This window comes from Micromonospora sp. NPDC047187, from assembly GCF_040643355.1.
Taxonomy (GTDB): Bacteria; Actinomycetota; Actinomycetes; order Mycobacteriales; family Micromonosporaceae; genus Micromonospora; species Micromonospora salmantinae.
Map to the genome: position 1 here is coordinate 57,672 of NZ_JBEYUF010000012.1, position 115,343 is coordinate 173,014.

The 115,343-nt window shown below is 69.9% G+C and carries 100 protein-coding genes and 1 pseudogene (2 of these 101 cut by a window edge); 39 read left to right on the forward strand and 62 right to left on the reverse strand.

Going from position 1 to position 115,343, the window contains the following annotated elements; genetic code table 11:
- Positions 1-23, forward strand: the final stretch of a protein-coding gene (locus ABZ794_RS19995; protein WP_357516871.1) for a hypothetical protein. 514 nt of this gene lie to the left of the window's left edge; the window shows 23 of its 537 coding nt (coding positions 515-537); the start codon falls outside the window, past its left edge; it ends in the stop codon at positions 21-23.
- A 231-nt stretch (positions 24-254) separates the two neighbouring features.
- A complete protein-coding gene (locus ABZ794_RS20000; protein ID WP_210781153.1) occupies positions 255-1,382 on the forward strand; it encodes a DUF1996 domain-containing protein in 1,128 nt (375 codons plus the stop codon).
- 71 nt (positions 1,383-1,453) lie between these two features.
- Here the strand turns inward: ABZ794_RS20000 and ABZ794_RS20005 are convergent, their stop codons facing one another.
- The 11 genes from ABZ794_RS20005 to ABZ794_RS20055 form a co-directional block, all read right to left on the reverse strand.
- Positions 1,454-2,431 (reverse strand): hypothetical protein, encoded by a 978-nt coding sequence (locus ABZ794_RS20005; RefSeq protein WP_238689378.1) that lies wholly within the window; start codon positions 2,429-2,431, stop codon positions 1,454-1,456.
- 32 nt (positions 2,432-2,463) lie between these two features.
- Complete coding sequence (locus ABZ794_RS20010) at positions 2,464-3,993, reverse strand: plastocyanin/azurin family copper-binding protein (protein WP_357516873.1); 1,530 nt, start codon at positions 3,991-3,993, stop codon at positions 2,464-2,466.
- Between the two features lie 8 nt (positions 3,994-4,001).
- Entirely contained in the window at positions 4,002-7,940 is a 3,939-nt protein-coding gene (locus tag ABZ794_RS20015; protein ID WP_357516876.1) for a ThuA domain-containing protein, read from the reverse strand.
- A gap of 23 nt (positions 7,941-7,963) precedes the next feature.
- A complete protein-coding gene (locus tag ABZ794_RS20020) occupies positions 7,964-8,968 on the reverse strand; it encodes a multicopper oxidase domain-containing protein (RefSeq protein ID WP_091406920.1) in 1,005 nt (334 codons plus the stop codon).
- A 354-nt stretch (positions 8,969-9,322) separates the two neighbouring features.
- On the reverse strand, positions 9,323-10,162 hold the full coding sequence (locus ABZ794_RS20025; protein ID WP_357516878.1) for an amino acid ABC transporter ATP-binding protein: 840 nt from the start codon (positions 10,160-10,162) through the stop codon (positions 9,323-9,325).
- A 5-nt stretch (positions 10,163-10,167) separates the two neighbouring features.
- Positions 10,168-10,962 carry an amino acid ABC transporter permease gene (locus tag ABZ794_RS20030; protein WP_357516880.1) on the reverse strand — a complete coding sequence of 265 codons (795 nt, stop codon included), beginning with the start codon at positions 10,960-10,962 and terminating at the stop codon, positions 10,168-10,170.
- A gap of 101 nt (positions 10,963-11,063) precedes the next feature.
- Positions 11,064-11,882: a basic amino acid ABC transporter substrate-binding protein gene (locus ABZ794_RS20035; protein WP_210781158.1), complete on the reverse strand. Its 819-nt coding sequence runs from the start codon at positions 11,880-11,882 to the stop codon at positions 11,064-11,066.
- A 176-nt stretch (positions 11,883-12,058) separates the two neighbouring features.
- Positions 12,059-12,736 carry a hypothetical protein gene (locus tag ABZ794_RS20040; protein WP_210781159.1) on the reverse strand — a complete coding sequence of 226 codons (678 nt, stop codon included), beginning with the start codon at positions 12,734-12,736 and terminating at the stop codon, positions 12,059-12,061.
- Between the two features lie 85 nt (positions 12,737-12,821).
- The gene (locus ABZ794_RS20045; protein ID WP_210781160.1) at positions 12,822-13,733 is read right to left on the reverse strand and encodes a sulfotransferase; all 912 of its coding nucleotides are present in this window, start codon (positions 13,731-13,733) and stop codon (positions 12,822-12,824) included.
- Positions 13,734-13,736: 3 nt separating this feature from the next.
- On the reverse strand, positions 13,737-14,756 hold the full coding sequence (locus ABZ794_RS20050; RefSeq protein ID WP_357516883.1) for a sulfotransferase: 1,020 nt from the start codon (positions 14,754-14,756) through the stop codon (positions 13,737-13,739).
- Positions 14,753-16,036, reverse strand: a complete 1,284-nt coding sequence (locus ABZ794_RS20055) for a glycosyltransferase (protein ID WP_357516885.1) — start codon at positions 16,034-16,036, stop codon at positions 14,753-14,755. Before ABZ794_RS20055 ends, ABZ794_RS20050 begins: the two co-directional genes overlap by 4 nt.
- A gap of 258 nt (positions 16,037-16,294) precedes the next feature.
- On the opposite strand from ABZ794_RS20055, the gene ABZ794_RS20060 reads away from it, so the two are divergent.
- Genes ABZ794_RS20060 through ABZ794_RS20070 form a run of 3 tightly spaced genes read left to right on the forward strand, consistent with a single transcriptional unit; the run spans position 16,295 to position 19,498 of the window.
- On the forward strand, positions 16,295-17,257 hold the full coding sequence (locus ABZ794_RS20060) for a hypothetical protein (RefSeq protein WP_357516887.1): 963 nt from the start codon (positions 16,295-16,297) through the stop codon (positions 17,255-17,257).
- Positions 17,250-18,029: a sulfotransferase gene (locus tag ABZ794_RS20065; protein ID WP_238689370.1), complete on the forward strand. Its 780-nt coding sequence runs from the start codon at positions 17,250-17,252 to the stop codon at positions 18,027-18,029. Before ABZ794_RS20060 ends, ABZ794_RS20065 begins: the two co-directional genes overlap by 8 nt.
- Positions 18,026-19,498 carry a hypothetical protein gene (locus ABZ794_RS20070; protein WP_357516889.1) on the forward strand — a complete coding sequence of 491 codons (1,473 nt, stop codon included), beginning with the start codon at positions 18,026-18,028 and terminating at the stop codon, positions 19,496-19,498. The genes ABZ794_RS20065 and ABZ794_RS20070 overlap by 4 nt, the downstream gene beginning before the upstream one ends.
- A 59-nt stretch (positions 19,499-19,557) precedes the next feature.
- On the opposite strand, the gene ABZ794_RS20075 is transcribed toward ABZ794_RS20070, so the two are convergent.
- Positions 19,558-20,508, reverse strand: a complete 951-nt coding sequence (locus ABZ794_RS20075; RefSeq protein ID WP_357516890.1) for a hypothetical protein — start codon at positions 20,506-20,508, stop codon at positions 19,558-19,560.
- A 162-nt stretch (positions 20,509-20,670) separates the two neighbouring features.
- Here ABZ794_RS20075 and ABZ794_RS20080 point away from each other — a divergent pair, with 162 nt between their 5' ends.
- Entirely contained in the window at positions 20,671-21,402 is a 732-nt protein-coding gene (locus ABZ794_RS20080; protein WP_357516892.1) for a hypothetical protein, read from the forward strand.
- Positions 21,403-21,530: 128 nt separating this feature from the next.
- Here the strand turns inward: ABZ794_RS20080 and ABZ794_RS20085 are convergent, their stop codons facing one another.
- The 11 genes from ABZ794_RS20085 to ABZ794_RS20135 form a co-directional block, all read right to left on the reverse strand.
- Complete coding sequence (locus ABZ794_RS20085; protein ID WP_357516893.1) at positions 21,531-22,373, reverse strand: sulfotransferase; 843 nt, start codon at positions 22,371-22,373, stop codon at positions 21,531-21,533.
- Positions 22,370-23,959 (reverse strand): oligosaccharide flippase family protein, encoded by a 1,590-nt coding sequence (locus ABZ794_RS20090; RefSeq protein ID WP_357516895.1) that lies wholly within the window; start codon positions 23,957-23,959, stop codon positions 22,370-22,372. Before ABZ794_RS20090 ends, ABZ794_RS20085 begins: the two co-directional genes overlap by 4 nt.
- A gap of 31 nt (positions 23,960-23,990) precedes the next feature.
- Positions 23,991-25,004: a Wzz/FepE/Etk N-terminal domain-containing protein gene (locus ABZ794_RS20095; RefSeq protein ID WP_357516897.1), complete on the reverse strand. Its 1,014-nt coding sequence runs from the start codon at positions 25,002-25,004 to the stop codon at positions 23,991-23,993.
- Positions 25,005-25,028: 24 nt separating this feature from the next.
- The gene (locus ABZ794_RS20100; RefSeq protein ID WP_357516899.1) at positions 25,029-26,486 is read right to left on the reverse strand and encodes an O-antigen ligase family protein; all 1,458 of its coding nucleotides are present in this window, start codon (positions 26,484-26,486) and stop codon (positions 25,029-25,031) included.
- Positions 26,487-26,664: 178 nt separating this feature from the next.
- Positions 26,665-27,957, reverse strand: a complete 1,293-nt coding sequence (locus ABZ794_RS20105) for a glycosyltransferase family 4 protein (RefSeq protein ID WP_357516901.1) — start codon at positions 27,955-27,957, stop codon at positions 26,665-26,667.
- 176 nt (positions 27,958-28,133) lie between these two features.
- Positions 28,134-29,012 (reverse strand): sulfite exporter TauE/SafE family protein, encoded by an 879-nt coding sequence (locus tag ABZ794_RS20110; RefSeq protein WP_357516903.1) that lies wholly within the window; start codon positions 29,010-29,012, stop codon positions 28,134-28,136.
- Complete coding sequence (locus ABZ794_RS20115) at positions 29,009-29,608, reverse strand: rhodanese-like domain-containing protein (protein WP_210781175.1); 600 nt, start codon at positions 29,606-29,608, stop codon at positions 29,009-29,011. Before ABZ794_RS20115 ends, ABZ794_RS20110 begins: the two co-directional genes overlap by 4 nt.
- A 93-nt stretch (positions 29,609-29,701) precedes the next feature.
- The gene (locus tag ABZ794_RS20120; RefSeq protein WP_210781177.1) at positions 29,702-31,102 is read right to left on the reverse strand and encodes an MBL fold metallo-hydrolase; all 1,401 of its coding nucleotides are present in this window, start codon (positions 31,100-31,102) and stop codon (positions 29,702-29,704) included.
- A gap of 136 nt (positions 31,103-31,238) precedes the next feature.
- Positions 31,239-31,508 (reverse strand): metal-sensitive transcriptional regulator, encoded by a 270-nt coding sequence (locus ABZ794_RS20125; protein ID WP_091406954.1) that lies wholly within the window; start codon positions 31,506-31,508, stop codon positions 31,239-31,241.
- Positions 31,509-31,658: 150 nt separating this feature from the next.
- Positions 31,659-33,935: a catalase/peroxidase HPI gene (gene katG / locus ABZ794_RS20130; protein WP_210781178.1), complete on the reverse strand. Its 2,277-nt coding sequence runs from the start codon at positions 33,933-33,935 to the stop codon at positions 31,659-31,661.
- Positions 33,932-34,387: a Fur family transcriptional regulator gene (locus tag ABZ794_RS20135; RefSeq protein WP_307850440.1), complete on the reverse strand. Its 456-nt coding sequence runs from the start codon at positions 34,385-34,387 to the stop codon at positions 33,932-33,934. Before ABZ794_RS20135 ends, katG begins: the two co-directional genes overlap by 4 nt.
- Before the next feature lie 198 nt (positions 34,388-34,585).
- Between ABZ794_RS20135 and ABZ794_RS20140 the strand changes: the two genes are divergently transcribed.
- The 3 genes from ABZ794_RS20140 (at position 34,586) to ABZ794_RS20150 (ending at position 37,605) form a co-directional block, all read left to right on the forward strand.
- A complete protein-coding gene (locus ABZ794_RS20140) occupies positions 34,586-34,993 on the forward strand; it encodes a YciI family protein (RefSeq protein ID WP_210781180.1) in 408 nt (135 codons plus the stop codon).
- 8 nt (positions 34,994-35,001) lie between these two features.
- Positions 35,002-36,147, forward strand: coding sequence for a DUF6596 domain-containing protein (locus ABZ794_RS20145; protein WP_210781284.1), 1,146 nt, complete (start codon positions 35,002-35,004; stop codon positions 36,145-36,147).
- Positions 36,148-36,579: 432 nt separating this feature from the next.
- Positions 36,580-37,605, forward strand: coding sequence for a glycoside hydrolase family 11 protein (locus ABZ794_RS20150; protein ID WP_210781182.1), 1,026 nt, complete (start codon positions 36,580-36,582; stop codon positions 37,603-37,605).
- A 254-nt stretch (positions 37,606-37,859) separates the two neighbouring features.
- Here the strand turns inward: ABZ794_RS20150 and ABZ794_RS20155 are convergent, their stop codons facing one another.
- From ABZ794_RS20155 to ABZ794_RS20205, 11 genes and pseudogenes are all read right to left on the reverse strand, one after another.
- Positions 37,860-39,299, reverse strand: coding sequence for a protein kinase (locus ABZ794_RS20155; protein WP_357516907.1), 1,440 nt, complete (start codon positions 39,297-39,299; stop codon positions 37,860-37,862).
- Between the two features lie 131 nt (positions 39,300-39,430).
- Positions 39,431-40,324, reverse strand: coding sequence for an SGNH/GDSL hydrolase family protein (locus tag ABZ794_RS20160; protein WP_357516909.1), 894 nt, complete (start codon positions 40,322-40,324; stop codon positions 39,431-39,433).
- Between the two features lie 122 nt (positions 40,325-40,446).
- Complete coding sequence (locus tag ABZ794_RS20165; RefSeq protein WP_210781186.1) at positions 40,447-41,040, reverse strand: dihydrofolate reductase family protein; 594 nt, start codon at positions 41,038-41,040, stop codon at positions 40,447-40,449.
- A 164-nt stretch (positions 41,041-41,204) separates the two neighbouring features.
- Positions 41,205-42,614, reverse strand: coding sequence for a non-reducing end alpha-L-arabinofuranosidase family hydrolase (locus ABZ794_RS20170; RefSeq protein ID WP_210781187.1), 1,410 nt, complete (start codon positions 42,612-42,614; stop codon positions 41,205-41,207).
- Between the two features lie 186 nt (positions 42,615-42,800).
- Positions 42,801-43,196 (reverse strand): hypothetical protein, encoded by a 396-nt coding sequence (locus tag ABZ794_RS20175; RefSeq protein ID WP_357517004.1) that lies wholly within the window; start codon positions 43,194-43,196, stop codon positions 42,801-42,803.
- Between the two features lie 25 nt (positions 43,197-43,221).
- Positions 43,222-43,458, reverse strand: a pseudogene (locus ABZ794_RS20180) (IS701 family transposase); the annotation flags it as partial.
- 125 nt (positions 43,459-43,583) lie between these two features.
- Positions 43,584-44,831, reverse strand: coding sequence for an epoxide hydrolase (locus tag ABZ794_RS20185; protein ID WP_210781188.1), 1,248 nt, complete (start codon positions 44,829-44,831; stop codon positions 43,584-43,586).
- A 483-nt stretch (positions 44,832-45,314) separates the two neighbouring features.
- Positions 45,315-45,758 carry an OsmC family protein gene (locus ABZ794_RS20190; protein WP_210781189.1) on the reverse strand — a complete coding sequence of 148 codons (444 nt, stop codon included), beginning with the start codon at positions 45,756-45,758 and terminating at the stop codon, positions 45,315-45,317.
- 25 nt (positions 45,759-45,783) lie between these two features.
- On the reverse strand, positions 45,784-47,523 hold the full coding sequence (locus ABZ794_RS20195) for a multicopper oxidase family protein (RefSeq protein WP_357516912.1): 1,740 nt from the start codon (positions 47,521-47,523) through the stop codon (positions 45,784-45,786).
- Positions 47,520-47,972: a DUF6220 domain-containing protein gene (locus ABZ794_RS20200; RefSeq protein ID WP_238689354.1), complete on the reverse strand. Its 453-nt coding sequence runs from the start codon at positions 47,970-47,972 to the stop codon at positions 47,520-47,522. The genes ABZ794_RS20195 and ABZ794_RS20200 overlap by 4 nt, the downstream gene beginning before the upstream one ends.
- A gap of 10 nt (positions 47,973-47,982) precedes the next feature.
- The gene (locus tag ABZ794_RS20205; RefSeq protein WP_210781192.1) at positions 47,983-48,978 is read right to left on the reverse strand and encodes a carboxymuconolactone decarboxylase family protein; all 996 of its coding nucleotides are present in this window, start codon (positions 48,976-48,978) and stop codon (positions 47,983-47,985) included.
- A gap of 144 nt (positions 48,979-49,122) precedes the next feature.
- Between ABZ794_RS20205 and ABZ794_RS20210 the strand changes: the two genes are divergently transcribed.
- The 3 genes from ABZ794_RS20210 to ABZ794_RS20220 all read left to right on the forward strand — a co-directional run bounded on the left by ABZ794_RS20210 (position 49,123) and on the right by ABZ794_RS20220 (position 51,762).
- Entirely contained in the window at positions 49,123-50,253 is a 1,131-nt protein-coding gene (locus tag ABZ794_RS20210; protein ID WP_247668847.1) for a sensor histidine kinase, read from the forward strand.
- 25 nt (positions 50,254-50,278) lie between these two features.
- Positions 50,279-50,941: a response regulator transcription factor gene (locus ABZ794_RS20215; RefSeq protein WP_357516916.1), complete on the forward strand. Its 663-nt coding sequence runs from the start codon at positions 50,279-50,281 to the stop codon at positions 50,939-50,941.
- A gap of 107 nt (positions 50,942-51,048) precedes the next feature.
- On the forward strand, positions 51,049-51,762 hold the full coding sequence (locus ABZ794_RS20220) for a hypothetical protein (RefSeq protein WP_357516917.1): 714 nt from the start codon (positions 51,049-51,051) through the stop codon (positions 51,760-51,762).
- 13 nt (positions 51,763-51,775) lie between these two features.
- On the opposite strand, the gene ABZ794_RS20225 is transcribed toward ABZ794_RS20220, so the two are convergent.
- From ABZ794_RS20225 to ABZ794_RS20235, 3 genes are all read right to left on the reverse strand, one after another.
- Positions 51,776-52,543, reverse strand: coding sequence for a class I SAM-dependent methyltransferase (locus tag ABZ794_RS20225; RefSeq protein WP_357516919.1), 768 nt, complete (start codon positions 52,541-52,543; stop codon positions 51,776-51,778).
- Between the two features lie 71 nt (positions 52,544-52,614).
- On the reverse strand, positions 52,615-52,887 hold the full coding sequence (locus tag ABZ794_RS20230; RefSeq protein ID WP_357516921.1) for a hypothetical protein: 273 nt from the start codon (positions 52,885-52,887) through the stop codon (positions 52,615-52,617).
- Positions 52,884-53,096, reverse strand: a complete 213-nt coding sequence (locus tag ABZ794_RS20235) for a hypothetical protein (protein WP_357516923.1) — start codon at positions 53,094-53,096, stop codon at positions 52,884-52,886. Before ABZ794_RS20235 ends, ABZ794_RS20230 begins: the two co-directional genes overlap by 4 nt.
- A 409-nt stretch (positions 53,097-53,505) precedes the next feature.
- On the opposite strand from ABZ794_RS20235, the gene ABZ794_RS20240 reads away from it, so the two are divergent.
- From ABZ794_RS20240 to ABZ794_RS20250, 3 genes are all read left to right on the forward strand, one after another.
- On the forward strand, positions 53,506-54,360 hold the full coding sequence (locus ABZ794_RS20240; RefSeq protein ID WP_357516925.1) for a helix-turn-helix transcriptional regulator: 855 nt from the start codon (positions 53,506-53,508) through the stop codon (positions 54,358-54,360).
- A complete protein-coding gene (locus tag ABZ794_RS20245) occupies positions 54,357-54,542 on the forward strand; it encodes a DUF397 domain-containing protein (protein ID WP_357516927.1) in 186 nt (61 codons plus the stop codon). Before ABZ794_RS20240 ends, ABZ794_RS20245 begins: the two co-directional genes overlap by 4 nt.
- Before the next feature lie 119 nt (positions 54,543-54,661).
- Positions 54,662-56,212 (forward strand): gluconokinase, encoded by a 1,551-nt coding sequence (locus ABZ794_RS20250; RefSeq protein WP_357516929.1) that lies wholly within the window; start codon positions 54,662-54,664, stop codon positions 56,210-56,212.
- Here the strand turns inward: ABZ794_RS20250 and ABZ794_RS20255 are convergent.
- The 4 genes from ABZ794_RS20255 to ABZ794_RS20270 are packed head-to-tail and all read right to left on the reverse strand — an operon-like array spanning position 56,190 to position 60,299.
- Positions 56,190-57,080 (reverse strand): ABC transporter permease, encoded by an 891-nt coding sequence (locus ABZ794_RS20255; RefSeq protein ID WP_210781199.1) that lies wholly within the window; start codon positions 57,078-57,080, stop codon positions 56,190-56,192. The genes ABZ794_RS20250 and ABZ794_RS20255 overlap by 23 nt on opposite strands.
- Positions 57,080-57,973: an ABC transporter permease gene (locus ABZ794_RS20260; protein ID WP_357516931.1), complete on the reverse strand. Its 894-nt coding sequence runs from the start codon at positions 57,971-57,973 to the stop codon at positions 57,080-57,082. The genes ABZ794_RS20255 and ABZ794_RS20260 overlap by 1 nt, the downstream gene beginning before the upstream one ends.
- Complete coding sequence (locus tag ABZ794_RS20265) at positions 57,970-59,082, reverse strand: ABC transporter ATP-binding protein (RefSeq protein ID WP_357516933.1); 1,113 nt, start codon at positions 59,080-59,082, stop codon at positions 57,970-57,972. Before ABZ794_RS20265 ends, ABZ794_RS20260 begins: the two co-directional genes overlap by 4 nt.
- Positions 59,079-60,299 carry an extracellular solute-binding protein gene (locus tag ABZ794_RS20270; RefSeq protein ID WP_210781201.1) on the reverse strand — a complete coding sequence of 407 codons (1,221 nt, stop codon included), beginning with the start codon at positions 60,297-60,299 and terminating at the stop codon, positions 59,079-59,081. Before ABZ794_RS20270 ends, ABZ794_RS20265 begins: the two co-directional genes overlap by 4 nt.
- 185 nt (positions 60,300-60,484) lie before the next feature.
- Here ABZ794_RS20270 and ABZ794_RS20275 point away from each other — a divergent pair, with 185 nt between their 5' ends.
- Together ABZ794_RS20275 and ABZ794_RS20280 are read left to right on the forward strand one after the other, a co-directional pair.
- The gene (locus tag ABZ794_RS20275) at positions 60,485-61,567 is read left to right on the forward strand and encodes a LacI family DNA-binding transcriptional regulator (RefSeq protein ID WP_357516936.1); all 1,083 of its coding nucleotides are present in this window, start codon (positions 60,485-60,487) and stop codon (positions 61,565-61,567) included.
- Positions 61,568-61,715: 148 nt separating this feature from the next.
- Positions 61,716-65,177 (forward strand): alpha-glucuronidase family glycosyl hydrolase, encoded by a 3,462-nt coding sequence (locus ABZ794_RS20280; protein ID WP_357516938.1) that lies wholly within the window; start codon positions 61,716-61,718, stop codon positions 65,175-65,177.
- A gap of 237 nt (positions 65,178-65,414) precedes the next feature.
- On the opposite strand, the gene ABZ794_RS20285 is transcribed toward ABZ794_RS20280, so the two are convergent.
- A complete protein-coding gene (locus ABZ794_RS20285) occupies positions 65,415-68,414 on the reverse strand; it encodes a glycoside hydrolase family 95 protein (RefSeq protein WP_210781205.1) in 3,000 nt (999 codons plus the stop codon).
- A 429-nt stretch (positions 68,415-68,843) separates the two neighbouring features.
- On the opposite strand from ABZ794_RS20285, the gene ABZ794_RS20290 reads away from it, so the two are divergent.
- Positions 68,844-69,851, forward strand: a complete 1,008-nt coding sequence (locus ABZ794_RS20290) for a hypothetical protein (protein WP_357516940.1) — start codon at positions 68,844-68,846, stop codon at positions 69,849-69,851.
- A 15-nt stretch (positions 69,852-69,866) separates the two neighbouring features.
- Here ABZ794_RS20290 and ABZ794_RS20295 read toward each other — a convergent pair whose 3' ends face one another.
- Positions 69,867-70,670: a helix-turn-helix transcriptional regulator gene (locus ABZ794_RS20295; RefSeq protein ID WP_210781206.1), complete on the reverse strand. Its 804-nt coding sequence runs from the start codon at positions 70,668-70,670 to the stop codon at positions 69,867-69,869.
- A 179-nt stretch (positions 70,671-70,849) separates the two neighbouring features.
- Here ABZ794_RS20295 and ABZ794_RS20300 point away from each other — a divergent pair, with 179 nt between their 5' ends.
- The 3 genes from ABZ794_RS20300 (at position 70,850) to ABZ794_RS20310 (ending at position 72,733) form a co-directional block, all read left to right on the forward strand.
- A complete protein-coding gene (locus tag ABZ794_RS20300; protein ID WP_357516942.1) occupies positions 70,850-71,194 on the forward strand; it encodes a DUF1330 domain-containing protein in 345 nt (114 codons plus the stop codon).
- 107 nt (positions 71,195-71,301) lie between these two features.
- Positions 71,302-72,177 (forward strand): alpha/beta hydrolase, encoded by an 876-nt coding sequence (locus ABZ794_RS20305; RefSeq protein WP_210781209.1) that lies wholly within the window; start codon positions 71,302-71,304, stop codon positions 72,175-72,177.
- A gap of 160 nt (positions 72,178-72,337) precedes the next feature.
- Positions 72,338-72,733 (forward strand): hypothetical protein, encoded by a 396-nt coding sequence (locus tag ABZ794_RS20310; RefSeq protein ID WP_357516944.1) that lies wholly within the window; start codon positions 72,338-72,340, stop codon positions 72,731-72,733.
- A 115-nt stretch (positions 72,734-72,848) separates the two neighbouring features.
- Here the strand turns inward: ABZ794_RS20310 and ABZ794_RS20315 are convergent, their stop codons facing one another.
- Together ABZ794_RS20315 and ABZ794_RS20320 are read right to left on the reverse strand one after the other, a co-directional pair.
- Positions 72,849-74,018 carry a hypothetical protein gene (locus tag ABZ794_RS20315; RefSeq protein WP_357516946.1) on the reverse strand — a complete coding sequence of 390 codons (1,170 nt, stop codon included), beginning with the start codon at positions 74,016-74,018 and terminating at the stop codon, positions 72,849-72,851.
- Positions 74,015-74,530 carry a SigE family RNA polymerase sigma factor gene (locus ABZ794_RS20320; RefSeq protein ID WP_238689341.1) on the reverse strand — a complete coding sequence of 172 codons (516 nt, stop codon included), beginning with the start codon at positions 74,528-74,530 and terminating at the stop codon, positions 74,015-74,017. Before ABZ794_RS20320 ends, ABZ794_RS20315 begins: the two co-directional genes overlap by 4 nt.
- 390 nt (positions 74,531-74,920) lie before the next feature.
- Here ABZ794_RS20320 and ABZ794_RS20325 point away from each other — a divergent pair, with 390 nt between their 5' ends.
- Positions 74,921-75,967: an SMP-30/gluconolactonase/LRE family protein gene (locus ABZ794_RS20325; RefSeq protein WP_238689340.1), complete on the forward strand. Its 1,047-nt coding sequence runs from the start codon at positions 74,921-74,923 to the stop codon at positions 75,965-75,967.
- Between the two features lie 51 nt (positions 75,968-76,018).
- On the opposite strand, the gene ABZ794_RS20330 is transcribed toward ABZ794_RS20325, so the two are convergent.
- Together ABZ794_RS20330 and ABZ794_RS20335 are read right to left on the reverse strand one after the other, a co-directional pair.
- Positions 76,019-76,657 carry a hypothetical protein gene (locus ABZ794_RS20330; RefSeq protein ID WP_238689339.1) on the reverse strand — a complete coding sequence of 213 codons (639 nt, stop codon included), beginning with the start codon at positions 76,655-76,657 and terminating at the stop codon, positions 76,019-76,021.
- The gene (locus tag ABZ794_RS20335; protein WP_238689338.1) at positions 76,654-76,815 is read right to left on the reverse strand and encodes a hypothetical protein; all 162 of its coding nucleotides are present in this window, start codon (positions 76,813-76,815) and stop codon (positions 76,654-76,656) included. The genes ABZ794_RS20330 and ABZ794_RS20335 overlap by 4 nt, the downstream gene beginning before the upstream one ends.
- Between ABZ794_RS20335 and ABZ794_RS20340 the strand changes: the two genes are divergently transcribed.
- Together ABZ794_RS20340 and ABZ794_RS20345 are read left to right on the forward strand one after the other, a co-directional pair.
- Complete coding sequence (locus tag ABZ794_RS20340; protein WP_357516949.1) at positions 76,814-80,971, forward strand: tetratricopeptide repeat protein; 4,158 nt, start codon at positions 76,814-76,816, stop codon at positions 80,969-80,971. The genes ABZ794_RS20335 and ABZ794_RS20340 overlap by 2 nt on opposite strands.
- A gap of 119 nt (positions 80,972-81,090) precedes the next feature.
- Entirely contained in the window at positions 81,091-81,951 is an 861-nt protein-coding gene (locus tag ABZ794_RS20345) for an oxygenase MpaB family protein (protein ID WP_357516951.1), read from the forward strand.
- 136 nt (positions 81,952-82,087) lie between these two features.
- Here the strand turns inward: ABZ794_RS20345 and ABZ794_RS20350 are convergent, their stop codons facing one another.
- Genes ABZ794_RS20350 through ABZ794_RS20365 form a run of 4 tightly spaced genes read right to left on the reverse strand, consistent with a single transcriptional unit; the run spans position 82,088 to position 87,616 of the window.
- Positions 82,088-84,412 (reverse strand): glycoside hydrolase family 3 N-terminal domain-containing protein, encoded by a 2,325-nt coding sequence (locus ABZ794_RS20350; protein WP_357516953.1) that lies wholly within the window; start codon positions 84,410-84,412, stop codon positions 82,088-82,090.
- Positions 84,413-84,450: 38 nt separating this feature from the next.
- Positions 84,451-85,311, reverse strand: a complete 861-nt coding sequence (locus ABZ794_RS20355; RefSeq protein WP_181518555.1) for a carbohydrate ABC transporter permease — start codon at positions 85,309-85,311, stop codon at positions 84,451-84,453.
- Between the two features lie 2 nt (positions 85,312-85,313).
- Complete coding sequence (locus ABZ794_RS20360) at positions 85,314-86,312, reverse strand: sugar ABC transporter permease (protein ID WP_238689333.1); 999 nt, start codon at positions 86,310-86,312, stop codon at positions 85,314-85,316.
- Entirely contained in the window at positions 86,309-87,616 is a 1,308-nt protein-coding gene (locus ABZ794_RS20365; RefSeq protein WP_210781225.1) for an extracellular solute-binding protein, read from the reverse strand. The genes ABZ794_RS20360 and ABZ794_RS20365 overlap by 4 nt, the downstream gene beginning before the upstream one ends.
- A 139-nt stretch (positions 87,617-87,755) precedes the next feature.
- Here ABZ794_RS20365 and ABZ794_RS20370 point away from each other — a divergent pair, with 139 nt between their 5' ends.
- The 4 genes from ABZ794_RS20370 (at position 87,756) to ABZ794_RS20385 (ending at position 93,942) form a co-directional block, all read left to right on the forward strand.
- Positions 87,756-88,760, forward strand: a complete 1,005-nt coding sequence (locus ABZ794_RS20370) for a LacI family DNA-binding transcriptional regulator (protein WP_112584529.1) — start codon at positions 87,756-87,758, stop codon at positions 88,758-88,760.
- A 143-nt stretch (positions 88,761-88,903) separates the two neighbouring features.
- Positions 88,904-90,751, forward strand: coding sequence for a glycoside hydrolase family 15 protein (locus tag ABZ794_RS20375; protein WP_210781229.1), 1,848 nt, complete (start codon positions 88,904-88,906; stop codon positions 90,749-90,751).
- A 128-nt stretch (positions 90,752-90,879) separates the two neighbouring features.
- Complete coding sequence (locus ABZ794_RS20380) at positions 90,880-91,434, forward strand: hypothetical protein (RefSeq protein ID WP_357516956.1); 555 nt, start codon at positions 90,880-90,882, stop codon at positions 91,432-91,434.
- Between the two features lie 318 nt (positions 91,435-91,752).
- On the forward strand, positions 91,753-93,942 hold the full coding sequence (locus ABZ794_RS20385) for a UvrD-helicase domain-containing protein (RefSeq protein ID WP_357516958.1): 2,190 nt from the start codon (positions 91,753-91,755) through the stop codon (positions 93,940-93,942).
- Between the two features lie 734 nt (positions 93,943-94,676).
- On the opposite strand, the gene ABZ794_RS20390 is transcribed toward ABZ794_RS20385, so the two are convergent.
- Positions 94,677-95,432, reverse strand: a complete 756-nt coding sequence (locus ABZ794_RS20390; protein WP_247668851.1) for an alpha/beta hydrolase — start codon at positions 95,430-95,432, stop codon at positions 94,677-94,679.
- Between the two features lie 337 nt (positions 95,433-95,769).
- On the opposite strand from ABZ794_RS20390, the gene ABZ794_RS20395 reads away from it, so the two are divergent.
- The gene (locus ABZ794_RS20395; protein ID WP_210781237.1) at positions 95,770-96,378 is read left to right on the forward strand and encodes a TetR/AcrR family transcriptional regulator; all 609 of its coding nucleotides are present in this window, start codon (positions 95,770-95,772) and stop codon (positions 96,376-96,378) included.
- A gap of 97 nt (positions 96,379-96,475) precedes the next feature.
- Here the strand turns inward: ABZ794_RS20395 and ABZ794_RS20400 are convergent, their stop codons facing one another.
- The 4 genes from ABZ794_RS20400 to ABZ794_RS20415 form a co-directional block, all read right to left on the reverse strand.
- Positions 96,476-97,915, reverse strand: a complete 1,440-nt coding sequence (locus tag ABZ794_RS20400) for an NAD(P)/FAD-dependent oxidoreductase (protein ID WP_357516961.1) — start codon at positions 97,913-97,915, stop codon at positions 96,476-96,478.
- 1 nt (position 97,916) lies between these two features.
- Entirely contained in the window at positions 97,917-98,474 is a 558-nt protein-coding gene (locus ABZ794_RS20405) for a hypothetical protein (RefSeq protein ID WP_357516963.1), read from the reverse strand.
- A 78-nt stretch (positions 98,475-98,552) separates the two neighbouring features.
- Complete coding sequence (locus ABZ794_RS20410; protein ID WP_357516965.1) at positions 98,553-98,852, reverse strand: hypothetical protein; 300 nt, start codon at positions 98,850-98,852, stop codon at positions 98,553-98,555.
- Between the two features lie 246 nt (positions 98,853-99,098).
- Positions 99,099-100,334 (reverse strand): low temperature requirement protein A, encoded by a 1,236-nt coding sequence (locus ABZ794_RS20415; protein ID WP_238689325.1) that lies wholly within the window; start codon positions 100,332-100,334, stop codon positions 99,099-99,101.
- 232 nt (positions 100,335-100,566) lie between these two features.
- On the opposite strand from ABZ794_RS20415, the gene ABZ794_RS20420 reads away from it, so the two are divergent.
- Positions 100,567-100,983: a hypothetical protein gene (locus ABZ794_RS20420; RefSeq protein ID WP_357516967.1), complete on the forward strand. Its 417-nt coding sequence runs from the start codon at positions 100,567-100,569 to the stop codon at positions 100,981-100,983.
- Between the two features lie 44 nt (positions 100,984-101,027).
- Here ABZ794_RS20420 and ABZ794_RS20425 read toward each other — a convergent pair whose 3' ends face one another.
- Entirely contained in the window at positions 101,028-101,537 is a 510-nt protein-coding gene (locus tag ABZ794_RS20425; RefSeq protein WP_210781247.1) for a hypothetical protein, read from the reverse strand.
- Between the two features lie 229 nt (positions 101,538-101,766).
- On the opposite strand from ABZ794_RS20425, the gene ABZ794_RS20430 reads away from it, so the two are divergent.
- Complete coding sequence (locus ABZ794_RS20430) at positions 101,767-103,011, forward strand: PQQ-dependent sugar dehydrogenase (protein WP_210781249.1); 1,245 nt, start codon at positions 101,767-101,769, stop codon at positions 103,009-103,011.
- Positions 103,012-103,204: 193 nt separating this feature from the next.
- Here the strand turns inward: ABZ794_RS20430 and ABZ794_RS20435 are convergent, their stop codons facing one another.
- Entirely contained in the window at positions 103,205-103,687 is a 483-nt protein-coding gene (locus ABZ794_RS20435; protein ID WP_357516969.1) for a GNAT family N-acetyltransferase, read from the reverse strand.
- A 269-nt stretch (positions 103,688-103,956) separates the two neighbouring features.
- Here ABZ794_RS20435 and ABZ794_RS20440 point away from each other — a divergent pair, with 269 nt between their 5' ends.
- Positions 103,957-104,520, forward strand: a complete 564-nt coding sequence (locus ABZ794_RS20440) for a DinB family protein (RefSeq protein WP_357516970.1) — start codon at positions 103,957-103,959, stop codon at positions 104,518-104,520.
- On the opposite strand, the gene ABZ794_RS20445 is transcribed toward ABZ794_RS20440, so the two are convergent.
- On the reverse strand, positions 104,481-104,855 hold the full coding sequence (locus ABZ794_RS20445) for a VOC family protein (RefSeq protein WP_357516972.1): 375 nt from the start codon (positions 104,853-104,855) through the stop codon (positions 104,481-104,483). The genes ABZ794_RS20440 and ABZ794_RS20445 overlap by 40 nt on opposite strands.
- Before the next feature lie 132 nt (positions 104,856-104,987).
- Here ABZ794_RS20445 and ABZ794_RS20450 point away from each other — a divergent pair, with 132 nt between their 5' ends.
- The gene (locus tag ABZ794_RS20450; RefSeq protein ID WP_357516974.1) at positions 104,988-106,559 is read left to right on the forward strand and encodes an LPXTG cell wall anchor domain-containing protein; all 1,572 of its coding nucleotides are present in this window, start codon (positions 104,988-104,990) and stop codon (positions 106,557-106,559) included.
- A 146-nt stretch (positions 106,560-106,705) separates the two neighbouring features.
- On the opposite strand, the gene ABZ794_RS20455 is transcribed toward ABZ794_RS20450, so the two are convergent.
- The 3 genes from ABZ794_RS20455 to ABZ794_RS20465 form a co-directional block, all read right to left on the reverse strand.
- On the reverse strand, positions 106,706-107,527 hold the full coding sequence (locus ABZ794_RS20455) for an alpha/beta hydrolase (protein WP_210781252.1): 822 nt from the start codon (positions 107,525-107,527) through the stop codon (positions 106,706-106,708).
- Between the two features lie 19 nt (positions 107,528-107,546).
- A complete protein-coding gene (locus ABZ794_RS20460; RefSeq protein WP_210781253.1) occupies positions 107,547-108,116 on the reverse strand; it encodes a DJ-1/PfpI family protein in 570 nt (189 codons plus the stop codon).
- Positions 108,117-108,205: 89 nt separating this feature from the next.
- Positions 108,206-108,949 (reverse strand): GntR family transcriptional regulator, encoded by a 744-nt coding sequence (locus ABZ794_RS20465; protein WP_247668853.1) that lies wholly within the window; start codon positions 108,947-108,949, stop codon positions 108,206-108,208.
- Positions 108,950-109,277: 328 nt separating this feature from the next.
- Here ABZ794_RS20465 and ABZ794_RS20470 point away from each other — a divergent pair, with 328 nt between their 5' ends.
- From ABZ794_RS20470 to ABZ794_RS20495, 6 genes are all read left to right on the forward strand, one after another.
- Complete coding sequence (locus tag ABZ794_RS20470) at positions 109,278-110,684, forward strand: extracellular solute-binding protein (protein WP_247668854.1); 1,407 nt, start codon at positions 109,278-109,280, stop codon at positions 110,682-110,684.
- A complete protein-coding gene (locus tag ABZ794_RS20475) occupies positions 110,681-111,631 on the forward strand; it encodes a sugar ABC transporter permease (protein ID WP_238689316.1) in 951 nt (316 codons plus the stop codon). The genes ABZ794_RS20470 and ABZ794_RS20475 overlap by 4 nt, the downstream gene beginning before the upstream one ends.
- Positions 111,631-112,542 (forward strand): carbohydrate ABC transporter permease, encoded by a 912-nt coding sequence (locus ABZ794_RS20480; protein WP_210781256.1) that lies wholly within the window; start codon positions 111,631-111,633, stop codon positions 112,540-112,542. The genes ABZ794_RS20475 and ABZ794_RS20480 overlap by 1 nt, the downstream gene beginning before the upstream one ends.
- A complete protein-coding gene (locus ABZ794_RS20485; protein ID WP_357516978.1) occupies positions 112,542-113,609 on the forward strand; it encodes an ATP-binding cassette domain-containing protein in 1,068 nt (355 codons plus the stop codon). Before ABZ794_RS20480 ends, ABZ794_RS20485 begins: the two co-directional genes overlap by 1 nt.
- Positions 113,609-114,685: an ABC transporter ATP-binding protein gene (locus ABZ794_RS20490; RefSeq protein ID WP_238689314.1), complete on the forward strand. Its 1,077-nt coding sequence runs from the start codon at positions 113,609-113,611 to the stop codon at positions 114,683-114,685. Before ABZ794_RS20485 ends, ABZ794_RS20490 begins: the two co-directional genes overlap by 1 nt.
- Before the next feature lie 276 nt (positions 114,686-114,961).
- Positions 114,962-115,343, forward strand: the 5' portion of a protein-coding gene (locus ABZ794_RS20495) for an NAD-dependent succinate-semialdehyde dehydrogenase (protein WP_357516980.1). Its footprint extends 1,079 nt past the window's final position; 382 of the gene's 1,461 nt are visible here — the first part of the coding sequence; it begins with the start codon at positions 114,962-114,964; its stop codon lies off the right edge, out of view.

Here is a 115,343-nt window from a genome sequence, read left to right on the forward strand (position 1 = left end):
GCAAGGCACGCGACAAGTGCTGAGCAGGACGGCGGCCGGGGAGACCGGCAGAAAAGCAGAGTGCCGCCACAGTCGCCGATTACAGTTTTTGGAGAAAAATCAGGGAATTGAGATCGAGTCGACATCACGGCGACTCCACAAACCTGACCAGGCAATCGCAGAGCGATATTTAAGGGAGAATTAATCGTTTCGGTTGGAAACGAGCAGGGGGCCGACTCGTATTCTTCGTGCTCGGAAGAAAGGTGCGTCCCCCGTTGATAAATCTCCGATCCACCCCTCGACACCGTCGTTCCGTCACCGCCCTGCTGCTGGTGAGCGTGGCGCTCGCCGGCGGATGCAAGGAGGCGCCGGGCACCCCCGCCGGGGCCGGCCCGTCCAGCGACGCCGGCATCGGCTCGCCCGGCCCGGATGCGCCGACGGCCACCGTCCCGGGCGACCCGTCGGCCACGCCGAGCGCCCCGGGCACCCCGTCCGCGCCGGGCAAGCCCGGAACGCCGGCGACCAGCGCCGCCCCGCCCACCGCATCCGGCGGCTGGATCACCATCGACGCCGCCGCTCAGGCCGCCGCGACGAAGGCGTTCTTCGCGCGTAAGCCCAAGCCGGTGACCGGCAACCCCGTCAAGGTGCCCGAATTCAACGTCGGCTGTACGACCAGCCACCACAACAGCGACGACCCGATCGTGCTGCCGAAGCTGGTGGGCGGCTCGCACAACCACACGTTCTGGGGAAACAAGTCGACCGACGCCAACTCGACAGCCGACTCGCTGCGGGCGTCCAAGGCGACCACCTGCAACTCGCCGGACGACCAGTCCGCCTACTGGGTGCCGACGATGTACCAGAACGGCAAGGTCGTGGACCCGAAGGAGGTGACCGTCTACTACGGTTCCCGCCTGAAGGACCCGAGCAAGACCCAGCCCTTCCCGTTCGGCCTGCGAATGATCACCGGTGACGCCAAGAACCAGGTCGACACCCCGGACAAGCAGGGCAACCACTTCTGGTGCGCCGGCATCGGCGGCGAGATCGGCCGCAGCGCCGACAAGACGTTCCCGGTCTGTGCCAAGACCGCGAACATCGTCCGGCAGATCACCTTCCCGGACTGCTGGGACGGCAAGCACCTGGACAGCCCTGATCACAAGGCGCACATGGCGAACGGGGACCACACCGGGGCCTGCCCCAAGAGTCACCCGGTGCCCGTACCGTCGGTGTCCTTCGTGATCTCGTACCCGTTGAGCGCGAACACGGACGGCATCACCCTCGCGTCCGGCACGTCGTTCTCCATGCACGCGGACTTCTTCAACGCCTGGAAGGACGAGGCGCTCGCCGCACGGGTGCGCAACTGCCTCGACCAGGGCGTCAAGTGCAACTCGGCCGGTAACTTCTAGTCGACGCGGCCCGACGGCGGCGGCCGGTCACCCCGAACGCGGGGGTGGCCGGCCGCCGTCGCGTCGATCAGCTAGAGCCGGGCGGCGCCCGCCTCGGTGGCCTCCTGCACCGCCGAGGTACGGCGGACCTCGGCCCGCTGGTCACCGGCGTCCTCCCGGTCCGGGCCGGCCACCCGGGCCGACCGGTTGGTGGTCGTGGCCGCCTGGTCACCGGTCACCCCGCCACGGATCCGGTTGTTCGCGGCCACCTGGGCGGCCGGGTCGTTGGACGTCACCGCCAACTGGCCGTTGATGATGTTGTCATCGACGGTGACGCCGCCGGTGGTGCTGGTGACGCTCACGTCCCCGCCCCAGTAACCGCCGGAGGCGCAGCTGTCGAGGGCGCCGTTCGGGCCGAGCTGCACACCGCCCAGGTTGCCGGCGAAGGTGGCCCGGCCCTGGACCGCACTGCCACACACCACGCTGCCGGTGGCGCTGTTGAGCACCGACAGCGTGCCGTCGACGAACGAGTCGTGCAGGTCGGTGTAATAGGTGCCGGTGCTGCTGAGGTTGCGCTGCACCTGGGTGCCCCGGTCGAGCCGGACCTCGCCGGCACCGACGTTGACGTGCCCGGTGACCGTCGACGCCTCGGCGAACAGGAAGCTGTCGATGGTGGTGGAGCCCTTCGGCCGTACGGTGACGGTGCCGGTGCGGGCGTCCTTCAGGAAGATGCCGTACCCCCCGGCCGCGAGCACCACCTGGCCGTCGACTGTCGTCTCGGTCGCGTCGAGGTACCCGTCGGCGGCGACGCGTACCTCGCCGCTGACCCGACCACCGGTCACTACCAGGTTGCCGCCGGCCGCGACGGTGACGTTGCCGGTGATCGTAGTGCCGGTCAGCGCGCAGGACTCGCCGGCGGGCACGAGCAGGTCGTTGGGCACGGTCACCGCGCCGCCGGTGCCGATGCAGTGGGTGACCAGGTCGGCGTGTGCGGTGGGCGCCACGGCCAGCACCGAGGCCGCGATGACGGCGCTCACGGTGGCGAGCTTGGCGACGGTACGTCCGGGCATCGTGGTACTCCCTGTCGGTGAGGTTCGAGGACTCATGCGCCGACGTCCGATCGGGCCGCGGCCCGGACGATGGCGCCCTGCTGCCGCCGGTCGAGCGTGCCGCCGGTCACGAGCGCGGCGGTGACCGCTTCGACGTGGCGGACGAATTCGGCGTGGCCGGGGTAGTCGGCGTGTTCGTCGATCAGGTCGTTGATGGTGCAGCCGTCACCGGTGTCCACGTTGGCCACACCGGTGTCGCCCCCGTCGATGACCACGGTGGCCCGGGTGTCCGAGTCGGGGCAGCGGTCGGTGTCGTCGACCACCACTGTGAACGACGTCGACTGCTCGGTGGAGGAGTTCCCCGCCGTGTCGGTCGCCCGATACCGCACTGTGTGCGCGCCGGGTGCGCGGACGGCGACCGGAGCGGTGTACGCCGTCCAGCCTCCGGTGTCGAGCGCGTACTCGATCTTCGCCACGCCGGACTCGGCGTCGGTGGCCGTGACGGTGACGGTCGCGCCGCCGACGTACCCGCCGTCGTCGTTGCGGTCACCGGCCACAGTGGCGGCGACAGTGGGTGGGGTGGTGTCCTCGGCCTGCGGCTCGACGACTGTGAAGTGGGACATCTGCTCCGCCGACGTGTTGCCGGCGACGTCGGTGGCCCGGTAGTGCAGCATGTGCATCCCGGCCGCGTTCACCACGATCGGGTTCGTGTACCCGGTGAAGGCCGCCCCGTCCAGGGCGTACTCGATGGTGGCGACACCGGATCCGCTGTCGGTGGCGGTCAACGTGGCGGTGGCCGTACCGATGTAGTTGCCGTCGTCGTCGCGGTCGCCGGCCAGCGCGACAGCGACCACCGGCGCTGTGGTGTCGTCCTCCCCCGGCTCGACGATCCGGAACGCCACCGAGCCGACGGCGCTGGTGTTGCCGGCCTGGTCGGTGGCGCGGAACTGCACCGCGTGGTCGCCGATCGCGGTCACCCGCACCGGCTCGGTGTACGGCAGGAAACTGGTGTCGTCGACCTGGTACTCGACGGTCTGCACCCCCGAGTCGGCGTCGGTGGCCGTCACTGTCACAGTGGCCGCGCCGAGGTAGTTGCCGTCCTGGTCCTGGTCGCCGGAGACCGCGGCGGTCACTGTCGGCGCTGTGGTGTCGCCACCGCCACCGCCGTCGGTGACCACCAGCTCACCGACCATCGAGCTGTGGCCGGGGATCGAGCAGAAGTACCGGTACCGGCCCGGGGTCAGCGTCACTGTCGCCTGGTGGCGGCCGTCGTTGGCGTCGAACGGGCTGGCCAGGATGTTGAGTGTGACGTCGTGGTTGTAGCCCTCGGTGCTGGTGTCGAAGGTCAGGGTGTGCGGCATCCCGGTGGTGTTTCCGGTGGCCGCGCTGTTCTCCCAGATGATCGTTGTCGCTCCGGCCACCGCCGTGGTGGGCGCGGACTTGTACTGGGTGATGCTGTCGTCGGCGGTCCAGGTCAACACCTGGTCGGCGGCGACACGCGGGGCGGCGGAGGCGGGCGCCACTGCCAACGGGATCACCGTGAGCAGGAGCGCCGCCAGCGCGGCCGTCAGTCGTCGGGTCATCGTCACTCCTAGAGTTCCCGCGCACGGATGTTGCGGAACTCGGTCAGGTCGTTGTCACCGTGGTTCTGCAGGCCGATGAAGCCGCGCAGGAACTGACGCAGGTCGGTTGGCGGGTCGCCGGCGCGCGAGGACTGCTTGCCGGGCGTGTTGTCGAACTCGTTGATCACCACGCCGTTGCGGATCATCGTGTAGTGCTGCCCGACGGCGCGGATCTCGTAGTCGTTCCACTCGTTCTTCGGCGTCACGCCGGCCTGGGCCAGCGGCACCGGGTCGAAGTTGTAGACCGAGCCGGTCTTCTGCGGCTCGCCGGTGTCACCGTCGTAGATCTGGATCTCGTGTCCGCAGTAGATCGCCATCCAGGCCGCCGAGGTCCGCGCCGACCCGACAGTGCCGCAGCTGTCCGGTGGCCGCTGGTCGAGGGGCGTTCGCAGGTCCGGGAACCGGATGAAGACTCCGGTGTTGGCCCGGCCGGTGCCCGGCGCGATGTCCCGGAACTGCAACTTCAGCGAGAAGTCGCCCAGCTCCTTGGTGTGCCAGAGCATGCCCAGGCCACCGCTGGAGCGCAGCGACCCGTCCGGCTGGATGCCGAACTGTCCCGACGGCGCCTGCTGCCAACCGCGCAGCGACTCGGCGGTGCCGTCGAAGAGCGGCTCGTACCCGGTGTGCCCGTCCCGGCCGATCTCCGACGCGGCGGCCAGGCGGGTGAGGGTGCCCGCTTCGCGGGTGCTGAGCAGGTCGTCGTCCTGCAACGCGCGGGCCACCGCGGTGACGTGCCGGACGAAACCGTTGTGGTCGGCCCAGGTGCTCTCGTCGTCGATCAGGTCGTTGGCCGTGCAGCCCTGCCCGACGGTGCGACTGGGCACCCCGGTGTCCGTGTCGCCGAGCCACACCGTCGACCGGTCGTCGGGCACCGCGCAGCCCACAGTCACAGTGGTCTGCACCGTCGCCGTCTGACCGTCGGCGTACGTGACGGTGAGCTTCGCGGTGTAGGTGCCGACAGTGGCGTACGTGTGCCGGGGGTCCGCCTCGGTCGACGTGGCGCCGTCGCCGAACTCCCAGCGGTGGCTGACGCCACCGGAGCGGGAACCGGTGAAGGAGATGGTGAGCGGCTTGTTCTGCACGGCGACCGAGGTCGCCGCCGGTGCCGGAGTGGGCGCCCCGCCGGTGTAGGTGACCCGGATCAGCTTCTGGTTCGCGTGCAGGCTGAAGAAGCCGCCGCCGTAGTCGAGCAGGTAGAGCGCGCCGTCCGGGCCGAACTTCGCGTCCATCCAGCTCTGCAACCGGGTGTCGCCGTTGCCACCGGGGATGATGGCCCGCAGTGACTCGGCGTACACCGGTGGGGCGGCCTGCGGCACGCCGGCCGGGTCGACGGTGACCGCGACCCGGTTGGCGGAGTTCGACTGGTCACCGATGAACCACTTGCCGTCCCAGTGCTCCGGCCACGCCACGCCACTGGTGGTGTCGACGAGGCTCCGGTGGTACGTCGGGCCGGACATGATGGCCTGCCCGCCGCCGCGCAGGTACGGCTGCGTGTAGGTGGCGTCGGCCGCCACGTAGGTCGGCAGACCGCTGCCGTCGGTCCGCTTCGGGAACACCGGGCCGCCGCCGTCGGGCGAATACCAGATCATGTTGTCCCGGGCCGCCGGGATGTCCTCCAGTCCGGTGTTGCGCGGCGAGGTGTTCTTCAGGTTGTCGCAGTCGTACCAGCCGGTCAGCACTGTCGCGTCGGTGTTGCTGCGGTCGCGGTACGGCTGCCGGTTGCCCATGCAGTACGGCCAGCCCTGGTTGCCGGCCGAGGTGATGATGGTGGCCGTCTCGTACTTCGCCGGGCCGAGGGTGGGGCTGGGCGACGAGGCGTCCGGGCCGACCCAGCCGGCGGTCAGCCACTGGTGCACAGGGTCGATCTGGAGGCGGGCGATGTTGCGTACGCCCATCACGTAGATCTCCGGCCGGGTCTTCTCGGTGCCCGGTGGGAACAGGTTGCCCTCCGGGATGGTGTACGTGCCGTCCGGCTCCGGGTGAATCCGGATGATCTTGCCGGCGAGGTCGTTGGTGTTGCCCGACGTGCGGCGGGCGTCCTGGAACGAGATCCCCTGGTGCTCCTCGGTCCAGTTGTTGCCGGCGTAACCCTGCGACCCCTCCGAGGAGTTGTTGTCGCCGGAGCCGACGTAGAGGTTGCCCTTCGCGTCGAACGCCATGCCGCCGCCGGCGTGGCAGCAGCTGTGGATCTGCACCGGGAACTGCAACAGGTCCTTGCGGGTGGCCTGGTCGACGGTCTGCGCCTGCCGGTCGTAGGTGAACCGCGAGACGGTTCGCTGACCGACGCGCTTCACCCGGTCGACCGAGTCGTGCGGCATCCAGTAGACGTAGAGCCAGCCGTTCTCGGCGAACGCGGGGTCGGGCACGATGCCGAGCAGACCCTCCTCGTTCTTGACCAACTCGGAGCCGCTGCCCCGGTTGCCCATCACCTCCAGGGTGGTGAGCAGCTTGACCTGCTTGGTGCGCGGGTCCCAGGAGTGGATGGTGCCGCAGCCCAGGCCGACCTTCGGGTTGTTCCAGTCTGCGATCGGGCCGCTCGGGCAGGCCGCCTTGCCGACGTAGAAGACAGTGCCGTCCGGCGCGATGGTGAGCCCGTGCGGCTCGCCGATCTGGTCCAGCTGCCCGGTCTGGTTGGCCGCGGTGAGTCGCTCCACCTTGTAGTTCGCGGCGATGGTGGCCTGGCAGTCGCCGCGTACCCGACCGGTGGTCCAGTTGAGAGCGCCGGCGAGGTGCGTGCGGAACGCCTCCTCGCCGTAGCTGCCCTCGGTGTGGCCCATGCCGGTGTAGAACGACCGGCCGCCGTCGTAGTCCCGGCACCAGGACACCGGGTGGAAGGGGCCGTTGGCGGCCGCCCCCGGGTTGTAGTGCCGCTCCTCGACCTGGGCGAGCGTGTGCACGGTGCCGATCGGGTTCGGGTCCCAGTTCTCCCAGCGGTCGGACCGGGTGAGGGTCAGCGGCAGCGACGCGGTGGCCGGGTGCTTGCGGTCCAGGATGTTCACCACCGCGCGGTTCACCGCGGGCGGCTCCGGGGCGGTGGTGCTGCCGGTGAACAGGCGCAGGTCGGCGAGTTGGACCAGCGGTTCACCGCTGTTCGCTGTGACGTTCAGCCGGTAGCGTGTGAACTCCTGCGGCGCGGCGATGTCGAACCGCCGGGTCTGGTAGCGGTCCGGGAAGGTCTGCCCGGTGCGGCGGTCCAGGTCGGTCCAGCTCTGGCCGTCCGTGGAGCCCTGCAGGGTCCAGTCCTTCGGGTCCCGACCGGAGGAGTCGTTTGCCGACGTGAGCGCGTACCCGGTGATCTTCTTCGGTGCGCCCAACTCGTACGCCACCCAGGCGGTCGGGGTGCGCACCAGCCACTTCGTGTTGGCGTCGCCGTCGGTCAGCTTCTCCTTGGTCTCGTTGGGTGGGTTCTCACCGCTGGCGGTCACCCGGGTCACCGGCTCGGCGACCGGGATGGCGCCGGCCGGGCGGGTGCCGATCAGCCCGGTGAACCAGGTGGAGTCGACCTGGGCGCGGGCGGCGTCGGCGATGCCGACGAAACCGCCGCCGGCCTTGACGTAGTTCTGCAGCGCCGACTCCTGGTCGCGGTTCAGCGCGGCGCCCGTCGCGGAGAGAAAGACCACGCTGCGGTACGCGGACAGCCCGGCCGCGGTGAAGGTACCCGGGTCCGTGCTGGCCGTGACATCGATGTCATGAACGGCACCAAGCTGTTTGATGGTGTCCACCGCCCGCGACACCGGGTCCTGTTGCTCGGCCACCGGGCCGTGGAACACCAGGACCGCGGTCTGCTGCGGCTGCGCCGCCTGCGGGGCGGCCTCCGTTCGTGGTGCTGCCGCAGCCGCCGTCGTCGCCGGGAGCAGTGTCGATAGGGCCGCTACCGCGGCGAGGGTTCGTCGTAGTTTTCTGGTCATGCCCGTCCCCACTTTCGGTTCGGTCAGCTTCCGTGCGTGTGGGTGTGGCCCTGGAACCGGTGGATCGCCTCCTCGGCGCCCGGCGGCATGCTGCCGTCGGCGTTGCGCACCAGGAAGATCCCGGCCATGCCGCCGTCGGAGTGCGTCTGCACGTGGCAGTGGTACATCCACGCGCCGGGTCCGACGCCCTCCCCGGCCAGCACCTGGAATCCGAACGAGCTGCCGGGGTTGAGGTCCTTGTTGTCGACCACCAGGCTCGGGTCGCTCGGCCCCTCCAACATGCCGGTGCGGTTGTCCGCCCAGCGGTGCGCGTGCAGGTGGAAGGTGTGGAACAGGTTGCCGTGGCCGATGGCGATCCACTCGACGCGCTCGCCCAGGTTCGCCTCGAACATCGGGGTCGCCGGAGCCATCTTGTTGTTGATCATCATGTCGTGGAACACCGCTGTGAACTGCTTCGACGGCAGGATGTCGCCACGACGCCGGACGATCAGCGCGCCGTACAGTCCCTTCGCGACACCGCCGGTGCCGTGGTCGGTACCCATCGCGTGATCGTGGTAGTGCCAGTAGCCGGCGCTGCCCGGCATGTACCGCCGACCCGCAGCGGCCACCATCTCGTGGGAGCGCCAGACGTACGTCCGCGTCTCACCCGGGTTGTTGAACGAGGCGTTGAACGGGCTGCCATCGGACTCGGTGCTGTAGTCCACCCCGTGCGGATGGATGGACAGCCGCTGGTTGGTGGTGTTGACCAGGGTGATCTCCAGGGTGTCACCCTCGTACATCTCCAGGATCGGGCCCGGAACGGTGGCCTGACCTGGTGCCAGGCCGTACCCGAACAGGTTGCCGGGCAACTGCTCGGCGTAGATGGTGATCTTCTTGGTGACACCTGCGGCGGCCCGGGCGGGGCTGCCGCCGAACGCGGTGCCGATCGTTGGGGCGGACGCGCCCAGCGCCCCGGCGGCGAGCGCGCCGGTGGCGATCAGCGATCTGCGGGACAGGTGGCGGTGAGGGCCACCAGCGTGATCGTCCATGGGTCTCCGTTCCCGACCGGGCGAAGACGCGACGAGGGCAGGGTGCATCGACCGCCGAGCACGAGGGCGGTGGCACGACTGAGGGTGAGGCTCGTCGCGGACTTTGCTCGGAAGACTCAGAACTTTCGATGGATGACAGCAACTTATGTAATCCATCGACGAAAGTACAGGTCTGATTGCAAAAAGATTACCTTGACATCACGACGTCAGTCGATTGACATGAAGCTGACACGTAGGCCGTCGACCTGCCCGGTAGCGGGCGGACACCGCCGCCCGCTACCGGGCAGCGCACAGATGAACGCCGGGCTGCCATCGATGAGGCAACCCGGCGGGAAGGACGTACGGGAGCTGTCGTCAGGGGTGGTGGCGATCGTCCGTCGGCAGGCTGGGGATCTGCGGCGGTGCGGGCGACTGGTCGGGCTGACCGAGGTGTGCGACGTGGGTCGGGTCGAGGACCCGGGAGAGGAACGCGCGGGTCCGTTCGTGCTTCGGCGCGCCCAGCACCTCCTGCGGCGGCCCCTGCTCGACCACCACGCCACCGTCCATGAAGACGACCCGGTCGGCGACGTCGCGGGCGAACGCCATCTCGTGGGTGACCACCATCATCGTCATGCCGTCCTCGGCCAGCTTGCGCATGACGGTGAGCACGTCGCCGACGAGTTCCGGGTCGAGCGCGGAGGTCGGCTCGTCGAAGAGCATCAGCTTCGGCTCCATCGACAGCGACCGGGCGATCGCCGCCCGCTGCTGCTGCCCACCGGAGAGCTGCGCCGGGAAGGCGTCGGCCTTGTCGGTCAGCCCGACGCGCTCCAGATTGGCCCGGGCGATCCGCTCGGCCTCGGCCCGACCTCGCCGGAGCACCCGGCGCTGGGCGACGGTGAGGTTGTTCAGGACGCTCAGGTGCGGAAACAGGTTGAACGACTGGAACACCATGCCGATGCCGCGGCGGACCGCGTCGATCTCGACGTCCGGGTCGGTCATCTCGACCCCGTTCACCCAGATCTTGCCGGCGGTCGGCTCCTCCAGCAGATCGACGCAGCGCAGCAGGGTCGACTTGCCGGAGCCGGACGGCCCGATGACGCAGACCACCTCGCCCTGGCCGACCTCGAAGTCGATGCCCTTGAGCACCTTGAGCGGCCCGAAGGACTTGTGCAGGTCGCGGATCTCCACGGCGGGGCGGGATGGGGTGATCGTCATCGGGGTCACCGGGCCTTGGCGTAGCGGAGTTCGAGGCGTCGTACCACCTGCGACAGCGGCAGGGTGATCACCAGGTAGGCGAGGCCGGCCACCAGCAGCGGCGTCGCGTTCACCCGGTCGTTGAGCATGTCCCGACCGAACTTGGTGATCTCGATCGTCTGCGCCGTCACCCCGAGCACGTAGGCCAGCGACGAGTCCTTGGTGAGCAGGATGAGCTCGTTCGTCAGTGGCGGGATCACGATCCGGAACGCCTGCGGGATGACGATCGTGCGCATGGCGGTGAAGTGCGACATGCCGAGGGTTCGCGCCGCCTCCATCTGCCCCTTCGGCACGGCCTGGATGCCGGCTCGGATCGTCTCCGCCATGTACGCCGCGGCGGTCAACCCGAGGCCGATCGCGATCGAACCGAACACCCCGCCCGGAATCTCGCGCTCCGGGAAGGCGATCGGGATGCCGTACCCGACGAGGAAGAGCACCAGCAGCGCGGGCAGACCCCGGAACAGCTCGATGTACGCCGTCGCCACCCAGCGGTACGGCGCCACCCGGGACAGGCGCATCAGCGCCAGGAGGGTGCCGAACACGAGGCCGAAGGCGAACGCGCCCAGCGTGTAGAGGACGGTGTTGCGCAGCGCGACGGTGATGATCGTCGGGAACATCGACTTGATGATGTCGACGCGGAAGAACGCGTCGGCCAACCTGTCCCAGTCCGCGGCGACGAGCACCGTGGCGATGATGGCGATGAAGACCAGGTACTGGAGCCCGAGGGACAGCCGCTCCCGCTGGCGGCGTCGCAGCTTCACGTTCGCTCGTTGCCTTCCCGGAGGTTACCGACGTCGGAGGGCGCGCGGGACGCGCGCCCTCCGGTACTGCGCGGCGCTCAGGCGCTCGGCCGCTGTGCGGCTCAGGCGCTCGGCTGCTTGCCGATCCACTTCTCGTAGATCGTGTTGTACGTGCCGTCCTGCTTGGCCTTGGCCAGCACCTCGTTGATCTTCTTGAGCAACTCCGGGTTGGCGGCCTTCTTCACGGGGAAGCCGTACTGCTCGCCGGTGTCGAACTCGGCGGCCACCTCGAACCCGCCCGGGTTCTTCTTCAGGTACTCGGTCCAGACCGGCAGGTCGTTGATGGCGGCCTCGACCTGGCCGTTGGAGACAGCCTGCTGGAGGGCGGCGAGGTCCTCGAACTCGACGAGCTTCAGGCCCTTCTCCGCCTCGAACTTCTTGGCGTAGTCACGACCCGTGGTGGCCGCCTGGATGCCGAGGTTCTTGCCCTTGAGGTCGTCGAGCGACTTGTAGGTCTTGCCGGTCTTCACCAGCATCGCCTGCGTGGCGTCGAAGTAGGGATCGGAGAAGTCGACGACCTTCCGCCGCTCCTCGGTGATGGTCATACCGGCGGCGGCCGCGTCGCACTTGCCGGTGTTGAGGTCCTGGCCGGACTTGATCCCCTCGAACGGGGTGTCGATGATCGTCTGCTCGACGCCGAGTTCCTTGGCGACCAGGTCCATGATCTCGACGTCGAAGCCGGTCACCTTGCCGCTGGCGTCCTTGGACTGGAACGGCGGGTACGGCAGGTGGGTGCAGACGGTCAGCTTGCCCGCCGCGACCAGCTTGACGCCGCTCGCCTGGACCTCGCTGTCGTCCTTCTTCGCGCAACCCGCGGTCAGCGCGAGGGCGGCGACGGCCACGACGAGGCCGGCCTGACGGACGGCGCTTGGGAACCTCACGGCTGTGTCCCTCCGATTCGGCTTCCATTGCACAGAAAGCCAATCTGGTTCATAGACTTTGCGATAAGCGACCGTACCCGATCCGGCGCGTCGCCCCCAGATCACGCCGTGACCGCTCGGCCGACCCGGCCCGGCGACCTCCGCCGGCAAACCCGACACTTGCCCCGCAACGTGCCTCAGCCACCGGTTCCCTCGGCCGCCCCGTCCGGGGTGAGGGCCCCTTCGTGCGGGTCTGTGTCCAGGAACACGTGCTGGTGGCCCTGGCCGGAGTCGACGCTGATCTGGTCGAGCTGGGTCGCCGCGACCGACCAGATCGTCGCGGCCTCGGCCGCCTGCCGCGCGGTGACGTCCAGCAGGGCCGCCCGTTGCGCGGCCGGAACGCCGGCCGCCAGAGCGTAGGCGTCGACGGCCAGCGACGCCTGCTTGACCGCTCCGCGCAACCCTCCGCGCGCCACGTTGGTGGCGGTGCTCCCCGACGGCGGGTCGGCGAACGGCTCCGCCGCCTGGCGCATGACCTCCTGCCACTGGCGTGCCTTCGCCGGATCCGGCACACGTCCGCCGGTCGTCTCCGTCTTGATGGCGGTCAGCACCGGGGCGACCTGGTCGCGGACCCGTCGGGCCGTCTCGATCAGCTCCACGATCTGCTGAGCGTCCCGCTTCGCCTCGTCCTGCTTGATGCTCGCGATGGTCGCCTCGGTCGCGTCCGGACGGCCCAACTGGTAGCCGATCAACCCACCCAGCAACGCGGTGACCAGTGCGATCACGCCCGCGACGGCCACGAAGCGCACTGTGCGCTGGCGGCGCACGTCGGCCTTGTCCAGCTGGTAGGAGGGTCGGCCGGTACGGCGCGCCATCGCATCTCCTCACATCGATGGTGTGGGGCCAAAGATTAGCCGCCCCGCGTGACCTCCGTCGATAGCGAGGACGGCGACAGAGCCCCTAGACCGGGTAGCCCCACTCGGCCAGCGGCTTCTCCAGCACCCGTTCGATCGCGGCGAGCTGCGCCGGGCTGAGTTCGTCCCGGTACGCCTCCGCCCGGCCCACTGTGAAGTCGTACCGGGAGAAGCCCTTCTCGAAGGCTGTCGACCAGCTCAGGCCGAGGAAGTCGAGCATCCGGCCGACCTGCTCGCGCGGCCGCTCGACCAGGTCCTCGTAGCGCACGTCCAGCCACTGGTCGGCCGGGTGACGCAGCCGGGCCTGCGCGAAGGCGTCCATCAGCATCTTCCAGCCCAGCGCGGCGAGCACCTGGAAGGAGCGACCGGACTCGGCCCACTCCTCGCGCAGGTCGGACGGGAGCGGGCCGTAGATCCAGTTGTCCGGTCCGCGCCAGCCGTCCCACCAGCCCATCTGGAGCCACGAGTTGGCCACCGCCCGGCCGTCGCGCACCACGTTGACCACCCGCAGCTCCGGGTACGCGGCGTGCAGCAGGCCGGTCCGCGGCCACCCGGTGACGTGCTGCACCAACTGCTGACAGCCCTGCCGTGCGATCCGCTCGTCGAAGAAGGCCCGCAGCCGCCGGGCCACGAACGGCGTCAGGTCCTCGGCCACCAGGTCCCGACACGGTCGGGAGAAGCCGGCCAGCACCTGCCGGTCGAGCAGGTGGTACGCCTCCGACGGCGCCACCCGGAACCGGCCCCGCTCCAGCAACCGTCGACTGTGCCGCAGCGAGGTCATCCCCGCCGGGCGCGGCGCCGAACGCCGGTAGAGCGCGCCGTTGAACCTGCCCTTGGGGTTGAGCCGGGCCAGTTTGTCGTCCAGACCGGAGACGAAGCCGACAGCGGGATGCCGGGAGAGCACCTCCTGGACCAGTGTCGAACCGCAACGACCGGTGCCCACCACCAGTGAGAGCATCGTTCAGCCTTCCTGCCGGGTGGCGGGTGACGGGGAGACGGTCGGGTCCGCGTTGAAGCGGGCGGCGGGAGAGGTGGCCGCCGGGCGGCGCAACGGGTAGCCGAACCGGGTCAGCGCCACGGCCGTCAGCCCGGTCACCACGGCGTACGCGCGGGTGGGCAGCCCGGTCAGCCACTCGGTGTCGGCGACCACGTCGACCAGCCCGGTGCGGTGCCGCGACGGGTTGCCGGCCACCGAGTGGGTGGGGGCGAGTCGCACCGTGGCCGGTGTCGGAAACGGAAGCTCGTCGGGGCTCGCGCCGACGAAGCCGGCGATCCGGGCGGTGACGCCGGCCGGGTCGGTCACGAAGTCCTCGTACCGCACCCGCAGGTAGCGGCCCGGCGCACCACGGCGGTCGCCCCACAGTCGTACCGTCGCGGTGTTCCAGACCAGCCAGAGCAGCGCGGCCTTGCCGACCGGTGGCCGGCTCATCAGCTCGTCGTCCGCGCGTCCGTCCAGCGGGCGTCGGCGACGCCAGGAGTACGCGGTCGCGCGCGGGTCGCGCACCACGTGCAGGACGAACAGGTCGATGCCGGGCAGGCTGCCGAGCAGGGCCCCGTACGGCGGCAGCTTGGACGAGTCGACGATGACACCGTCCGACCGGCCGGCCAGGGCGTGCTCGGCGATCGAGGCGTAGAGCCGGGCCAACTGCGTGTCGTCGGGGTGGCCCACGACCGGCGGCTGCCCCCGACGCTGGCGGCGCAGCAGTGCGGGCAGCCCGCGCAGCCGCAGCCGCCGGGCCAACCGGGCGGCGATCCCGGCCGGGTCGGCGTCGGTCAGGTCGGCGCGCACCCGGGCCCAGAGCGGGCAGTCAGCCACCGGGGAGCCGCAGCCGCACTGCCGGTTCTCCAGGATGCCGCGCCGCCACAGGTACCGCAGCTCGCCCGCCGCGAAGAAGCCCGGCAACTGTCCCAAAACCGTGGTGACCAGCGTGCTGCCACTGCGACCGCTGCCGGCGAGGTAGAGCACCCGTACCGGGCTCACCGGGCCGCTCCCCCACCGGCGGGCGCCCGGCCGGCCCGCCGCCGCGACGGCAGCGCCTCGGCGGCCTCCGCGTACAGCCCACGGATGCGGTCCAGGTGCTGGTCCGGGGCGAACTGGGCCGCGATCTTCGCCCGGCCGGCCCGGCCCATCCGGTACGCCCGCTCCGGGTCGGCCAGCAGGTCGTTGAGCGCGTCGCCGAGGGCCGTCGGCGCGTCGGCGGCGACGACGTGGCCATCCACCTCGGGCTGGACCAGCTCGGGAAGCCCGCCCAGGTCGGTGGTGACCACGGGCACACCGCAGGCGAACGCCTCCAGCACCGCCATCGGCTGGTTCTCGTTCCATCGGGACGGAACGGCGACCACCGCCGCCGACCGGATCAGCTCGTGCAGGCGCGGCTTGTCGAGGCGGCCGTGGAACCGGACCCGGCCGGGCACCCGCCGCGCGGCGAGCGCCTCCAACTCCGGCCGGGCCGGGCCGTCTCCGGCGACGTCCACGCTGACCCCGTCCGGGAGCGCGCCGGCCGCCTCGATCAGCACGTCGACACCCTTCTCCGGAGCCAGCCGCCCGGCGAAGACGACACCACCGCCGGGCGTCTGCTTGGCCGCGACGCCGGTCAGGTCGACGAAGTGGTTGACCACCCGCAACCGGTCCGGGTAGACGCCGGCGCGGCGCATCACGTCGGCCAGGAACCCGCTCGGGCTCACGAAGAGCTGCACCGGGTCGTACGCGTCGAACTGCCTGTGCAACCAGGACTCGACGGCGAGCAGGCCACTGCGTGACAGCGATCCGTCCTTGCAGCGGCGACGGGCCGCCTGCAACGGGCCACCGGTGACGCACGCCTGGCAGGGGCGGCCCCGGTCCAGCAGTTGGTAGCTCGGGCAGGCGAGCTTGTAGTCGTGCATGGTCAGCACGCACGGCACACCGGCGGCGCGGGCCGCGGCGAGCACCGACGGGGAGAGCTGGTGGTAGATGTTGTGCAGGTGCAGCACGTCCGGCCGAAAGTCGTCGATCACCCGGGTCAGCCCGCGGCGGCTCGTCGGTGACCACAGCATCCGGCCGACGGCCACCGCGCGGGGCCGCACTCCGCTCGGCGCCGGCTCCAACTCCACTTCGGACGGGAACCGCGCGGCGTACGGCAGCGGCGACTCGTTCTCCGGGTGGCTCATGCCGAAGTAGGCGACAGTGTCGCCGGCAGCCCGTTGCAGGTCGGCGAGATCGAGCAGATACCCCTCCGCGCCGCCACGGCGGTAGAGGAACTTGTTCACATGCAGCACGCGCATCGACTCGCCCTGCTCACATCGATCGGGCGAACCGGGCCCGGAGGTGATGACCGGGGTCTGCCCGCCCCGGCCAGGCCCCACGGTATGCAGGGCGGGTCGACGAGTCCAGCTCACGTTTGGCATGTGGCTGAACGGGTGATCTTCGTCTGCCCGTGCGGTCCGCGGCCTGGCCTCCCGCCATGATCTCCCGATAGCCTGGCTGCCGCCGGTCGCACCCGCTCTGGTGCAGGGCCGGGCCGGTGTCCGACGAGGAGGACCGTGGCAGCCGACGACGAGGTCTCCGCGCTCGCGTACACCGCGCGGCGGGTCCGGCGGCATCTGCGCTGGGCGCGTACCGAGGGGATTGGACGGCTGATCGAGGAGGACCGCCTCAACCCGGTCGACCGGATCGGCACCGCCCTGGCGAAGCGACGCTGGCGGCGGCGGGCCGGCCGAAGCCCTGGCTCGGCGATGCCGGTCTACCTGGTCGGTCTGCAACGCTCCGGCACGAACATGCTGGTCCGGGGCCTGGACGCCGCCCCCGAGGTCGAGGTCCGCAACGAGAACGACAGCACCGTCTTCCACCGCTTCCAACTGCGCCCGGACCCGGTGCTGACCGCCACCCTCCACCGCAGCCGGCACGCGTACGTCCTGGTCAAGCCGCTCTGCGAGAGCCACCGCGTGGACGAGCTGCTGGCCCTGCCGGGGCTGACACCCGGCCGGGCGCTCTGGGTCTACCGCGACGTCGACGACCGGGCCCGCTCCGAGGTCGCCAAGTTCGGTGACGCGAACCTGCGGGCCCTGCGCGCGATCGCCGACGGAAGCATCGGCCGCCGGTGGCAGGGGCAGCGCCTCGACGCCGACACCATCGAGCTGATCCGGGCCCACGACCCGCAGCGGTTGGATCCGCACAGCGGCGCGGCGCTGTTCTGGTACGTCCGCAACTCGCTGTTCTTCCAGCTCGGCCTGGACCGGCGGGCCGACGTGCTGCTCTGCCGCTACGACAGCCTCGTCGCGGAGCCCGCCGCACAGCTGCGACGGCTCTGCGCCTTCCTCGACTTTCCCTACCATCCCCGGCTGCACGCGCACATCGCCCCACGCGCGTCGCACGGCGCGGCAGGTCACCGACGGTTACCGATCGACACGGGCGTCCGGGCCCGCTGCGACCAGCTGACCGACCGGCTCGACAGCGCCGCGGCCGACGCCCGATCCGAGACGACGAAGGCGGTCGACAGTGGCTGAGACCGGAACCCGTACCGCGCCGATCTTCCTGGTCGGCTGTCAGCGGTCGGGCACCACCATGGTGCGCCTCGTCCTGGACTCGCACTCGCGGATCAGCTGCGGCCCGGAGACCCGGTTCCTGCCGGACCTGCGACGGATCGTCGGCCGGGACTGGGAACGACTGGCCCGCTTCGGTTTTCCGCGCGAGGACTGGCTGCGCCGGATCCGGGACTTCTTCGGCGGTGTACACGCCGACTACGCCGCCGCGCGGGGCAAGACCCGGTGGGCCGACAAGACCCCGCTGTACGCGATGTCGCTCGACTTCGTCACCGAGGTCTTCCCGGACGCCCAGATCGTGCACCTCATCCGGGACGGACGCGACGTGGTGGTCTCGCACCGCAAACGCTTCGGCTACTGGTCCGCCGTGAAGTGCGTGGTGAAGTGGCCGCGCTACATCCGCGCCGCGCGGGCCGTCGGCGCCACCCTGCCGGCGGACCGCTACTACGAGCTGCGGTACGAGCAGGCGGTCAGCGAGCCGGAGAAGGCGATGCGGGGTCTCTTCGAGTTCCTCGGCGAGCCGTGGGAGGACGGCATCCTCGACTACGACAGCAAGCAGCACGACGTGGCCCAGAAGTACACCACCGAGGCGGAGCGACGACGCGCGGCGGTGGGCGACACCGCGCCGATCTACGGTTCCCGGGTGGGCAGCTACCGCCGCGAACTCGACCCGTTTCTCCGCCTGCTGGTCCGGATCTTCTCCGGTCCGACCCTGCGCGCGCTGGGCTACCGGTGACCCGCCCGGGCCGGCTGCGCGCGGTCGCCACCGCCGTCGCCGTCACGCTCCTGCTCACCGCCGGCTGCACCGCCGGCGGCGACGATCCGCCGCCGGCCGCCACCCCCTCCACGACGGCGGCACCCGGCACCACCAGCACCGCCCACGGGGTGAGCAACCCGTTCGGCGCGCACTGGGACTGGTCGCGGTACCAGCAGTTCGAGCCGTACCTGCGCCGGCTCGCCGGTTCGGCGACGTACGAGGAGATTTCCTGGTGCGAGATCGAACGGACCTCGGGGCAGGCCGACTGGGCCGGGCTGGACGAGATCGCCTCGCGCAGCCGGGAGCTGGGCATCACGCTGCATCTCAAGATCCGCACGGGCGTGTGCTGGGCGACCGGTGGCACCGCCCGCTACACCCGGGGCGCGGCGAACAAGACCGAGTCGGCGATGCCCACCGACCTCGGCGCATACCAGCGGTTCGTCCGCTCGGTGGTGCAACGCTACGGCCCGTACGGGGTGCGGGAGTACGCCATCGAGAACGAGGTCAACGCGCCGAGCTACTGGGCCGGCAGCCCCGAGGAGTACGCCCGGCTGGTCCGGGCCGCCGCCGAGACGATCCGCGCGACCGACCCGAAGGCGCGGGTGGTCGACTCCGGCATCAGCAGCGTCGCGTACGGCATGGGTGTCGCCGACCGGCTGGTGCGCGCCGGTCGGATGCCCGAGGCCATCGCCGCCTACCAGGCGTACTTCCAGCGTCGGGTCGGCACCCGGGGGCAGCAGATCCCGGCGGTGACCGGGGAGGCGCAACTACGCCGGGCACTCGGCACCGAGACCAACACCCGCAGCCTGCGCTTCCTGGCGGTGACCGAGTCGCTGCTGACCGACCGCACCGTCGACGTCCGTCAGGTGCACTTCTACGAGCACTTCAACGGGGTGCCCCCGCTGCTGGACTACCTGCGCGCCACCACACCGCAGGGTGTGCCGATCCAGGCGTGGGAGGTCGGGCAGTTCTGGCGCGACGGCGACGGTGACCCGGCCAGCCGGGCGGCGGAGATGGTCAAGACGGTCACCCTGCTGGTCGCCGGCGGGATCGGCGAGATCAGTTGGCTGCCGTTGGCGTACAACCCGAACAACGCCGCCGGCAGCGAGGTCCGCTACGGCCTGCTCGACCCGGACGGCGCCGAACGGGACGCCGGCCGGATGCTGGCCGCCCTGGCCGACGCGGCCCGGGACGCCACAGTCACCCCGCTGCCCGCCCCGGTGGTCGGCAGACTGCACGGGGTCGCGTTCGTCCGGGGCGGGTCGAGCACGCTGGTGCTCTGGTCGGCGTCGAACACGCCGGTGACAGTGCCGGCCACACCGGGCGGACGGACCGGGGCGGTGGGTTCCCCGCTGGGCGCTGCGGGCGGCGGCACGACGGTGACCGACGTTCCCGTCCTGCTCCGCGCCGACCAGCCGGTGGACCGGATCCTCGCCGCCGTGCGCTAGCCACGTCTGGATGATCTGCTGGCGCGATTCGCGCACCGGTTCGGGCGTCCCCGGCCAGGTCAGTCGCCGACGTCGCTGGTGATCTTGATGGTGGCACCGAGGGTCGGTGCCGCCGTCCTGGCGAGTTCGCCGGCACGGTCCAGATCCGCGCTGTCCGCCACGACGATGCTCACCGCCGGTCCTGTCGCCTGACCACGTCGCAGAGTCGCGCCGACGACGCGGTACCGAGCGACCACCGCGTCGTACGCGGCGATCGCCTCGGCGGGAAAACCGTCGTTGAAATCGGTCTCGACGCGGAGCGAGGGCCGCACGCCGCGCTCCGTGCTGACCTCCAGCGAGGTCACTCTCGAGAGTGGCTGGTGCTGGTCGCCGTCTGCCATCATGTCCTTGAACACCGCCATCGCGCCGGCCTGATTGACCGCGGTGACCTTGATCTCCCAGCGGTCGGTCTTTTCTTTCCAGGGCGCATCCTTGATGTCGCCGTTCACTACCCGATCGTCGTCCGTCAGTGAGTGCCACAGCGCCAGTACCTTGCCGGCGCGGGTCTTGTTCGCGACAACGGTGAAGGTGATGCCGTCCGCCGTGATCCGGCCGGTGGTGTTGTCGTGACCGGCGACGTACTTCCCCAGCTCGTTCGCCAGCTCGGTCACGCGGTCGGCCGAGGTGCCGTCCTTGAGAATCAGCACGCCACTCGCCGTTCCGAGGAAGGGCAGCGTGTTGTTGTCGGTGGTGTCGATTTTGACGACGTCCGGGGTGCCGGCCCACTCTTCCTCGAAGTCCGCGGCGAGTGCCGAGCCCTTGTCGATGGCGCAGCCCGTCAACGAGGTCAGGGCCAGTACGAACGCGATGATCGGTATCGACCACCGCAGGCCGCTTCTTCCCAACGTCGTCTCCTTCAAGGGGGTGACCGGCCAGCGCCGATCAGGCCCAGACCTGGGTTTAGGGGTCGCGACCATTCGAAGGCTGCGGAGCTGTCCGTCGACAGTAAGCAACTTAACCCCCTTGATCAATGCGAGGGCGCACTGGGGCCTCGCGGTGTGCTGCCGAGTGGGTCCTCTCCGTTCACCTCGTGGCGTCCACCACCTGATCGCGCCTGCTCGCCGATCACGGGACTCAACGACGCTCCTCCGCACGTTCAGGTTGGGGTGTCAGCCCTTGTTACGATCTTGGCCGTGCCTACCGAACCCACACCACCGGGGCGGATCCAGCCCGCCCCCGGGTGGCCAGGCGACCAGCGATTCACCGGAAAGGCTCCCGCCGGATTCGGCCCGGCCGGGGCGCCGCCGACCGGTTCCGTCCCGTGGGCGGGAGCCTGGACGGCGGGCAAGTCGGTCAGAAGGACGGCGCTGGTGGTGCTGCTCGGCCTGGCTTTCATCGGGCTGAACACCGCCATCGCGTACGCCACGGTCGGGTCGAAGGCCGTTTCAATCGTGACGGGACTCGCCTTCTGCCTGGTCTTCATGGTCGTCGTACGTGTGCTGCACCGAGCGATGTGGCTGTCCCTGCTCGCGTTCCTTCCCGCCCTGTTCGTACTCGTGGGATCGGTGGGACTCGCCCCCGACCTGGCGCTGGAGCAGCGCGGCGTCCGCCAGGAGGTAACCATCGTCGACGCCGAGGTCGCCGGTAAGCGGCACACTTTCGCGCTCCGGGGCGACGATGGTCGGCTCGACGAGCCACTGACCTATCAGGGCAGCAACCCCGGCTACCAAATCGGCGACACCTTGACCGTACTCACCGACCCAGACGGGGTGATCGCGCTCGAGGCGGCCGATCGGGTCGACTCCAGCGGCAACCTGGGGTCGCTGGCCCTCGGTGGCATCGGCTGGACTTTCATCGCACTGCTCGCGGGATGGCGTGGGCACATCCGCCGTCGGGAAGGCCGGTTCGACACCCTGGTGATATAGCGCGCTGATCCGGCACGAGCGAATGAGCCGCTCTGCACGTTCCGGAAAGGGCAACTTAATTGCCAGGAAGGAGCGCACCGCGATTCCTAGCTGTCGCAGCAGATCGGGTCGGGCACATGCGGGAGCTGCTAGGGGTCGGGCCAGCCGAGCAGCGTGGCCAAGCGCTCGTTGTGCGGCGCGAAGTGCTCGCTCAGCCGGTCCCGCAGCTCCGGCGTGAGCTGCGAGGGGCCGTGGTCGACGCGACGGGTGTGCCGGGTGAACGCCTCGGGAAGGAAGGCCGGCAGGCCGAGGAAGCGCAGGATGTCGGCGTACGTGCCGGCCGGGTCGGCGTGCAGGTCCTCGGTGCGGGCCAGGTGGATCCGCTCCCGGGGGACATGCGCGAACCACAGTTCCAGCTGCTCGGCGTAACGACCCCGGGCGGCGTACGAGTAATTACGCAACGCCCGGTGCGCGGCGGGGCTGTCCGGGCCGCCCCGCGTCGCCCGGGCCAGCCGCTCCTCCTCCGCGTCGAGGGCGTCGGCGAAGGAGAGCGGCTCGGCGCCGTACGAGCGGGTGTGCAGGTAGTGCGAGTACGCCCGCTGCACCGGGTCACGCAACAGTGCGACGAAGCGGGCCTGCGGCAGGGTCGCCGCGACCCGGGCCGGCACGCTCGGGTGGAAAAGGTAGTAGGGGCTCGCCTCGAACGTACGCTCGCCCGGGGCGAGGCGCGGGAAGTGCCCCCGGTACCACCGCACGCCCCGACCATGGTGGACGCTGAAGTACTGCAACTCCTTGCCGCTGGCCACCCGGACCTGGGGATGCGCCGCGAGGTGGTGGTACAGCGACGTGGTGCCACAGCGCTGCCCACCGATCACCAGGAAGTCGGGCAACGGGCCGGGCTCTCCCGGCCGGGCCGCGCGCCCCCAGGCCCGCGCCCCGCGTAGCCCCCGGCGCAGCCGGTCGGTGACCTGGCGCCGCACGACGCCGGTCACGAGCGGACCACGGGACGGCCGGCGCCCACGTCGGCACCGTCGGCGGGGCCGGCGGGGCCGGCCGGGGCGCGTCGACCACCTCGGCGGGTCACCGAGCGCAACACCATGACGTCCTCCCGACTGAGCCCGAGGGCAAACACCACGGCGAGGTACGCCACCCCGATCGCGGCCAGACCGGCCGCGAGTTGCGCGGTCCCGCCCCCGACCAACCACCGCACACCGAACCCGACGCCCATCGCGACCAACGCCGCGACCAGGCCCTTGACCATGCCCGCCGTCACCGGCACGGTGTGCACCTGCGCGCGCACCTGCCAGACCCGGGCGACGTTCACCGCCGCCAACGACACCGCCCAGGCCACCGCCGCGCCGAGGATGCCGTACGCCGGGATGAGCCAGAGGTTGAGCAGGACGTTGAGCAGCAGGGCGGCGAGGTTGTCCACCATGTTGACCGAGACCCGGCCGGACATGTTCAGCAGCGTGCCGCAGGGCCCGGTGGCGGCGTTCACGAGTTGGCCGAGCGCCAGCACCACTGTCACCGCCGCACCGCCGGCCAGACCGGGCCCGCCGACCAGGCGCAGCAACTGCTCCGGGAAGACCAGCAACGCCACGAAGGCCGGCAGCGACAGCCGGAGCACCCAGCCGGTGGCGACCCGGTAGATCCGGCGTACCTCGTCCAGCCGACCCTGGTGGTAGAGGTGCGCCAGGTGCGGACCGAACGAGGCGTTCACCGGTGCCAGCACGAACACCGCGATCGTGACCAGCCGGGTCGCCACGTGGTAGACGCCGATCGCCTCGGGACCGTAGTCGAAGAAGCCGAGCAGCAGCGCGTCCACCCAGATCAGCCCGGTGGATGACAGCGAGGAGACCCAGCTGACCGTGGAGAACCGGAACAGCTCGCCCGGCCGGTACGCGGGCCGGGCGGCGGGCACCCGGCGCACCATCCGGGCGAGCGCCACGAGGGCGAGCCCGGCCGCGCTCCAGCTCGCCGCCACCAACGCCCAGAACGCGCCGGTCAGGCCCGCCCCGAGGGCGAGCGCCAACGCGGTGAGCGCCAGCCGGGCGGCCGGCTCGTAGACCTGGCCGATGAGCGCGTAGGCCCGTTGCGTGCGCCACCCCCGGGTGGCCGCGAGCGCGGCCTCGCAGACGGTGGCGGCGGGCAGGCAGAGCGCCGCCAGCCGCAGCCCGGTGGTGAGCTGCGGGTCGTGCAGGGCGTCGGCGAGCCACGGCGCGCCGACCGCCAGACCGAGGGCGATCACTGTGGACGCCACGGCCGAGATGCCGAGCCCGAGCCGGATCGCGCCCCGGAGGGCGGCCGGGTCGTCGTCGGCGAGGTGCACCGCCACGAACCGGGTCAGCCCGGCCCGGAAACCGGAGAGCGAGAGCAGCCCCAGCAGCGACAGCACGGCGTAGACCTGGGCGTACCGGCCGAGTTCGCGGACACCCAGGACCCGGGCCAGCAACAGCATGACCAGGAAGAGCGCCACCTGGCTGAGCACGGCGCCGCCCAGGTTCAGCACACCGCCGCGGGCCATGCCCCGTACCTGCTGGTCGCCGGCCTCCGGCGCGGCCGGCGACCGGCCGGTCACCTCGCGCACCCGGCGGCCCGTTCTCCGAGGTTCACGGCCGTGCCGCGGTCACGGTCTCCGCCGGCACCGAGGGGGCCGCGGTGGTCACCGCCGGGGCCACCGGCCGGGCGGCGGCACGACCCCGGGAGAGCAGTTCGAGTACGCCCACCAGCAGCACCCCGAGCAGCAGACCCGCCCCGCCCACCGGCAGGGCGGTGCGCACCAGCTCCGTCATCCGGCTCACCTGGTGCGCCTCGCCGATGCTGGTCACCTGCGCCGGGTCGGCGGCCTGGGCCTGCGCCCGTGCCGCCTGCAACCCCTCCCGCGCCTGGGACAGGGCGTTGGTCGCCGCGTCCCGCTGGGCGAGCAGGGCCTGGTAGTCGGGGAGCTTCGGCCCCAGCTCGTCGAGCTTCTTCTGGGCGGCGGTGATCGCGGCGGTCGCCGCGTCGACACCCCGGCCGTTGCCGACCGCCTGCATGGAGAGCTGCTGCTGGCGCAGGCTGGTCAGCTCACCCAGCGTGGCCTGGTAGATCCGGTCCGGCTGGGAGACCTTGTTCGCCTTCTCCCACTCACCGATCGCCTTGGTCGCCGCTGTGACGTCGGCGTTGGCCGCCTCGACCTCACCGGTGGCGATGCCGACCTGGGAGGAGAAGAGGAAGGCCAACGCCCGGGTGGTGGTCGCGGTCAGCACCGGCGCGACAGTCGCCCGGTCGCCGGCGGTGTACGTCACCTCCAGTTGGCTGCTCGCGCCGACCTGGGTGATGGCGAGCCCGTCACGCAACCGCTCCGGCGGCACCCCGGTGTCAGTGGCCACGTCGGCGAGGACGCGGGGCGAGGTGACCGCCGCGCCGAACGCCGCGACGAACTGGTTCGCCGCCTGCGTACCGGTGTACTGCGTCCCGGCCGCGCCGCCCACCAGGGCCGGCGCCGCCACGTACGCGGTCCCGCTGAACTGCTGCGGCGCGAACAGGACGATGGCGGCCGCGGCGCCGGTGGCGAGCACCGGCACCCCCACGAGTACCCAGAGGCGCCGCCGGGCGACCCGCAGGTAGTCGACGATCTCCACTTTTTCCCCAATGCTGTCGTTCAGTCAAACCGGGACGGACGTGCCTCGTGGCTGCTCGCCGGTCAGGTTCGGAGCCGGTTGGCGGGCGATCACGCTGGCCGCCGCGGCGAACGCGACGAAGTACCAGAGGGTGACCACGTTGGAAATGACGTTGGAGGCGGCGCTGACCGCCACGAACGCGGCGGCGCAGCCGGTGAACCCGACCGCGACGCCGCGCTCGAAGCTGCCCGGAGGCGCGCGCCGCAGCGCGGTCCGGGCGGTGTGCAGGAAGGCGAACAGCATCAGCAGGTACGCCCCGAGACCGAGCAGTCCGGTCTCCACGTACGCCCGCAGGAAGTCGTTGTGCGGCTTCTTCGCCTCGTCGGTCTCACGCTGGGTCATGTTCGGCCCGATGCCGGTCACCGGGTTCCGCTCGGCGAGCGTGACGATCTCGGTCCAATAGCCGATCCGCCAGGCCAGGGTGTTTCCGGTCGGGTCTCCGCCGACAGCGCGGGACGTACCGAGTTGGGCGAAGCGTTCGCCGACGGCGGGCACCAGTGCCACCCCGGCGACCGCCACCAGGCAGAGGGTGACCAGCATCCGCCTGCTGCGGTGCAGCGCCGCGACCACCACCAGGCCGATCGCCGCGCCGAGCAGGGCGCTGCGGGTGTTGGTGAGCAGCAGGAACAGCAGCGAGAGCGCGAGCAGCACCCCGAGGGACACCCGCAGTCGACGATCCAGGAAGCGGTACACCGCGAACCCGAAGATCACCATGAACATCAGGTAGCGGCCGAACGTGGTCGACTGGCTGAACGTGCCGCTGATCCGGGTGAAGTCGCCCTTCACCTCGGCCGGCGGGTTGCCGAGCAGCGACAGCACCACGGTGTAGCCCAGCGCCAGCACCAGCGAGGCGTAGCAGGCGAGCAGGACCCGACGGATCGCCGCGGTGTCCGGCATGAGCTGTTCCAGCACCACGAACATCACTACCACGGTGAGGATCCGCAGCGCCTCCAACAGGCTGTTCGCCGGCCGGCTGGCACCGAGGGCGCTGACCACGCTGCTGGCCCCGACGAGCAGCATGGCCCAGCTCAGCGGGGAGCCGCGCAGCCGCCCGTGCCGGCTGAGCTGTGCGGCCAGCCAGAGCCCGGCGGCGAGGAGGAACAGCACGGCGAGCAGGGTGGAGGGGTCCACCGCCCGGGCCGTTCCGGCGGAGTCGGCCTGGCCGGCGCTCGGGCCGGTCAGCTTGAACAGGTCGACGCACGAGCGCACCGCGAGCATCAGCAGCACGTACCCGGCGAACCGGGTCAGCGCGAGGACGGCCACCGCGATCCCCGCGACAGCCGCGAGTGGTAGCACCAGGCCCCTGCGGTCACCGGCCGCCATGGAGACACCCGCGACCACCGCCACCACCGCGGCGGCCAGCGCCGCGCCGCCGGTGAGCAGGCGGGTCGGGTCGAGCCGCCTGGTCATGAGCGGAGTGACCTGCTGCGTGTGTTGTTCCACTGATCCCACTGAACTGAATCGGCGCTGCCCGGCCGCTGCCGGGCGCGGCCAACCGATGTCCTCCCGGCACAAGATCGGTTCAATCTAGTCCTGTCACCTCGACGGCAGAAGTGGCCGTTGCGCCGACTGCTCCGTCCCCCGCGGGGCTGATCCGACTCCCCCGGCCAACGCCGTCCGGTCAGTCGGCGGCCCGCGCGGGTCGTGCCCTGGCCCGGCGGCCCGGCTCCGGAGCCAGCCGGAGATAGAGCTGCTCCAACTCGCGGGCGGCGGTGTCCCAGCTGTACCTGCTGGTGATCCGTTCGCCCAGTGCCACCGCACCGGCCCGTTCGGCCGGCAGGTCGGCGAGCAGCGACGTCAACACCCGGACCAGGTCGTCCTCGTCGCCGTCGCGGAACAACCGCCCGCCGGCGGCGTCGGACTTGAGCACCTCGACGTGCGGCGCGATGTCGCTGGCGACCACCGGCAGCCCGTACGCGGCCGCCTCCAGCAACGTCAACGGCAGGCCCTCCAACCGGGACGGTTGGACGAAGCCGGCGGCACCGGCGTACAGCTCCGCGAGCAGGTCACCGTAGGCGAACCCGGTGAAGACGATCCGGTCGTCCGCCCCGGCTTCCCGGCGCAGCCGGTCCACGAAGTCGTCGGTGAACGACGACCCGCCGACGATCGCCAGGCGCATCGGGGTCTCGGTCCGGCGGAAGGCCCGGATCAGCAGGTCGGCCGCCTTCTCCGGCACCAGCCGACCGACCAGCAGCAGGTAGCCACCGGGGGTCAGCCCGAACCGGTCCTGGAGCTGACGGGTCCGCGCCGGTCGGGCCGGGTTCACACCGTTCGGGATGTAGGTCGTCGGGCGGCCGAACCGGGCGCCGTAGTGGGCGGCGAGCCCCTGGGAGACCGCCACCCGCTGGTGCGGGACGTACCCGCTGAACCAGTGGGCGCTGCCCAGCACCGCCCGCGCGGCGAGCCCCCACTTGCCCCGCTGGTTGTCCAGCCCGTGCACGGTCAGCACCACGCGCGCCCGGGACAGGGCACGCGGGAGTGGGGCGACCAGGGCCGGCCCGAGCCCGTGGTAGTGCACGATGTCTGGCCGCGCGGCCATCGCCGCCATGGTCGAGGTCGCCGCGTGCACGATGGCGTCGAGGTGCTTGCTCGCGATGGTGTGGGTCTGGCGCAGCCGTACGCCCCGGTAGCCGTCGGCGGGTGTCTCCCCGTAGCTCCGTCGGCAGTAGACGGTGACCTCGTGGCCGTAGCTGGCGAGGCGGCTGGCCATCTCCTCCACGTGCCGTTCGATGCCGCCGTAGGTCGCCGGTATCCCCTTCTGGCCGATCATCGCGATCCGCAGCGGCCGCCAGGCGGTGTCGGTGTCGGCGGGGCCCGCTCCGGGCGCCCGGGTGGGGACCCCCCGCTGCCGGGGTATCGCAGGGCCTCCGGCGTGCTGGTCCACGTCCTCGGCCTGCAGGTTGGGATGGCCCACGTTGACTCCCGCGTGACTAGGTCCGCGCCCGCCGCCCGGGCAGATCAACACCTTGCCATGAACGGGCCCGTTCGCCAGCTGATCAAGTGGATAAAAAATTCATCTATGGGATTCGCTAGACAGGAAATGTCATCCAGGTGACATCGAGGTGGACCGTGATGGCGCCGGGCGAGACCTCAGCGGCTGGCCGGCTCACCCTGCGTCAGCACCTTGCTCCGGCCCTTCCGCACGGTCAGCGCGACGGAGATCGCTGCGAGGACACCGATGCCGGTCCACAGCAGCGGGTCGGTCCGCAGTTCCGTGGGCAGTTGCTGGACGAGGACGAGGACGCCCATCACCACGACGAACCAGCCGAACGACTTGCGCAGGACGTCGGCGGGGATCCGACCGGCGAGCCGCCCGCCGGCAACGCTGCCGACGACGGCGGCGACGGTGACCGCTGCCGCGAGGTTCCAGTCAATGCTTACGCTGGGCAGGTAGCCGGCGAGGCCGGCGAACGACTTCATCGCGATGACCACCAGCGAGGTTCCGACCGCGACCGGCATCGGCAGGCCACCGAGCAGGGCCAGGGCGGGCACCACCAGGAAGCCGCCGCCGGCACCGACCAGGCCGGTCACCAGTCCGACCACCAGACCGTCGAGGATCACCCGCAGCATCGGCAGTTCGTGCGGCACTGCCCTGCCCTTGGTGTCGCGCCGACCGCGAATCATCGTGACCGCGGTGGCCAGCATCATCACGGCGAACCCGCTGAGCAGAAACGCCGCCGGGATGAACCCGGCCAGGCGTCCGCCGATGTAGGCACCGATCATGCCGGCGAAACCGAAGATCAGGCCGGTACGCCAGCGCACCCGGTTGGCCCGAGCATGCGGCAGGACGCCCACCACGCTGGTGGCGCCGACAACGAGCAGCGAGGTCGCGATGGCCTCTTTCGTGGGCAGGTCGGCGACGTAGACCAGCAGCGGCACGGCGAGGATCGATCCGCCGCCGCCGAGTAGCCCGAGGCTGACGCCGATCAGCACGGCCAGCCCGACGGTCAGCGCCAGGGACGGTGTCATGCGCGTTCACCGATGCTGCCACGCAACTGGCCGACGATGGTGTCCAGGTCACAGTTGGCGCCCCGGTTGTACGGCAGTCTGCCGAGCACCATGCCCATGGCGCAGGTGTTGGTGACAGCGGCGAAGGTGAGGCCGGCGCCGATGAATCCGGCCACCCACTTCAGCTGCGGCACGAACACCGAGCCGAGGACGCTGACCAACACGATCGAGCCGGCGACGAGGCGGACCTGGCGTTCGAGGTCCCACCGGGGGGCACCTTGCCTGATCGGCGCGTTGGCCGCCTGCCAGGCCATGATGCCGCCGTCGAGGACCTTCAGGTTCGGCAGACCGACCCCGGCCAGGGTCTGCTCGGCCTGAGTGGCGCGGGCACCGGATCGACAGACCAGCACGACGTCCTCGTCCAGGTGGCGGCGCAGCTCTTCGCGATGCTCCTTGAGCAGGTCGAGCGGCACGTTGTAGGAGCCGGGGATGTGCGACGTCTCGAACTCCGCCGGGGTACGCACGTCCAGCAGGCGCGGCGCGTGGCCGGAGTCGATCAGTTCCCGCAGCCCGGTGGCATCGATGGTGGCGGGGCGGGCGGTCTCGGAAGGGCTCATTTCTCCTCTTTCACGGGCAGGTCGCAACACACATGGCAGGGGGTATCCGACCGACACCTGCACGGCGCCGGCCGGTGGTCGGTCCTGTTCGGATCAGGCGTCGGTGGCCATCGCCACGCCGGCGCGCTCGGCCCGGCCGAACGTGTCGTCGATGACGACCACCTCGCGGCCGGCGTTCGCCAGCAGCGACGCCGCCGCGGTGGCCCGGTAGCCGGAGCCGCAGTGCACCCAGACGGCGCCGACCGGCACCTCGCCCAGCCGCATGGGCAGTTCAGGCAGCGGGATGTGCAGGGCACCGTCGATGTGGCTGCTCCGCCACTCGTTGGTCATGCGCACGTCGAGGACCACGTCCGCGGCGGGAAGGCCGGCAGGGAGGTGCCCCGCGCGGGCTGCCGCGAGGGCCTTGAAGTCAGTCATCCGCAGTTCTCGCAGCTGGCCGGGCTCGGCTGCCCACCGCTCCACCTCACCGGTCAGCTGCGCGGCCGGACGGTCGATGCCGATCCGGACCAGCTCACGCTGGGCGTCGGCGACCTGTCCCGGGGTCTCGGCGAGCAGGGTGATCGGCACCCCCCAGTCGATCAGCCAACCGAGCCAGGTGGACATCGGGCCGTCCAGGCCGAGGCTGACCGTGCCGGCCAGGTGCAAGGCGGCATATGCCTTACGGTGCCTCAGGTCCACCACCCACTGCCCGTCAGCCATCCGCTCGCGCAGTTCGGCCGCATCGGCGCGGCTCACCGGGGTGAGGTCGACCGGGGCCGGTCCGGCGAAGTTCTCCACGCCCATGTGGGCGTAGTACGCCGGGTAGGCGTCCAGACCGGCGAGGGTCTCCGTGACGAAGTCGTCCGCGGCAAGCCGCAGGACCTGATTCTTCGCCTTCTCCCGGCCGATCGTCGACTCCGGGGCGTCCGATTGACTGGCTGAGCAGAAGCTGCCGAACCCGTGCGTCGGCCACACCTCGGCCCCGTCGGGCAGCAGATCCGCCAGCCGCCTCGCCGAGGCGTGCTGGTGGTGGGCCAACTCGTGAGCGAACTGCTTGCCCAGCAGGTCGGTGCGGCCCGTCGTGCCGAAGAGCAGTGATCCGCCGGTGAAGACACCGACCGGCCGCCAATCGCTGTCGCTGGCCTCATCCAGCACGTACGACAGGTGGTGGAAGGTGTGACCGGGCGTACCGATCACCCGCAGTCGTAGCGAGTCGGAGACAGTCACCTGGTCGCCGTCGGAGATCGGCGTCCGCTCGAATCGGACCTCGTCGGCAGCGGCCACCAGATAGTGGGCGCCGGTGATCCGGGCAAGGTCCAGCCCTCCGGAGACGTAGTCGTTGTGGACGTGCGTTTCCAGGACGTGGGTGATGCGGACGCCCAATGCCCCCGCGAGGTACATCACGCGGTCGATGTCGCGCTGGGGGTCGACCACGATCGCCACCCGCCCGTCGGAGGCGAGGTAGCTGCGATCGCCGAGGGATGACGTCTCAACGACGGAAACCTCAACTGGCATGTCCACTCCTTCAAGTTTGACAAACTTCTCATACCCGGGGGGGTATGCAAATGGCACAGTGGTGCGGTCTTTCCACTTACGTTGCCACCAACACCCACCCACGCCGCGGCTACGGCGTGGGTGGCCTGGCGCCGCCTCAGGCGAGGGCCAGGAAGAGCTTCTCCAGCTCCTCCTCGGTCATCTCCGGCTCCTCGCCACGTTCGCGCGCGGCGCCACAGTGCCGCATCCCCGAAGCAATGATCTTGAAACCCGCTCGGTCGATCGCCTTGGACACCGCGGCGAGTTGGGTCAGCGCCTCACGGCAGTCCTGACCGCTCTCCATCATCTCGATAACCGCGTTGAGCTGACCGCGGGCCCGCTTGAGCCTGGTCAGCGCATCCGACGTCATCTCCGGTCGAAGCTTCATCGACACCTCCTGCGTTCGACTATACCCCCGGGGGTATCAAGTCACCAGCGATGCCCCGATCGGCCAGCGTGCAACTGGCCACAGCCGTGCAAGGCCGACGAGCCCCGGCCAATCCCTGAAGGATCGGCCGGGGCTCGTCGGTGGTACCTGTCAGGCGAGATCGAACCGGTCGAGCTCCATGACCTTGGTCCAGGCGGCCACGAAGTCGGCCACGAACTTGTCGCGGGCGTCCTGGCTGGCGTAGACCTCGGCGAGGGCACGCAGCTGCGAGTTGGACCCGAAGATGAGGTCGACCGCGGTGGCGGTCCACTTCACCTCGTCGGTGGCCAGGTCGCGGATCTCGTACACGTGCTCGTCGGACTTCGACGCGCTCCACCGGGTGCCCGGGGAGAGCAGGTTGGCGAAGAAGTCGTTGGTGAGCACGCCCGGCCGGTCGGTGAGCACGCCGTGCTGGCTGCCGCCGACGTTGGCGCCGAGGGAGCGCAGACCGCCGATGAGGACGGTCATCTCGGGCGCGGTCAGGTTGAGCATGTAGGCACGGTCGACGAGCAGCACCTCCGGCTGGGTCTTCTCGCCGGCGCGCAGGTAGTTGCGGAAACCGTCGGCGCGCGGCTCGAGGACCCGGAAGGAGTCGGTGTCGGTCTGCTCCTGGGTCGCGTCGGTGCGGCCCGGCCGGAACGGCACTGTCACCTCGACGCCGGCGTCCCGCGCCGCCTTCTCGACGGCGGCCGAACCGGCCAGCACGATCAGGTCGGCCAGCGAGATGCTCGCCCCGCCGGCGGCGTTGAACTCCTGCTGGATGCCTTCAAGGGCGCTCAGCACGGCCGCCAGCTGCTCGGGCTGGTTGACCTCCCAGCTGCGCTGCGGCTCGAGACGGATGCGCGCCCCGTTGGCGCCACCGCGCTTGTCGGTGTGCCGGAAGCTCGCGGCGGAGGCCCAGGCGGTGGAGACCAGCTGGTCGATCGTGAGACCGGACTCCAGGACCTTCGCCTTGAGCGCGGTGATGTCGGCGTCGCCCACCAGCTCGTGGTCGACGGCCGGCACCGGGTCCTGCCAGAGCTGCGGCTCGGCCACCCACGGCCCGAGGAAGCGCTCGATCGGGCCCATGTCGCGGTGCAGCAGCTTGTACCACGCCTTGGCGAAGGCCAGCGCGAACTGGTCGGGGTTCTCCAGGAAGCGGCGGGAGATCTTCTCGTACGCCGGGTCGACGCGCAGCGACAGGTCGGTCGTGAGCATCGTCGGCCGGTGCTTCTTCGCCGGGTCGAAGGGATCCGGGATGATCGCCTCGGCGTCCTTGGCGACCCACTGCTTCGCGCCGCCGGGGCTGGTGGTGAGTTCCCACTCGTAGCCGAAGAGGATCTCGAAGAAGCGGTTGCTCCACTGCGTCGGCACGTCGGTCCACGTCACCTCGAGACCACTGGTGATCGTGTCGGCGCCCTTGCCGCTGCCGTGGGTGCTCAGCCAACCCAGGCCCTGCGCCTCCAGCGGAGCGCCCTCGGGCTCCGGGCCCACGTGGTTGTCGGCGACGCCGGCACCGTGGGTCTTACCGAAGGTGTGACCACCGGCGATGAGGGCGACGGTCTCCTCGTCGTTCATCGCCATCCGGCCGAAGGTCTCGCGGATGAAGTGCGCCGCCGCGGCCGGGTCCGCGTTACCGCGCGGGCCCTCCGGGTTGACGTAGATCAGCCCCATCTCGGTCGAGCCGACGCCGGCCGCCATCTCCTTCTCGGAGGCGTAGCGCTCGTCGCCCAGCCAGGTGTCCTCCGGGCCCCAGAAGATCTCCTCGGGCTCCCAGACGTCCTCGCGACCGAAGCCGAAGCCGAAGGTCTTGAAGCCCATCGACTCCAGGGCGACGTTGCCGGCGAGCACGAGCAGGTCGGCCCAGGAGATCTGCTGGCCGTACTTCTGCTTGACCGGCCAGAGCAGCCGGCGGGCCTTGTCCAGGTTGGCGTTGTCCGGCCAGCTGTTGAGCGGCGCGAACCGCTGCCCACCGTCGCCGGCGCCGCCGCGGCCGTCCTCGATGCGGTACGTGCCGGCGGCGTGCCAGCTCATCCGGATCATCAGGCCGCCGTAGTGGCCGAAGTCGGCCGGCCACCAGTCCTGCGAGGTGGTGAGCACCTCGACGATGTCGCGCTTGAGGGCCTCGACGTCGAGCTTCGCGAACTCCTTGGCGTAGCTGAAGTCCTCGCCCAGCGGGTTGCCCTTGGACGAGTGGGCGTGCAGCACCGACAGGTCGAGCTGGTTGGGCCACCAGTCCCGGTTGGTGCGCGGACGACCGCCGGTCTTCGGGGTCGGCGAGTCGATCGCCGGGTTCTCACTCTCGCTGCCGTGCGCGGTCACCGAGTCGTGCGCGACCGGGCAGCCGGCCGCTGCCTTCTGGTCCACGCCCTGCGCACTGACGGGGCCGTTGTCCTGGGTGTCGCTCATGTACTTCCTTCCGAGCTTGCGGATCTCTGGGGCGTGCGGTCGGTCGCGCAGTCGGGGCAGGTGCCCCAGTAGACGACCTCCGCCTCGTCGACCGTGAAACCGTGGTCGCCGGAGGCGGTGAGACAGGGGGCGTGACCGACGGCGCAGTCGACGTCGGCGATGGCGCCGCAGGAGCGGCACACGACATGGTGGTGGTTGTCAGCGATCCGGGACTCGTAGCGGGCGGTCGCCCCGGCCGGCTGGATGCGCCGCACCAGGCCGGCGTCGGTGAGCACGCGCAGCACGTCGTACACCGCCTGGTGCGAGACAGTGGGTTGATCCGCGCGGACCAGCGCGATCACCGCGTCGGTGCCGACGTGCGGGTGGTCGCGCAGCGCCGCGAGCACCGCCAACCGGGGCCGGGTCACGCGCAACGAGACGGCCCGCAGCTGCGCCTCGAAGTCGGACATCACGGGTACGAACATTAGCTCACTATTTTGGAACGAATCAAGTTTTGCGCCCCCCGAGGTACCCCAACGGCGGACGATTCACCCGAGGTTAACCTGCGGGAGGAAAAAAATCGGACAGCGATGTCGAGAAGTGCCGACCGGCTTCGTCCCCGCAGTGAACGTGACCACGATGGGTCGCAGCCAGCACCAAGGAGCATCACGATGGCCAAGTACCTGCTGCTCAAGCACTACCGGGGCACCCCGGCCACGGTGAACGACGTGCCGATGGACCAGTGGACGCCGGCGGAGATCTCGGCCCACATGCAGTACATGCGCGACTTCGCGGCCCGACTCGAGGGCACCGGCGAGTTCGTTGACGCCCAGGCACTCGCCCCGGAGGGGACGTTCGTCCGGTACGACGGCGAGGGCCGCCCGCCGGTCACCGACGGCCCGTTCGCCGAGACCAAGGATCTCATCGCCGGTTGGATGGTGATCGACGTCGACAGCCACGACCGGGCCGTCGAGCTGGCCGGGGAGCTGTCGGCCGCTCCCGGGGCGGGCGGGAAGCCGATCCACGAGTGGCTGGAGCTGCGCCCGTTCCTGAGCGAGCCCCCCACCATCACTGAGTGACGGTTCTGATGGACGAGACGCTGCTGCGCAGCCTCACGCCGAGCGTCCTCGGGATCCTCGTCCGCCGCGGAATCGACTTCGCGGCGGCCGAGGACGCCGTGCAGGACGCCCTGGTCGAGGCGGTCCGGGTCTGGCCGGCCGACCCACCGCGCGACCCGTTGGGCTGGCTGACCACTGTGGCGTGGCGACGGTTCCTCGACGCGGCCCGAGCCGACACCGCTCGCCGTCGGCGTGAGGATCTCGTCGACGAGGAACCGGCGCCAGGGCCCGCTCCCACGGTGGACGACACACTCCAGCTCTACTTCCTGTGCGCCCACCCGTCGCTGACGCCGTCGTCCGCTGTCGCGCTCACGCTGCGCGCCGTCGGTGGGCTGACCACCCGGCAGATCGCGAACGCCTACCTGGTGCCCGAGGCGACCATGGCGCAGCGCATCAGCCGGGCCAAGCGCACCGTCTCCGGGCTGCGATTCGACCGACCCGGCGACGTCGCCACCGTGCTGCGCGTCCTCTACCTGGTGTTCAACGAGGGCTACTCCGGCGACGTGGACCTCGCCGCCGAGGCCATCCGGCTCACCCGGCAGCTCGCGGCCGCGATCGACCACCCCGAGGTGGCGGGGCTGCTCGCCCTCATGCTGTTGCACCACGCCCGGCGCGCCGCCCGGACCGCGCCCGACGGCAGCCTGGTGCCGCTCGCCGAGCAGGACCGCAGCCGCTGGGACACCCGGTCGATCGCCGAGGGCGTCGAGATTCTGCAGGCCGCCCTGGCCCGCGACCAGCTCGGTGAGTTCCAGGCCCAGGCCGCCATCGCGGCGCTGCACGCGGACGCGCCGGCCGCCGCCGAGACCGACTGGGTGCAGATCGTGGAGTGGTACGACGAACTGGCGCGCCTGACCGGGAACCCGGTCGTCCGACTCAACCGCGCGGTGGCGGTCGGTGAGGCCGACGGCCCCCGGGCCGGCCTGAAGGCGCTCGCGGCGGTGGACGACGCGCTTCCCCGGTACACGGCGGTGGCGGCGTACCTGCACGAGCGCGACGGCGACCTGGCAACGGCGGCGCGGCTGTACGCCGAGGCTGCCCAGCAGGCCCCCAACCTCGCCGAACGCGACCACCTGACCCGCCAGGCCGCCCGACTCAACGCCCTGCTGCGTCGCTGACCCCTCGGGCAACGGGGGCGTCTACCCGCGCCGCTGGCCATGGCCGGGGCACCTGGTCCGGAAATACTCCGGAACTTTCGGCAACCCCCACCCCGACCGGTGTGCAGGTGTTGCGACGCCGCGGTGACCGCCCCGGACTCTGATCGACTACTGACCTGGACGGATGCCGCTCCGGTGACGACAGCGGTGTTGCCACCCTGTTTCCGAAAATTGTTGACAAGTAGACGGCTGGGTTAATACGGTCGCCATCGACGGCACTCGATTGTCGTCAGCACCAGCCACCACTACCCCCTTCTCCGATCGTCGTGCAGGACGACCGGCCCCACCACCACCGAGCGGTACGACGCCGTGGCCCTTACCCGACCACCGGCAGCCTGTCGAGGCGTACCGCGCCGCTGGCCCCCGCCAGCCGTCAGAGGAGGCAACAGTTCCATGACCGACACCAGCCACACCAAACCGAGAGGCCGCGGCCGCATGCGGCTGCTCCTGGGCGCCGCATGCGCCGCCGTCGTGGCCGTCGCCGGCACGATGACGGCCACCAACGCGTACGCCGAGGCCGACCGCACCCTCACGTCGAACCTCACCGGCACGCACAACGGGTACTACTTCTCGTTCTGGAAGGACAGCGGCAACGCCAGCATGACGCTGCGCGCCGACGGCCGATACACCAGCAGTTGGGACAGGAGCACCAACAACTGGGTCGGCGGCAAGGGTTGGGCCACCGGCAACCGACGGACGGTCACCTACTCGGGCAGCTACAACCCGGGCAACAACAACACCTACCTCGCCCTGTACGGATGGACGCGCAACCCGCTCATCGAGTACTACGTGGTGGAGAACTTCGGCACCTACAACCCGAGCAGCGGCGCGCAGCGGATGGGCACGGTCACCACCGACGGCGGCACCTACGACATCCTCCGCAGCCAGCGGGTCAACGCCCCGTCGATCGACGGCAACCAGACGTTCTACCAGTTCTGGAGCGTCCGCCAGCAGAAGCGCTCGAGTGGCACCATCACCACCGCCAACCACTTCGACGCTTGGGCCCGGGCCGGCCTGAACCTCGGCACCAACCACAGCTACCAGGTCATGGCCACCGAGGGTTACCAGAGCAGCGGAAGCTCCGACATCACCGTCCGGGAGGGCAGCGGCGGCGGTAACCCGACCACCCCGCCCCCCACCGGCAACCCGGGGACCGGAAACTGCAACGCGACGATCTCCGCCGGCCAGCAGTGGGGTGACCGTTTCAACCTCAATGTCGCGGTCAGCGGCACCAACAACTGGGTCGTCAGCCTCGGCCTCGGTGGCGGCCAGAGCATTCAGAACAGCTGGAACGCCGCCGTCAACGGCAACAGCGGCACCGTCACCGCGACGCCGAACGGCAACGGCAACAACTTCGGCGTAACGATCATGGCCAACGGCAACTGGAACTGGCCGACGATATCCTGTCGCACCAGTTGACCCCGATAGGTTCCTGACACATCGCACCTCTGGCGTGGCGGCCTCGGTCGCCACGCCAGACTGCGTCGCAGGCAACCCCCGTCCGCCTCGGCGTCCATGACGGCCTCGGGCCGACCCCGCTCGACGTGCCCTTTGCTCTGCACCCGCCGAGGCACCACCGGCCTACAACTGCATGGCGCATCCGCGGGTGCAGAGCAAAGGGCGGACCTTGCGGCACGGCCCAGTTGCGAGAGCATGGCCGCTGCCGCCGTCCGCTACACCTGCGGCACCGCGGTCTCTGCTCCGGCCGTCGATTCCTCCGCCGACGGTTGCGAGGTTGGGTCCGCCGCTGGGTTCTCCGTCGTCCCCGAGGTCGGCGGCGCTGTCGTTCCGCCTGTCGGGGCTGCCGTCGGGGCTTTCGTCGGCTCCGCAGGAGCGCTCTCGGACGCGGTGGGACCGGGCGCATCCGTAGTGCTCCCACCGGACGGCGTCGACGGATCCACCGTCCCCTCGCCCGGGGTGGGCGTCGGGGTCGGAGAGCCGGGCGCCCGGACCGGCATGCCGGCAGAACTGCGGGTGGCTGGTTCACCGCCGCCGACGCCGGGGCCCGGTTCCCGCTGGGGCGGCACCGTTGGCGACACCGCGGGCGGCACCACGGGAGGCGTCGACGGTCGCCCGGTCGGGCCGGGCATGATCCCGATGGGATCGGCGAGCACCAGGACGGCAGCCGCGGCGGCAAACGATCCGAGAAGCACCGCGAGCGCTCTGGGCCCGGAAGTGACGGCCCGGCCCACCGTGCCGCCGAGGGCAGACCGCCGTGCGGCCGTTACCTCGGTTCGCACCCCGACCTCGGTCGCCCCGGTCGCGGTGGACGGCGGGTGGTCAGACGGGGCCGCGAGCGTCTGCGCCGCCCTGGCCATGGCCGCTGCCGTCGGAAAGCGGTGGGCGGGCTCCTTGGCCATCGCGGTGGCGACCACACGCCGGACCTCCGGCGGAACGTCCTCGGGCAGCGGCGACGGTTCCTCTTCGAGATGCCGCAGCGCCACCGCGACGGCATTCTCGCCCTCGTGCGGTGGCCGACCGGCGAGGCAGTGGTAGACGACAGCCCCCAGCGCGTAAATGTCGATCGCCGGTGTGGTCTCGTTCTTCGCGACCTGCTCGGGCGCCATGTACAGGGCGGTGCCGACGATCTGGTTCGTTCCGGTCAGGCTCGTCGCCTCCCGCGTCACCGCAACACCGAAATCGACGAGTACGACGTGCCCGTCCGGCTCGATGATCAGATTGCTGGGTTTGACGTCCCGGTGCACGACACCGGCGTCATGCGCGGCCTGCAACGCACGGGCGGACTGCGCGGCGATGGACATCGTCTCGGCCACGTCCAGCCGGCCGACCTCGGCGATCCGCTCCGACAGGGGCTGCCCCTGCACGCATTCCATCACGATGTAGGCGAGGTCCAGCGCTCCGGACTGGGACACCTCACCGTAGTCGTAAACCTGGGCGACACCTGGGTGACGCAGGGCTGCCATGGCCCGCGCCTCGCGCCGGAACCGCTCGCCGAAGCCGCCGTCGGTAACCAACCGAGGTTGCAGCATCTTGATCGCCACGCAGCGGTCGAGGGTTTCGTCGACCGCCCGCCACACGTCACCCATTCCGCCGCTGGCGATGCTTTCGACCAGGCGGTAACGGTCTCCGACGACTTGCCCCACATTCGGCATAGCTTTCGGTACCCCGGACTCCTCGATCTCAAGCACAGCGAGGCTGGGCACCGCGCCGCGTCGGCGCACCGCACGAGAAACCCGCCCCGCCACTGCCGGCGGGGCGGGCTCGTCGGCCGTCTACGACCCGGTCAGCTGTTCAGCCTGGCAATCAGGGCGGTGGCCATGCCCTGCTCACCTCGGGCGTTGGGGTGGAACGGCGCGGCCGAGTTCTGCGGCACCAGACCCTCGACCCACCGGGTGCCGCTGCCCTTGCACGCGTCGCGGCCGATCGACGGGGTGTAGACATCGGCGTAGGTGGCGCCGTTGGCGCTCGCGGCGCTGGCCAGCATCGCGTTGAGCGACTTCTCGACGCCACGCAGGTACGGCACGTCCTGGTAGGCGATCGGAACGACCGGCCAGCAGCCGTAACCGCTGTCCGGCAGGATCGCCGGATAGCCGAGCACCACGACCCGCGCGCCCGGTGCGGCCTGCCGGACCGCCTGGAGTACGGCGGTGATCTTCGGCGTGGCGGCGACGATCCGCGCCTGCAACTGGTCGACACCTCCGGCGGTGTACCGGTTCTTGCACGGAGATCCGAGCGGGCTGCTGACGCTCGCCTCCGCACAGTCGCCGATGATGCCGGAGAAGCCGATGTCGTTGCCGCCGATCTGCACCGTCACCAGCGACGTGTTCGACGTGACCGCGTTGAGCTGCGGCGGCAACGTGATGCCCAGTTGGCCGCTACCGCCATAGAGGATGTCGTCAGTGGTGGCGCCGGAGCAGCTCACGTCGGCGAACGACGACGAGCCGGCGGACGCCGCCACCAGGGACGGGTAGTTGCGGTTGGACCGCAGGCAGTTGAGGTCGACCTGGGTGGGGATCAGCGGACCTGCGGTGTACGAGTCGCCCAACGCGACGTAACGGCCGGTGGGCACGGCGGCGCTGGCGGGGGTGGCGACGGTGAGCAGCACGCCGGCGGTGGCAACGGCGAGTGCGGCCAACCGGGTGGCTGCCCGCAGGCGGGGCAGGCGGGGACGGGTCATGGCGCCTCCCAGGAGGGGATCAGGGTGGTGGTGCCCGAGATCCTGTCGCCGCCGACGTCAACCGTCAATATCGATAGACCTCACTAAATGCCCGTCCGAAGTGTGGGATACATCAGTGGCGATCAATCAAGCGGTGCGTAACCGACCGAAGTCGGTGCCGTGCCCGGCGCGTAGATCAGGCGAAGGACGCCGGTCGGGAACGTCTCCGACGCCACCAGTCGCAGGTGGTACGCCGCGTCGCCCTCGTCGAACAGCTTGCGACCCTTGCGCGCGGCCACCGGATGCACCAGCAGACGCAGCTCGTCGACCAGGCCGGCGGCGAGCAGTTGCTGCACCACGGAGATCGACCCGGGGATGAGGATTCCCCGGACGTCGGCATCGGCCTTGAGCGCGGTCACGGCGTCGATGAGGTCCCCGTCGATCAGCTCGGAGTTGCGCCAGGAGAACTCCAGCGGCTGGCGCGAGGCGACGACCTTGCGCATGTCGCCGAGTTGCTTGGCGAACGGTGCGTCGTCGCCACCGGCGGCCTCCCGGTCGGGCCAGGCCCCGGCGAAGCTGTCGTACGTCTCGCGGCCGATGAGCAGCACGTTGGCGGCGTCATAGTCCTCGGTGACGGCGCGGCCCATGTTCTCGTCGAAGTACGGGAAGTGCCAGTCAGGGTCGATCTCGGCCACACCGTCGGCCGAGATGAACAGCGTGGAGATGACCTTTGCCATCGCGGGGGCCCCTTCGAGTCGGGTGATGTCGGTAGGTCGACCGGCGCATCGTCCCAAACTCGTCAGCCACAGGCCGCCCCGCTGCTGCGTGTCGTATCCCGTCTTTGTCCGGGGCGGGCTCGGCGTGACGCCGAGCCCGCCCGTTACGGATCAGTCGAGCGTGATCAAACCGGGCGCTGCAGGGTCAGCAGACCCGGCCGGTACGGCAGGAGGCCGTAGTCGCCGCCGGAGTTGGGGGAACGACCTTGGTAGAGCAGTTGCAGGTTGCAGGGGTTGACGGTCATCGTCTGGTCGGCGTTGGTGCGCAGCAGCTCACCGTGGCTGATGTCGTTGGTCCAGGTGGCACCGCTGTTGGCCTTGCCGGCGAACGGGTTGCTCTCGCTGGTGGCCTGCGGCGTCCACGAGCCGCCCAGGCTGGTGGCCGTGAACGAGCGGAAGTAGCGTCCCTGCGAGCCGATCGCCTCGACGATCATGAGGTAACGGTTCTGGCCCTGGAGCTTGTAGACCTGAACGGCCTCGAACAGGTTGTTGGTGGTGTCGCTCATGATGGTCGTGTAGTTGGAGCCGAAGCTGCCGGGGAAGTTGCCGATCGGCATGCTGGCCCGGTAGATCTTGCCGTTGTCCCCGGCGAAGAACAGGTACATGTTCTGGTCGTCACCGATGAGAGCCTGGTCGATCGGGCCGGTGCCAGAACCGGTGATGCTTCCGCTGAACAGGGTCTGTGCCGCGGACCAGCCGTTCGGGTTGGTCGGGTTGGTCGAGGTCCGGTAGGAGAACGCGGGCCCACCCCACTGGTAGGCGAGCACCCAGATGTTCTTCGGCGCGAAGAAGAACAGCGACGGCGCGACTGTCGCGTTGTTCATCGCGTTCTGGCTGGCCGAGGCCATCTGCGAGTAGTTGGTGAAGAGGCCGAAGTTCATCGAGCCCCACCGGGTGCCGTTGTCGTGGGTGGTGGCGTAGACGAGTTGCTGGCCGTTGTAGGGGGCGACGGTGAAGTCCTTGAGCGACACCCAGCCGGACCTCGGGGTCGCCAACACCCCGGTGGAGGACCACCGGTACGTCGAGGGAAGGTTGCACGTCGGCGGCGGGTCGGTCGGCGGTGGGGTGGTCGGTGGCGGGGTGGTCGGCGGCGGGTCGGTCGGCGGCGGAGTCGTCGTGCCACCGGTGCAGGTGACACCGTTCAGGGCGAAGCTCGTCGGGTCGGGGTTGCTGCCCGTCCAGGACCCGTTGAACCCGAACGACACAGTGCCGTTGGCTGGGATCGCGCCGTTGTAGCTCACGTTCTTCGCGGTCACCGCCGACCCGCTCTGCGTCAGCGACGTGTTCCAGGCCTGCGTCACCGTCTGTCCGGCGCCGTACGACCAGGTCAACGTCCAACTGCTCAACGGGTCACCCAGGTTCGTGATCGCCACGTTGGCGCCGAAGCCGCCCTGCCACTGCGACGACACGGCGTAGTTCACCGAACAACCCTCGGCCGCGGCACCGGCCGGCAGCGCCGCGACAACTGTCGACGACACCAGTAAGCCGACGCCGGCCGCAACCAGACCGACATTGGTGGCTCTGGATCTGGTCATATAGCACCCTCCTCGCGGGACGGCGGCCTATACATTGGTGGTGGTCGCTGAGCGGTGACCGATTGTGAGCGTTAACAGGCCGCGTCAGGTATGTTACGGGAGCGCTCCCATGCACTCAACAGCATCTATCTCCCGTTCTCAGCTACGTCGACTTCGCCGGCGCGGCTGGCCCGCCAGCGACCTTCCTCAGACGACAGTGAGGGTGAGAACACCGAACTGGTTGCCCCGCTGCACGTAGTGCGGCAGATAGAGCTTCCACGTCACGCTCAGCTCGCGCCCGGCCCGCATCGAGGCCGGCACCTCGGCGACCATTTCGAACACGGCACTGCCGCCGGCGGGGATCTGCGGGAGCGCGCGGCAGTTCAGCCGGTACAGCTGGGCCGAGTTCACCGCGTCGTTTGTCGCGTCGCCGAGAGAGAACCGTTCCATCAGGTAGCCCGGGCAGGGGTCCAGCACGAAGGTGCCGTCGGTCGGGTTGCCCAGCGTCACCCGGAAGGTGAGCCGCGACCCGGCGACGGCGGTCGTCGGCCCCTGAACAGCGACGGTGAGCTTTTCGAGCGGCGACGACGGGGGCTTCGACACCGTCACCGGCTCGGTGAACCCGCTGGCGGACCGCGTCGACGTCCCAGTCCGCCCACCGCAGCAACCGCTGCATCCCGCCCGGCGACACATCACCGGCCTGCTCCGCGAGGGTCCAGCCGTTCTTCCGGCCCAGGCCCGACACCAGGCCGCACAGGTACTGGCGCACCCGCCGCCGCGGTTCCGACCGGCGAAATCGAGGCCCGATCCGGGCATGCAGGCTGTCCAACTCCCCGTGCCAACGATCAACATCAACGTCCGTCACAGGCACACCAACGAACCTGACCCGAAGGCGGTTAGCTACTGCCGTTGCCGCGCTAGTCAACTACGGGGCAGGCAGGTAGTCCTGCCTGCCCCGGCATGGCCCAGCCGTGCTGGCCGGGTTGCGGGCTAGCGCAGCGATCGGAACGTTTCGCGGACGTCTTCCGAAAGCAGCTGCGGCTGTTCCCACGCCGCGAAGTGGCCGCCCCTGTCGTGCTGGGCGTAGTGGACGAGGTTGGGGTACGCCTGCTCCGCCCAGCTCCGGGGCACCCGGTAGATCTCGTCGGCGAAGGTGCTCACGCCGACCGGGACCGTCACTCCCTTGACGGCGAAGAAAGGGAGTTTGCTCTCCCAGTACAGCCGCCCCGAGGACACCCCCGTGTTGGTGAGCCAGAAGAGCGTGATGTTGTCCAGGATGTCGTCGCGCGTGAGGTCGCTCGGATTTTTCAGACGCTTCTCCAGGACCTGCTGAACGATGCCGGGCTGACCGGCCCCGTCGCCGTGGTCGATCATGAAGGCGGCGAGGTCGATCGGTGAGTCGGCCAGCCCGTAGAGCGTCTGCGGGCGCGTCCCCATGATCAGCCCGTACGCCACGTGCGACCCAAAGAACTTGAGCAACTGCTCGTACGTGCTCGACTCCTCGTCGGAGAGACCGGACGGCGCCGGAGTGCCGACGAAGGACGCCACGAAGAGGTCCGGCGGAATCGCGCCGGCCATGTTGGTGTGGATGCCGATCAGCTCCGGCGGCGCCGGCTCGGCGGCCGCCGGGTCAGCGCGGCCGCCGGCCATCGCGTCAACGACGATCGCGCCCCAGTCACCGCCCTGCGCCACGAAGCGCGTGTACCCGAGCCGCTTCATGATCTCGACGTAGGCCTTCCCGATGTGCACGGGATCCCAGCCGGTCGTGGTCGGTTTGCCGGAGAACCCGTATCCGGGCATGGACGGGATCACGACGTGGAAGGCATCTGACGCGCTCGCGCCATGCGCCGTCGGATCTGTGAGCCGGCCGATGAGTTTCAGTTGCTCGATGATCGATCCTGGCCAGCCGTGGCAGACGACGATTGGTAGCGCGTCCTCGTGCTGCGAGCGAACGTGGATGAAGTGGATGTCCAGACCGTCGATCTCGGTGACGAAGTGGGGGAACTCCTTCAGCCGCGCCTCGCACTTGCGCCAGTCGTAATCATTCGCCCAGTAACGAGCGAGGTCCTGCATGAGCGCGAGCGGCACGCCCTGCGAATCATCATCAACGGTCTCCTTCTCAGGCCAGCGCGTGGCCTTGATGCGCGCGCGTAGGTCCTCAAGGTCCGCCTCGGAAACCTCTATCTTGAACGGCCGCACTTCTGCGCCGCCTGTTCGCGCTTGCGTCTTGCCAGCCACGCAGGCTCCCTCCCGCCTAGAATGCCCTTGAAGTCGCCGCCCGACCTTGTGTCAGGCCAGCGCCCCCATTTGCTCAGAGCGTAAGACGCGATCTCCTTGTCCGGAGCCATACGAGCAATCCGCCCGGCCTCGCGGGGAGTCCGGGCATCTCATAACGCAACGGCAGTAGGCGAATCGTCTTCGGGTCGGTCCGTTGGTTGCCTGTGACGGGCGCTGATGATGATCGTTGGCACGAGGAGTTGGACCGGTCGCATGCCCGGATCGGGCCTCGGGTTCGCCGGCCGCGCCGCCTGGTCGCGATGGCGCCGACGACACCAACACCATGCCCGAAACTGCCACTACCGACGACATGGCTACCCCTGACCAACTGCCGTGCAGTACTAGGGCACGCTCGGACCTCGACGGCCCTCCCGCGCAGGCTTTCACCACCGCCCTCAAGGGCGGTACAGCTAGCCCGCATATCGGCAGCCGTGCTCAGGCCGATCAGTCTCCGGTGGGCCCGGGGCCCTCGGCGATCGCGACGGGAGTGCCGAGCTCGACGGTACGGGAAACGGTGCACAACCGATCGTGCGACTGCTGCAACGACCGGGGCAGCGCCGCACGGGCCGCGTCGCCCTCCGCGCCCTCGGGGAACGTCACTGTGAACTCGACCCGCAGGTTGCGCATCCGGTTTCCGCCGGCCTCGTCGCGGATCTTGTCGCCGGTGACGGCGACGGCGAACCCGGTCGGCTCGGCACGACGACTGGTGATGTGGTCCACGTCGACAGCGGTGCACCCGCCGATGGCGGCCAGCAGCAACTCCACCGGCGTGAAACTGCCGTCCTCGCCCGTGCCCAACGACACCGAGCCGCCACGGGAGTTCCGCACGACGTAGTTGCCCAGGCTGGTGCGCTCGATCGCCACCGAACGGAAGGTGTCCTCAGTCATGACAGAAAACTACAGGCCGCCGCGATCACGAGTACATGAGATGCAGCGTCATCCCGGCGTCGGCGTGCGCCAGGTTGTGGCAGTGATTGGCCCACATTCCCGGGTTGTCGGCCCGGAACGCCACCTCCCACACCTCGCCCGGACGGACGTCGAACGAGTCCAGCCACAACGGGCTTCCCGCCGCCGGCTCGCCGTCGCGGGCCAGCACCAGGACGTGGTGGCCGTGCAGGTGCCACGGGTGCACGACCTGCGACCGGTTGACGATCGTGAACCGCACGACGTTGCCCAGGCGTACGACCTGCGGCGGGATGTCCGGGTCGGCCGCGCCGTTGACGGTGTGGGCGTACCGCGGTAGCAGTCTGCGCAGGCCGAGGCCACGATCGAGGACGAGGGTGAACGTCTTGTCGAACCGGGACCAGGGCACCGGAGCGGTCGCGCCGTAGCCGAGCGGATCGAGCACCGGCCAGGCGCCGGTCGCCGTCGACACCGGGCCGGTCGAGTAGACCGCCCGCCCGTCGACGAACAGCGCCACCGGGGTCGCCGGCGCGTCGAAGACCAGGTCGTAGCGGCCCCCGGCCGGGATCAGCACGGCGGTGTCCACCAGTGGCGTCGGGCCGCGCAGGTCGACGCCGTCGATCGCGGCCACCCGGAACGCGGTCCCGGCCAGGGCGTACCGGTGCGTCGTGCTGTCGGTGTTGATCAGCCGCAACCGCACCGGCAGGCCGGCGTCGACCTGCTCCACTCTCGGCGCGGGCAACGGACGGCCCGCCAGGGTGTGCACCGGCACTGTGACGTCGAGGCCGGTCACCGGGCCCGGTCGCACCACCAGCACACCGTAGAGACCCATCCGCACGCCGACATCGGAGGCCGAATGCGTGTGGTACCAGTACGTTCCGGCCTGGTCGGCGCGGAACCGGTAGACGAACTCCTGCCCGGGCCGCACCGCCGCCTGCGTCACCCCGGGTACCCCGTCCTGATCGTTCGGCACGTCGTACCCGTGCCAGTGCAGTGTGACCCCGCGCCCGATGTCGCGGTTGCGTAGCGTCACCTCCAGGACGTCGCCGACGGTGGCGGTCAGCTCCGGTCCGGGGACCTGCCCGTTGAACGCCCACGCCGCGACGTTCCGGCCGCCCGCGTCCACGGTGGCGGTTGCGGCGGTCAGGGTGAACCGCCGGGTGGGTTCGTCGGCGATCCGGGCCGCCGGGAAACCATGATCATGCGGTACGGCGGGTGCGGCGCCCGGGGCGACGGTCAGCCCGGTTCCGGTCAGCAGCGCCGCGACCGCCACCACGAGGGCCACCCGGGACACCGTTCGGGACGGGCGCGCACCGAGCGCACGCGCCGAGATCACCGTGGCCGCCACGACCCCGGCGACCGCGAGCAGCCCCGCCCCGGCCGACGCCGGGTAGCCGTGCAGGATCGTCACGAGCAGGGCGCTGCTCGTGGCGTACCCGGCGAAGAGCAGCGGAACCGCGACGGCCCGGATGTCGCCCGGGGCCCGCAGCAACCGCGGACCGGCGACGCCCACCGCCGCGAGCGACAGTGGGGCCGCGATGAGGACCTTCTCCGCGGCGAACCACCAGCCGGCGCGGGCGAGGGCGGTGATCGTGATCGCGCGGGCGAGCGTGGCGAGCAGCGCGACGGCCGCCAGTCCCAGTGCGAGCGGGCGGCGACGGGCGGCGGACGCGGCGCCACCGCCCAGCCAGGCGGCGGACGCGAGGACCGCGATCACGAGGTCGGCCACGAGCAGCGACCCGGTGGTCACGCCGGCTCTTCTTCCCGGGTGACCAGCCGAGCCGCGCCGGCGGGAGCCGGGACGGCCAGCTGTCGCGCCGCGCGATGGACGCCGACCACGACGTGCACCGCGATGATTCCGTTGAGCGCGTGCAACCCACCGATGGTCAGGCCGAGCGGGGTGCTGACACCCGACGCGTCGGTGGACGCCTCGGCCAGCATGGCGATGATCGGCTGGAGGAGGACGAGGCCGATCGGCACGATCGCCAGTCCGATGACCTTTCCTGGCGCCTTCGCCAGCGCGGCGAACACTGCGGTGAGCACTGTGAGAATCGGGATGACCGCCATGCCGTTGACGCTGTGCAGCGCGTACGCGTCGTCACCGGCGGGTCTGGTGAACCCGCCCACGGCGGCGAGGACGAACTGCACTGCGAACGCGACGAGCAGCACGGCGCTGACGATGACGAGAGCCTTGCGCATGGGTTACCTCCTAGAGGCGCGCCGAGGCGAGGGCCCGGGCGACGTGATCGGTGGCCGTGATCGCCCCGTACGCGACCAACCGCACGAGGTCGGCATCGGCGGGGTGGGAGAGCCGCCAGAGAGCGACGTCGCCCGGGCTGATCGCGCTGGGCGCGAACGCCGCCAGCAACGCGATCCGGGTCCCGATGCGGTCCCTGCCGGGCACGTCCCGGACCAGGTCGACGGCCCAGTCCGCGGGCCGGGCCGGGAACCGCCCGTCCTCCCAGCGCACGGTGGCCGTGACGGTCCGGCGCGCCACGTCGCCCAGCAGCAGGTCCCCACCCAGGTTGGCGGCGTTCCGCAGCGACGCGTAGGCGACGCCCACCGGGCTGTCCCCCGCCCAGGCGGGAGGTGATGCCGCCGGGTCGGCGTCGAGAAGCGGAAGGCTCCGGCCGGGCTCCTTCGACTCCCGGGCCGCCTTGGCGTAGAGCCGGCCGCCGACCGAGCGCACCAGCGGGGAGCGTTGCAGGCCGCCGGGGAGCAGATCGGGGTCGAGCAACGCGGAGACGACCCGGTTGATGAAGTGGAAGGCGAGCAGGGTGCCGGTGATCTCCGGGCCGTGGGTGCTGGTCCAGTCGGCGGCTCTGGGGCTGCGGCTCGCCTGCGCCCAGCCGACGAGCGCGGCGTGCCTCGGCTCGGCGGGCGTCTCGCCCCGGGCGACGGCCTCGGCCAGCCTCGGTGCGCCCAGCGCATGCAGCAGCAGCACGTGAGCGTCGACGCAGAACTGACAGCGGTTGGCCCGGGACACCGCAGCCGCGACGAGTTCGCGGTCGACCCGGGGAGCGTCCCCGGCGAGCAGCGCCTCCCGCATCAGCGCCCAGGTCGCCGCCAGCACCTCCGGCACGGCCGAGAGCGCCTGGAAGGTCGGCAACGGCCCGAGAAAGTCGTCGCGCAACTGTTGGTAGACGGCCGCGGTGCGGCCGGTGACCGCCCTCGTCGGCGTGGGGGTGAAGAAGCGGTATGTCATGGGCTCGATGCTTGTTCCGGCGGGCCGGGAAAACGTCGTGCCACCGCAGACACTTGCGCTGCCGCTCATACCGCATCCGTGGTACGCCGCGGGTACCACGCGCGCGGGATGCTCCACCGACGACGGCCGTTCTACAGTGCGACCATGCGCCGTGACCTCCCGTACGCCCTCGGCGGTCTCGCCCTCGGCGTCCTTCTGCTCGGCAACGCCGTGCTCACCCCGGACGCCGGGCCGGTCGAGGTGCTCGACGTCGCCCTGGTCCTGGCCACTGTGGTGGCCCTGGCGGTGTGCCGGCGCTACCCGGTGGTGGCGCTCGGCGTGGTCACCGTCGCCATGCTGGCCGTTCACGTCCGGGTGCACCCCGGGGTGTCCGCCGCGTTCCCCGTCCTCTGCGCGGTCTACGTCAGCGCCTGGCAGGGACACCGGGCGGCCGCCGCCGTGGCCAGCCTCGCCTTCCTCGGCAGTTTCCTGGCCCGCGACATCTCGATGGCGCCGGCCGGCCGGCCAGGTCAACTGGTCGCCGAGCGGACGGCCCTGCTGCTCGGCTGGTTCGTGGCGGCCAACGTCGCCGGGCTTGTCGCCCGGCAGCGTCGGGCGTACCTGGAGCAGGTCGAGCAGCGGGCCATCGAGGCCGAACGCACCCGCGAGGAGATGGCGTTGCGGCGCGCCGGAGAGGAGCGCCTGCGCATCGCCCGAGACCTGCACGACTCCCTGACCCACAGCATCTCGGTGATCAAGGTGCAGGCGGGGATCGCCGTGCACCTGGCCCGCAAACACGGCGAGGAGCCGTCGGCCACGCTGCTGGCGATCCAGGAGGCCAGCGGCGCCGCGATGCGGGAACTCCGCACGACCCTCGACGTCCTCCGCGCACCGACCGACGGCGATCGGGTCGGGCTGGCCCGGGTGGACGAGCTGGCCGAGCGGACCCGGGCGGTCGGCGTACCGGTGCAGGTGACCGTCACCGGCCAGCGCGGGGACCTGCCCGACGAGGTCGACCAGGCCGGGTACCGGGTCATCCAGGAGGCGCTCACCAACGTGGCCCGCCACGCAGGGCCCGCGTCAGCGCACATCCAGGTGGAGTACGCCCCGGCGGGGCTGACCGTCGCGGTCAGCGACGACGGTCAGGCGTCGCCGGCTGAGCCGCTGACCCCGGGCGTGGGCCTGCGCGGCATGCGGGAGCGGGTCAGCGCCCTGGGCGGCACGCTGCGGACCGCCGCGCGCGAGGACCACGGGTTCACCGTACGGGCCACCTTCCCGCTGGACGGCCCGCGATGACCGTCCGCCTCCCGGAGGAGCCGGGATGATCCGGGTGCTGATCGCCGACGACCAGGCGCTGATGCGAGCCGGCTTCCGGGCACTGCTCGACGCCGAGGACCATCTGGAGGTCGTCGGTGAGGCGACCGACGGCACCTCGGCCGTCCACCTGTCCCGGTGTCTGCGCCCGGACGTCGTCCTGATGGACGTGCAGATGCCGGGCCTCGACGGTATCGAGGCCACCCGGCACATCGCCGCCGATCCCGACCTCGCCGCGATCCGCGTTCTCATCCTCACCAACTACGGGCTCGACTCCTATGTGTTCGCCGCCCTTCGCGCGGGCGCCAGCGGCTTTCTTCTCAAGGACGCCGACCCCGCCGACCTGCTGCACGCCGTCACCGTCGTCGCGCGCGGTGACGCGCTGCTCGCGCCGACCGTCACCCGCACCCTGATCAGTGAGTTCGTGGCCGGCCCACCGCCGGCCGTGCCGACGGCCGGACGCGACGTGCTGACCGCCCGGGAGCAGGAGATCGTCGAACTGGTCGCCCGAGGGCTCACCAACGACGAGATCGCCGCGCGCATGGTGATCAGCCCGCTGACCGCCAAGACACACGTCAACCGGGCGATGACGAAGCTGCACTGCCGCGACCGGGCCCAGCTCGTCGTGTGGGCGTACGAGTCGGGGCTGATCACGCCACGTCGGCGGTGATCGCCGTCTCCGAGACAGGGGTCGACCAACCCCCCGTGGGAACATGAGGGAGGGTCGACGCACTAGCATTGCCGCCGTCCGCGACGGCTCTGCTGAATCGAGGCGACATGCGTTGGCTCCGTCGATTGCTGGGCGGTAGGCGAGTCCAGCTCGACCCGGGACGACAGCAGGCGCTGCTGCACGACGTCCAGTCCCGGTACGGCTCCCAGGCGCGGATCCGGTTCAACGAGCAGGTCGAGGCGCTCACCGGTTCACTCGACAGTGACGACGGCCTGGTGGTGGCGACCAGGATCGTGAGTCAGGTCGCCGACGAGGCCCACGTGGACCTTCAGGCCCAGGCCCAGGACATCCACCGACGCACCGGCCGGCGACTGCTGGTGCACCGCCGCAACTACCGGCCGCTGTGGAAGGAGGCGGGCCCGGCCCTGCGCTGGCCGCTGTTCGCACTGCCGTGCGGCTTCCACCCGTACGCGCAGGTGGCCGCCGCCGTCACAGTGCTCGGCAACCGGGCGCCCCGGCTCGACCGGGTGACCGACCCGAACCCGCTGGTGACCCGCGTGTTCGAGGTGCTCGACCTGACCACCTCCGGCTGGGAGTACGGCCGGGTGCGGGTGGACACCGATGCCGCCACCCTGGCCAATCGACTGATCGTCAGTGCCGGGCAGGTCCTCGCGGCCATGGACGATCCGCCGCGACTGCCGCCCGCGGTCCGTGAGCTGATGCGTCGTAACAACACCGTCGCCGTGCACGATCCGGCCGGCCCTCGGGCGGTCGGCGGGATCAACCTGGGCGCGCGGATGCGGGAAGAGTTCCTGGTCTGAGCGCCAGCGGGCGCTACTGCTCGGGGCGCCGGCGGGCGAGATGCACGAGGATGTCGGCGGAAAGCTCGACCGTCTCGGGCAGGATCCGCTCGATCCGACGGAAGACCTGCTCCTGCTTCGAGGCCGGCAGCTCAAGATACGCCGAGACCGTCGACAGGTGCCCGACGTAGTCGCGCGCACTCATCGTCAGTCGACGCTCGATCACGGTCTGCCGCACATCGGTGAACCATTCGGAGCGTTGGAGTTCGGTGCCGGGCCACTGCATGGCCTGCCCCGGGGGCGTGCCGTCGGGAGAGGGAATCTCGTCGCTCTCCAGGAAGGGTGCCCGGACGAGACGGACAGCGTCCGCCACTGCCGGGTCGACCAGCTGGGTTGGTCCACCGAACGAGGCGAACACGCCGCCGGGTTCCAGCAGCGCGGCCACCCGCGACCATCGCCCCTCCGGTGTCGTCCAGTGCAGAGCCGCCGCCGCGTAGACCAGGTCGTACCTCGCGCCCGGCCGCAGGTCCTCGAACGCGGCCCGCACGGTCTCGACGCCTGCTGGCACGTGCTTGCGCAGCTCGGCGAGCATGGCCCCGTCCGGCTCGGTGGCGGTGACAGTGACGCCCGCTGCGGCGAACAGTCGGGTCGCCTTGCCCGTTCCGGCCCCGATCTCCAGCGCCGTTCGAATCGGCCGACCCGCGTAGCTCAGGACCAGGTCGACAAGCTCGGCGGGGTAGCCCGGTCGGTACCGTTCGTACTGCTCCGCCACCATCCCGAAGCTCAGTGCGCGAGCAGGCATGCCGCCAATCCTGTCACCACTCGCGTCGGTGCTGCGCCATCTTCCGCGCCCAAACTGGTCGGCTGCGCCCGTTAGGCCGGCGCGCGCGAACTGACGCGCTTCTGACGCCCCGGCTTCCCGACCACCACGGATGCCGGGGCGGAACGCAGCCCGGACTTCATCACATACAGCTCACGCTTGGCCTTGGCCATCCCTCGCGCGTCGAGGACGTACCCCGTGATCCACACCCAACCGTTGTACGGGTCGTCCCCGCCGATGGACACCACCCGCATCAACAGTGCTCGGTCCCCCGTGAACTGCACCGAGCAGGCAGGGCCGACGAACACGACGTCTCCGGCCTTCACGGCAACCAACCGATGAACCTGCGTCGGAGCACGTCCGGGGGTGCCCAGCTCATGTCCTGTCCGGCGGAGATCAGGCAGAGGCTCATGTAGTACGCCAGCGGCACCTGCTCGTGTTCGGTCAGTAGTTCAGCGCGGCGTGTGGCGCAGGGCCAGGGCCGGTCGCATCCCTCGCACAGCCAGAGTGGCAGGACCGGTGCGTGTGTGGTCATCAGCGCTCACCCGGCCAGTGACCCCGGTTGATCGGGATTTTGTGTCTGGTCCGACACGGCAGCTCATTCCCGCACTTGCAGACGTTCCGCCACTTGATCCACGACCACACCGGCTTATGCCTGCGAGCCAGAGTCATCGCTACCGCTGCCAGGTACTCGCCGTAAGGCACGTGCCGGCCCATCTGCCCTCCCTCGTAGGAGCTTGCGGCAGCGCGGCTACCCAGCGTCACCCGACCACCACGCCCAGCGCAATGGTTTACCGGTCAACGTGGATATGCAATATTACATTTTGGATGAAACGTAAGAGTAGATTTCATCTTGATAGATTTCGTTGCTAGGCGTGAGCGACAGGAGTTACATATCGAGTGCAAGCTGCGCCCGGTATGTAGTCACGGAAAGGGGAGCGGCAGTGACGACAGAGACCGGCTCTACGGTCCCGAGGCGACAGCTAGGGCGGTACCTGCGGCAGCTTCGCGAGGAAGCCCGCGTGACGGTCAAGGCAGCAGCCGACGCGCTGGAGTGGTCGACACCGAAGATCTGGCGCATCGAGACCGGCGCTACTTCGATGAGATCGCTCGACGTAGAAGCGATGTGCAGAATCTACAGAGCGTCACCAGAACTGACCGAGGCTTTGATGGGCCTCGCGAAGGAGACGAAGGGTCGAGGCTGGTGGCACTCCTACGGCGACGCCATCCCCGAGTGGTTCGAGCTGTACGTGGGACTGGAAGCCGCAGCAGCTCGACTCCGGACGTACGAAGCGCAGCTTGTTCCCGGCCTGCTGCAGACCGAGACCTACGCTACCCGCGTCTTGCAGGTAGCCCGTCCAGACATCACCCGGGCGGAGATCGAGCGACGGCTAGCCGTGCGTCTCGGTCGTCAGGCGCTGCTGACGCGCTTAGCCCCACCCGCGCCGCAGTTCGACGTCTTGCTTGAGGAGGCTGTCTTGCGGCGAGGAGTGGACGCAGAGCAACTCCAACACCTGATCAGGGTCAGCAGGCAGCCGAACGTCTCGCTGCGAGTAATTCCGTTAGCAGGGGGTCTGCACCGGGGCAACATGACCGGCGGTACGTTCACGATCCTCGAATTCGAGGGGGGAGCCGAGCCGTCGATCGTCTACTCCGACAGCCTCACGGGTGCGCTCTACCTCGATAAGCCCGTCGAGGTCGCAACGTACGGGGAGGCGTGGGACATCATGGAGAACCCTGCGCTGACCGAAGCGCAGTCTCGCAAGCTCATCGCATCGATCGCAGAGGAACTAACATGACCACGCTCAACTGGAAGACGAGCACCCGCAGCAACGAGGGGAACTGCGTCGAGGTTGCCACGCCAACCCCGTTAGTCATGGTCCGGGACTCCAAGGACCGGCAGGGACCGGTGCTCTCGTTCGGCGCAGGTCAGTGGGCCGGCTTCGTCCAAGGCATCAAGGGCGGCAAGTTCAACGTCTGACATCGGTGCCGGGTGGGGTGAAGCGCTTCGGCTCCAGCGTGCCGGTTCTCGTGCCACACGACACGACAACTGCGCGCAACCGCTTGCCCACCCGCCGAATACCGCTCGACGATGTGCTCATGGGGCTGGAGCGTCGTGTCATCCTCGGGGTCGACGTGGGCACCACCGCCGTGCGGGCTGGGGCGTTCGCGCTGGACGGCTCCGCCCGACACGTCCGGACGCGGGCGTACCCCCTGCTCCAACCGCTGCCCGGCTGGCAGGTACAGGACCCCGACGTGCTGGTAGCGGCCACCCTGGCGGCGGTGTCCGCGTGTGTCGCCGACACCGCCGGGGCGGAGGTCGTCGCCCTCGCGGTCAGCTCCCCCAGGTACGGCGTGATCGGGCTGGACGCGACACTCAGCCCGGTGACGCCGCTGCTGACCGGGCGTGACACGCGGTCCGCGGAGGTGGCCCGCGACCTGCGGGTCTCCGGCCAGAGCCGGGAGCTGCACCGGGTTACCGGCACGCCCGTGCACCCGGGAAGCCCGCTCTGCAAACTCCTATGGTTCGCCCGCCACGAGCCGTACCTCTGCACCGTGACACGGTGGTGGATCGGCCTGAAGGACTACCTGGTCCATCGGCTGACCGGGACGTTGGTGACCGAGCTGTCGTCGGCGTCCGGCACCGGCATGTTCGACGTCCATCGGCGGGTGTGGAGCGCGGGCGTACTCGACCTCGTCGGGGTGTCCGGCAGTCAACTGCCCCCGGTCCTGCCCACGACGGCCGTGCTGCGGCTCTCCTCGGCGGCCGGGCAGGCGGTCGGCCTGCCGTCCGGCACACCTGTCGTCGTGGGCGCTGGTGAGGGTCCGTCGAGCAGCCTGGGCATGGCGGCGATCGACAGCACCGTCGCCGGTCTGACGCTCGCGGCCACCGGGGCCCTGCGGACGGTCGTCGCGGCTCCGCTCGTCGACCCGGCGGAGACCTTCTCCTGCGCTGCGCTCACCGAGGACGCGTGGGTGGTCGGCGAGACGGTCAACAACGGCGGCAACGTCGTACGGTGGGCCGGTAGCGCCCTCGAACCCGGCCTTCGCCCGGCGTCCGACGACCAGCTCGCCACGCCCGAACTCCTGGCCCTCGCCGAACGGATCGCCCCGGGAAGCGACGGACTGGTGATGCTGCCCTATCTGCTGGCCGACCGGGCCCCGGAAGGGGAATCTGGCCCGCCGGGCGCGTACCTGGGGTTGCGCAGCGAGCACTCTCGCGGTCACCTGGTACGGGCCGCCGTGGAGGGTGTCTGCCTCCAGCTCGGCGGCGTCCGTGACCGCCTGGCCGAGCTGACACCGGTCAGCAGCGTCCGCCTGGCCGGCGGCGCGTTCCGATCTCCGCTCTGGCGCGCGGTGATGGCTGCGGTCCTGGACTGCCCGGTGCGGGCGTCGGGTGCGGCCGACGACGTCGCCCTCGGCGCGGCCGCGCTCGGGATCTTCGCGATCGGCCTGGCCCCCGATCTCCCCGGGGCCGTCGCCCAGCTCGATCCCGAGGGTGCCCGCACCAAGCCGATCGCGGTGGACCCGGCTCTCGCCGCGGCGTATCGCGGTCTGCGGGCGAGGCTGCCCGCGCTCCTCACCGTCGCGAGTCGCCTGGGCGAGATCCTCGACGCCGGCGCCGACCTCAGTGCTCCGGCTCGTCCTTGACCCGCGCCACCAGTTGGGTCGGGTTGACGTAGCGCAGCGCGACGATGAGGAGGACCAGCATCATCGAGGTGTAGATGACCGCCATGGCGTCGACCGACTGCTGGGCCCTGATCCCGGACGCGGACATCGAGTAGTAGAGCGCCACCACCAGGGTCTGCGAGTCCGGACCCGCGGTCAGGAAGGTGAGCTCGAACATGCCCACGGTGCGGACCAGCACGAGGATCGCGGAGGCGAGGATGCCCGGCACGAGCAGCGGCGTGAGGATCCGGAGGAACACCGTCCGCAGGCCCGCGCCGCACATGCGCGCGGCGCTCTCGATCCTCGGGTCGATCTGCTCGATGAACGGGGTCATGGTCAGGATGACGAAGGGCACCGACGGCACGAGGTTGGCGAGCACTACCCCGGACATGTGCCCGGCCAGGCCGAACTTGTAGAGGACTGTCGCCAGCGGGATGCCGTACGTGATCGGGGGCATCAGGATGGGCAGCAGGAACACCAGGAAGATCAGCCGTTTGCCCGGGAACGAGCGCCGCGCGAGGGCGTAGGCGGCCGGCACGCCGATCACCAGCGAGAGGCCCACGACGAGTACGGAAACCTCCAGCGTCACGACGATGACCTGGAGGAGCGCGAACTCGTCCCAGGCTCGGGCGTACCAGCTGGTGGTGTAGCCGTCCGGGAGCCAGGTGTCGAACCAGCGCTGGCCGAACGAACTGACCAGCACGGACGCCACGACGCCCAGCAGGTTGAGGAAGAAGAAGATGACGACGCCCCAGACGATCCAGGCGGCCGGGCGCGCGACGATGCGCCGCCGCCGGTCGGTGCTGGTGGCGGGGGGCCGCGCTGGTGGGGCCTGGGTGGTCGTTGCCATCAGCCCTTGCCTCCGGTGGAGCCGGTGTAGAAGCGGCTGCGAGCGGCCAGCACCACAGCGATGATGACCAGCTCGACGAAGCCCATGATCATGGCGATCGCCGACGCGTACGGGTAGTCGTACTGCTCGTAGGCCGCCTGGTAGGCGGCGAGGGAGATGACCCGGGTCTCCCCGGCCGGGTTGCCGACCAGAACGGCAGACGGGAACACGCTGAACGCCAGGACGAACGTCAGGCAGAAGGTCGTGGCGAGGCCGGGCATCAGCAGCGGCAGGGTGATCCGGGTGAACCGGCGACGCCAGTCCGCGCCCAGCGTCGCGGCCGCGCGTTCCAGGGTCGGGTCGATGCCGGACAGGTACGACAGCACCAGCAGGAACGCGAACGGAAAGCCGGTGATCACCAGCGAGAAGAACACGCCCCAGTAGTTGTGGGTCAGCCGCACCGGCTCGTCGACGAGGTTGCTGGCCAACAGGATCCGGTTGAACCAGCCGGTCGGGCCGAGGAAGTTCAGCAACCCCTGTGCGGTGAGGACCGTGCCGAGCGTGATCGGCACTACCAGCAGCGTGGTGACCAGCCGCTTGCCCCGGAACCGGCCACGCATGCGGTAGGCGATCGGCACCGCGGCGAGGACGTTCAGGAGCGCGGCGGGCAATGCGATCCGCAGCGTGATCCAGATCGTGCCCCGCTCGTAGGAGTCGGAGAAGAACCGGGCGTAGTCGCTGAACGGCCCGCCGTTGGTCGGTTGGAACGAGAGCGTCAGCCCGTAGAAGAACGGGTAGAGGAACAGGGCGACGACGAAGATCAGGGCCGGGACCAGTAACCAGAGCTGACGGTCGATGCCCCGCTCGGCGAGACGGTGCTGCCAGTGCGCCAGCGGCCTCCCGGGCCCGCTCACCGGGTCGTCCCCGCAGCCTCCGGGAGGCGGTCGGTCTCCCGCGCCGCGTCGGCGGGATAGACGAGCAGCCGCTGCGGGTCGACGGCGAGCTTGACCTGGTCGCCCGGCGCGATCCGCTGCTCGGTCCGTAGGTGCAGCAGCAGCCCGGTGTCGGTGCGTGCCTCGGCCGCCAACTCGCGACCCTGGTACTCCACCACCTCGACCGTCGCCGACATGGCGTTGCGGGTCTCGCCGGGCTGGTCGACGCGGATGTCCTCGGGGCGTACCGCGATTACGACGTCCGCCCCCGGCTGGAGGCCCCCCACCACCTCGCCGAGCAGGCGATGGCCGGACGACTCGACGGTGGCCCGGTCGCCGTCGGACTGCTGAACCCGCCCGCGCCACAGGTTGCGGTAGCCCATGAAGTCCGCGACGTGCCAGTTCGCCGGTCGGGTGTGCAGCTCACGGGGGGAGCCGATCTGCTGCACCCGGCCCTCGCGCAGCACCACCAGCCGGTCGGCCAGGGAGAGCGCCTCCTCCTGGTCGTGGGTCACGTAGACGGTGGTGAGCCCCAGCGACTGGTGCAGCCGGCGGATCTCGGTCCGCATCTCCAGGCGCAGCTTGGCGTCCAGATTGCTCAACGGCTCGTCCATCAGCACCAGCGACGGCTCGAACACCACGGCGCGGGCGATGGCGACGCGTTGCTGCTGACCACCCGAGAGCTGACCGGGCAACTTGTCGACGTGGTCCTCCAGCCGCACCAGCCGCACCGCCTCCTCCGTACGGCGGCGCGTCTCCTCCTTGGGCAGCCGCCGCATCCGCAGCCCGAAGGCGATGTTCGCCCGGACCGTCAGGTGCGGAAAGAGGGCGTAGCTCTGGAACACCATCCCGAAGCCGCGCCGCTCCGGTGGGAGCGTGTCGATACGGCGCTCGTCCTGCCAGATGCTCCCCTCCGTCAACGGCAGCAGCCCGGCCAGGCAGTTCAACGCCGTCGACTTGCCGCAGCCGGACGGGCCGAGCAGGGCGATGAACTCCCCCGCCTCGATCGTCAGATCCAGCTCGGTGAGTGCGGCCTGGCCGCCGAACCGGCGGGACACCCCGTCCAGCCGCAGCTGGGTGAAGGCGCTCATCCCTGCTTGACCTTGCCGCCGCCGATCTCGCGGTCCCAGCGGCTGAACGCCGCCACCAGGCTCTTCGCGTCGAGCGGGACCTCGGTCGGGTTTCCGGCGATCAGCGCGTCGTACTCGGGACGACCGAACTCCCGGATCGCGTCCTGGCTCTTCTGCGGCGCCGACGAGAGCTGGACCTCCTTGATCGCCGGGCCCGGGTAGAAGTAGCCCTCGTCGTACGCCTTCGCCTGCTGTTCAGGGGTGAGCATGAACGCCAGCAGGGCCAGCACGGCGGCCTGGGTGTCGGTCGACACGCCCTTGGGCAGGACGGCGTAGTGCGCGTCGGTGACCCAGTGGAAGCCGTCGATCGGGGTGATCCTGGCCTCCTTGGGCACCGTGCCGAGCACCCGCGGGTTGATGTCCCAACCGGTTGTGCTGACGATCAGGTGCGCGGTGCCGTTGGCGAGGTTCTTCATCGTCTCGGTGGTGCCGGACGGGTAGTAGTCGACGTACTGGCCCAGCTCCTTGAGGAAGGCCCACGTCTTGTCCCAGCCCGCTGCGGGGTCCTTGGGGTTCGAGTCGCCAAGGATGTAGGGCAGACCCATCAGGAACGTCCGCCCCGGGCCGGAGTTGGCCGGCCGGGCGTACTGGAATTTGCGGGGGTTGGCTCTGGCCCAGGCGAGCAGCGCGTCCGCGCTGGTGGGTGGCGTCGCCAGTCGGGACGGCAGATATTCGAGCAGCGGACCTGACGGGTAGTAGGTGACGGTGACGCCCGCGTTGCCGGCGAGCTTCTGCATCGCGGCGGCCGGCTCCAGGTAGTTGCTCATGCCGCCGAGACGGTCCTGGAAGGTCGGCAACACGTCGATCCAGAGCCCCTGCTCGATCCCGGCGGCCAGGCCGTCGACGCCGGTCAGCACGAGGCCGATGTCCACCCGGTCCGCCCCCTGCTGGGCCTTGATCTTTCCGGCCAGCTCGGGCGCCGGAGCCTTCGAGTAGGTCACCCGGGAGATCACGTCGGGGTTCTTCGAGACGAACTCGTCGATCATCCCCTGGGTCAGCTGGAGGTTGCCCGCCACGTCGAGGACGTTGAGCGTGACGGCCTTACCGGGCCGCTGTGGCACCTCACCGGTGCTGTCGCCAGTGCTGTCGCCGGGGGCCTCGGGTGCCCCGCACCCGACAGTGCCCACCAGGAGCGACGATGCAGTGACCAGGAGAGCGCCGCGCCGCGAGATACCCATGAGCCGTTCCCTCCGCCAGGTGTCATCAGTGCTGATTGAGGCAGCCGGCGCGCCGGGGCGGCAACGGGTTGCCATGTATTGCCTCGCGCGAATGTGATCGGAGCGCCGGATTGTTGCGGGGGCATTGCCGAGTATTCACGGCCGCCATACCATGATCACGGCGCGTAGCCGGGAGGAGCATGCAGATGCCCGACCACACCAGGCCGCCGGGAAAGCGAGTCACGATCTACGACGTCGCCCTCGAGGCGGACGTCTCGCCGTCCACTGTGTCCCGCGCCTTCTCCCGACCGAGTCGCGTCAACTCCGAGACCGCCGAACGGATCCGGCGGGTCGCCGAGCGGTTGGGCTACCGGACCAACCCCCTCGCTCGCGCCCTCACCACGTCCCGCACGCAGATGATCGCGCTGGTCATCGCCGACATCACCAACCCGGTGTACGCCGAGATCGTGCGCGGCGCGCAGGAGGTGGCGGCCGACGGCGAATACACCACCGTGCTGATCGACGCCCAGGAGTCCGACCGCCTGGAACGGGCGGCGGTCGAACGCACCATGTCGACAGTCGACGGCATCGTGCTGGCCAGCAGCCGGATGTCCGACTCGGCCATCCGGATGGTCGCCAAGCAGCGGCCGGTGGTGGTTCTCAACCGCGCTCTCGCCGACGTGCCGTGCGTCGTCACGGACGACCCTCGCGGCGTGCGGCGGGCCGCCGAGCACCTCGGTGAGCTGGGGCACGACCACATCACCTACGTCGCGGGGCCGCAGGCGTCCTGGCCCAATGGTGTGCGCTGGCGCTCGCTGCTCGAGGCGGGGATGGAGCTGGAGATCAAGGTTCGCCAGATCGGGCCGTTCAGCCCCACCCTGGCCGGCGGTGAGCGGGCCGCGCAGGAGCTGTGCGCGCGTCCCGCGACGGCGGTCCTGGCCTTCAACGACCAGATGGCCATCGGGATCATCCGCGGCCTCAGCCGGATGGGCGTCAACGTTCCGGGCGACGTCAGCGTCGTCGGCTTCGACAACATCCTCGCCGCCGACATCGTCACCCCCGGGCTCACCACCGTCGCGGCACCGCTCTACGCGGAGGGCTCGGCCGCTACCCGGCACCTGCTCACGATGATCGAGGGGGCACCCGGGCACACCGGCCGGCCGATGGTCCTGCCGGTACGCCTCGTGGTCCGCGACTCGACGGCCGTACGCAACCCGAGCCCCGGTCGGACCCGACCAGCCTGGGTACGACAGCGACCCGTTCCCGGCCCGGCGGCCCAGCTGCCGTGAGGGCCGCGCGGCCCCGCGACAAGAAACGACAACTCGTTGCCGAGGCGGAGCCACGCCGGGAAGGATCGACGCGCATCCATCCAGCAACGTCGTTGCGCTCGCGGGACGGGCCGAACGGCGTCCCCAGCGAACGAACGAGGAGATGGCGATGAACCGAGCTTCGGTACCCCGGCTACGGCGAACCCTCATCGTGCTGGGCACGGCACTGGCCACCGTCGCTGCCACCCTCACGGTCGCCACCACCACGCCGGTCGCCGCGGCCCCGTCGCCGGACGACTACAACGGCTCCGACCTGTGGCTGCGGTACGTGCCGGTCGACGACGCGAAGCTGCTGCGTGACTACCGCCGCGCGGCCACGGCGATCGTGGTCGAGAACGCCGACGCCACGAAGGTCCACCGGCACACGACGGACCTCGCCATGGCCCCCGACTCGCGCGAGAAGCTCGTCGAGACCACGCTGGGCGCCGCCCGGGACGAACTGGTCCGCGGTCTGGGCGGGCTGCTCGGTCGACCGACGCCCGTGGCGACTGTCGACGGCGGCACGGTCCCCGACGGCGCGGTCGTGGTGGGCACGCCGACGAGTTCCCCGCTGGTGGCCCGCACCATCGCGACCCGCGACCTGGCAACTGTGGGCGACGAGGGCTACCTCGTCCGGTCGGTGTCGAAGGGCAGGGCACGCTTCACCGTCATCGCCGGCAACAGCGACCTCGGCGCGCTGTACGGCACCTTCGCCTTCCTCCGGCTGCTGCAGACCCAGAAACCCATCGACCACCTCCGCGTCGCGGAGTCACCGAAGATCAAGCATCGGCTGCTGAACAACTGGGAGACCGAGCGTCTCTACGCGGGCAACAACGCCTCCGGGCTGGGCGGGCTGAACGGGGAGAGCGGGGCGATCTTCAACTTCGCCGCCACCGGCGCCAGCGCCGGCCGGAACCTGCCCGTCATTCTCGACCGCTACCTCGTCATGGCCCGCGCGTTGGCGTCCCTGGGCATCAACGGCATCACCATCAACAACGTCAACGCCGACAACGCGTACCTGACGAGCACCCGCATCGCGCAGGAGGCTGCCCTCGCCGACGCGCTGCGTCCGTACGGGATCAGGCTGGGCCTGTCGATCCGCTACACCGCGCCCACCGACAGCCGGTTCGCCCCCGACACGCTGACCAACAGCCAGCTCGATCCGTACGGCGCGGATTTCCGGGGCTGGTGGCACCGCCGGGCCCAGCAGATCCAGGCCGCGATCCCGGACTTCATGGGCCTCACCGTCAAGGCCAACTCCGAGGGCCAGCCGGGGCCACAGGACTTCGGGTACGACCACGGTGACGGCGCCAACGCCATCGCCGCCGCGGTGGCACCGCTCGGGATGACGGTGCACTGGCGGACGTTCGTCTACAACGCCGAGGTCGACAACGACCGGCTCAAGCGGGCCTACCTGGAGTTCGGGCCGATCGACGACGAGGTGCAGCCGGACGGCAGCCGGGGGCGCTTCGCCGACAACGTGTTCCTCCAGACCAAGAACGGGCCACTGGACTTCCAGGCCCGGGAGCCCATCCACCCGATGTTCGGCCGGATGGAGAACACCAACCAGGCCCTGGAACTCCAGATCACGCAGGAGTACACCGGCCAGAACTGGATGCTGGCCTACCTCGGCCCGATGTACGAGGAGATCCTCAAGACCGACACGTACGCGACCGACGCGAACGGAAAACCGCTCAAGAAGCGCCTGGTCGGCAACATCGTCGACGGGAGCGCTCAGCACCACCCGGACACCGCCATCGTGGGTGTCGCCAACCTCGGCAACGCGGACAACCTGACCGGGCACCACTTCGCCCAGGCGAACCTCTTCGCATTCGGACGTCAGGCGTGGGACTGGACGCTCGACTCGGCGGACATCGCGACCGACTGGACGCGGATGACCTGGAGCAACGACCGGCGTGTCGTCGACACCATCCACAGGATGATGATGGGCTCCTGGGAGTCACTGGTCAGCTACCAGACGCCGCTGGGCATCGGCCACCAGTTCGCCGAGGGCGCCCACTACCGCCCCGACCCCGCCGACTGGGCGGGCCGCGACGACTGGAGCCCGATCTACTACAACAAGGCCGACAGCGTCGGTCTGGGCTTCGACCGCTCCCCCACCGGCAGCAACCTGGCCGCCCAGTACTTCCCCCGGTTGCAGCAGCGCTACGGGAACATCAACTCGGTTCCGGAGAACCTGCTGATGTGGTTCCACCACGTGCCGTGGGGCCATCGGATGGACAACGGCCGGACGTTCTGGGACGAGTTGGTCTACCGCTACCAGATGGGCGTGCAGTACGTGACCTGGATGCGGGAGACCTGGGACGCGCTGCAACCCGACATCGATGCACGCCGGTTCGCGGAGGTACGCGCCAAGCTGGCGGTGCACGAGGCGGACGCCGCCGACTGGCGGGACACCTCGGTGAACTACTGGAAGGAGTTCAGCGGGCGGGACGTCCCGGTCGACGACGCCCCGCTGTCGGCGACGATCGTGGTGAACGGGAAGAGGTTCGGCGGCTTCAACCTGTCGGACACCGCGTACACGATCCCGCTGCCGGCCGGGGCGTCGCCGACCATCACGAAGGTGCGGACGGCCGACCGGAAGGCCCGCTACGAGATCGTCTCCCAGGCGGCCGGCGTACCCGGTCAGGCGGTCGTCAAGGTCACGACGGAGAGCTTCTTCGGGCCCCTGGTGAAGAACTACGTCTTCAACCTGGTGCCCGACACGACGCTGACGGCAGTGCGCGTCGACGGTAAGCGTCTGGAGTCCTTCGCGCCGACGGTGCTGCGCTACAACGCCCTCACGCCGGTCGGCACCACGACAGTGCCGACGGTCACCGCCAGCGCCGCCGATCCCGCCGCCACTGTCGCGGTCGAGCAGGCGACCAGCCCCACCGGGCAGGCTCGGGTCACCGTCACCAACGGTGGAGCCTCGTCGGTCTACACGGTGGACCTGAACACCACCATCACCGGCAGCGACGAGTTCGACTCGGCCCAACTCGGCCCGCAGTGGCAGTGGGTCCGGCCGGACGAGAGCAGCCGGCGTCTGGCCGACGGGTCCCTGGTCATCACCGCGCAGCAGGGCGACCTCCAGGGCAACGCCAACACCGCGAGGAACCTGGCCCTGCAGGACGTCGACGGCGACTGGACGGCCGAGTCCCGGGTCGTCTTCTCCCGCCCACTGGCCACCAACAACGAGCAGGGCGGTGTGCTCGGGTACGCGGACGACAACAACTACGTGAAGCTCGCCTGGGAGATGGGCAACGCCACCGCAGCGGTCAACAAGACCCGGATCGTCTTCCTGCGCGAGCAGAACGGCACGGCGTCCACCCTGGAGATCACCGGAGCCGACGCCCAGCGCATCGTCGGGGCCGACGGCGCCATCTGGCTGCGACTGACCAAGATCGGAAACAGCTACCGCGCCTACTACTCCACCGACGGAAGCGTCTACCGCTACATCGGCTCCCAGACGCTGAACGCCGAGGCGACGAAGGCCGGGCTGCTGGCCTTCAACCGGGCCGGCACCTCCACCGACCTCGACGTCGCCTTCGACTACTTCCGGATCGAGAGCCGCGGCGAGCGCATCCGCTGAACCGGTATGTCGATGTGCTGCTGAGCGGTATACCTCAGAGTCATATTCATACCTCTGAGGTATACCGCTCAACACCGCATCCGCCCCGACCGAGGCGACCGACGGTCACCGCCGACCGCCGGCTGCGCCCACAACCCCAGCCAGGTCAGGACCACCGCAGCACCGCAAGCCGCGACCGGGCCCGTCCCCGGTTGGGGACGGGCCCGGTCGTGCTCCCCCGAGCAGGATTCGTTGCCGTCAGCCCCCGATCGCGATGGCGAAGATGTGCATGGTCGGCACGTTCGTGGCCGGCCGGGCGCTGATGTTGGGCAACACGACCGAGGCCACCGCCTTGCTCTGCAAGGCGACACCCACGTAGTAGATGCAGGCGGCGGTGGCCTGGCGGCCGTTGTTGGGCCGGTTCTGGTACGCGGACACGATGGCCGCGGTGCCCCCGGAATGCGGCCCGCCGTACCAGTCGGGCGTGCTCAACGTGAACGTCTGGCGGGTGCCGTCGGCGTAGACCACAGTGCCGGTCCCCGACACCGCGCCATAGGTGCCGGTCAGCAGGAAGCCGAGCGTGCTGCCGGTGCCGGTCACGCCGATGGTCTGGCCCGAGGCGATGGCGTTGTCGGCGGCCCCGGAGCTGACGTTGGGCCAGCGGAAGTTGACCCCGTTGCGGCTCACCGTGCCGCCCGGGCTGGCACCGGCCTGCGCCAGGGCCTGCGCGGAGAGCGTGGCCCCGCCGCCGTCGAAGTTCCCGACGTTGGTGTTGCTGTCGCTGGTGATGCCGACGTTGCTGAAGCTCTGCTCCAGCGTCGGCGTGGTGGCACCGGAACTGGTGACCCGGTAGGTGCGTCCGGCCTGCACGGTGACCTCGATCAGGTCGGACTCGATCCGGGTGGTCCGGGCCGCCGTACCGTCTGCGGTGTCGACCACCGTGACGGTGCCGGTCAGGATCCGGGAGCGCAGGCGGACGGTGCCGGCCCGGTCCGGTCGGATGAGGATCTCGGTGGCCAGACCGCTCGCCCAGGTGATGCCGACCGTGTGCCCACCCCGACCGCGCAGGCCGGTCACCCGCCCGCTCGGCCAGGCCGGCGGCAGCGCGGGCAGCACGTGCAGCTCGCCGGTGTGGCTCTGCAACAGCATTTCGGCGATGCCGGCGGTGGCGCCGAAGTTGCCGTCGATCTGGAACGGCGGGTGCAGGTCGAACATGTTCGGCGCGAGCCGCGCGGTGGTGGCGAGGTAGCGGATCAGGTCGTGGGCCCGCTTGCCCTCCTCCATCCGAGCCCAGAAGTTGATTTTCCAGGCCAGCGACCAGCCCGTGCCGTCGTCGCCACGCAGCGCCAGGGTCCGCCGGGCCGCCTCGAACAGCTGCGGAGTGCCGCGCTTGGTGATCTGGTTGCTGGGAGCCAGCCCGTAGAGGTGCGAGATGTGCCGGTGGTTGGGTTCGGTCTCCACCCAGTCGTAGAGCCACTCCATGATGTTGCCGCGCGAGCCGATCTTCATGGGCGGGAGCCGGTCCCGGGTGGCGCGAACCTGCGCCCGGAAGGTGCTGTCCACGTTGAGGATCTCGCTGGCCCGGGCGCAGGCGTCGAACAGGTCCCGCAGGATCTGGTTGTCCATTGTCGGACCGGCGCACACGCTGGCGTTCGCGTGGTGGCTCAGCTCCGGCGAGTTCGACGGGTTGGTCACCAGGTAGCCGAGGGTCGGCTCGGTCACCAGGGTGTTGAGGAAGAACTGCGCCGCGCCCTTCATGGCCGGGTAGTTCGTCCGCAGGAACTCGATGTCACCGTTGAACAGGTAGTGGTCCCAGATCAACGTGGACAGCCAGGCGCCGCCGGTCTGCCACATGCCCCAGAACGCGCCGTCCACCACAGCGGTGGCCCGCCACGCGTCGGTGTTGTGGTGGGTGACCCAGCCACCGGCGGCGCCGTACTGCACCTGGGCGGTCCGCGCTCCGGCGACGGCGAGATCCCTGACCATGTCGAAGACCGGGTTGTGGCACTCGGCCAGGTTCGTGGTGTTGGCCGGCCAGTAGTTCATCGGCAGGTTGGCGTTGATCGTGTACTTCGAGTCCCACGCCGGGGCCAGCGAGTCGTTCCAGATGCCCTGGAGGTTGGCCGGCTGGGTGCCGGGCCGCGACGACGAGATCAGCAGGTAGCGCCCGTACTGGAACAGCAGCGTGGAGAACTGCGGGTCGTTGACGCTGTTGTGCTGGGCGATGCGGACATCCGTCGTCTGGTCGGCCGCGGACGTGCGGCCCAGATCGAGGGTGACCCGGCCGAACAGCGCCTGGTAGTCGGCCACGTGCCGGCTGCGCAGTTGGTCGTAGCTGCTGGCCCGCGCGGCGGTGAGGCGCTGTCGGGCGATGCCCTGGTAGTCGCCGCCGACGTTGCGGTAGTTGACGTAGCTGGAGCCGATGGAGATCAGTAGGGTCACGCTGTTGGCGTTGGTCACCCGCAGAGTGCCGCCGGAGCTGGACACGCTGCCGCCGCTGACCGTCGCGTTGGCCAGGGCCAGGAAGCGGACCGCGCCAGTGACGCCCTCCATGTTTCCGGAGACACCGTCGAGGCCGATCGTGGTGCCGTCCGGGCTGGACACCGTGGTGCGCTGCGGGCTGTCGAAGGTGGCGGTAAAGCTGATCGAGCCGGTGCGGTCGGCGGTCAGTCGCATCGCGATGACCTGGTCGGGCGCGCTGGCGAACACCTCCCGCTGGTGACGAACGCCGTTCAGCACGTACGACGTCGTCACGGTGGCGGTGGTCAGGTCGAGCGTCCGGTCGTACTGTGACGCTCCGCTGGCGGAACCGAAGGCGAGCCGCAGGTTGCCGACGGTCTGGTAGGCCAACTGGCCGCCGGGGTTGCCCATCATGGTCTGGTTGATCAGATCCTGGGCCTGGGTCCACTGGTTCGCGTTGACCAGCCGCCGGATCTCCGCGAGGGCTCCCGCGCCTCTGGGGTTGCTGGGATCGTGCGGCCCGCCGGCCCAGACGGTGTCCTCGTTGAGCTGAAGTCGCTCGGCGTCGACGTTGCCGAAGACCATGGCGCCGAGCCGGCCGTTGCCGATCGGCAGCGCCCGCAGCCAGTCGGTCCCGGCCCCTTCGTCGTACCAGAGGGCGAGGTCCCCGGCGGCCAACACCTGCGGCGGCGCCACCGAGTCCGCTCGCGCCGCGGCGGTCCAGGGCACCGGCAGGAGAGCACCGCCCGCGCCGGCTGCGCCGACCTTGAGGGCCTGCCGTCGGGTCAGGTCTGACATCGATCCTCCAAACGGTGACCAGTCCGGCCACCCCGAAGCGTGACAACTATGGGACTCGACATGGGGATCCGCTTGGTGGCGCCAACCGGGACCCTGCCTGAGCAGGCCGACGCCGGGCCTTGGCGAGCCAGACATCTGATGTGTTTCGGGAAGGTTACTCCGAGGCCACAGAATAGGCAACGGTCGATCGATGGGTGGACACCCCGCCCATCTGGCCGGTCAGCGAGACGAATGGACGGGTGCGCAGCGGCGGACCGACGCGGCACAGCACACCAATCCGCCAGAATCACGCCGACGACCACCAACCCAGATGGACATACATCAGATGTACGTGAGCAGGTGGGATCGACGCGCCCGGCGCCCGTACGCAATCGGGTTGTTCTCTGCCGGCCCGCGGGTGACCATGGGCGGCATGGCGGGAGCTCGGGGGTGAGATCGCCTCTTCAAGGTGGACTACCGCCCGGCGGCGCGGTGGTGGTCGGGGCCGTCGTGGAGATCGCCTGCGACGAGTCGGGATTCTCGGGTACGAACCTGCTGCACTCGACAGCCCCGGTGATCACGCACGCGAGCGTCGACCTGGCCGGCCACGAGGCGGTCGCGCTCATCACCGCCCTGCGGTCCGGGTTCCGGTTGGCACCGCACGAGCTCAAGTCCGGTCGGTTCCTGCGCGGCTCGGGTGCGCAGGAGGCACTGGAGTGGTTCCTGGCGGCGCTGGCCGGCCGCGCGCACGTCCACCTCATCGACAAGGAGTTCTTCCTCGTCACCCGGATCGTGGACTTCCTGCTGACCGAGCCGTCGTACGCGGCGGGCACCCGCCTGGCTCGCGAGCACCATCCGGCGGCTCTCGCCCTGCACGAGGCCGGACGCTCGGCCGGAGGCGACTGGGGCGTCTTCCTGTCGGCGTTCGTCGATCTGGTCCGGAGGAAACGGCGACTTCCGGTCGACCAGACCGTGCAGCGGTTCTTCCAGGCCCGCGACGCGCTGCGGCGACACGGCCTCGGCACGGTGGCCGACGCCGTCCTCGACGGGCTCCGCCCGAGCCACGTGCGGGCCGTGGTAGCCAGGCTCGACGTCGACGACCGCACGGTCCCTCCCCCACTGGAACCGCTGCTGCCGGCGCTGGCGGAGACGGTCCTGTCCTGGAGCGGCGGCCAGCGGCAGGTGCTGGTGACCCACGACGAGCAGAGCGCCCTGACGGCCGACCGACTGACCCGCCTCCAGCGGGTGTTGGCCGACGACGGCCACCCACCGCCGGCCGGCGTCAACCGGGCCGGGGCCTTGCCGAACGGGGTGTCACCCCTGGCCGGGCTGGTGATGGTCGACTCCCGCGACGATCCGCGCGTGCAGGTAGCGGATCTCCTCGCGGGAGTGGCCCGGCGGATGCCCGGCATCATCGACGACGCGCTCCGTCAGCCGCCGCCCGCGCCCCCGAGGTGACGGGCAGCGGCCGAGTCACGACGCGGCACGGGCCCGGAGGGTTTGCGTGGTGGCCGAGTCAGCGGGAAAGAACGCCTCGACGGCCAACCCGGCGACTGTGACATCCCGCGGCGTACCGAAGAGGGTCGTGGTGCTGACGAAGGACAGCTCCTGGTCACCGTGCCGGTAGCGCAGCGGGACGAGAACACGTGAGAGGGCATCGTCTGGCGGTGTCGTGTCGACGTCGCGGCCGGGATAGCCGCGAAGCTCCTCGTGCAGGTCGTACAGGATCGGGTCGTTGGTCGTCGCCGCCTGCTGGTGCAGCCGTTTCAGCAGGTGGGCGCGCCACTCGGGCAGGTTGACGATGCGCGGTGCCAGACCGTCGGGGTGCAGGCTGAGGCGCAGCACGTTGATCGGTGGGGTGAGCAGGTGGGGCTGTGCGTCCATGGTGAACAGGGCGACGGCAGGGTTGGCGTCGACGAGGTGCCAGTGCTGGTCCACGAGCAGCGCGGGGTACGGGCTGTGACCGTCGAGGATCTGCCGTACGGCGGCCCGTACCGGTGCCAGCTCGGGGTCGCTCAGTTCGTGGCGGGCGTAGGCGGGCGCGTAACCGCCGGCCAGCAACATCGTGTTGCGCTCGGCCAGCGGCATCTCCAGGTGTTCGGCCAGCCGCAGGATGAGGTCGGGGCTCGGCCGGGATCGCCCGGTCTCGACGAAGCTCAGGTGCCGGGCCGACACTCCAGCCTCGATCGACAGGTCGAGCTGGCTCATTCCGCGAGTCCGGCGCCAGTCGCGCAGCAGCTCCCCCACTGGTCGCCCGTGCCGGGTCGAGATCGTCACTCACCGACCCTAATTCCGCACCGACAGCCGGGCCATTACCTGCGAGGTAATCGACAGCCCACCACGACAGCGGACATAGTTCTTCCGGCACGACCGGTCCGGTGCCGCGACGCGGCGGCCCACGCCGCCCGCCACCACCGCGACCGACGTCAGAAGACCAAACGCAAAGGCAGGCAATCATGACCGCGTACGCGCTCGCACACCTCCGGAAGGCACCCGTCCACGCCGAGGTACTGACGTACCTGGAGCGAATCGACGCCACCCTCGCGCCTTTCGCGGGCCGGTTCATCGTCCACGGCGGCACCATCGACGTCCTGGAGGGCGACTGGCCCGGCGACGTGATCGTCATTGAGTTTCCCGACCTGAACCGGGCCCGCTCCTGGTACCAGTCCAGCGCCTATCAGGAGATCAAGCCCCTGCGGACGAGGCACCTCGCCGGCGAGGTGATTCTCGTCGACGGAGTCGAGCCGGGCCACGACTCGTCGCAGATGGCCGCGACCATTCGCCGCGGCACCGATCGGTAGCACCTGACCTTCGCCCCCGCCGGGGCACGAGCGCCGGACCGAAGAACCGGATGGCTCGCCGCCCGCAAGGCACCACGACTCAGGCCAGCCGCCCGTAGTCTCATCGGATGCAGGACATCCAGACGCACACCCTGGTCATTCCCGGCGTCGACCTGGTCTACGACGTCCGCGGCCCGCTACCTCCCACTGGCGCCCATCGTGCGCTGCTCATGATCGGCCAGCCGATGGCGGCGGAGGGCTTCGTCCAGCTCGCCCCGCACTTCACGGACCGCACGGTCCTCACCTACGACCCGCGTGGTCTGGGCCGTAGCGTCCGCAAGGACGGTCGGTCCGACCACACGCCGCAGCAGCAGGCCGCCGACCTGCACGCGCTCCTTCAGGCGCTCGACGTCGGTCCGGTCGACGTGTTCGCCAGTAGCGGCGGCGCGGTGACCGCACTCGAACTGGTCGCCACCCACCCCGACGACGTCGCCACCCTGGTGGCGCACGAAGCGCCGATCAACGCCGTGCTCCCCGACGCCACGGCCGCCGAGCGCGCCCGAGCCGGCTTCTACGAGGCGTACCAGGCGAAGGGCTCGGGGGCGGGGATGGCCGCGTTCATCGCCATGACGTCCTGGCAGGGCGAGTTCACCGATGCCTACTTCGCCCAGCCCGCTCCCGACCCGGCGATGTTCGGCATGGCCGCCGACGACGACGGCAGCCGAGACGACCCGCTGCTGTCGCAAAGCTCGTGGGCGATCACCGACTACCGTCCCGACGCGAGCGTGCTCACCGCCGCGCCCACCCGGATCGTGGTCGCTGTCGGCGAGGAGTCGGCCGGCACGTACACCGCTCGCACCGCCCTGGGCCTTGCGGCGCTGCTCGGCCAGGAGGCCGTGGTGTTCCCGAGCCACCACGGCGGATTCCTCGGCGGCGAGTTCGGCTACGCGGGCAAGCCCGAGGAGTTCGCCGCGCGGCTGCGAGAGGTGCTGGACGCCGGCTGACGTCGGTGCCGGCCTCGCACCCCCGCTTCGGCATCGCTCACGGACGGACGGACCTGGCCACGATCGGTCTCAAGTGGCCGACCGGCCGTATGGTGGGACACGGAGACGACGATCCGCCGTCTTCGATCAAACGCCACCTGCGGCGGTCGAGGAGAACGAGATGACTGGTCTGGCGACCGTCGGCGCAGTCGTGGGTGTCCTGCTCGTCGGTCTCGTGGTCCTGGTCCGTAAGCCGACCAACACCCGGTCGGTGCTCAGATGGTCGGCCCTGGCGATCACCGCGCTGGTGGCCGGCGCGCTGACCCCCTTCACCGTGGACGACTCGGGCGCCGCTGCCACCTATCTGCTCGGCGTTCCCGTCGTCGCGGCGCTGCTGCCCGTTCTCGCGCAACGGGCCGGTCGGCTGGCCCTGGTCGTCGATCTGGTGGCCGCGCTCGTCCTCACCGGATGGGGTCTGCTGCTCGGGCTGGGCATCGGTGTCGCGTTCCTGCCAGCGGTGATACTCCTGATAGCGAGCGCCGCAGGCACCTGGGCGCCGCGACCGTCCACCACGTGACCCGGTGACTCGCTGTCAGCCGTCCGGGGTGAACAGCCCCTGAACGCCGACAGCGATCGCGATGAGGCCGACCACCCACGCGATCAGGGCGGCCCGACCGGCGAGGCGGCCCAGGTCAGCGTGTGCACCGCCATACCAGCGGCCGATACGCCTGGTTCTCGTAGACGGCCCCGACCACCGTCAGACCGTCGTCGCTGATCCCCTCGGCCGTGTACGTGCCCGCCTCGGTCGCCCGGACCTCCGGTCGGCCCGGCAACCGGCGGGAGGTGCCGTCCGGGGCCACGACCAACGGCGCACCGTCGGCGACCAACACGTCACCATTGCCGGCGATGCCGCTCGCCCCCGGGAAGGGCAACAGGCTCACCGCCCCGGTGGCGAGATTCCACCGCACCGGCAGCATCTGCACGGCGCCGCTTCGTCGGTCGCCGGGAACGGTGCCGACCGCCCATTCGCCCCGCGCCGAGTCGACCGACGCCCGCGGGTAGCCGTCGGGCACTGCCAGCGCCGCCCCGACGCCCTGCGGCGTCCACCGGTAGGGCCGTTCGCCCACGGTGCCGACGATCGTGCCGTCCTCGGTGATCCCGGTCGCGGACGACCCCCGCTGGCCGACCAACCGGTGCTTCTCGGGGTGGTCCGTCGACCACCGCACGGCCTGGTGCGAGTCGTCGGACCTGCGGGCGGTGCCGACGATGTCGCCCCGGGCGTTGACGGCGTGCACGAGCACCGCGTCGTAGCCGGGCGGGGTGGCCAGGAAACGCAGCTTCCCGTCCCGGTACAGCCAACCGGTGCCGTCGCCGTTGGTGCCGACCACATAGCCACGGGTGTTGACAGCGGCCGCGTGCCGCGCGGCCGCCGGCAGGACGACCGGCCGGCCGTCGGTCCACAGCACCACCCGTCCGTCCTCCTGCCCGGTGCCGATGTCGCCGACGATGTGCCGTCCGGTGGGATCGACTCTGTTGGCCACCGCGACCGGACCGCCGACCGGCTGCGGCAACCACGACGCCTGGCAGGTGACCGGCGGGCGGGGGGCGGCCGACCCGGTCTCCGCCGGTGACACCGCGAGCGCCGGCGTGGTGGGAGCCGGCGGGCTGGTGGTCCCGCCAACCTGGACGGCGCCCACAACACCGACCCCGGCCAGCACCGTCAGCGCGGCGATCCCGCCTACTCGGCGACGCTGGCGGCTCCGCCGGCCGTCGCGGACCGCCCGGCTCAGGTCGACCCGCGGCTCCGGTACCGGCGCCGACCGCAGCAGCTCGGCGATCCGCTGCTCGTCCACCGTGGTCATCTCGGACTCCTCACTGACATCTCGGTGACGTCGAGCACCTGGCGGACGGCCGCCAACGCCCGAGCCGTCTGCGACTTCACGTTGCCTTCGGAGCAGCCCATCGCGGCGGCCGTGTCGGTCAACGACAGGTCACACAGGAACCGCAGGACCAGCACGGTGCGCTGGCCACGCGGGAGGCGGGCGAGCGCGGCGAGCAGGCTGTCCCGCTCGGCCAGGTCGTCGTGCGGCGTGACCGGCGATCGCTCCGGCGCCGGCGCCGACCCCAGCAGGCGAACCTTCGCCCAGCTCAACCGCTTCTCATCGACGAGCTTGTGCACCAGCATCCGATGTACGTACGCGTCGACGTTGTCGGCCCGGCTGACCCGGCGCCAGTTCACGTAGAGCGCCGTGACCGTCTGCTGCACCACGTCGTCGGCCAGATGGGCGTCGCCGCACATCAGGAACGCGGTCCGATGCAGGCTCGGCAGTCGCGCGGAGACGTACTCCACGAACTCACCCTCGGCATCCACCATCGAGGCTCCCTCCTCCGCAAGCTCGACGGGACCGGACGACCATCAGGTTGCGTCCCCGTCGAAGAACGCTCGAAAGCCCTGCCGCTCGGCCGGGCCGGGGGGGTGTCCCGCCCGGCCCCGGCGGCGGCGGACAGATCAGCCTCGAGTCACCACTGATGTGTCCACTGTGGTCGTACCGGAAGGATTCTCGGAGACCGTTATAGCATTGACCAGTGTCGTTGCGTTTGGTGTCCTCGTCCCGCTCGGAATAAACGGCGAAAGATTGCTGCGTGTGGCCCGCTCATAACCTAGGCTCCCGAATACCCACCTCGACGGCCCGCCCTCATGCCGTGCCAGCCACCGACCTCGCACGCCGGCCATCGCAACCCTCGACGCCGATTGGAGTATTCGATGACCTGGCGTCCAACCATTGCCGTACTGGCCGGCCTGTGCCTTGCGGTCAGCGCCACCCCACTGCCCGCCGGTGCCGCCGCCGACGCTGCGCATGTCAGCGCTCACGTCGCGCTCGCCGGTCCGCCCGGCGCACCGCCCGGGGCCTGCCCGACGGGGGCCAGTTACGGCCCACCGCTGCCGGCCAGCACCGTGACGGCCCCGCGCATCCAGGGCGGGTTCACGTTCCTCGAAGGGCCGGTCTGGGTCGCCGACGGCGGCTACCTGCTGATGTCCGACATGACCGCCGGCACCGGGCCGTACAACGTCCAGCCGTCGACGATCCGCCGGTTCACCCCGACGGGAAGCTTCGACACGTTCATCGCCGACGCCGGCAGCAACGGCCTGGCACTCAGCGCCGACGGCCAGCAGCTCGTCGCCGCCACCCACGACCAGCGGAACGTGTCCGCGTACCGGTTGAGCGACCGGGCCCGCAGCACCGTCGCGCCGAACCACCAGGGCCGGGCGTTCAACTCGCCGAACGACGTCGCGGTCCGTTCCGACGGCGTCGTCTACTTCACCGACCCCAACTTCCAGCGCGGCAACCGCCCGGACCAGATGAGCGGGCGTACCAGTGTCTTCCGCGTCTCCAACGGGCAGGTGTCGCTGGTCGACGACCGGTTGCGCCAACCCAACGGCATCTCGCTCTCGCCGGACGGGACCGCACTGTACGTGGGCGCCTACTCCGAGAACAAGATTTACAAGTACGCGGTCCAGCCCGACGGCAGCATCGGCGCCCGCAGCGTCTTCGTGAACTACATCGGCGGCCCGGACGGCGGCACGATCGACTGCGCCGGCAACGTGTACTGGACCTCGGGCGGGGACTCCCTGGTCCACGTCTACTCCCCCGCGGGCACCCAGCTCGGCACGATCCGCTCCGGCAACTCCGGCACTACCAACGTGGCATTCGGCGGCCCCGACCGGCAGACCCTCTTCGTCACGTCGGGCCGGTGGGGCGACTCCGGGCTGTACAGCGTGCGACTCAACATCCCCGGATATCCGTACTGACCGACTGTTTGATGGCGCGCCGCTTTCGTCGTAGCCCGACGAGGCGGCGCGCTATCCGGCGGTCGCGGCGATGAACACCACTGCCCCGACCACCACCAGCGCGGCGCCCAGGAAGGTCTGCCGGCGGGCCCGGCGCAACGCCTCCCTGACCTGCCAGGCGTGCGCCGTGGCGAGCAGCCAGCGCAGGTACGGGTCGGTCCGGGCGATGTTGCGGCGCGCGGTGGCGAGCCCTGCCCGGAGGGCGGCCCGCTCCTGCGGCGGGGCCGTCGACAGGCGGCAGGTGATCTCCGCAGCGATCCGGCGATGACGCAGCAGACCGTCGACGTCACCGGCGTACCCGCCGAAGTGGTACCAGGGCTCGGCCTCCAGCCGCTCGCGCAGGCCGCGCAGCTGCGGCCCGGTGAGCGTCGCCGGCGTGGTCATCGGCGGGACGAGCACCTCGCTGGTCCGCCAGATCGCCCAGGCCACGCCGAGCAGCGTCACCAGCAGACCGCCGCCCGCCCACGCCGCGTGAGCCCAGTCGGTGACCTTGCCGGCGGCGATCAGCGGGCCGCCGCCGAGCAGCAGCGCGCCCACGGCGCCGGCCGAGGAGATGATCCATCGTGCCGCCGCCCGACTGTCCGCGACCGAGTCCAACGGGGACGGCAACGCGTCCAACCCCGCGCCGCCCGTCGGCGATTCCCCGGTCATCGGCTGTCGTCGCGGAAGACGACACCCAGCGGGCCGTTCTCGTCGTCGGGCAGATCGGTGTACGGCACCCAGCGCTGGCCGTCGTAGAACTCCAGCTCGCCGCTGTCGTTGATCCGCACGGCATTGACTTGCACAAGCTCCTCAGGATCGTCAGCCATGGATACAGTATCGGTCAGCCCGGCAATCCATCCCGGCGTCGGGTCGTCCGCCGGGCGACCGCAGGGGGCCTTCGTGATCCGGTTGACAGTCAGCGCGACCGACGTGGTCCTGGCCGTCCGCGGCGACCGGCGCCGACACCCGGTGGGCCCCGCCGATCAACGCACCGCCGACCTGCTCTGGCGACTGCGCGGCGGCCCCTCGGTGGAGCTGTCGTACCAGGTCGGCGTCGCGCTCGGCCGCCGCTTCCTCGACGCCCCCGGTCCGGCCCTGCGCACCGAACTGGCCCGCCCCGGCCGGCACCGGCTCGGCATCGAGGTCGTCGACCCGGCCCTGGCCGACCTGCCCTGGGAGACCCTGGTACTGCCCGGCGAGGAACTGCCGCTGGCGCTGCACCCCGACGTCGACGTCTGCCGGACCGGCCCTGACACACCGGCACCCACGGTCCGGGTGGACGGCCCACTGCGGATGCTCGCGGCGATCGCGAGCCCGGACGACTCGACCCAGCCGCTGCTGGACCACGAGCGGGAACTCGGTCGGATCCTCGGCGCTGTGGAACCCGGGCATCGGCACGGGGTGCGGGTGCGCGTCCTGGAGTGGGGCAGCGCCGCCGCGATCAGGGCCGCCCTCGCCGAGGAGCCGTTCCACGTCCTGCACGTCTCCAGTCACGCGCGCCCCGGCGCGCTGCTGCTGGAGACCCCCACCGGCGCGGAGGACCGCGTGGACGCCGCGCGGTTCCTGGCCGAGGTGCTGCCGCCGGGCCGGACCGTACCGTTGATCGTGCTGGCCGGCTGCTCCACCGCTCGGCAGGATCAACGGGAGCTGCCCGGGTTGGCCGGCGCTCTGCTGACCCACGGCGCGCCGGCGGTGCTGGCGATGAACGGGACGGTCAGCGACGGGTACACCATCGAGTTCTGCGCTCGGCTCTACGAGCGGTTGGCCGCCCGCAGCGAGCCGGAGCTGTTGGCGGAGGTCTCCGCCGTACGCCGCGAGCTGGCCCCGACCTCCGCCGAGTGGTGGATGCCGACGCTGTTCCTGGCCGACCCCGGGCTGCGGCTGGCCGGTGGACGAGGCGGCGCTGCCGTCGCCGTGCCGCCCGGCCAGTCGATCGTCGGGGACGGCGTGGTGCGCGCACCCACGGACTTCGTTGGCCGCCGGGAGATCCTGCGTCGGCTGTCGCGAGGAAAGCTTCGGGTGCTCGTCCACGGCATCGGCGGGATCGGCAAGACGAGTCTCGCCGCCGAACTCGCGCGGCGGTTCCGCGATGCGTGTGGCATCGTCGTGGCGACCCACGGGGACGCCACAGTCGACGGGATCCTCGACGAGCTACGCCGCCAGGTGGAGAGCCGGTGCGCGGCAGCGGCCCCGGACGACCCGCTGCGGCGATGGCTCGTCGCTCTCGCCGCGCCGGGCCAGGACTGGCGGCGACGGTTGGACTCGATCGGCGCCGGCGGCCCGCCGCTGCTGCTCGTCCTCGACAACGCCGAGGACGCCCTGGACACCGAGCACCGGTTGGCCGACACGGACCTGGCGGCGTTCCTCGCCGCCTGGGCGTCCCACCACGAGCTGGTCGTGACCAGCCGGCACCCGTTCCCGGTCGCCGGTCTGGAAACCTGTCACCTCGGTCCGCTCACCTGGCAGGAGACCCGCAAGCTGCTCTGGCGGCTGCCAGGCGTGGGCCAACTGGCGCCGGCGGAACAACAACGGATGTGGCACCGGCTGGGTGGTCACCCACGCGCGCTGGAATACCTCGACGGCCTGCTGCGCGGCGGCAACGCCCGATCCGACGAGGTGGCCGGCCGACTGGCCGCGGTCGGTGGCGGCCGGGACGCCGGGCCGGCGGAGGTTGGCACGCCGCTGGCCGAGGCCGGCGCGCTGGCCGCCGAGGATGTGCTGCTGCCCCGGCTGCTCGCCGGTCTGGAGGCCGTCCCGGCGGCCCGTCGGTTGCTGCTCGGCGCGGCGGTGTACCGCACCCCGGTCGACCGGACCGGCCTCGCCTGGCAGCTCGCCGACCCGACGGACGGCGACGCCCCACCACCGGAACCGGCGGGGCTGGACGAGTCGGTCCAGACGCTGTCGCAGCTGGGACTGCTCGCCCCGGTGACCGGGGGTCACCTGGTGCACCGGTGGACGGCGGCGAGCCTGCTGCGGATCGCCGGCAGCGACGCGGTGGTCGACGCGCACCGCCGGGCGGGCCGTTACTGGGGCTGGCGGGCCCGGTCCAGCACCGACCAGCACGACCTCATCCGCCGGGTCGTCGAGGCGCGGTACCACCACCTGGCCGCAGGTGACACCGACCAGGTCGTCACCTACTCCGAACTGGCCTGTCAGGAGTTGCACGCGGCCGGGCACTGGGCCTGGGAGGAGAAGATCTGGCGGGAGCTGCTGCCGATGGCGCCACCGGGCTCGGCGCGCGGGGCGAGCTTCCTCAAGGGACTCGGCGACGTGCACCTGAGCCGGGGCGAATACCCGCAGGCGACGCAGCGCTACGAGGCGGCGCTGGCCGTCTACCGGGATCTCGGCGACGACAGCGGGGTCGGCAAACTCCTGCACCAGTTGGGCCTGGTCGCCGACAACCGGGGTGACCGGGCGACCGCGGACCGGTTGTTCCAGGAGGCCTTGACGATCCTGAGCCGGCTCGACGACCGCTCGGCGGTCTCCCGGACCCTGCACCAGCTCGCCGGCATCGCCCGCGGCAACGGCGACGCCGAGCTGGCCATGTCGCGGTACCTGGAGGAGCTGGCGATCGCCCGGGACCTCGACGACCTGGAGGGGATCGCGGCGAGCCACCACCAGATCGGCGTACTCGCCTTCGAGGCCCGCGACCTCGTGAAGGCGGAGCAGTGCATCCAGGTGGCGATCAGCTCCTACGGACGGTTGGGCGTCCGGGTCCAGCAGGGCAGCGGGCTGGTGATGCTCGGGCGGATCGCCCTCGCCCAGTTCGCGTACGAGACCGCCGAGGAGCGGATCCGCGCCGCCCTGAAGATCTTCGAGGAGGTCGGCAGCAACGGTCACATCGCGGAGTGCTCGCTGCTGCTCGGTCACCTCTCCCGCGACCTCGACGACCTCGAATTCGCCGAGAGCTGCTTCGCCCGCGCGCGGACGATCGTCGCGGCCCTCGACGAGGACCCGCTCCTGCGCCGCTGCGACGAACTGCTCGGCGGCGTCCGAACCGTCCTCGGCCGGGCTGCCGAGGCGGTGCCGCACACCCTGAACGCGATCGGCGGGGACGACCAGCCGCCGTTCCAGGCAGCCCTGGAATGGCTGGCCGTGCAGCGCCTGGAACTGGGCGCGCGAGCCTTCTCCGCCCTGCTGGCCCGACACCTCGACCGGCGGCAGGCGGCGCAGCGGGCCGAGTGGGTCGAGGCGTACCTGCGGTTCCGGTTCGACGTTTCCCACCCGACGCCGCTCGGCAGTGGGTACGTCCTGCTCGCCATCGCCGCCGCCCAGGCGGGTGAGTTCGGCACCGCCCGGATGTGCCTGCTGCGAGCGTTGCCGATCTGCGCCGCCGCCGGCCACCAGGCGGGGGTCGCCAAGTGCCACGAGGACCTTGGCCGGGTGGGCCTGGAGACCCGCCGGCTGGCCGAGGCCCGGTCCCGCTACGAGCAGGCGTTGGAGGTCTACCGCGTGCTGCGCCACGAGCCCAACCAGGCCATCGTCCTGCACCAGCTCGGCCGGGTCTGTGAGGAGCAGGAGGACCTCGCCGGTGCGGATGGGTTCTACCGCCGCTCCATCGCGATCAAGAAGCGGCTCGGGAACCTGTCGGGCGTCTCCAACAGCACCTTCCACCTCGGCCGGGTGGCTGGGCTGCGCGGCGACCAGGCGCTGGCCGAGCGGTGCTACCGGACCTGCCTGCGGATCGACCGCGAGCAGGGCAACTGGGAGGAGGTGGCACTGGACCAGGTGGCGATCGGGCAGCTGCGCGTCGAGCAGGGCCACCCGGCGGAGGGCATCCCGCTGATCGTCGAGGCACTGAGCATCGACCGGCAGATCGGGTCGACGAACGCGGCGCTCGACCTCAACGCGCTGCGCGAACTGCGGGCCGGGCTCGGCGACGAGGCGTTCACGGCCATCCTCACCGACACCGTCGGCCCGGCCCACGCCGTCGAGGTGCTCGACCTGATCGCGGTGCTACCGACCACGGCCGAGCCGGCCTGACCCACCCGTACACTCGGTTGATGGCGAACCGCCCGCGGCACCGGGGTCGATAGACCGATGAGGGCGTCGACCGCAGACACCGTGACCTGGTTTGGTGGCCAGGGCCCGGGGGTCCCCCGATGAGAGGCCGCTACGGCAACCTGACCCGCACCCGTGCTCTCGACCCGGAGCACGACTACCTGGTCATCTACCAGACCATGCTGCGCTACGAGTTTCCGTGGGACATGAAACTCGGGCTCAACCTCGCCTTCAACCGGTCCTTCTCCATCCCCGCCATCGCCGCCGTGCACACCGCCACTGGCGAGCTGACCGAACGCACCCAGAAGCGGCTCGACGACACCGGCCTGCTGATGTACGAGATGGTGCTCAACGGCTTCGACCAGCCTCGGGGCCGCGAGGCGTTGCGGCGCGTCAACCAGATCCACCGCCGGTACGACATCAGCAACGACGACTTCCGCTACGTCCTCGGCTGCCTGGTCGTGATCCCCACCCGGTGGTTGCAGGAGTACGGCTGGCGCCCGCCCTGCTGCCACGAACGTCACGCCACGTACCTCTTCTACCGGGAACTCGGCCGACGGATGGGCATCGCCGACATCCCCGGGTCGTACGACGAGTTCGAGACCTGGTTCGACGCGCACGACGCAGCTCACCTGCAACCCAACGACGACGCGGCGGCCATCGAACGCGCCAGCCGTATGCTGATGCTCACCCGGATCCCCCGGATGCTCACCCCACTGGGAAACGCGCTGGTCAGCGCCCTTTACGACGCACCGCTGCGGCGCGCAACGCGGGTCGACACGCCGGTCTGGCCGGTCCGGGCGGGGTTGCACCTGGCGTTGCGGACGCGCTCGCGGTTGCAGCGATGGTTCGGGGCACCACGGACGACCGCGTTGTTCGCCGACGGGATCAAGGCCAAGAGCTACCCCGACGGGTACGAGATCAGCCAGCTCGGCCCGCACCAGGACCGCGTGCGGGAGTAGCACGTCGTCGTGCTGGCGTCGCCGGCCCAGCTGGGTGCCGGACCCGGTGCTGCCGTGCGAGGTCACCGCGGAGAACCGGCGCGCGAGTGGGGCCGGTCCGCCGACTGTCCGTTGGGGGCAATCGGCGGACCGGCTCTCAGCGCACGTCGGTGGTGGTCCAGCGTGGGGAGGTGTTGGTCACCCGGACGGTGTCACCGACCAGCGTGGTCACCGCCTGGGCATCCCGCCGCGCGCTGGTGCCGACCCACAGCTCGACGTCGCCGGGCTCCACCACGCGGGTGAACGTACGGTCGGAGAAGGCCAGACGGGTGGTGGGCACCGTCAGCTCGACCGTGACGGACTGGCCCGGTTCCAGACGGACTCGCCGGTAGCCGAGCAGCTGCGCCACCGGTCGGGTCACCGAGGCGACCACGTCACGACCGTAGAGCTGGACCACGTCGTCGCCGACGACCGCGCCGGTGTTCGTCACCCGCACGGTCACCCCTACCGCCCCATCGGTGGGCGTCGTGCCGGGCACGGTGAGCTCGCTGTACGCGAACGTCGTGTAGGACAGGCCGTGGCCGAACGACGCCACGGGCGTCGCCGGCAGGTTGGTCCCCGCGTTGCCCGCACCGAGGGTGGGGTGCAGGTAGGAGTACGGCTGCGCGCCGGCCGACCCGGGCAGGGTGACCGGCAGCCGGCCCGACGGGTTGACCCGCCCGGAGAGCACCCCCGCGATCGCCCCGGCGCCCTCCTCGCCCGGGAAGAACGCCTGCACCACCGCCGCGCAGCGCGGGAGCGCCCAGCCGACCGCGTACGGCCGACCGGTGACCAGCACGAGGACGACCGGTGTGCCGGTTGCCAACACCGACTCGACCAGTTCGCGCTGGACGCCGGGCAACTCCAGGTCGTCCCGGTCGCAGCCTTCGCCGACCGTGCCGCGTCCGAAGAGGCCGGCGTGGTCGCCGACGACCAGGACGGCCACGTCGGCGGCGGAGGCCGTGGCGACGGCCTCGTCGAAGCCGGAACGGTCGTCGGTGTCCACGTCGCAGCCGCGTGCCCAGGTGACGAGATCGCCGCCGAACTCGGCCCGCACGGAGTCGAGCACGGTGGAGACCTCGATGCCGGTCTCCGCGCCGGGGTGCTGGACGAGGACGTGGTTGAGGAATGAGTAGCATCCGAAGAGCGCGCTCTGCCGGTCGGCGTTCGGGCCGATGAGGGCCACCCGTTGCCCGGCGGGCAGCGGCAGCACGTCCCGGTTGGCGACCAGTACGACCGATTCTTCGGCAAGCCGGCGGGCGATCGACCGGTGCTCGGGCGAGTCGAGGTCGATCGCCTGGGGCGGCTCGTCGTCGAAGGTCGCGTCGAGCAGACCCAGGTCCAGCTTCTGGCGCAGTACCCGCAGCACCGCGCGGTCGATGAGCGCCTCGTCGAGCTTGCCCTCCAGCACCGACTCCCGCAGGGTCAGATAGGCGTCGCCGGTCGGCAGTTCGACGTCGAGGCCGGCGCTCAACGCCTGCCCGGCGGCGTCCGCGTGATCGCTCGCCACGTGGTGCAGCAGGTTCAGGAACGCGACCCCGTAGTAGTCGGCCACCACCGTGCCGTCGAAGCCCCACTGGTCCCGCAGGATACCGGTCAGCATGGTCGGGTCGGCGGCGACCGGCACCCCGTCGATCTCGGTGTACGAGTGCATGACGCTGCGCGCGTCGCCGTCGATGATCGCCATCTCGAACGGGGGAAGCAGTACGTCGGCCAGTTCCCGGCGGCCGATGTGCACCGGCCCGAAGTTGCGCCCGGCGCGCGAGGCGGAGTAGCCGGCGAAGTGCTTGAGGGTGGCGTGCACCCCCTGCGACTGCAGACCACGCACGTACGACGTGCCGATGGTGCCGACCAGGTACGGGTCTTCGGCGATGCATTCGTCGACCCGACCCCAGCGGGGGTCGCGGATCACGTCGAGCACCGGAGAGAGCCCCTGGTGCACGCCCAGGGTCCGCATCGAGGCGCCGATCGCCGCGGCCATCTCGGTGACCAGTTCGGGGTCGAATGCGGCACCCCAGGCCAGCGGGGTGGGGAAGGTGGCCGCCTTCCACGCGGACAGCCCGGTGAGGCACTCCTCGTGAACGATCGCCGGGATGCCGAGCCGGGTCCCGGTGACCAGGTCGCTCTGGAACTTCCACAACCAGGCCGCGTGTTCGGCCGCGTCCACGGGGCGGGTGCCGTAGGTGCGGGTGAGGTGACCGAGCCCGTGCCGGGAGAAATCGTCGAGCGTGACGGCCACGCCGAACTCTCCCTGCATCGGTGCGACCGCCTCGCCGTCCTCCTTTTCCCAGAAGCCGACGAGCTGGGCGATCTTCTCCTCGATCGTCATCCGGCCGAGGAGATCGCGTACGCGGGCCTCGCCGTCTTGCCCGTCCGGTCGTCCGTGCTCCGGCCCTGCCTGAGCCGGCGCCGGGCTGCCCACCACCGCGTGGACCTCAGTCATGCTGTGCCTTCCTGTGGTTGTGCTCGTACCGCTGCCGCTCAGCCCTTGACCGCACCCTGCAGACCACCGACGATCTGCTTCTCCGCGAGCGTGAAGAAGAGCAGTGCCGGCAGCATCGCCAGCGAGGTGAAGGCGAGGACGCCTGCCGTGTCGGTGGTGTACTGGCTGGAGAAGTTCTGCACGCCCAGCGGCAGGGTGTGCAGGTTGACGTCGCTGAGCACGAGCAGCGGCAGCAGGAACGAGTTCCAGCTCGCCACGAACGCCAGGACGCCAACTGTGACGAGCGCGGGCCGCGACAGCGGCATCGCGACGCGCCAGAGGAAGCCGAGCCGACTCGCACCATCGATGGCGGCGGCGTCCTCCAACTCTCTCGGGATGGCCGAGAGGAAGGGACGCAGGATCACGATCGTCAGTGGCAGTGAGAAGGCGACCTGCGGCAGGATCACCGCGTAGTAGGAGTTGATCAGGTTCAGGTCACGCAGCATGAGGTAGAGCGGCAGGATCGCCGCCCCGGCCGGAAACAGCAGGCCGAGGGTGAAGAAGGTGTAGAGCCCTTCCCGCCCGCGGAACCTGTAGCGGGCGAGCACGAACGCGGCGGCCAGTCCGAGCACCACCACGGCCAGCGTGGTGCCCAGGGCGATGACCGCGCTGTTGAACGCCTGTTGCCAGAAGTTGCTCTGGGTCAGCACCCTGGCGTAGTTGTCCCACACGAACGGGTCGGGCAGGCCGGCCGGGTCCGCGACGATCTGCGGGGTGGTGCGGAACCCGCCGATGACCACGTAGATGACCGGGGCGATCGACACCGCCGCGATCGCGAGGGCGAGCGCGTAGGTGAGCGGCGTGCCCCAGGAAACCTGACGGCGTCCGGTGGACGGGGGGAGAACCGAGTTCACGGCCATCGTCACTTCGCCCTTCCGGTGATGGCACCCTCGATGTCGCGGCGGAGCAGGAACCGCTGGAACAGCAGCGCCGCCACGAAGGAGATGACGAACAGGATTACCGCCACGGCGTTGCCATAGCCCCACAGCCGGGCGAAGAACCCGTTGTCCACCATGTATGTCGCCATGGTGGCCGATGCGCCGAGGGACCGCACCGCGGGCACCGAGGTCACCCAGATCATGTCGAAGATCTGCAGCGAGCCGATCATGGACAGGAACATCCAGATCCGGATCGTCGGGCCGAGCAGCGGGATCGTGACGTGCCGTTGGATCTGCCACCAGCTCGCGCCGTCGATGGCCGCCGCCTCGGTCAGCTCGTCCGGCACATTGGACAGTCCGGCGAGGAGCAAAATGATGGCGAAGCCGACGTATTTCCAGGTGAGGATGGCCAGCAGGGTCCAGATGACCACATCCAGGTCCGCCAGCCAGGCTTGCACCAGGCCGCCCATTCCCAGGGACCGCAGCAGCGCGTCGACGGTGCCTTCGTCGGTCAGCAACAGCTTCCACATGATGCCGACGGTGACCTCGGCCAGCACGTACGGCACGAACACCAGCAGGCGGAACACGGCCCGCCCACGGAAGCGACGGTTGAGCAGCAGGGCGACGCCCAGGGCGATCGGGCCCTGGATCAGCAGCGACCCGAACACGATGATCGCGTTGTTGCGCAACGCGTCGAGGAAGATCGGGTCCTGGAAGGCGAGGGTGTAGTTCCGCAGACCGACGAACTCGGTGGGAGGGCCGACCCCGCGCCACCGGAACAGGCTGTAGTAGACCGCGAAGCCCATCGGCACCAGCACGAACATCACGTAGATCAGAACGGCCGGCGTGGTGAGCCCGATGATCTCGTACCACTTACGGCGGTTGTCGGCGCGGCGGGCGGACTCGCGCCCGGCCTTGTGGGGGCCCGCCGGCGACGCGGAAGCGTCGCCGGCGGGCATACGGATCTGGTTGGCGGAGGTCACTTGCTTGCGGCCGCCTTCATTGCCGAGACGACCTTCTCAGGCGTCCCGTTGCCGGCGAAGATGGCGACGATCGCGTCGTTCATCGCGTTGCCGACCGTGCTGCCGTACGCCGTGTCCAGCCAGAGCTGGACGTAGCTCGCCCCGGAGGTGGCCTCCAGGATGGACTTCAGCGCGGGGTCCTTCACGGCGTCCGCCGCGCCCTTGGCGACAGGCAGGCCGGTGCCGGTCTCGGCGTAGCCCTTCTGCACCTCGGGGCTCACGATGTACTTGAGGAACTCGACGCACTCCGCCGGGGCGTTCTTGGCGCAGGAGAACCCGTCGCCACCGCCGAGAGCCGCCTTCGGGTCGCCCGGGGAACCGGAGATCGCCGGCACCGGGAACCAGCCGAGGAACGACGCGAGCTTCGCCTTGTCCGTGGTGACGGTGTCCAGCGTGCCGCGGTTCCAGTCACCCATGAGTTCCATCGCGGCCTTGCCGTTGGCGAGCATGCCGTTGGCGCTGGTCGGGTCGTTCTGGCCCGGCGTGGCGATGAAGTTGGGCTGGAACGGCTTGGTGTCGATGAACGCCTTCAGATCCTGGCCGGCCTTCACGAAGCACGGATCGTCGAAGTTCTTCTCCGCGGAGGCCTTCTTGAGGGCGTCGACCGAGCAGGCGCGCAGCGCCATGTTGTACCACCAGTGCGCGGCCGGCCACTTGTCACCGGCACCCACGGCGATCGGAATGACGTTGATCGCCTTGAGCTTGGTGACCGCGGTGTTGAGCTCCTCGAAGGTGGTCGGCGGAGCCGCGATGCCCGCCCTGGCGAACATTTCCTTGTTGTACCAGATGCCCTCGATGCCCATCCGGAACGGCAGGCCGTACTGCTTGCCCTTGACCTGCCAGATCTCCGCGGCGCTGCCGATGTCGCCGACCTCGGTCTTGGTCTGGTCGGTGATCTCCTTGAGGTAGTCGGCCTCCACCTGCTCGCTCATCTCGCCGCCGCCCCAGGCCTGGAAGATGTCCGGCGGGTCGCTGCTCAGCAGCGCGGCAGGGAGCCGGGTGCGCTGGAGCTGGTTCGTCTCGATCGCCTCGATCTCGATCTTGACGGTGGGGTGAAGTGCGGAGAAGTCCTTGGCGACCTTCTCCCAGTAGGTCTTGCCGGGCCCATCCTGTGAGGCGTTGTGCCACCAGCTCAGGGTCACCGGGTCCTTGTACAGCTCGCTCTGAGGGGCCGCCTCTTCGCCGCCGCCGGAACACCCGGCGAGGACGACAACACTTGTCATTAACAGTGCCAGGACGGCACTCGCACGCCGCTTCGTTGCCATCGATGTCTCCTCGACTAGTCAGTCGCGGTACTCGGCCTGCGGCGAAGTTTTACAGTCATGTAACTTGATGTCAATCGGTATCGATAACGTTTTCGAGTCGCTGACGACGGGCCCCCGGCGGGGCCCTATCATCATCGACGTGGTGTTTCAGCAGCGCGTCAAGATGTCGGATGTGGCACGTACTGCCGGCGTCTCGGTCGCGACCGTGTCGAAGGTCGTCAACGGCCGCTACGGCGTGGCCCAGGCAACCGTGGAACGCGTCCAGCAGGTCATCCACGAGCTCGGCTACGAGGCGAGCCTGGGGGCGCAGAGCCTGCGCAGCCACCGCACCAACGTGCTCGGCATCCTGGTCGCCGAGTTCGAGCCGTTCTCGACCGAACTGCTCAAGGGGGCGTCGCAGGAGGTCGCCGGGAGCGGATACCAACTGCTTGCCTACTCCAGCGGGGACGGCGAGGGCGCCGCCGTGGGGTGGGAGCGGCGCTCGCTCGCCCGGCTCTCCGGCACACTCATCGACGGCGCCGTGATCGTCACGCCGACAGTGGTCGAGACCGAACACAGCTTCCACGTCGTGGCCGTCGACCCACACACCGGGCCGTCCGACCTGCCCACCGTCGATTCGGACAACTTCGCCGGCGCGGTGCTGGCGACCAACTACCTGCTGTCCCTCGGCCACACGCGGATCGGGCACATCAGTGGACGCACCGACCTGAAGTCCGCGCAGCTGCGCGAGGCCGGCTTCCGCAGCGCGATGGCCGAGGCCGGCGTGCCGGTGGACGAGCGGCTCGTGCGCGTCGGCGGGTTCCGGATCGAGAGCGCCGCCGGCACGGCCGCGGAGCTGCTCGCCCTCACCGACCGGCCGAGCGCGATCTTCGCGGGTAACGACCTCTCCGCAATCTCCACGATGACCGTGGCCCGCGACATGGGCCTGTCGGTGCCTGACGACCTGTCGGTGATCGGCTTTGACAACGTGCCGGAGTCGGCGCTGGTCAACCCGCCGCTGACGACCATCATGCAGCCGCTGCAACGGATGGGCGCCGAGGCGTTGCGCCTGCTCGTCGACCTGATCGCCGGCGTGGAACGCGACACCCACATCCGGCTCCCCACCGAGCTGGTCATCCGTTCCTCCTGCCGCCCGCTGCACTGACGCCCGGGCCAGCCACCGCAGGACCCGGCCGTCGCCGTGGCACGTGGGCGCACGCGACAGGGTGGCAGAACGTGAATCTCACCTAAGTCGACAATTCCTCCCCTATGTTCGGTGCGCAGGACGCAGCCGAACCGGGGAGAGACGTGGACAGCTATCCGGCGATCGAGGATCACGGGCTCATCGGCGACCTGCAGACCGCCGCGCTGGTGACGTGCGACGGGACGGTCGACTGGTTCTGCGCGCCGCGGTTCGACTCGCCGAGCATCTTCGCCGCCCTGCTCGACAAGGAGAAGGGGGGCTACTTCCAGATCGCGCCGCACGACGTGCGGTACGTGACCAAGCAGCTCTACCTGCCCGGCACACCCATCCTGATCACCCGGTTCATCAGCGCCGACGGGGTGGCCGAGGTGACGGACTTCATGCCGGTCACCGGCGAGCGGGCCACCGACGCGCACCGGCTGGTCCGCACCGTCACCATGGTCCGCGGCAGCATGCGCTTCCGGGTGGAGTGCCGGCCGCGGTTCGACTACGCCCGCGAAGAGCATCAGCTTGAGCGCCACCACAACGGTTACGTCTTCCGCAGCCGGTCGGCGACGCTGACGTTCAACCCGGTCGACCCGGTGCGGCGGTTGATCTCCGAACAGGGTGACGTCCACCTTGAGGGCGGCGACCTGGTCGCGTACGGCACGCTGAACGAGGGCGACACCGGCGGGGTGGTCCTGGAGACGGGCGGCGCCGAACCGCGCATCTTCGCGCCGGAAGAGATCCAGGGCATGTTCGAGTGGACCCGGGACTACTGGCGGCGCTGGCTCGAACGTTCCCGCTACACCGGCCGCTGGCGGGAGATGGTCGAGCGCTCGGCCATCACGCTCAAACTCATGACGTACGCGCCGACCGGCGCGATGATCGCCGCACCCACCACCGCGCTGCCCGAACTGGTCGGCGGAACCCGCAACTGGGACTACCGCTACACCTGGGTACGCGACACGTCGTTCTCGGTGCACGCGCTGCTCGGCCTCGGCTTCACCGAGGAGGTCAGCCAGTACATGAACTGGCTGGACGAGCGGATCCGCGAGGCCGGCGACCACCAGGACCCGCTGAAGATCATGTACCGGGTGGACGGCTCCTCCGACCTGCACGAGGAGGTGCTGGACCACCTGGAGGGCTACCGGGGCTCCCGGCCGGTGCGGATCGGCAACGGCGCCGCCGACCAGCTCCAGCTCGACATCCACGGCGAGGCCCTCTACGCCATGCACCTCGCCGACGAGCAGGGCATCCGCGTCTCGCACCAGGTGTGGAAGAGCACCGTCCGGCTGGTCGACTGGCTCTGCCACAACTGGGACCAACCCGACGCCGGCATCTGGGAGAGCCGCCACCACCCTCGCAACTACACCTTCGGTCGGGTGATGTCCTGGGTCGCGCTGGACCGGGCCATCCGGCTGGCCACCCGCACCGGCCGCCCCGGGGACATGACCTGCTGGACCGAGCAGCGCAACCGCATCTACAACCAGGTCATGGAGCGCGGATACGACCGGGCCCGCGGCACGTTCGTGCAGGCGTACGACGAGAACGTGCTGGACGCGGCGCTGCTCGCGATGCCGGCGGTCGGTTTCGTCACGCCGAGCGACCCACTGTGGCAGTCCACCTTGCAGGCGATCGAGCGCGAGCTGGTCTCCGACAGCCTGGTCCACCGGTACGACCCGGTCCACTCCCCCGACGGACTCCCGGGCCACGAGGGAACCTTCAACATGTGCACCTTCTGGTACGTCGAGGCGCTGGCCCGTGCCGGCCGCCTCGACGACGCCCGACTCACGTTCGAGAAGATGTTCACCTTCAGCAACCACCTCGGCCTATATGCCGAGGAGATCGCCGTGACCGGGGAGCAGATTGGCAACTATCCCCAGGCGTTCAGCCACCTCTCATTGATCAACTCAGCGCTGACGCTCAACGACCTGCTCGACACCGAGGCCGAGGCCCGCCGCCGCCGGTAGCACCAGCATGTTCCGGTCAGCCGCCGTCGGCGCCGAGCCGACGGCGGGAAGGACTTGACGCGCCTCCGCCCATCGCGCATGGTCGATATGCATCGATCATCTCGAATGTATTGACGCTGGAGGAACCGATGAAGGCATTCGTCACCACCATCTCGGTTGCGACAGCGCTGCTCCTGGCCACGGGCGGCGCATCCCACGGCCAGCCAGCGGCCGACCCGCCCTGCACCGGGCAGATCCACCCGAACCCGGGGTTCGAGGGCGGCACCACCGGCTGGACGGCCGGCCCCCGCATCGTCGTGCTCGGCGACGCGACCCGGCCCGCACACACCGGCCGCGCGTACGCCACCTTCGCCGGGCTGGACGTGACGCGTGCCGACCTGCTGCGCACCACCGTCACAGTGCCGGCCAACTGCGACCTGACGGTCCGCTTCTGGGTGCGGACCACCACTACGGAGACCAGCCGCGGCGACTACCTGAACGTCGGACTGGCCGTCACCGGGATACCCCCGAAGACGAGGTTCTCGCTGGCCTTCGACGGCGGGGCGCAGTGGCGGCAGTACGTCATGTCGAGCGGAACCGCCGCGACCGAACGCACCGCGACGGTCAGCTTCCTCTCCAGCGAGACGGCCGGCAACGGCGCCACCGCCTTCGACGTCGACGACGCGTCCTTCACGTTGAGCTGACCTGCGCGGGACAGCCCTCACCGCCCTTGATGCGACAGTCGACTCCGCCCGGGGTCCGGCTGATAACACCCACCCCCCGGCCGGAGGCCGAAGAGCAACTCCCTGCTCGGAAAGCATCCGCAGAACAGAAGAAGACTCGACTGTCAATAAGACAATGGCACTGGTGAGGCCACAAGCAACCCCGGAACTGCAAGGCATTGAGATGCCGATCTCTGCCGGCGGATTTCCTGGTCGTTGAGGGGAACCAACTCTATGCTTGCCGCCGAATGCGCTGCGGCTCATCCGGGCCGAGGGTTACCCCGATACAAGGATTCGCGAATGCACCAGAAGTCTGCCCTGAGCAACGGCACCGCTGGCGTCGGCGAAGTAGCACCTGACGGCCAACTGCCGGCCTCTACCGCAGAGGGTGCGGCGCGCCGATCCGCGGTCGCCGAGGAACAGGCATTTCTGGACCTGGCCACCGCCCGGCGCGACAGGCTGGCCGATCACCTACAGGTCGAGCTTTCGTCAGAGCCCCTGGACGCGTTGGAGCGGGCCCGGCAGCGCATGCTCCGCCAGCAGTACGACGAGCTACGGCGCGCAGAGGAAGGGCTGGTCTTCGGCCGCCTCGACGGCCTCGACGGCACAGTGCGCCACGTGGGCCGTATCGGTCTCCGTGACGACGGAGAGGGCAGTGAGCCACTGCTGGTGGACTGGCGCGCTCCGGCAGCTCGGCCGTTCTACACCGCGACGGCTGTCGACCCCCAGGGTCAGGCACGGCGCCGGCACATCCGTACGACGGGATCGGCCGTCGTCGGGGTGGACGACGAGCCACTGGACGGGAGCGCAACGTCGGAACTCGTCGGCGAGGGCGCTCTCCTGGCCGCCCTCGACCAGCGCCGCACCGGTCACATGTCGACGGCGATCTCCACCCTGCAACGCGAACAGGACGACATCATCCGGGCCGAGGCGACCGGCCCGCTGATCGTCCAGGGCGGTCCCGGCACGGGCAAGACAGTGGTTGCCCTGCACCGCGTCGCGTACCTGCTGTTCACCCACCGAAAGATGGCCGACCAGGCGGTCCTGGTCCTGGGCCCCTCACCGCGGTTCCTCCAGTACATCGCCCAGGTGCTGCCGGCGCTCGGTGAGACCGCCGTCGTCTCGGCGACCTGCGACACCCTGCTGGCCGACATCCACGTGGGCCGCGACGAGAGCCGACTTCTCGCCGAGATCAAGGGCCGCGCCCTCTGGCAGCCCACGCTCGAAGGCTACGTCGCGTCGCTGCTCCCCCGACCGCGCGAGCTGAAGCTGCGCTGGGAGGGCGATTTCTACGTCATTCCAGCCCCGACTGTGGCGCAGGCGTTCGCCTCGGCGGTGCAGGGACGCCCGTACCACCGTGCCCGCGCGGCGTTCGTCGAGCAGTTGCACCACCTCCTGGCCGATGTCGTCGCCGAGCAGCGCGAGGCGCTGATGGAGGAGATGGAGGAGGGCTTCGAGGACATCCTCGCCCGCGTCGACAAGAGCATGGCGAACGACCACTCCTCCACCCGGACGTCCACCGGCAGCGACATCGACGGGTTGCTGTCCGAGGAGGAAGTGGAGCAGCTTCGTTGTCGTATCGCCGAGAACGCCACCATCGCCCGGTTCATCGAGGCATGGTGGCCCACCCTCGACCCCGAAACCCTGCTGGGTGACCTCCTGACCGACCGCACCCTGCTGGCCAGGTTCGCCCCGCAGCTGTCCCCCGAGGAGATGACTGCCGTCGCCGCCGAGCCCACCCCATGGGCATCAAGCGACATCGCCCTGCTCGACGCCCTCGCCGACCTGCTCGGCGAGGTCGACACCCCGCAACCACAGGGCGAGTTCCTCGCCGAACGTGCTCGCCGCCAGCGCGGCTGGGTGTACGGCCACGTCGTCATCGACGAGGCGCAGGAACTGTCCGAGATGCAGTGGCAGATGGTCCTCCGGCGCTGTCCCAGTCGCTCCATCACCGCCGTCGGCGACATCGACCAGGCCGAGGCAGCCCACCGGCACACCAGTTGGGCGCAAGCGGTGCGGGCTGCCTTCGGAGACCGCTGGACCGCCGCGGAACTCACCATCTGCTACCGGACCCCGCGCGAGGTCATGGACCTCACCGAACCGGTCTTGAAGAAGGCTGGCAGCCGGAACACTCCGCCACGAGCGGTACGCTCCTCCGGCATCGCCCCCTGGGAGCGCACGATCACACACGCTGAGCTTGCCGGCACCGCCGTGGAGGCAGTGCGACAGTTACGGCAACGGTGGCGCGGCGGCACGGTCGGCGTCATCGCCCCCGGGGCGCGCATCGCCACACTCCAAGCCTTGCTGAGTGGTGTGCCAGTGCTCACCGCAACCCAGTCCAAGGGACTGGAATGGGACGCGACGCTCCTCATCGACCCTCAGGGCGTCGCCGCCGAACCGCGCGGTTGGAACGGCCTCTACGTCGCGCTCACCCGATGCACCCAGGAACTCGGACAGCTCACACTCACGCAGCAATCGGCACACCCATGACGGCTGTCGGATGCTGTGCGAGATGCGGGCTTTTCTGCTGAACCAGGAACGGTCGCTCACCTCCTGGCGAGCGTTCGAACAAGTCCGAACAGGCCGGTGAGCAGCCTGGACAAGCGCGCTCGTGTTCGGGACAGCCATCGGCGGTAGCGACCGCCTGTTCAGCGCCCATACGGTGAAATCCCATCACCCGTGACGTTGGTCAATCGAAGCTGGGAAACCAGTTTCACCCACACGGGTGCGAACCTCGGACGTGTTCGGCAATCCGTCATCGCTGCCGGCTCACTCAAACGGCAGCCGCGCAGAGAGTGAGGCAAGATCTTGAGGAGATCACTGCTAGCGCTGGCAGCAGCCATCGTACTTCCGCTGAGCACGCTGGCCGTGCCGACTCCCGCGTTCGCTGCGGGTTGCACGACTACGAAGTACATAGAAATGCGGTTCGCCGAGGCCCCGTGGCGCTACGGCTACAGCAGTTCGTCCGGGGTGGCAGGATACGCGTACCCCGAATACACCTACATCATGGACGGACGCTGCACCAGCCCAGCCGGCCTCTTGTGGTACCGAAGGGCTGCGGATCCAAGTGTCCTGTACATCTACAGCGCGCACCGGATCAACTAGCCTCGCACCTTGAGAGGGCATTCGGGGTGGTCACTGCGTTGAAGCGCTCTCCGTGCCGGGATGATCGGGCCCTTCGCCCGGGCGGGCTACCCCGCAGCGGCCGATTCGGCGAGCCCTCGTCAACCTTGACGGCTCTTTGACATCTGCATCGAGCGGGCGGTGGCGCGGGCGGCGGTGTCGATGAGGTCTGCGACCGGGCCGGGTTGCGAGACTGCCACCGCGTGGGAAGCGGCGATCTCAACCGCCGTGGACCCCGCCCGGTCGGCCAGGAAGCGCTGCAGGTCCGGCGGAATGCCCTGGTCCTGGGTGGTGATCAGGGTCCAGGAGGGGATCGTCTTCCAGGCGGCCTTGGTCACGCTCTCCTCCTGGGCGCTCGCAGAGGCGGGCCGTTGCGTTGCCGCCATGACTTCGGCGGTGCCGCTGTCGACGTCGGCGGCGAACACCTCGGGGAACTTGTCCTGGAAGATGTACTGATCCATTGTCGTGCCGCCGTCGTCGGAGGGGATCGACACCATGTTGATGCTGGTGGCGAGCTGACTCCCGGGGTACTTGGTGAGCAACCCGATCACACTTTCGCCTACGTCCGGGCTCACGCTGGCGACGTACACCAGGGCCTTGACGTTGGCGGCACCGGCGGCGGCCTCGGTCATGACCAGCCCGCCGTAGGAATGGGCGGCCATCACCACCGGTCCGGGCAAGCTGTCCAGAAGGGCCCGAACGTAAGCGGCGTCCTTCTGCACACCGCGCAGCGGGTTGGCGACGGCAATGACCGGGTAACCCCGGCCCTTGAGGTTGGCAATCACCCCATTCCAACTCGACGAGCCGGCGAATGCCCCGTGGATCAGCACAACTGTCGGCATCTCCTGGGCAGACATGTCAGAAGCAGTGCTCATCTGGAGTTCCTTTCGAGAGGCCTCGCCATCCGCTGCCTGCGGTTGCAGGCCGGACGGACGAGGACGGTCGGTGGAGCATTTCCCGTGAATCAGCCCGCGATCCCGACTCAGATGGGGTTGCAGCATCCAGAATTCAGCATTGATGAGGCCACTGTCAGCGAGATCGAAGAACGAAGCGCCTTGCAAACGCCTGGCCGGTATTGGACTCGGACACGACCTGAGCTGTCGGTCGCTGTCCGCATGCTGGGCGGCCACCGGGGTGCCACGCCAAAACCTCCGACAAGGATAAGACCGAACGTTCTGTCGCTAAGATGGTGGGATGGCGAGCGACGAACCCACTGCCCGGCCCTCTGAGGCACGCCTGAAGCTTCTCCGCACGGCGACCAGGATCTTCTACGCGGAGGGCATTCACGCCGTCGGCGTCGACCGGATCATCGCCGAGGCGAAGGTGACCAGGGCTACTTTCTACCGACACTTCCCCAGCAAGGACGACCTCATCCTGGCCTACCTGCGTGAGGTGCATCAGCTGGAGCGCGGCATGGTCGACGAGGCCCTCGCCGCCAACCGATCGCCGGTCGATCCGCTCCTGGCCATCGCCAATTCCATCGCCCAGAACATCCAGTCCCCCGGGTTCCGTGGGTGCGCGTTCCTGAACGCCGCGGCGGAATATCCCGATACGAACCATCCGGTGCACCAAGAACTCGTGGCCCACCGGCAATGGTTCCTGGACACCATCACCACGCTCATGGCACAGGTCCACGAAGGAACGGCGGATCCCGCAGCGCGCCACTTCGTCATGCTCCGCGACGGCGCCATGGCAGCCGGATGCCTCTCCGACCCCCCAATGGTGTCCGAGACCTTCCTGCGCGGTATCGAAGGACTGCTCAGGATCAACTCGGAGCGTCAGTCGGCGGAGTCAGCCGGTTAGCCCCTGCGCGACCAGCCCGCACGACTAGAGCTGGGCCACCCCGGGTGAGGGATGACCCAGCTCATCGGCGATGGCGCGGACGGCCGCACGGCTCAGATCAGCGGCCGTACGCCTCCAGCAGGCGCAGCCAGACCTCGCTGACGGTCGGGTACGCGGGCACGGCGTGCCACAGCCGCTCCAGTGGGACCTCACCGACGATGGCGATCGTCGCGGCGTGGATCAGCTCCGCGACGTCCGGGCCGACGAGGGTGAGGCCGACGATCACCCGCCGGTCCTCGTCCACGACCATCCGGGCCTGCCCCTGGTAGCCGTCGGCGTGCAGCGCGGCCCCGGCGACGGCGGCCAGGTCGTAGTCGACGACCCGGATCCGCAGCCCGGCGGCCTCGGCGGCGGCTGCCGTCAGCCCCACCGACGCGATCTCCGGGTCGGTGAAGACGACCTGCGGCACGGCGCGCTCGTCGGCGGTGGCGACGTGCCGACCCCACGGGCGGTCGTCTGCCGCTTCTCCCCTGGCCCGCGCCACGATCACGTCGCCCACCGCGCGAGCCTGGTACTTGCCCTGGTGGGTCAGGAGCACACGCCGGTTGATGTCCCCGGCCGCGTACAGCCATCCGTCGCCGACCAACGCGCCGGCACCGTCGACCACCCGCAGGGTGTCGTCGACAGTGAGCCAGGCGCCCGGCTTCAGGCCGATCCGGTCGAGGCCGATGTCGTGCGTGTTCGGTGTGCGGCCGATCGCGACGAGGATTTCGTCGGCCTCGACCTGTGCGCCGTCGGTGAGCGTGAGGTGCACCGTGCCGTCGCCGTCGCGTTTCACCGACGTGACCTCGGCACCGAGACGCACCGAGACGCCAGCTTCCCGCAGAGACTGCGTGACCCGCTCGCCGACGAACGGCTCCGCCAGCGTGAGCACTCCGTCGCGCACCAGCACCGTCACCGCCGATCCGAGGCCGGCGTACGCGGTCGCCATCTCCGTGGCCACCACGCCACCACCGATGATGGCGAGCCGGCCGGGAACCGCGCTCGCGGCGGCTGCCTCACGGCTGGTCCACGGTGCCGCCTCGCGCAGACCGGCGATGTCCGGCACCAGTGCGCCACTTCCGGTCGCGATGACCACCGCGTGTCGGGCGGTGAGCGAGGTGGTGGCGCCGTCCGCGCCGGTCACCTCGACGATCCGGTCGGCGCCGATCCGCCCCTGACCCCGATACAGGGCGATCCCCGCGGAGTTCAGCCAGGACACCTGCCCGTCGTCCTTCCAGTGCGAGGCGAAGGCGTCCCGGCGGCGCAGCACGGCCGCCGCGTCCAGCTCGCCGGTCACCGCCTCCCGCGCGCCGGGCAGCTGACGAGCCGCCCGCAGCGCGGTCTGGCTGCGCAGCAGCGCCTTGGTCGGCATGCAGGCCCAGTACGAGCACTCGCCACCCACCAGTTCCCGCTCGACGATCGCGGCGGTCAGGCCGCCCTGCACGACGCGGTCGGCGACGTTCTCCCCCACCGGCCCCGCACCGATGACAACGACGTCGTACGTGGCGTTCTGCACGTCAGTTTCCCTTCGCGGCGCGGCCGAGGCGGATGGCCGCGATGAGGAAGAAGATCGCGCCGGGGATGGCGTAGCCGATCGCGTTGGTCAGCGCCGGGGTGTCCGCGGAGGCGGCCGCGACGAACGATCCGCCGGCGATGACGGAGATGCCACCGCTGATGATCATCGGCCATTGGCCACCCATCTTGCGGCGGGTGACGGCCACGATCAGCTGAACCAGTCCGGCCACGACCGCCCAGGCGCCCCAGACCCGCAGAACCGCAGGGATGCCGGACGCGCTGGCAACGCCCAGGCCCACCGCGGCGAGCAGGCTGATCGCGACGTTCACGTACAGCAGGGTGGGCGATCCGGTGGCCCGCGACGCTCGGACGTCGACGATGGCGGCGGCCACGTCGAACAGCGGGTAGAGCACCAGCAGCGCGGCGGTGAGGGGGTTGAGGTGCTTGGCGAGTGGGAACGTCACGGCAGCCCAGACGATTGCGAAGGCGAAGCGACCGAAGTACAGCCGCCGCAGGGCAGCGGCCGTCGTCGAGATGCCGGGAACGGCAACGGTGGTCATGGTCATCCTCTCGGTGATTCCGGAGCGAAGGGACTCCCAGCGGGGGGGCGAGCCACCGCTGGAAGGGGAAGGGCGGTGCTACTCGATGTTCGAGAACAGCCCCGTGATCTCGACCTGGGCGCCCTGGAGCCCACCGAAGACGGCACCGGCGGCGGGCGTCGCTACTGCGGCAGCGGCGTCCTCGTAGCTGGCGAAGTACAGGTCGAGCGTCCGGTACGCGGGAGTGGGCGTGCCGTCCTCCTTCGGCCACACCTTGGCCGACTCGACCCGCTGAAGCTTCGGGAACGTCTGTGCGGCCCGGCGTACGTCGGCGTAGACCTTCTCGAACTCGTCCGGGTCGGCGGGGTTACCGATGACAATGGTGATCTTGGTGGGCACGGCGCTCTCCTTCAGGCACAGTCGTCCACCCCGAACAGCAGCAGGTGGAACGAACGTTCTGTCTGCAAAGACCGTACCTGCTCAGCTTTCCGCCGTCAAGACCGACCGTTCTATCTAGTGGCCGCGATGGCGTTTGAACTCGCCGCCAGCCGGGGCAAAGAGGCACCGGTTCGACGCGAGCGCGCAGTCGTGCCTGGTCGGGCGGTTACGCGACGAAACGGGTTAGCGCGGCGACCGACCTCCGCGTCACGCCTCGGAGTCGCGATCTCCGGACGTCTCCCGTCCGATTGGCGAGGCGGAAACCTCCAGCGGCTGGCCCCACCTTCGCAGCGCGTCCAGGAGCGCGACCAGGGCCAGCACTCCGGCCACCACGCTCAGCCCGGCCATCGGCGTCCAACGGGCCAACAACGGTGTCAACAGCAGGAGGGCGGCCAAGCCGATGATCTGGGTTCGGGAGGCCTGGCCGAAGATCTCGTACTCCAGCCGCATCCGGGCGACGAGGAAGAGCATTGGACCGCCCACCACGAACAGCAGCCAACTGGGTCGAGGCTGCCCGAACGGATGATCGATCACCAGCTCGTATCCGACCGCCGTGACGAGCACGCTCAGCACAATCAACAGATGCGTCCGTTCCGACACCGCGCCCAGCCGGCCGGGCATACCCGCCCGATCGAACGCCTCGGTCAGCAGCAGACCGGCGCGGTGGAAGTAGATCCGCCAGAGCAGCGCGCTGGTGGCGAACGCGACCGCGAAGGCGGCTGCGCGCTCCGCCGAGTAGTCCGCGCCGCTGAAGACCACGCCGATAACCAGAATCGACTCACCGAGCGCGATGAGGACCATCTGCTGATAACGGTCCGCGAGATGGGTCCCCGCGATCCGCCACCGACCCACCTTCGAGACCCCGAGCCACGGCAGCGGCCAGCCCAATATCCAGGCGAGGTAGTCGACAGCGAGGGCGACAACCCACAGCGGCAGGCGGAGGTGATCCGGGCCCAACGCGCCGGCCAGCCACAGCGGGGCGCTCGCCAGAGCCCACACGACAAGCCGGAAGGGCACCAGCCGTCGCGGATGGCCACGCAGCGCGACGGCGACCACGAGCGGCCGCACCACCATCACCAAGAGGTACGCGACCGCGAACGGCAGTGCTCGCTCCTCCATGGCGCGGGGCAGCGTCACCGCCATGACCAGGCCGGCGAACATGGTGCCGACCACGACGGCCTGAATGATCGGCTGCTCCGGTTCGTACCGGCTGGTGATCCAGGCGGTGTGCGACCAGATCAACCAGAGCGCCAGAAAGAGCAGCAGGGTACGCCCGAACCCCGTGACGAGCGTCAAACCGGTGTCATCGCTCAAGCCGGCGAATCGTTGCGAGACCCGGGTGAGGGCCACAACGAAGGCCAGATCGAAGAACAGCTCCAGGAACGTCGCCCGACCCGAACTCCTTGGAGGGCGCAGCAGCTCGGCACCCCGCCCCGCCGCCATCGTCCGCCTCCGTCCGCCCCTCGCTACCAACGAGCCGGCCACCAGCGGAGTTGCGTCAACGCTCACGTGGTGTCTGGCGTGGCGCCCCACACGCTGCTGTCCGTGAGGCGCAGGTCGTGCGGCTGAGCGCGGATGACGAGCGCCGCCGGGAGGTTGCCTGCTCGATACCCTGCGTCTGTGCGCCGACCTCCACCTCATGACACAAACCGCTCGCATGGGACCCAGGTGCGCGGTGGATGAGGTGGAGGAGGTGTGGACGCACGCCGAGCTGGATGACCTGAACATCATCTGGAACCACGCCGCTGACTACGGCGCTGACGGCGAGGCTCCCGACGGCACTCCACCCGGGATCGTGCAGCTGTCGTATCTGCTACGTGTCTACAACTCAGTGATGGGTGGTGGCCTGGGCTTCGCTGTTGAGGTGAACGAGCCCTTCCGGCTGAGACGGGCCATGGACGCGATGCGGTACTTCGGTTTGGCGGAACTCGCCGAGCTGCTAACAGACGTCATCGAGCACGACCTGGACGGTGACCGCGCCGATTCCCCGGACGACGACCTGGAGACCCTCCTCGGCCCTCGAGGCGAGCCCCTAGCGACTGCGTTCAGAGCCAGAGCTGCTGACAGCCCCGCCGACTTCGGCCTGGAATGACGGCGGCGCGTCTGGCGTGACCGTGACGGGCGGGCGTTGACCGGTCATGGCACGAACGCGGAGGGCAGCCCGAGTTCGGCCCGGGCCACCTCGATGAAGCGGCGCTCCGTCTCCCACAGGGCGTCGAACCGATCCGCGGGCAACGCCTGGGCCTCGCTACCCGCTCGTGTGGCCGCCAGGAGCCGGGCCTGGCGCACCAGCTCCGACGAGCCGCTCACCACCTCGACATTGCCGGCCACCAGCCGAAGCGCGGTCTTGGTGCTCTCCAGCCGCTCCCGGTAGCGGCTTCCCTCGTCGTCGAAGAACGGCATGAGATCACCCGGATCACGCGGGCGCGGTACCGCTGTGATGCGCGCCGCCGGGTTGAGGACGTGGGCCACGTACTCCCGGACGGCGCTGATGAAGTCGGTGTACGCGTTCAGCCGGATGTCTCGCCACTGTCGATCCTGGTCGCGCCGCCACAGCCGATCCTGGGCCCGGACGGTGAGCCACCCACCGATCAGGACGGCCAGCATTGTCGTCGTCGCGGTGACACCCGCCTGGATCAGACTCACCGGCACCACCGTTCGCATCGGTCGGTGACTCACCCTACCGCCCGTTGTCACCCGTCCCGCCGAAGGAATCCCTGCCGTCCTCCGCTCGCCGATTCCCAGGCCGTGGTGCAGGAATCAGTCACAAGATCGAACGGAACACGCAGACGTCGGTTTGATATAGATCTCAACCAATGTATTGTGGGAACGCTCCCAGACCGTGTCCACCACCCACCTGCTCGAGGAGCTGAACATGTCACGACGACGTCGTCGCCCGGCCGCCATGCTGGCCGGGTTGCTCGTTCTGGCCCTGGCTGCGTCTCTGTCGCCACCATCGCCGGTGGCCGGCACCGCCGCGGCCGGCCCATCCAAACCCCGTGCTGTGGCACTCGCTGAGCTGACCGTGGTCTCCGAACGGGTGGCTTTCGGTCTGCAGCGTCCGATCGCGATCACTGGCCTGCCGGACGGCCGCATGCTGATCGCGGAGAAGAACGGCACTGTCCGCGCCTACCACCCCGACACCGGCCTGGCCCCCGACCCGGTGATCGACCTGACCGCCCGGATCGACGCGTCGGACAACGAGCGCGGCCTTCTCGGCATCACTCCGGCGCCGAACTTCGCGCGGACCGGGATGCTCTACGTGGCCTACACGAGCCTGCCGGCCGGCGCGCTGACCCTGGCGCGAGTGCCCATCAACGCTCCTGATCGGGTGCAGGTGCTGCTCACCCAGGAGCACGCCGAGTACGGCAACCACAACGGCGGACAGGTGGCCTTCGGCCGCGACGGCTACCTCTACTGGTCCCTCGGCGACGGTGGCTTCGCGAACGACCCGTTCAAGAGCGGCCAGAACCTCGGCACCCTGCTCGGCAAGATTCTGCGAATCGACGTCAACCGCAGCTGCGGGGGAAAGCCCTACTGCGTGCCCTACGACAACCCGTTCGTCCGCACGGCGGGCGCGCGGCCGGAAATCTGGGTCTACGGGCTGCGCAACCCGTGGAAGTTCTCCATCGACCCGGCCGACAACTCGCTGTGGATCGGTGACGTCGGCCAGGGTCTGATCGAGGAGATCAACCACGTCCGCCCGTCGCAGCGTGGCGCGAACCTCGGCTGGTCCTGTCGAGAGGGCACGCCGGTCTTCGACGAGACGCAGTGCCGGCCGGGCGTGCGGCTCACCGACCCGGTCGTCGAGTACGACCACTACATGACGGAGAACTGCTCCATCATCGGCGGCCTGGTGTACCGGGGGTCCGTCACCCCGGAGGCGCGGGGTACCTACATCGCTAGCGACTACTGCTCGACCCGCGCTTTCGCCGTGCGTCCCAAGTCCACGGGTGGCTACGAGTCCGCTGAGATCGGCACCTTCCCCACTCAGCCGACGGCGTTCGGCGCCGACGTGAACGGCGAGCTGTACGTGCTCAGTGACCTCCCGGGGTGGCTGAGCAAGGTGCGGTTCGAGCGGGTCCAGCCGACCCCCACCGGCGGGGCGACGATCCGCTGAACCTCGGGTGACACCCGCGCTACCTCTGGGGACGGCCGCATTAGGCGGCCGTCCCCAGGCTCACTCCGATGCAGGCTCGGGCGCCTCTGTTGCGGGATCCACATCCCGGCTTTAGCCACCCGTCGAGGCAATCCACGATGAGCCTGATGGAACATCACTGGGCTCCGCCCCAGCAGTACTGTCCGGCACCAGCTCAAGCAGACGGCGCGACCGGGGACCGCAGGCCGAGCCACTGCTCGGCGTCCCAGGCGTGGAACCGCTCCACCTCCACGAACCCGAGCTTTGCCGCAAGGCGCATCGAGCCGACGTTGGCGGTTTGGGTGGCGAGCACCACCGGATCGCCGGGGAGGACCCCGTCGAGCCAGTCGAGTGCCGCCGCGCACGCCTCGGCGGCGTACCCGAATCCCCACGCCTGTGGCAGGAACAGGTAGCCGAGGTCGACCTTCCCCATGGCAGCCGGGCGATGGTGGCCCGTTGCTCTCCTGAGCAGGATCTGGCCGATCATCGCCCCGTCGAGATCAACGACGAAGCTCCCGGGCCACCGCTCGGGCACTCCGGGCATCTCGCGCTCAAGCTCTCCAGGCAGGCGCGGACCACCGAGGTAGGTGTTCACCTTTGGCGACGCCAGCAGCTCGATGAACGCAGCGCGGTCCCGGGCCTCGGGCGCACGGAGCACGAGCCTCTCGGTCCTGATCGGAGCAGGCGGCCAATCGACCGCTCCCAGGTCTGCCATGCGCGTCATCGGTCGAGACTGGCACACCTGGGTCATGGAAACCCGACCCAGCCAGCCGGGTTGTCAATGTCAACAGTCACTCACGCGGCGCGGCCCGAAGGGCACAGCAGCCCCAGCGTCATCCCCTGGTGCGGTATGCGCTCGAGGCCCACGGCCGGCGACGGCGTCCGCGAGGGACGCAGTCAGGTTTCTGCTCCCGGTAACGTGCGGAAATGACAAGAAGCGAGCGAATCGCGGACCAGCTGGACCGGCACTGGCACAAGAACCTGCGGCCGCGGCTGCACGGTCTCGCCGATGAGGAGTACTTCTGGGAGCCGGTGCGTGGCTGCTGGAGCATCCGCCCACGTGGCACGTCGGCCGCACCGATGGCAGCGGGTTCGGGGGAATGGGCGATGGACTTCGCGTCCCCAGATCCGGTGCCGTCGCCGGTGACCACGATTGCCTGGCGGCTGGCGCACATCATCGTCTCCTGCCTGGGCTACCGGGTCGGATGGCACTTCGGCGGCCAGGACGTCGACTCCCAGACGTTCGCCTACGCGGGGACCGCCGACGAGGCGCTGAAACAGCTCGACGAGATGTATGGGAGATGGAACGCGGGGGTCCGCGAACTCTCGGACGCCGACCTGGAGAATCCGCCCGCTGTGGGTCCCGAGCGGTTTCCCATGGAGGGCATCGTCCTGCACGTCAACAGGGAGCTGATCCATCACGGCGCCGAGGTCTCCCTGCTGCGCGACCTCTACCGCTGGCAGGACGGAGCCGCGCCGCGCCGTGTATGACTCTCGGTATCCGGCGACCACTTCGGAAACCTGAGGGTGGTCCGCTGGTGGTCCGCCGGCACGGCCTGGTCGTGGTGGTGAACCGCACGGGCCTCCGTCAGGCCGGCTCGCCCGCCGATGCCGATCTCGTTGCCGTCCGGGTCGCGGAAGGTGGCCTTGCGGACGCCGTTGTCGTAGGTCTCGCGCCCGGCCGGCTCCAGGCCGCGCTCGGCGATCTGCGCGATGCGGGCGTCGAAGTCGCTGACGAAGACGGTGTGCATGGCGTGCCCGGCATGGTCGGGCCGCACCTCGATGAACACGTACCGGTGCTCGGCGAGTTCCCACAGGTGCGGCACCCGACCTTCCGGCGATGCCGGCCCTCCGTTCGGCCCGTATCCGCCGCTGGTGCCCGAGCGGGGCGGCACCAGCCCTAACGGCCTCATAAGCTCCACGGGCTCCACTGATCAATCCCACGGAGGAACCCGGTAATGCCCAAGCAACTCGCCCGGCGCTGGCTTGCCGGGTTCGGGGTCGTAGGCGCGCTCATCGCCGTCTCCGCGATCCCCGCCTTCGCCGCCCCTGCCGCCGACGACCTCGATTTCTACGCCAGGGATGTGGTTGTCGCCCCCGGTGGCCCTGCTAAAGGATCGAACCTCTTTGCCCGTACCCGCACCAGCACCATGGAGTGGGGCGAATACACGGTCAAGGTGGACCGGAGCAAGGTCGCTGGCTTCGCCGACGTGAGGAACGACGGCAGTACTGACTCCTGTACCGAGTCTGGTGCGATCCTCACCTGCAAGGTGGTGGCAGAGGAAAACGACTACTACACGTACATGACCATGGTCAACCTGGTCGTGCGGGCGAAGAAGAGCGCCACGCCCGACCAGCAGGGCGATATCAAGTTCACCGTCACCGATGGCGACGGCGGTTCGGCCACCTACCACTCGAGCGTCAGCATCGGTGAGGGCGTGGATCTCGCCGGCATCGAGCAGGGGCTCCAGCTGACAGGCGTCCTCGGCGGCACGCTCGACGTCCCGCTCACAGTGGCGAACCGTGGCGAGAAAGCCGTCCACAGCGTGGTGCTGTTCTTCGAAGGCGGCTACGGTCTCGGCCCGTCGAAGCGGTACAAGAACTGCGAGTACAGCCCTGCCGACTCCTTCCGCCACGCCTTCGCCTGCCGGTTCCCCAACACCATCGCGCCGGGCGGCGCCGCACGGCTGGACTCCAGCTTCGGTTTCACAGTGCCGACCGACGATCCGGCCCCGAACGGACACACCGGCGTGGCGCACTGGTACACGCCGGCAGACTGGGAGGAGTCCCAGTCCTTCAACCCAGCGCGACTTGGGCAGCAGGGCACCGAGGGGGAGCTGAGGCTTGAGCCGGTTGGTCTACAAAGCAGGTCGCGGCAGACAGACGTCAACGACCAGAACGGCACTACGGTGATGAGACTCCAGGTCAGCGGTGACCAGGGGGCTGAGGTGGCGGCGCTCGGGACGCCGGCGACCGTGACCGGAAAGGTCGGCGCCACGGTGCCGTTGAAGGTCGGCTACGTCAACAACGGCCCGGCGGCTGTCAACGTTGACGGAGCCAAGGATCTGCGGGCCCGTACCGTACTCTCGCTGCCGACTGGCGTCACGGCCGTACGCGTTCCGATGACCTGCTCGAGCTACGGCGACTGGGTGCCTGGAAAGCTCGGCGCGAAGGAGTACCGCTGCGGCGAGAACAGACGCCTGGCGCAGGGCGAGAAAATCGAGTACGAGTTCGAGCTGCGCCTCGACGAGGCCGGCGCCCGGGCCGCCCAGGTGCGGCTGACCTTCGACACAGGCGTGGACCTCAACCCAGCCAACGACAGTGCGACGATCACCATCATCGCGAGCGCTGACGGTGGGAGCGAGAATCCCGGCGGGGATGACGGCCAGGGAGGCGGGGACACCGATGGCTCGCTGCCGATCACCGGTGCCAAGGCCGGCCTGACCGCCGGCATCGGTGGCGTACTGCTCGCCGCCGGCGCCGCGGGCTTCGTGGTGGCCCGCCGCCGCAAGACCCGCTTCGTCGCCTGATCTACTCCCCTGCACCAACCGTGCCCCGTCGACCTCAGGTCGGCGGGGCACGGGTTCGCTCTCATGACCTGACGTGACTCCGCACGGTCGTCGTCCTGGCGCTCAGGAGCACCTGGGCCCTGAGGTCGTGCGGCCTGCCGCAGCAGTTAGTGACCTCGGTCCGGGCGGAGGAAGCACGACAGCAGTTGCCTGAACTCCTGCGGGTGCTCGATCGACGGCACGTGCCCGCATCGGCCGAACACGTGCAGACGGACGTCGGCCAGGTGGTCGAGCAGGGGCTGGGCTGCCGTCTCGGGCGGGGTGACCCGGTCCTCGGCGCCGTGAACGAGCAGCACGGGCGCGCGCACCGCTGCGAGCGTTTGCGCCGAGAGGGTGAGCTCGTCGACCCATCGTGCCCTGGGCGGCGGGAACAACGACGCGAATGCGGCCTCCCCCGCTCGCATCGCGGCTGCACGGGCCTCGACGGCCGAGTCGGTCACGAGAGCCTGGTCGAGGACGAGGCGACTCAGCATGTCCCGTGCCCCGATCGGGCCGGCGGGGGCGGCCCAGACCGCGTCGAGTTCGGCGGACAGCGGCGCCCCCGGGGCGCCCATCGTCGAGACCGCCACGACACGGGTGACCTGCTGGGGGCGCGCGGCCGCCAACGCCAGCGCCACAGCACCGCCCATCGAGTGACCCACCACGGCGTAGTGCTCAATACCGAGAGCATCCATCAGGCCCGCGGCCTGCTCCGTCCACAGCCGGAGCCCACCCCTGGCGCCCGCCGGGATGGGTGTACGGCCGAACCCCGCCTGGTCAGGAGCCACCAGGTGCCAGGACGCGCCCAGCGCCTGCGCCGTCGTCGCCCAGGCGCCGGACCCGGTCGTGCCGGGTCCGGAGCCGTGCAGCATCAGCACCGCGGGCCCCGTGCCGCTCTCCAGGACGTGGACGGGGGAACCGTCGACTGTGACGGTCCGAAGTGCCGTCACCGGGGCAGGCCAGGTGTGCTCATGCCGATGCGGGGTCGACAGACTTCGAAAAGAGCTCCATCATCGCCCTGCCGAATTGCGGCATGTCGGGCCACCCCCGGCAGGAGACGAGATTGCCGTCCACGACGTCGGGAGCGTCGATGACCGTCGCGCCCGCGTTCTCCATGTCACCGGTGATCGGGGGGAAGCACGCCGTCTTTCGACCCTTCAGCAGCCCATACACCGCTGGCACCTGCGCGCCGTGGCACACCAGCGCGATGGGAAGGTTGCGCGCGAAGAAGTGCTCGGTGATGCGCCTGACGTCGGCGTCGACGCGGATCCACTCGGGGGCGCGTCCCCCAGGAATGATGAGGGCGTCATAGCGCTCGACGTCGACCTGCGCCCATGGCACGTCGACCGGCAGCTTGCGGCCGTTCTTCTCGACGTAGGCGTCGGAGTTGGGGTCGAACTCGTGGATGACCAGTTGCACGTCGCGCATCGTCCGTGACGAGACGTCGACGTCCCAGCCGCCCTCCTGCACGCGGTAGTAGGGATACATGGTGTCGAGCTCCTCGGCGGCGTCGCCGGTCAGGAGCAGCGCTCTGGGCACCTGCTTCTCCTCGCATCTGGGGGCGGGTGAGGTGGATCCAATCCGATCCGATCAGGATTGAGTCAGCATTCCTGGGCACAGCGCGCCCGTCAAGCCTCTACCGCCATTGCGCCCGCGCCTTCGATCTCGTCGAACAACCGTCGAAAACGCTCGCCGGACCGCAGGATGTGCCGACGCATCGCGTAGGCGGCGGCGTCGGGGTCACGCGCGGCGATCGCGGCGACAACTTCCTCGTGCTCGGCCATGGCGAGGTGGGTGACCTGGGTGTCGTGGTGCAGCCGGAAGAGGTGCACGTGGCTGTGCAGGCGAGCGAGCGCTTCACGGATGACCTGGTTCTCCGCGCTCAGGGCGACGAGATCGTGAAAGGCGGCGTCGCGTAGCCCGAAGGCGCCATAGGCCATGGGCCCGTTGCCCCCCTCCAGCTCCGCCATCTCCTCCAGCATCCGTCGCAGACCGGCCACCTGCTCCGAGGATGCGCGTTCAGCGGATCTGCGCGCCGCCGCCGGCTCGAGGAGCAGGCGGACCTCGAGCATGTCCTCGAATCGGTGGCGGGTTATTTGAGGGGGAATGCGGTAGCCAGCATGGGGTACGCGCACGACCAGGCCCTCGGCCTCCATGCGGTTCAGAGCGTCTCGGATCGGCGTCTGCGAGACCCCCAACTCCCGAGCCAGGACGTCGATCGTGACGCGGGAGCCAGGCTCGATCCGTAGCGACATCAGCTGTTCGAGCAGCGTGTCGTACACCTCGTCGGCAAGCCGGCCGCCAGATTTTCCCGGCAGCGTTGCGCCCGTCACGGCCCTGCGGCCCCGCGCGATCATCGCTTCGTCGTCCATCGTGACGTGAGGTCCCTTCTTGCACCTTCGGGAATCTGTTGACATCAGTCACAAGGCTGCGACATGCTGACGCCCCAACTCGATCGTATAGGAAAAGTGCCGGATGCTCGCCGTCCGGCACGATCGCGGAACCGCCCGCGATCGCTCCACTTCGATCACCTGGAGCTCCCATGAGCGTGCTCGAGCCGGTCCGCAGGTCGGCCCCCGCGCCAGCCCGGCGACACGCCTGAACAACCCAGCAACTGCTCGGCGAAGCACATAGCGAGGTTCTAGAAGTCCCCACCGAGAAAGCAGGCTTGAAATGCGCCATCCGAAGCGAATAGGAAGAATGTCCGCTCCCGGCCGAAAGGTACGGCTGGCGTCGGCGGCCATGCTGCTGGTGGCCACGACCATGACGGCTTGCGGCGAGGGCAAGGACGACGGCGAGAAGGCGAGCGCCCCCAAGGCGCCGGCGACCATCCCGGAGCTCACCAAGGATCCGCTGACCCTCAGCTTCATCTGGTTCGACTGGCCGCCCGCCAAGGCACTGGAAGCCTTCGCGAACGCGGAGTACAAGAAGGAACGGCCGAACGCGACCATCAAGGTCAACACCGTGCCGAACGCGAACTGGCACGACGCGATGTTCACCCAGTTCGCGGCGCGCAAGACCGACTTCGACATCGCGATCCTGGACTCGCAACACATCGGCGAGGCCGTGACGAACGGCAACATCCTCGACCTCACCGACTTCGTCAAGGAGAACATCGACGTCGCGGCCTACAACCCGTACCTCCTGGCGGCCTACGGCCAGTTCCCCCAGGCGGAGACCGGCAAGCGCGACGAGAACGCCAGCCTGTACGGACTGCCGCTGCTCGGCGACACCTGGACGATGATCTACCGCAAGGACCTGATCGGCGACAAGCCGCCGCAGACCTGGGACCAGATGATCGCAGCCGCCGAGAAGTGCCAGGCGGACAACCCTGGCGTCAGCGGGCTGGCTTTCCACCAGGCCAACGGCTCCGACGCCGCGGCCGTCACCTACAACACTGTCAACGGCGTCTACGGCGGCAACCTCTGGGACTCCAAGACGCGCAAGATCGATGGCGTCATCAACGACGCAGCGGGCCAGGAGGCGATGGACGTCCTGGTCAACAAGATGAAGCCGCTGACCGCCAAGGGCTCCGGCAACTGGTTCATCGACGAGGTGAACGCGGCTGTCGCCCAGGGCAAGGCCTGCATCGCGTTCAACTGGATCGCCGCGAGCGGCGGCCTGCTCGATCCGAAGCAGTCGACGCTCGGCACCAGCCGGGAGCAGATCCTCGACAAGCTGGGTTTTGCCACCCTGCCGAGCCAGAAGACGAACCTGGTCCCTCTCGGCGGTATGGGGATGCACGTGTCGGCCTACTCCGCCACGGCGAACCAGACCGAGGCCCTGAACTTCATGAAGTGGTTCGAGCGGGCTGACATCCAGAAGAAGTGGGCCGCGGCCGGTGGCGTGCCATCGCGTACGGACGCCCTGGAGTCGCCCGAGTTCCTCAATGCCGGGCCGTTCAACCAGGTGTACACCGACTCGGTTCCGCGGATGCGGGACATGTGGAACGTGCCCGAGTACGCGCGCCTCGTCGACATCGAGAACACCAACGTGAACGCGGCTCTCAACGGCGCGAAGAAGCCGAAGGATGCGCTCGACGACATCGCCAAGGAGCAGCAGGGCGTTCTCGACTCGAGCAGCCGCAAGGGTGGCGGCGGACTGTGAGTGACCCCGTCCCTCTGACGACCGACGATCCCGGGCAGGTGGCGTCCGCGACGCCACCTGCCCGGGGCAGGTCCCCTCGGCTGGGCGACCGAGGGCTCGCCGTGGCCTTCATCTCCCCCGCGATGCTGCTGTTGCTCGCCATGTCGGTGTTTCCGTTGCTGTGGGCGTTGTACCTGTCTTTCACGGACTACTCGGCCACCCGCGGGGGGCCCGCCAATTTCATCGGATTCGGGAACTACACCGCCATCCTGACGTCGGCGCAGGTCCACACGAGGGCTCTGACGACGTTGATCTACGTGGTCGGCGCGGTCGGCCTGCAGACAGTGCTCGGATTCGGCATCGCCTACCTGATCTCACGGCGCACACATGGGCGAGGAGTGCTGACCACTCTGTTCCTGGTTCCGATGATGCTGTCGCCGGTCGTGGTCGGGCTGTTCTGGCGATTCATGCTCGACGCGCAGTTCGGCGTGGTCAACAGCATGCTCGGCTCGGTCGGCCTGGGGCAGGTGGAGTGGCTCACCCGGCAGCGGACGGCACTGCTTTCCCTGATCGTGGTCGACACCTGGCAGTGGACGCCGTTCATCATGCTCATCGCGCTCGCGGGCCTCACCGCGGTTCCCAAGTACCTCTACGAGGCCGCCTCGATCGACCGGGCGTCCGAGTGGTTCCGGTTCCGCACCATCACGCTTCCGCTGGTATGGCCGCTGCTTCTCATTGCCGTGATGTTCAGGGCCATCGAGGCGTTCCGGCTGTTCGACCTCGTCTACATCCTCACCAACGGAGGCCCGGGTGTCTCCACCGAGACGTTGTCGTTCCACATCTACAAGGTCGCGTTCCTGGGCTTCAACACCGGAACCGCTTCGGCGTACGGGATTCTCATGGTCCTCGTCGTCATCGTCCTCACGCAGTTCTACCTGCGCTACCTGAACAAGCTCAAGGAGGGCTGATGGCCGTCTCCGTCGACGAGGCCGTGTCCACAGGTCCTACCCGGGACCACACGCCCCCCGCGCGCCGCCTGGGCGGTCGAGGCCGCTCGGTGCTGGAGGTCGCGCTGCTGACCGTGCTGGCCGTCGTGATGCTCTTTCCGGTGCTGTGGATGATCGAGACGTCCATCAAGGAGAACCGGGACGTCTACGCCATCCCGGCCAAGTTCTTCGACTTCAAGATAACTCTGGAGCATTACAAGGACGTGTTCGTCGACCCCGACGGCGGTCGCTCGGCCTTGTCCGTCGCGTTCCTCAACTCCGTCGTGGTAGCCGGGGTCTCCACGGTGCTGGCCACCGTGCTGGGGGTCCCGGCGGCCTGGGCCTACTCACGCTTCGCCGTGAAGGCCAAGAAGGACCAACTGTTCTTCATCCTGTCCACGCGCTTCATGCCGCCCGTGGTGGTCGTGGTCCCGATCTTCCTCATGTACCGCCAGGTCGGGCTCATCGACAACAAGCTCGGCCTGATCCTCATCTACACCGCGTTCAACGTCCCGTTCACGATCTGGATGATGAAGGGGTTCGTCGACGAGGTGCCCGCCGAGTACGAGGATGCCGCCATGCTCGACGGCTACACCCGTTTGCAGGCGTTCCGGCTCTTCACCCTTCCCCTGCTCGTGCCCGGCATCGCCGCGACGGCGGTCTTCGCACTCATCTTCTCGTGGAACGAGTTCGTGTTCGCCACCTTCCTCACCTCCAGCGACGACGTCCGGACGGCCCCGCCCGCCATCGCCGGTCTCATCGGCGGCACCACTACGGACTGGGGCCTCGTGGCCGCCGCCTCCGTGGTGTTCGCCCTACCGGTGCTGGTCTTCGCGTACCTGGTGCGCAAGCACCTCATCGCCGGCGTGACGCTCGGGGCGGTGCGACGCTGATGGCGGGCATCGAGGTGACCGCCCTGCACAAGCGCTACCCGGACGGGACGGTCGCGGTTGAGCACGTGAACCTGTCCATCGGCCACGGCGAGTTGTTCGTGATGCTCGGCCCCTCGGGTTGCGGCAAGACGACCACGCTGCGGGCCATAGCCGGCCTGGAGAGGCAGACGACGGGCGACATCCGCATCGGCGACACGCTGGTCAACGACCTGCCGCCCGCCGAGCGCGACATCGCCATGGTGTTCCAGTTCTACGCCCTCTACCCGCATCTGAAGACCCGCGACAACCTGGCGTTCCCGCTGCGGGCAGAGGGACTGCCCAAGCCCGAGGTGCACGAGCGGGTCACCGAGGCCGCCCGGCTGATGCGGCTTGGTTCGCTCCTGGACCGGCGACCGCGTCAGCTGTCCGGCGGGGAGCAGCAGCGCGTCGCGCTCGCTCGCGCCCTGGTGCGACGACCGCGCGCCTTCCTCATGGACGAGCCTCTCACCAATCTGGACGCGGAGCTGAGGGCGGACATGCGCACGGAGATCAAGCACCTGCAGGGGGAACTGGGGGCGACGATGGTCTACGTCACCCACGACCAGGTCGAGGCGATGTCGCTCGGTCACCGAATCGCCATCCTCAACAAGGGCCGCGTCGAGCAGATCGGCACGCCGCTGGAGGTCTACGACCGCCCGGCGAGTCTCTTCTGCGCCGCTTTCATCGGCTCCCCGCCGATGAACCTCATCGAGGTGGAAGTGGCTGACGGGAAGCTGCGCGGTCAGGGCGGGCTGGCCCTCGCGCCACCGCCGGGCCTGCCGCGCGACCGTCGCCTGATCGCAGGCGTCCGGCCGGAAGCGCTGGAAGTCACCGAAGCAGGGGCGGAACGTTCGGTCCCGGCCCGCGTGGTCTCGGCGGAGTGGCTGGGCGACGAGATCATCTACGTGGTCGACCACGGCGGCCAGCGCGACGTACGGGTTCGGATGCCACCGACTGTCCGTTTCGCCGCTGACGCAACGGTCGGGCTACGGCACACCGGCGGGACGCCGGCGGTCTACGACGTGAGCACGGAAGAGCTGGTGGCCTGATGGGAACCGTTGCCGCGCACGGGCTGCGCAAGTCCTTCGGAAAAGTCCAGGCCCTCGACGGGGTGACGCTGGACGTGCCGGACGGCTCGTTCTTCGTCGTGCTCGGGCCCTCCGGGGCGGGCAAGACGACGACCCTGCGAGCGATAGCCGGCCTTGACAAGCTTGACGCCGGGTCGGTGCATCTGGACGGCAGGGACGCGACCGGTGACACCCCGGCCGCACGCGACCTGGCCATGGTCTTCCAGAGCTACGCGCTCTACCCGCGACACACGGTGTACGAGAACATCGCGTCGCCGCTGCGGGCACGCCGCTGCTCTTCGGGCGAGATCGCCACTGCCGTGGAGCAGATGTCGAGCCTGTTGCACATCGAACGTCTGCTGCAGCGTCGTCCCGCGCAGTTGTCGGGCGGTGAGATGCAGCGCGTCGCCCTCGCCCGGGCGCTGGTCCGTCGCCCGCGCGCGTTTCTCATGGACGAGCCGCTGACGAACCTCGACCTCAAGCTCCGCGTCGAGATGCGCACCGAACTCACCCGCATCCACCGCAGCCTCGGAGCGACCTTCGTCTACGTGACAAACGACCAGGTCGAGGCCCTGTCCATGGCCGACCAGGTCGCAGTCCTCAAGGAGGGGAAGGTGCAACAGGTCGGGACGCCGACCGAGGTGTACGAGCGTCCCGCCAACCAGTGGGTCGCAGGATTCGTCGGGAGCCCCCCGATCAGCCTGCTCGCCTGCCACACCGAGGGAGATCGTCTGGTCGGTGCGGCAGGCTGGACGCTGCCGCGGCCCCGCTGGACCACGGCTGAGGACGGTCGTGAGCTGCTGCTGGGCCTGCGGGCGGAGGACCTCTCCGTCGAGCAGCGTGGGAACGCGTCGTTGTCGGGTGAGCTCTACGGGCTTGAGCCGCTCGGTGACCGAACGGTGGTCGACGTCCGAGTGGGGACGGAGATCCTCAAGGTCAAGGCACGACCCACCGTCACCGGTACGCCGGGCGAGCGGCTGCTCGTCACTGTCGATCTGGATCGTGCGCACCTGTTCGATGCGGGCACCGGGCTGTCGCTGTCCGAGGCGGGGCGGTAACGGCGCCCGGCGGCGACGGCGACATGCGCCAGCACATGGCAATCGAGCCTCGGCGGACCGTCACCAGTGCCAACGGCCTGACGACGCGGGGACGGCCGTGGCCCGCGAAGGCGATCGGCGGCGCGGGGCGTCGCCCCGCGGACCGGGCCGAGGCCACATTCGACCCGCCCGGCAACCTCGCCCCCCGACGAGGGCGTGTGACCCGTCCGTCTCCGCGCGCAGCGCGACCGCTGAGGCACGCCGGACATCACGAAGAAGATCACAGGAGGCGACGCGATGAGTGACCCGATGAACGTGCTGGCCCCCGAGCATCGGCGGCTGCGGATCGGCGACGCCTGGCGCGACGCCGCAAGCGGAGCCACCTTTGCCGTCGAGGACCCGGCCACCGGCAAGACCATCGCCGAGGTGGCGGACGCCGATGTCGTTGACGGGCTCGCCGCCCTGGACGCGGCGAGCACGGCGATGGCGCAGTGGGCGGCGACCCCGCCGCGGAAACGGTCAGAGTTGTTGACCGCGACGTACCGGGCACTGACCGAGCGATCCGAGGAGGTCGCCCGGCTGATCACGCTCGAGATGGGCAAGCCGCTCGCCGAGGCTCGTGGAGAGGTGGCCTACGGCGCCGAGTTCTTCCGTTGGTTCGCCGAGGAGGCGGTGCGCG

Coding starts and splice junctions, on each gene's coding strand:
- ABZ794_RS20005 (WP_238689378.1), bottom strand. CDS start 2,431: ATGCCCGGACGTACCGTCGCCAAGCTCGCCACCGTGAGCGCCGTCATC.
- ABZ794_RS20010 (WP_357516873.1), bottom strand. CDS start 3,993: ATGACCCGACGACTGACGGCCGCGCTGGCGGCGCTCCTGCTCACGGTG.
- ABZ794_RS20015 (WP_357516876.1), bottom strand. CDS start 7,940: ATGACCAGAAAACTACGACGAACCCTCGCCGCGGTAGCGGCCCTATCG.
- ABZ794_RS20020 (WP_091406920.1), bottom strand. CDS start 8,968: ATGGACGATCACGCTGGTGGCCCTCACCGCCACCTGTCCCGCAGATCG.
- ABZ794_RS20025 (WP_357516878.1), bottom strand. CDS start 10,162: ATGACGATCACCCCATCCCGCCCCGCCGTGGAGATCCGCGACCTGCAC.
- ABZ794_RS20040 (WP_210781159.1), bottom strand. CDS start 12,736: ATGGCGCGCCGTACCGGCCGACCCTCCTACCAGCTGGACAAGGCCGAC.
- ABZ794_RS20045 (WP_210781160.1), bottom strand. CDS start 13,733: ATGCTCTCACTGGTGGTGGGCACCGGTCGTTGCGGTTCGACACTGGTC.
- ABZ794_RS20055 (WP_357516885.1), bottom strand. CDS start 16,036: ATGCGCGTGCTGCATGTGAACAAGTTCCTCTACCGCCGTGGCGGCGCG.
- ABZ794_RS20110 (WP_357516903.1), bottom strand. CDS start 29,012: ATGACACCGTCCCTGGCGCTGACCGTCGGGCTGGCCGTGCTGATCGGC.
- ABZ794_RS20115 (WP_210781175.1), bottom strand. CDS start 29,608: ATGAGCCCTTCCGAGACCGCCCGCCCCGCCACCATCGATGCCACCGGG.
- ABZ794_RS20120 (WP_210781177.1), bottom strand. CDS start 31,102: ATGCCAGTTGAGGTTTCCGTCGTTGAGACGTCATCCCTCGGCGATCGC.
- ABZ794_RS20125 (WP_091406954.1), bottom strand. CDS start 31,508: ATGAAGCTTCGACCGGAGATGACGTCGGATGCGCTGACCAGGCTCAAG.
- katG (WP_210781178.1), bottom strand. CDS start 33,935: ATGAGCGACACCCAGGACAACGGCCCCGTCAGTGCGCAGGGCGTGGAC.
- ABZ794_RS20140 (WP_210781180.1), top strand. CDS start 34,586: ATGGCCAAGTACCTGCTGCTCAAGCACTACCGGGGCACCCCGGCCACG.
- ABZ794_RS20145 (WP_210781284.1), top strand. CDS start 35,002: ATGGACGAGACGCTGCTGCGCAGCCTCACGCCGAGCGTCCTCGGGATC.
- ABZ794_RS20150 (WP_210781182.1), top strand. CDS start 36,580: ATGACCGACACCAGCCACACCAAACCGAGAGGCCGCGGCCGCATGCGG.
- ABZ794_RS20155 (WP_357516907.1), bottom strand. CDS start 39,299: ATGCCGAATGTGGGGCAAGTCGTCGGAGACCGTTACCGCCTGGTCGAA.
- ABZ794_RS20160 (WP_357516909.1), bottom strand. CDS start 40,324: ATGACCCGTCCCCGCCTGCCCCGCCTGCGGGCAGCCACCCGGTTGGCC.
- ABZ794_RS20165 (WP_210781186.1), bottom strand. CDS start 41,040: ATGGCAAAGGTCATCTCCACGCTGTTCATCTCGGCCGACGGTGTGGCC.
- ABZ794_RS20170 (WP_210781187.1), bottom strand. CDS start 42,614: ATGACCAGATCCAGAGCCACCAATGTCGGTCTGGTTGCGGCCGGCGTC.
- ABZ794_RS20190 (WP_210781189.1), bottom strand. CDS start 45,758: ATGACTGAGGACACCTTCCGTTCGGTGGCGATCGAGCGCACCAGCCTG.
- ABZ794_RS20200 (WP_238689354.1), bottom strand. CDS start 47,972: ATGCGCAAGGCTCTCGTCATCGTCAGCGCCGTGCTGCTCGTCGCGTTC.
- ABZ794_RS20205 (WP_210781192.1), bottom strand. CDS start 48,978: ATGACATACCGCTTCTTCACCCCCACGCCGACGAGGGCGGTCACCGGC.
- ABZ794_RS20210 (WP_247668847.1), top strand. CDS start 49,123: ATGCGCCGTGACCTCCCGTACGCCCTCGGCGGTCTCGCCCTCGGCGTC.
- ABZ794_RS20215 (WP_357516916.1), top strand. CDS start 50,279: ATGATCCGGGTGCTGATCGCCGACGACCAGGCGCTGATGCGAGCCGGC.
- ABZ794_RS20220 (WP_357516917.1), top strand. CDS start 51,049: ATGCGTTGGCTCCGTCGATTGCTGGGCGGTAGGCGAGTCCAGCTCGAC.
- ABZ794_RS20225 (WP_357516919.1), bottom strand. CDS start 52,543: ATGCCTGCTCGCGCACTGAGCTTCGGGATGGTGGCGGAGCAGTACGAA.
- ABZ794_RS20235 (WP_357516923.1), bottom strand. CDS start 53,096: ATGACCACACACGCACCGGTCCTGCCACTCTGGCTGTGCGAGGGATGC.
- ABZ794_RS20245 (WP_357516927.1), top strand. CDS start 54,357: ATGACCACGCTCAACTGGAAGACGAGCACCCGCAGCAACGAGGGGAAC.
- ABZ794_RS20250 (WP_357516929.1), top strand. CDS start 54,662: ATGGGGCTGGAGCGTCGTGTCATCCTCGGGGTCGACGTGGGCACCACC.
- ABZ794_RS20255 (WP_210781199.1), bottom strand. CDS start 57,080: ATGGCAACGACCACCCAGGCCCCACCAGCGCGGCCCCCCGCCACCAGC.
- ABZ794_RS20265 (WP_357516933.1), bottom strand. CDS start 59,082: ATGAGCGCCTTCACCCAGCTGCGGCTGGACGGGGTGTCCCGCCGGTTC.
- ABZ794_RS20270 (WP_210781201.1), bottom strand. CDS start 60,299: ATGGGTATCTCGCGGCGCGGCGCTCTCCTGGTCACTGCATCGTCGCTC.
- ABZ794_RS20275 (WP_357516936.1), top strand. CDS start 60,485: ATGCCCGACCACACCAGGCCGCCGGGAAAGCGAGTCACGATCTACGAC.
- ABZ794_RS20280 (WP_357516938.1), top strand. CDS start 61,716: ATGAACCGAGCTTCGGTACCCCGGCTACGGCGAACCCTCATCGTGCTG.
- ABZ794_RS20285 (WP_210781205.1), bottom strand. CDS start 68,414: ATGTCAGACCTGACCCGACGGCAGGCCCTCAAGGTCGGCGCAGCCGGC.
- ABZ794_RS20300 (WP_357516942.1), top strand. CDS start 70,850: ATGACCGCGTACGCGCTCGCACACCTCCGGAAGGCACCCGTCCACGCC.
- ABZ794_RS20305 (WP_210781209.1), top strand. CDS start 71,302: ATGCAGGACATCCAGACGCACACCCTGGTCATTCCCGGCGTCGACCTG.
- ABZ794_RS20310 (WP_357516944.1), top strand. CDS start 72,338: ATGACTGGTCTGGCGACCGTCGGCGCAGTCGTGGGTGTCCTGCTCGTC.
- ABZ794_RS20315 (WP_357516946.1), bottom strand. CDS start 74,018: ATGACCACGGTGGACGAGCAGCGGATCGCCGAGCTGCTGCGGTCGGCG.
- ABZ794_RS20320 (WP_238689341.1), bottom strand. CDS start 74,530: ATGGTGGATGCCGAGGGTGAGTTCGTGGAGTACGTCTCCGCGCGACTG.
- ABZ794_RS20325 (WP_238689340.1), top strand. CDS start 74,921: ATGACCTGGCGTCCAACCATTGCCGTACTGGCCGGCCTGTGCCTTGCG.
- ABZ794_RS20330 (WP_238689339.1), bottom strand. CDS start 76,657: ATGACCGGGGAATCGCCGACGGGCGGCGCGGGGTTGGACGCGTTGCCG.
- ABZ794_RS20340 (WP_357516949.1), top strand. CDS start 76,814: ATGGATACAGTATCGGTCAGCCCGGCAATCCATCCCGGCGTCGGGTCG.
- ABZ794_RS20335 (WP_238689338.1), bottom strand. CDS start 76,815: ATGGCTGACGATCCTGAGGAGCTTGTGCAAGTCAATGCCGTGCGGATC.
- ABZ794_RS20345 (WP_357516951.1), top strand. CDS start 81,091: ATGAGAGGCCGCTACGGCAACCTGACCCGCACCCGTGCTCTCGACCCG.
- ABZ794_RS20350 (WP_357516953.1), bottom strand. CDS start 84,412: ATGACTGAGGTCCACGCGGTGGTGGGCAGCCCGGCGCCGGCTCAGGCA.
- ABZ794_RS20355 (WP_181518555.1), bottom strand. CDS start 85,311: ATGGCCGTGAACTCGGTTCTCCCCCCGTCCACCGGACGCCGTCAGGTT.
- ABZ794_RS20365 (WP_210781225.1), bottom strand. CDS start 87,616: ATGGCAACGAAGCGGCGTGCGAGTGCCGTCCTGGCACTGTTAATGACA.
- ABZ794_RS20380 (WP_357516956.1), top strand. CDS start 90,880: ATGAAGGCATTCGTCACCACCATCTCGGTTGCGACAGCGCTGCTCCTG.
- ABZ794_RS20385 (WP_357516958.1), top strand. CDS start 91,753: ATGCACCAGAAGTCTGCCCTGAGCAACGGCACCGCTGGCGTCGGCGAA.
- ABZ794_RS20390 (WP_247668851.1), bottom strand. CDS start 95,432: ATGTCTGCCCAGGAGATGCCGACAGTTGTGCTGATCCACGGGGCATTC.
- ABZ794_RS20395 (WP_210781237.1), top strand. CDS start 95,770: ATGGCGAGCGACGAACCCACTGCCCGGCCCTCTGAGGCACGCCTGAAG.
- ABZ794_RS20405 (WP_357516963.1), bottom strand. CDS start 98,474: ATGACCACCGTTGCCGTTCCCGGCATCTCGACGACGGCCGCTGCCCTG.
- ABZ794_RS20415 (WP_238689325.1), bottom strand. CDS start 100,334: ATGGCGGCGGGGCGGGGTGCCGAGCTGCTGCGCCCTCCAAGGAGTTCG.
- ABZ794_RS20430 (WP_210781249.1), top strand. CDS start 101,767: ATGTCACGACGACGTCGTCGCCCGGCCGCCATGCTGGCCGGGTTGCTC.
- ABZ794_RS20440 (WP_357516970.1), top strand. CDS start 103,957: ATGACAAGAAGCGAGCGAATCGCGGACCAGCTGGACCGGCACTGGCAC.
- ABZ794_RS20450 (WP_357516974.1), top strand. CDS start 104,988: ATGCCCAAGCAACTCGCCCGGCGCTGGCTTGCCGGGTTCGGGGTCGTA.
- ABZ794_RS20465 (WP_247668853.1), bottom strand. CDS start 108,949: ATGGACGACGAAGCGATGATCGCGCGGGGCCGCAGGGCCGTGACGGGC.
- ABZ794_RS20470 (WP_247668854.1), top strand. CDS start 109,278: ATGTCCGCTCCCGGCCGAAAGGTACGGCTGGCGTCGGCGGCCATGCTG.
- ABZ794_RS20480 (WP_210781256.1), top strand. CDS start 111,631: ATGGCCGTCTCCGTCGACGAGGCCGTGTCCACAGGTCCTACCCGGGAC.
- ABZ794_RS20485 (WP_357516978.1), top strand. CDS start 112,542: ATGGCGGGCATCGAGGTGACCGCCCTGCACAAGCGCTACCCGGACGGG.
- ABZ794_RS20490 (WP_238689314.1), top strand. CDS start 113,609: ATGGGAACCGTTGCCGCGCACGGGCTGCGCAAGTCCTTCGGAAAAGTC.